Source organism: Pseudonocardia spirodelae, assembly GCF_037727765.1.
In the GTDB taxonomy this organism is placed as follows: Bacteria; Actinomycetota; Actinomycetes; order Mycobacteriales; family Pseudonocardiaceae; genus Pseudonocardia; species Pseudonocardia spirodelae.
This window is the reverse complement of the sequence record NZ_JBBJUP010000019.1, coordinates 1-109,443: the sequence shown is the minus strand read 5'-3', so window position 1 is coordinate 109,443 and position 109,443 is coordinate 1. Positions and strand designations below refer to the sequence as shown.

104 protein-coding genes, 3 tRNA genes and 1 pseudogene are annotated in these 109,443 nt (G+C 74.7%); 65 read left to right on the top strand and 43 right to left on the bottom strand.

Features of this window, described 5'->3' with window-relative positions; translation table 11 throughout:
- Positions 1–73: 73 nt before the first annotated feature.
- Positions 74–469 (bottom strand): DUF5318 family protein, encoded by a 396-nt coding sequence (locus tag WJX68_RS21060; protein WP_340293735.1) that lies wholly within the window; start codon positions 467–469, stop codon positions 74–76.
- A gap of 195 nt (positions 470–664) precedes the next feature.
- Here WJX68_RS21060 and WJX68_RS21055 point away from each other — a divergent pair, with 195 nt between their 5' ends.
- The 4 genes from WJX68_RS21055 (at position 665) to WJX68_RS21040 (ending at position 4,162) form a co-directional block, all read left to right on the top strand.
- The gene (locus tag WJX68_RS21055) at positions 665–1,303 is read left to right on the top strand and encodes a PadR family transcriptional regulator (protein ID WP_340293733.1); all 639 of its coding nucleotides are present in this window, start codon (positions 665–667) and stop codon (positions 1,301–1,303) included.
- Between the two features lies 1 nt (position 1,304).
- Positions 1,305–2,384 carry an inositol-3-phosphate synthase gene (locus WJX68_RS21050; protein WP_340293731.1) on the top strand — a complete coding sequence of 360 codons (1,080 nt, stop codon included), beginning with the start codon at positions 1,305–1,307 and terminating at the stop codon, positions 2,382–2,384.
- A gap of 367 nt (positions 2,385–2,751) precedes the next feature.
- Positions 2,752–3,348: a C40 family peptidase gene (locus WJX68_RS21045; RefSeq protein WP_340293729.1), complete on the top strand. Its 597-nt coding sequence runs from the start codon at positions 2,752–2,754 to the stop codon at positions 3,346–3,348.
- Between the two features lie 70 nt (positions 3,349–3,418).
- Entirely contained in the window at positions 3,419–4,162 is a 744-nt protein-coding gene (locus WJX68_RS21040; RefSeq protein WP_340293727.1) for an SDR family oxidoreductase, read from the top strand.
- Here WJX68_RS21040 and WJX68_RS21035 read toward each other — a convergent pair.
- Complete coding sequence (locus WJX68_RS21035) at positions 4,131–5,084, bottom strand: LysR family transcriptional regulator (RefSeq protein ID WP_340293725.1); 954 nt, start codon at positions 5,082–5,084, stop codon at positions 4,131–4,133. The genes WJX68_RS21040 and WJX68_RS21035 overlap by 32 nt on opposite strands.
- Positions 5,085–5,165: 81 nt before the next feature.
- On the opposite strand from WJX68_RS21035, the gene WJX68_RS21030 reads away from it, so the two are divergent.
- The 4 genes from WJX68_RS21030 to WJX68_RS21015 are packed head-to-tail and all read left to right on the top strand — an operon-like array spanning position 5,166 to position 7,771.
- Positions 5,166–6,173 carry a DMT family transporter gene (locus WJX68_RS21030; RefSeq protein WP_340293723.1) on the top strand — a complete coding sequence of 336 codons (1,008 nt, stop codon included), beginning with the start codon at positions 5,166–5,168 and terminating at the stop codon, positions 6,171–6,173.
- Positions 6,115–6,543: a DUF1707 SHOCT-like domain-containing protein gene (locus tag WJX68_RS21025; RefSeq protein ID WP_340293721.1), complete on the top strand. Its 429-nt coding sequence runs from the start codon at positions 6,115–6,117 to the stop codon at positions 6,541–6,543. Before WJX68_RS21030 ends, WJX68_RS21025 begins: the two co-directional genes overlap by 59 nt.
- A gap of 20 nt (positions 6,544–6,563) precedes the next feature.
- Positions 6,564–7,319 carry a UPF0158 family protein gene (locus WJX68_RS21020; protein ID WP_340293719.1) on the top strand — a complete coding sequence of 252 codons (756 nt, stop codon included), beginning with the start codon at positions 6,564–6,566 and terminating at the stop codon, positions 7,317–7,319.
- Positions 7,316–7,771: a HEPN domain-containing protein gene (locus WJX68_RS21015; protein ID WP_340293717.1), complete on the top strand. Its 456-nt coding sequence runs from the start codon at positions 7,316–7,318 to the stop codon at positions 7,769–7,771. Before WJX68_RS21020 ends, WJX68_RS21015 begins: the two co-directional genes overlap by 4 nt.
- Positions 7,772–7,781: 10 nt before the next feature.
- On the opposite strand, the gene WJX68_RS21010 is transcribed toward WJX68_RS21015, so the two are convergent.
- Together WJX68_RS21010 and leuS are read right to left on the bottom strand one after the other, a co-directional pair.
- On the bottom strand, positions 7,782–8,558 hold the full coding sequence (locus WJX68_RS21010; protein ID WP_340293715.1) for a hypothetical protein: 777 nt from the start codon (positions 8,556–8,558) through the stop codon (positions 7,782–7,784).
- Positions 8,559–8,612: 54 nt separating this feature from the next.
- Positions 8,613–11,468: a leucine--tRNA ligase gene (gene leuS, locus WJX68_RS21005; RefSeq protein WP_340293713.1), complete on the bottom strand. Its 2,856-nt coding sequence runs from the start codon at positions 11,466–11,468 to the stop codon at positions 8,613–8,615.
- A gap of 218 nt (positions 11,469–11,686) precedes the next feature.
- Here leuS and WJX68_RS21000 point away from each other — a divergent pair, with 218 nt between their 5' ends.
- Positions 11,687–12,157: an SdpI family protein gene (locus WJX68_RS21000; RefSeq protein WP_340293711.1), complete on the top strand. Its 471-nt coding sequence runs from the start codon at positions 11,687–11,689 to the stop codon at positions 12,155–12,157.
- Between the two features lie 13 nt (positions 12,158–12,170).
- Here WJX68_RS21000 and WJX68_RS20995 read toward each other — a convergent pair whose 3' ends face one another.
- The 3 genes from WJX68_RS20995 to WJX68_RS20985 form a co-directional block, all read right to left on the bottom strand.
- Positions 12,171–12,680: a DUF427 domain-containing protein gene (locus WJX68_RS20995; RefSeq protein ID WP_340293709.1), complete on the bottom strand. Its 510-nt coding sequence runs from the start codon at positions 12,678–12,680 to the stop codon at positions 12,171–12,173.
- A 49-nt stretch (positions 12,681–12,729) separates the two neighbouring features.
- Positions 12,730–13,326 (bottom strand): YqgE/AlgH family protein, encoded by a 597-nt coding sequence (locus tag WJX68_RS20990; protein ID WP_340293707.1) that lies wholly within the window; start codon positions 13,324–13,326, stop codon positions 12,730–12,732.
- 150 nt (positions 13,327–13,476) lie between these two features.
- Entirely contained in the window at positions 13,477–14,952 is a 1,476-nt protein-coding gene (locus tag WJX68_RS20985; protein ID WP_340293746.1) for a CCA tRNA nucleotidyltransferase, read from the bottom strand.
- A gap of 195 nt (positions 14,953–15,147) precedes the next feature.
- Here WJX68_RS20985 and WJX68_RS20980 point away from each other — a divergent pair, with 195 nt between their 5' ends.
- The 8 genes from WJX68_RS20980 (at position 15,148) to WJX68_RS20945 (ending at position 24,066) form a co-directional block, all read left to right on the top strand.
- Positions 15,148–15,705: an NUDIX hydrolase gene (locus tag WJX68_RS20980; protein ID WP_422785750.1), complete on the top strand. Its 558-nt coding sequence runs from the start codon at positions 15,148–15,150 to the stop codon at positions 15,703–15,705.
- Complete coding sequence (locus tag WJX68_RS20975) at positions 15,702–17,954, top strand: DUF6049 family protein (protein ID WP_340293701.1); 2,253 nt, start codon at positions 15,702–15,704, stop codon at positions 17,952–17,954. The genes WJX68_RS20980 and WJX68_RS20975 overlap by 4 nt, the downstream gene beginning before the upstream one ends.
- A 349-nt stretch (positions 17,955–18,303) precedes the next feature.
- Complete coding sequence (locus tag WJX68_RS20970; RefSeq protein ID WP_340293699.1) at positions 18,304–19,914, top strand: protein kinase family protein; 1,611 nt, start codon at positions 18,304–18,306, stop codon at positions 19,912–19,914.
- Positions 19,915–19,985: 71 nt separating this feature from the next.
- Positions 19,986–20,498, top strand: coding sequence for a sigma-70 family RNA polymerase sigma factor (locus tag WJX68_RS20965; protein ID WP_340293697.1), 513 nt, complete (start codon positions 19,986–19,988; stop codon positions 20,496–20,498).
- A 119-nt stretch (positions 20,499–20,617) separates the two neighbouring features.
- A complete protein-coding gene (locus tag WJX68_RS20960; RefSeq protein ID WP_340293695.1) occupies positions 20,618–21,154 on the top strand; it encodes a hypothetical protein in 537 nt (178 codons plus the stop codon).
- Between the two features lie 164 nt (positions 21,155–21,318).
- The gene (gene trxB / locus WJX68_RS20955) at positions 21,319–22,332 is read left to right on the top strand and encodes a thioredoxin-disulfide reductase (RefSeq protein WP_340293693.1); all 1,014 of its coding nucleotides are present in this window, start codon (positions 21,319–21,321) and stop codon (positions 22,330–22,332) included.
- Between the two features lie 47 nt (positions 22,333–22,379).
- On the top strand, positions 22,380–22,706 hold the full coding sequence (gene trxA / locus WJX68_RS20950) for a thioredoxin (protein WP_340293691.1): 327 nt from the start codon (positions 22,380–22,382) through the stop codon (positions 22,704–22,706).
- 202 nt (positions 22,707–22,908) lie between these two features.
- Positions 22,909–24,066 (top strand): N-acetylmuramoyl-L-alanine amidase, encoded by a 1,158-nt coding sequence (locus tag WJX68_RS20945; RefSeq protein ID WP_340293689.1) that lies wholly within the window; start codon positions 22,909–22,911, stop codon positions 24,064–24,066.
- An 87-nt stretch (positions 24,067–24,153) separates the two neighbouring features.
- On the opposite strand, the gene WJX68_RS20940 is transcribed toward WJX68_RS20945, so the two are convergent.
- Positions 24,154–24,843 carry a GNAT family N-acetyltransferase gene (locus WJX68_RS20940; protein ID WP_340293687.1) on the bottom strand — a complete coding sequence of 230 codons (690 nt, stop codon included), beginning with the start codon at positions 24,841–24,843 and terminating at the stop codon, positions 24,154–24,156.
- Between the two features lie 241 nt (positions 24,844–25,084).
- Between WJX68_RS20940 and WJX68_RS20935 the strand changes: the two genes are divergently transcribed.
- Positions 25,085–26,446, top strand: a complete 1,362-nt coding sequence (locus WJX68_RS20935) for an aminotransferase-like domain-containing protein (protein WP_340293684.1) — start codon at positions 25,085–25,087, stop codon at positions 26,444–26,446.
- A gap of 83 nt (positions 26,447–26,529) precedes the next feature.
- Entirely contained in the window at positions 26,530–27,480 is a 951-nt protein-coding gene (locus tag WJX68_RS20930; RefSeq protein WP_340293681.1) for a D-alanine--D-alanine ligase family protein, read from the top strand.
- Positions 27,481–29,603: 2,123 nt separating this feature from the next.
- Here WJX68_RS20930 and WJX68_RS20925 read toward each other — a convergent pair.
- From WJX68_RS20925 to rpmH, 8 genes are all read right to left on the bottom strand, one after another.
- Entirely contained in the window at positions 29,604–30,578 is a 975-nt protein-coding gene (locus WJX68_RS20925; RefSeq protein ID WP_340293678.1) for a ParB/RepB/Spo0J family partition protein, read from the bottom strand.
- A 1-nt stretch (position 30,579) separates the two neighbouring features.
- A complete protein-coding gene (locus WJX68_RS20920; protein ID WP_340293675.1) occupies positions 30,580–31,473 on the bottom strand; it encodes a ParA family protein in 894 nt (297 codons plus the stop codon).
- Between the two features lie 64 nt (positions 31,474–31,537).
- Positions 31,538–32,212 (bottom strand): 16S rRNA (guanine(527)-N(7))-methyltransferase RsmG, encoded by a 675-nt coding sequence (gene rsmG, locus WJX68_RS20915; RefSeq protein WP_340293673.1) that lies wholly within the window; start codon positions 32,210–32,212, stop codon positions 31,538–31,540.
- Entirely contained in the window at positions 32,209–32,739 is a 531-nt protein-coding gene (locus WJX68_RS20910; protein ID WP_422785749.1) for a Jag family protein, read from the bottom strand. Before WJX68_RS20910 ends, rsmG begins: the two co-directional genes overlap by 4 nt.
- 122 nt (positions 32,740–32,861) lie before the next feature.
- Positions 32,862–33,998 carry a membrane protein insertase YidC gene (gene yidC / locus WJX68_RS20905; RefSeq protein WP_340293668.1) on the bottom strand — a complete coding sequence of 379 codons (1,137 nt, stop codon included), beginning with the start codon at positions 33,996–33,998 and terminating at the stop codon, positions 32,862–32,864.
- Between the two features lie 39 nt (positions 33,999–34,037).
- Positions 34,038–34,406 (bottom strand): membrane protein insertion efficiency factor YidD, encoded by a 369-nt coding sequence (gene yidD / locus WJX68_RS20900; RefSeq protein ID WP_340293665.1) that lies wholly within the window; start codon positions 34,404–34,406, stop codon positions 34,038–34,040.
- 29 nt (positions 34,407–34,435) lie between these two features.
- Entirely contained in the window at positions 34,436–34,822 is a 387-nt protein-coding gene (gene rnpA, locus WJX68_RS20895; protein ID WP_340293662.1) for a ribonuclease P protein component, read from the bottom strand.
- Positions 34,823–34,850: 28 nt separating this feature from the next.
- Complete coding sequence (gene rpmH / locus WJX68_RS20890; RefSeq protein ID WP_020622600.1) at positions 34,851–34,988, bottom strand: 50S ribosomal protein L34; 138 nt, start codon at positions 34,986–34,988, stop codon at positions 34,851–34,853.
- A gap of 502 nt (positions 34,989–35,490) precedes the next feature.
- Between rpmH and dnaA the strand changes: the two genes are divergently transcribed.
- The 11 genes from dnaA to WJX68_RS20835 all read left to right on the top strand — a co-directional run bounded on the left by dnaA (position 35,491) and on the right by WJX68_RS20835 (position 48,740).
- Entirely contained in the window at positions 35,491–37,227 is a 1,737-nt protein-coding gene (gene dnaA, locus WJX68_RS20885) for a chromosomal replication initiator protein DnaA (RefSeq protein WP_340293651.1), read from the top strand.
- A 1,041-nt stretch (positions 37,228–38,268) separates the two neighbouring features.
- Positions 38,269–39,423: a DNA polymerase III subunit beta gene (dnaN, locus tag WJX68_RS20880; RefSeq protein ID WP_340293649.1), complete on the top strand. Its 1,155-nt coding sequence runs from the start codon at positions 38,269–38,271 to the stop codon at positions 39,421–39,423.
- Positions 39,424–39,514: 91 nt separating this feature from the next.
- Complete coding sequence (gnd, locus tag WJX68_RS20875) at positions 39,515–40,525, top strand: phosphogluconate dehydrogenase (NAD(+)-dependent, decarboxylating) (protein WP_422785748.1); 1,011 nt, start codon at positions 39,515–39,517, stop codon at positions 40,523–40,525.
- A gap of 24 nt (positions 40,526–40,549) precedes the next feature.
- Positions 40,550–41,722, top strand: coding sequence for a DNA replication/repair protein RecF (gene recF / locus WJX68_RS20870; RefSeq protein ID WP_340293644.1), 1,173 nt, complete (start codon positions 40,550–40,552; stop codon positions 41,720–41,722).
- A 48-nt stretch (positions 41,723–41,770) separates the two neighbouring features.
- Entirely contained in the window at positions 41,771–42,481 is a 711-nt protein-coding gene (locus WJX68_RS20865) for a DciA family protein (RefSeq protein ID WP_422785747.1), read from the top strand.
- 375 nt (positions 42,482–42,856) lie between these two features.
- Complete coding sequence (gene gyrB / locus WJX68_RS20860; RefSeq protein ID WP_340293642.1) at positions 42,857–44,908, top strand: DNA topoisomerase (ATP-hydrolyzing) subunit B; 2,052 nt, start codon at positions 42,857–42,859, stop codon at positions 44,906–44,908.
- A gap of 56 nt (positions 44,909–44,964) precedes the next feature.
- Complete coding sequence (gyrA, locus tag WJX68_RS20855; RefSeq protein ID WP_340293640.1) at positions 44,965–47,475, top strand: DNA gyrase subunit A; 2,511 nt, start codon at positions 44,965–44,967, stop codon at positions 47,473–47,475.
- 103 nt (positions 47,476–47,578) lie between these two features.
- Positions 47,579–48,322: a DUF3566 domain-containing protein gene (locus WJX68_RS20850; protein ID WP_340293638.1), complete on the top strand. Its 744-nt coding sequence runs from the start codon at positions 47,579–47,581 to the stop codon at positions 48,320–48,322.
- An 81-nt stretch (positions 48,323–48,403) separates the two neighbouring features.
- Positions 48,404–48,477, top strand: a tRNA-Ile gene (locus WJX68_RS20845).
- A gap of 39 nt (positions 48,478–48,516) precedes the next feature.
- On the top strand, positions 48,517–48,627 hold the full coding sequence (locus WJX68_RS20840) for a DLW-39 family protein (protein WP_208820446.1): 111 nt from the start codon (positions 48,517–48,519) through the stop codon (positions 48,625–48,627).
- Between the two features lie 37 nt (positions 48,628–48,664).
- A tRNA-Ala gene (locus WJX68_RS20835) sits at positions 48,665–48,740 on the top strand.
- 64 nt (positions 48,741–48,804) lie between these two features.
- On the opposite strand, the gene WJX68_RS20830 is transcribed toward WJX68_RS20835, so the two are convergent.
- The 4 genes from WJX68_RS20830 to WJX68_RS20815 form a co-directional block, all read right to left on the bottom strand.
- Positions 48,805–49,728: a catalase family peroxidase gene (locus tag WJX68_RS20830; protein ID WP_340293629.1), complete on the bottom strand. Its 924-nt coding sequence runs from the start codon at positions 49,726–49,728 to the stop codon at positions 48,805–48,807.
- Complete coding sequence (locus WJX68_RS20825; protein WP_340293627.1) at positions 49,725–50,066, bottom strand: hypothetical protein; 342 nt, start codon at positions 50,064–50,066, stop codon at positions 49,725–49,727. Before WJX68_RS20825 ends, WJX68_RS20830 begins: the two co-directional genes overlap by 4 nt.
- Positions 50,063–50,872: a hypothetical protein gene (locus WJX68_RS20820; protein ID WP_340293625.1), complete on the bottom strand. Its 810-nt coding sequence runs from the start codon at positions 50,870–50,872 to the stop codon at positions 50,063–50,065. The genes WJX68_RS20825 and WJX68_RS20820 overlap by 4 nt, the downstream gene beginning before the upstream one ends.
- 165 nt (positions 50,873–51,037) lie before the next feature.
- Positions 51,038–51,463: an SRPBCC family protein gene (locus WJX68_RS20815; protein ID WP_340293623.1), complete on the bottom strand. Its 426-nt coding sequence runs from the start codon at positions 51,461–51,463 to the stop codon at positions 51,038–51,040.
- Between the two features lie 120 nt (positions 51,464–51,583).
- Between WJX68_RS20815 and WJX68_RS20810 the strand changes: the two genes are divergently transcribed.
- The 3 genes from WJX68_RS20810 to WJX68_RS20800 all read left to right on the top strand — a co-directional run bounded on the left by WJX68_RS20810 (position 51,584) and on the right by WJX68_RS20800 (position 54,936).
- Complete coding sequence (locus WJX68_RS20810) at positions 51,584–51,991, top strand: YciI family protein (protein ID WP_340293741.1); 408 nt, start codon at positions 51,584–51,586, stop codon at positions 51,989–51,991.
- A gap of 5 nt (positions 51,992–51,996) precedes the next feature.
- The gene (locus WJX68_RS20805) at positions 51,997–53,142 is read left to right on the top strand and encodes an RNA polymerase sigma factor (RefSeq protein WP_340293739.1); all 1,146 of its coding nucleotides are present in this window, start codon (positions 51,997–51,999) and stop codon (positions 53,140–53,142) included.
- 84 nt (positions 53,143–53,226) lie between these two features.
- Positions 53,227–54,936: an ATP-binding SpoIIE family protein phosphatase gene (locus WJX68_RS20800; RefSeq protein ID WP_340293620.1), complete on the top strand. Its 1,710-nt coding sequence runs from the start codon at positions 53,227–53,229 to the stop codon at positions 54,934–54,936.
- A gap of 7 nt (positions 54,937–54,943) precedes the next feature.
- Here WJX68_RS20800 and WJX68_RS20795 read toward each other — a convergent pair whose 3' ends face one another.
- Together WJX68_RS20795 and WJX68_RS20790 are read right to left on the bottom strand one after the other, a co-directional pair.
- On the bottom strand, positions 54,944–55,132 hold the full coding sequence (locus WJX68_RS20795; protein ID WP_340293617.1) for a hypothetical protein: 189 nt from the start codon (positions 55,130–55,132) through the stop codon (positions 54,944–54,946).
- 19 nt (positions 55,133–55,151) lie between these two features.
- Positions 55,152–56,099 (bottom strand): calcium/sodium antiporter, encoded by a 948-nt coding sequence (locus tag WJX68_RS20790; protein ID WP_340293615.1) that lies wholly within the window; start codon positions 56,097–56,099, stop codon positions 55,152–55,154.
- Between the two features lie 110 nt (positions 56,100–56,209).
- On the opposite strand from WJX68_RS20790, the gene WJX68_RS20785 reads away from it, so the two are divergent.
- On the top strand, positions 56,210–57,652 hold the full coding sequence (locus WJX68_RS20785) for a flavin-containing monooxygenase (protein WP_340293613.1): 1,443 nt from the start codon (positions 56,210–56,212) through the stop codon (positions 57,650–57,652).
- On the opposite strand, the gene WJX68_RS20780 is transcribed toward WJX68_RS20785, so the two are convergent.
- Complete coding sequence (locus WJX68_RS20780) at positions 57,628–58,092, bottom strand: STAS domain-containing protein (protein WP_340293610.1); 465 nt, start codon at positions 58,090–58,092, stop codon at positions 57,628–57,630. The two genes, WJX68_RS20785 and WJX68_RS20780, sit on opposite strands and share 25 nt — an antisense overlap.
- 169 nt (positions 58,093–58,261) lie before the next feature.
- Here WJX68_RS20780 and deoC point away from each other — a divergent pair, with 169 nt between their 5' ends.
- Positions 58,262–58,984 (top strand): deoxyribose-phosphate aldolase, encoded by a 723-nt coding sequence (gene deoC / locus WJX68_RS20775; RefSeq protein ID WP_340293608.1) that lies wholly within the window; start codon positions 58,262–58,264, stop codon positions 58,982–58,984.
- An 86-nt stretch (positions 58,985–59,070) separates the two neighbouring features.
- Entirely contained in the window at positions 59,071–60,582 is a 1,512-nt protein-coding gene (locus tag WJX68_RS20770) for a hypothetical protein (protein WP_340293606.1), read from the top strand.
- 13 nt (positions 60,583–60,595) lie between these two features.
- On the opposite strand, the gene WJX68_RS20765 is transcribed toward WJX68_RS20770, so the two are convergent.
- Complete coding sequence (locus WJX68_RS20765; protein WP_340293604.1) at positions 60,596–61,207, bottom strand: TetR/AcrR family transcriptional regulator; 612 nt, start codon at positions 61,205–61,207, stop codon at positions 60,596–60,598.
- Positions 61,208–61,303: 96 nt separating this feature from the next.
- Here WJX68_RS20765 and WJX68_RS20760 point away from each other — a divergent pair, with 96 nt between their 5' ends.
- The 6 genes from WJX68_RS20760 (at position 61,304) to WJX68_RS20735 (ending at position 66,557) form a co-directional block, all read left to right on the top strand.
- Complete coding sequence (locus WJX68_RS20760; RefSeq protein WP_340293601.1) at positions 61,304–61,834, top strand: SCP2 sterol-binding domain-containing protein; 531 nt, start codon at positions 61,304–61,306, stop codon at positions 61,832–61,834.
- Positions 61,831–63,075, top strand: a complete 1,245-nt coding sequence (locus WJX68_RS20755; RefSeq protein ID WP_340293737.1) for an acyl-CoA dehydrogenase family protein — start codon at positions 61,831–61,833, stop codon at positions 63,073–63,075. The genes WJX68_RS20760 and WJX68_RS20755 overlap by 4 nt, the downstream gene beginning before the upstream one ends.
- A 129-nt stretch (positions 63,076–63,204) precedes the next feature.
- A complete protein-coding gene (locus WJX68_RS20750; RefSeq protein WP_340293599.1) occupies positions 63,205–64,209 on the top strand; it encodes an esterase/lipase family protein in 1,005 nt (334 codons plus the stop codon).
- A gap of 96 nt (positions 64,210–64,305) precedes the next feature.
- Positions 64,306–65,172: a dihydropteroate synthase gene (gene folP, locus WJX68_RS20745; RefSeq protein WP_340293596.1), complete on the top strand. Its 867-nt coding sequence runs from the start codon at positions 64,306–64,308 to the stop codon at positions 65,170–65,172.
- A complete protein-coding gene (locus tag WJX68_RS20740; protein WP_340293593.1) occupies positions 65,169–65,933 on the top strand; it encodes a dihydrofolate reductase family protein in 765 nt (254 codons plus the stop codon). The genes folP and WJX68_RS20740 overlap by 4 nt, the downstream gene beginning before the upstream one ends.
- A gap of 63 nt (positions 65,934–65,996) precedes the next feature.
- Positions 65,997–66,557 (top strand): GNAT family N-acetyltransferase, encoded by a 561-nt coding sequence (locus WJX68_RS20735; RefSeq protein WP_340293590.1) that lies wholly within the window; start codon positions 65,997–65,999, stop codon positions 66,555–66,557.
- Between the two features lie 114 nt (positions 66,558–66,671).
- On the opposite strand, the gene WJX68_RS20730 is transcribed toward WJX68_RS20735, so the two are convergent.
- The gene (locus tag WJX68_RS20730; RefSeq protein ID WP_340293587.1) at positions 66,672–67,124 is read right to left on the bottom strand and encodes a hypothetical protein; all 453 of its coding nucleotides are present in this window, start codon (positions 67,122–67,124) and stop codon (positions 66,672–66,674) included.
- Between the two features lie 233 nt (positions 67,125–67,357).
- Here WJX68_RS20730 and WJX68_RS20725 point away from each other — a divergent pair, with 233 nt between their 5' ends.
- Positions 67,358–68,509, top strand: coding sequence for an alpha/beta hydrolase family protein (locus WJX68_RS20725; protein WP_340293584.1), 1,152 nt, complete (start codon positions 67,358–67,360; stop codon positions 68,507–68,509).
- Position 68,510: 1 nt separating this feature from the next.
- Here the strand turns inward: WJX68_RS20725 and WJX68_RS20720 are convergent, their stop codons facing one another.
- Positions 68,511–68,918 (bottom strand): hypothetical protein, encoded by a 408-nt coding sequence (locus WJX68_RS20720; protein ID WP_340293582.1) that lies wholly within the window; start codon positions 68,916–68,918, stop codon positions 68,511–68,513.
- A 43-nt stretch (positions 68,919–68,961) separates the two neighbouring features.
- Between WJX68_RS20720 and WJX68_RS20715 the strand changes: the two genes are divergently transcribed.
- Positions 68,962–69,507, top strand: coding sequence for a peptidylprolyl isomerase (locus WJX68_RS20715; RefSeq protein ID WP_340293580.1), 546 nt, complete (start codon positions 68,962–68,964; stop codon positions 69,505–69,507).
- Between the two features lie 37 nt (positions 69,508–69,544).
- Complete coding sequence (locus WJX68_RS20710; RefSeq protein WP_340293577.1) at positions 69,545–70,450, top strand: rhomboid family intramembrane serine protease; 906 nt, start codon at positions 69,545–69,547, stop codon at positions 70,448–70,450.
- Here WJX68_RS20710 and WJX68_RS20705 read toward each other — a convergent pair.
- The 10 genes from WJX68_RS20705 to WJX68_RS20660 form a co-directional block, all read right to left on the bottom strand.
- On the bottom strand, positions 70,444–70,908 hold the full coding sequence (locus WJX68_RS20705) for a PH domain-containing protein (RefSeq protein ID WP_340293575.1): 465 nt from the start codon (positions 70,906–70,908) through the stop codon (positions 70,444–70,446). The genes WJX68_RS20710 and WJX68_RS20705 overlap by 7 nt on opposite strands.
- A gap of 83 nt (positions 70,909–70,991) precedes the next feature.
- Positions 70,992–71,252 carry a cell division protein CrgA gene (gene crgA, locus WJX68_RS20700; RefSeq protein ID WP_340293573.1) on the bottom strand — a complete coding sequence of 87 codons (261 nt, stop codon included), beginning with the start codon at positions 71,250–71,252 and terminating at the stop codon, positions 70,992–70,994.
- A gap of 228 nt (positions 71,253–71,480) precedes the next feature.
- The gene (locus WJX68_RS20695; protein ID WP_340293571.1) at positions 71,481–72,116 is read right to left on the bottom strand and encodes an aminodeoxychorismate/anthranilate synthase component II; all 636 of its coding nucleotides are present in this window, start codon (positions 72,114–72,116) and stop codon (positions 71,481–71,483) included.
- A gap of 20 nt (positions 72,117–72,136) precedes the next feature.
- Positions 72,137–74,107 (bottom strand): Stk1 family PASTA domain-containing Ser/Thr kinase, encoded by a 1,971-nt coding sequence (gene pknB / locus WJX68_RS20690; RefSeq protein ID WP_340293569.1) that lies wholly within the window; start codon positions 74,105–74,107, stop codon positions 72,137–72,139.
- Positions 74,108–74,210: 103 nt separating this feature from the next.
- Positions 74,211–75,842, bottom strand: coding sequence for a serine/threonine-protein kinase (locus WJX68_RS25265; protein ID WP_422785746.1), 1,632 nt, complete (start codon positions 75,840–75,842; stop codon positions 74,211–74,213).
- A 40-nt stretch (positions 75,843–75,882) separates the two neighbouring features.
- A complete protein-coding gene (locus tag WJX68_RS20680; RefSeq protein ID WP_340293567.1) occupies positions 75,883–77,352 on the bottom strand; it encodes a peptidoglycan D,D-transpeptidase FtsI family protein in 1,470 nt (489 codons plus the stop codon).
- Positions 77,349–78,800 (bottom strand): FtsW/RodA/SpoVE family cell cycle protein, encoded by a 1,452-nt coding sequence (locus WJX68_RS20675; RefSeq protein ID WP_340293565.1) that lies wholly within the window; start codon positions 78,798–78,800, stop codon positions 77,349–77,351. Before WJX68_RS20675 ends, WJX68_RS20680 begins: the two co-directional genes overlap by 4 nt.
- Complete coding sequence (locus WJX68_RS20670; protein ID WP_340293562.1) at positions 78,800–80,143, bottom strand: PP2C family protein-serine/threonine phosphatase; 1,344 nt, start codon at positions 80,141–80,143, stop codon at positions 78,800–78,802. The genes WJX68_RS20675 and WJX68_RS20670 overlap by 1 nt, the downstream gene beginning before the upstream one ends.
- A gap of 134 nt (positions 80,144–80,277) precedes the next feature.
- A complete protein-coding gene (locus WJX68_RS20665) occupies positions 80,278–80,748 on the bottom strand; it encodes an FHA domain-containing protein FhaB/FipA (protein ID WP_340293560.1) in 471 nt (156 codons plus the stop codon).
- Positions 80,749–80,842: 94 nt separating this feature from the next.
- Positions 80,843–82,132 (bottom strand): DUF3662 and FHA domain-containing protein, encoded by a 1,290-nt coding sequence (locus WJX68_RS20660; RefSeq protein ID WP_340293557.1) that lies wholly within the window; start codon positions 82,130–82,132, stop codon positions 80,843–80,845.
- Positions 82,133–82,385: 253 nt separating this feature from the next.
- Here WJX68_RS20660 and WJX68_RS20655 point away from each other — a divergent pair.
- Positions 82,386–82,468, top strand: a tRNA-Leu gene (locus WJX68_RS20655).
- A gap of 141 nt (positions 82,469–82,609) precedes the next feature.
- Here WJX68_RS20655 and WJX68_RS20650 read toward each other — a convergent pair.
- Complete coding sequence (locus WJX68_RS20650) at positions 82,610–83,236, bottom strand: nucleoside/nucleotide kinase family protein (RefSeq protein ID WP_340293554.1); 627 nt, start codon at positions 83,234–83,236, stop codon at positions 82,610–82,612.
- A gap of 49 nt (positions 83,237–83,285) precedes the next feature.
- Between WJX68_RS20650 and WJX68_RS20645 the strand changes: the two genes are divergently transcribed.
- Genes WJX68_RS20645 through WJX68_RS20625 form a run of 5 tightly spaced genes read left to right on the top strand, consistent with a single transcriptional unit; the run spans position 83,286 to position 87,201 of the window.
- Positions 83,286–84,068 (top strand): IclR family transcriptional regulator, encoded by a 783-nt coding sequence (locus WJX68_RS20645; RefSeq protein WP_340293551.1) that lies wholly within the window; start codon positions 83,286–83,288, stop codon positions 84,066–84,068.
- Between the two features lie 18 nt (positions 84,069–84,086).
- Positions 84,087–84,866, top strand: coding sequence for an enoyl-CoA hydratase/isomerase family protein (locus WJX68_RS20640; protein WP_340293548.1), 780 nt, complete (start codon positions 84,087–84,089; stop codon positions 84,864–84,866).
- Between the two features lie 60 nt (positions 84,867–84,926).
- Positions 84,927–86,048, top strand: coding sequence for a 5-methyltetrahydropteroyltriglutamate--homocysteine S-methyltransferase (locus tag WJX68_RS20635; RefSeq protein ID WP_340293546.1), 1,122 nt, complete (start codon positions 84,927–84,929; stop codon positions 86,046–86,048).
- 39 nt (positions 86,049–86,087) lie between these two features.
- Positions 86,088–86,438 carry a TfoX/Sxy family protein gene (locus tag WJX68_RS20630; RefSeq protein WP_340293543.1) on the top strand — a complete coding sequence of 117 codons (351 nt, stop codon included), beginning with the start codon at positions 86,088–86,090 and terminating at the stop codon, positions 86,436–86,438.
- A 10-nt stretch (positions 86,439–86,448) separates the two neighbouring features.
- Positions 86,449–87,201, top strand: a complete 753-nt coding sequence (locus WJX68_RS20625; protein WP_340293541.1) for a class I SAM-dependent methyltransferase — start codon at positions 86,449–86,451, stop codon at positions 87,199–87,201.
- Between the two features lie 809 nt (positions 87,202–88,010).
- Here the strand turns inward: WJX68_RS20625 and WJX68_RS20620 are convergent.
- The 3 genes from WJX68_RS20620 to WJX68_RS20610 all read right to left on the bottom strand — a co-directional run bounded on the left by WJX68_RS20620 (position 88,011) and on the right by WJX68_RS20610 (position 90,937).
- Positions 88,011–88,727 carry an iron-sulfur cluster assembly protein gene (locus WJX68_RS20620; RefSeq protein ID WP_340293538.1) on the bottom strand — a complete coding sequence of 239 codons (717 nt, stop codon included), beginning with the start codon at positions 88,725–88,727 and terminating at the stop codon, positions 88,011–88,013.
- A gap of 35 nt (positions 88,728–88,762) precedes the next feature.
- Positions 88,763–89,830 carry an amidohydrolase family protein gene (locus WJX68_RS20615; protein ID WP_340293535.1) on the bottom strand — a complete coding sequence of 356 codons (1,068 nt, stop codon included), beginning with the start codon at positions 89,828–89,830 and terminating at the stop codon, positions 88,763–88,765.
- 78 nt (positions 89,831–89,908) lie between these two features.
- On the bottom strand, positions 89,909–90,937 hold the full coding sequence (locus tag WJX68_RS20610; protein ID WP_340293533.1) for an NAD(P)-dependent alcohol dehydrogenase: 1,029 nt from the start codon (positions 90,935–90,937) through the stop codon (positions 89,909–89,911).
- Positions 90,938–91,146: 209 nt separating this feature from the next.
- Between WJX68_RS20610 and WJX68_RS20605 the strand changes: the two genes are divergently transcribed.
- Genes WJX68_RS20605 through WJX68_RS20595 form a run of 3 tightly spaced genes read left to right on the top strand, consistent with a single transcriptional unit; the run spans position 91,147 to position 93,736 of the window.
- Positions 91,147–91,602, top strand: coding sequence for a DUF4442 domain-containing protein (locus tag WJX68_RS20605; RefSeq protein WP_340293530.1), 456 nt, complete (start codon positions 91,147–91,149; stop codon positions 91,600–91,602).
- 26 nt (positions 91,603–91,628) lie between these two features.
- Complete coding sequence (locus tag WJX68_RS20600; RefSeq protein WP_340293529.1) at positions 91,629–92,288, top strand: NAD(P)H-binding protein; 660 nt, start codon at positions 91,629–91,631, stop codon at positions 92,286–92,288.
- A 44-nt stretch (positions 92,289–92,332) separates the two neighbouring features.
- Positions 92,333–93,736 carry a dihydrolipoyl dehydrogenase family protein gene (locus WJX68_RS20595; protein ID WP_340293527.1) on the top strand — a complete coding sequence of 468 codons (1,404 nt, stop codon included), beginning with the start codon at positions 92,333–92,335 and terminating at the stop codon, positions 93,734–93,736.
- Between the two features lie 9 nt (positions 93,737–93,745).
- Here WJX68_RS20595 and WJX68_RS20590 read toward each other — a convergent pair whose 3' ends face one another.
- On the bottom strand, positions 93,746–94,633 hold the full coding sequence (locus tag WJX68_RS20590; protein WP_340293524.1) for a DUF6474 family protein: 888 nt from the start codon (positions 94,631–94,633) through the stop codon (positions 93,746–93,748).
- A gap of 155 nt (positions 94,634–94,788) precedes the next feature.
- On the opposite strand from WJX68_RS20590, the gene WJX68_RS20585 reads away from it, so the two are divergent.
- Both WJX68_RS20585 and WJX68_RS20580 read left to right on the top strand, forming a co-directional pair.
- Complete coding sequence (locus WJX68_RS20585; protein ID WP_340293522.1) at positions 94,789–96,585, top strand: TM0106 family RecB-like putative nuclease; 1,797 nt, start codon at positions 94,789–94,791, stop codon at positions 96,583–96,585.
- A gap of 24 nt (positions 96,586–96,609) precedes the next feature.
- Entirely contained in the window at positions 96,610–98,418 is a 1,809-nt protein-coding gene (locus tag WJX68_RS20580; protein WP_340293520.1) for a gamma-glutamyltransferase family protein, read from the top strand.
- A 69-nt stretch (positions 98,419–98,487) separates the two neighbouring features.
- Here the strand turns inward: WJX68_RS20580 and WJX68_RS20575 are convergent, their stop codons facing one another.
- Positions 98,488–101,301 carry an MFS transporter gene (locus WJX68_RS20575; protein ID WP_340293517.1) on the bottom strand — a complete coding sequence of 938 codons (2,814 nt, stop codon included), beginning with the start codon at positions 101,299–101,301 and terminating at the stop codon, positions 98,488–98,490.
- The gene (locus tag WJX68_RS20570; protein ID WP_340293514.1) at positions 101,302–101,862 is read right to left on the bottom strand and encodes a MarR family winged helix-turn-helix transcriptional regulator; all 561 of its coding nucleotides are present in this window, start codon (positions 101,860–101,862) and stop codon (positions 101,302–101,304) included. It lies immediately after the preceding gene.
- Positions 101,863–101,987: 125 nt separating this feature from the next.
- On the opposite strand from WJX68_RS20570, the gene WJX68_RS20565 reads away from it, so the two are divergent.
- The 9 genes and pseudogenes from WJX68_RS20565 to WJX68_RS20525 form a co-directional block, all read left to right on the top strand.
- Positions 101,988–102,266 (top strand): DUF4326 domain-containing protein, encoded by a 279-nt coding sequence (locus tag WJX68_RS20565; protein ID WP_340293511.1) that lies wholly within the window; start codon positions 101,988–101,990, stop codon positions 102,264–102,266.
- Positions 102,263–103,486, top strand: coding sequence for a cytochrome P450 (locus tag WJX68_RS20560; RefSeq protein WP_340293508.1), 1,224 nt, complete (start codon positions 102,263–102,265; stop codon positions 103,484–103,486). Before WJX68_RS20565 ends, WJX68_RS20560 begins: the two co-directional genes overlap by 4 nt.
- A 45-nt stretch (positions 103,487–103,531) precedes the next feature.
- Complete coding sequence (locus tag WJX68_RS20555; RefSeq protein WP_340293505.1) at positions 103,532–104,086, top strand: hypothetical protein; 555 nt, start codon at positions 103,532–103,534, stop codon at positions 104,084–104,086.
- Positions 104,087–104,296: 210 nt separating this feature from the next.
- Positions 104,297–104,737 carry a hypothetical protein gene (locus WJX68_RS20550; RefSeq protein ID WP_340293503.1) on the top strand — a complete coding sequence of 147 codons (441 nt, stop codon included), beginning with the start codon at positions 104,297–104,299 and terminating at the stop codon, positions 104,735–104,737.
- A gap of 8 nt (positions 104,738–104,745) precedes the next feature.
- Positions 104,746–105,624, top strand: coding sequence for a DNA-formamidopyrimidine glycosylase family protein (locus WJX68_RS20545; RefSeq protein WP_340293501.1), 879 nt, complete (start codon positions 104,746–104,748; stop codon positions 105,622–105,624).
- A 62-nt stretch (positions 105,625–105,686) separates the two neighbouring features.
- The gene (locus WJX68_RS20540) at positions 105,687–106,868 is read left to right on the top strand and encodes a sensor histidine kinase (RefSeq protein WP_340293498.1); all 1,182 of its coding nucleotides are present in this window, start codon (positions 105,687–105,689) and stop codon (positions 106,866–106,868) included.
- 133 nt (positions 106,869–107,001) lie between these two features.
- Positions 107,002–107,889, top strand: coding sequence for a S49 family peptidase (locus WJX68_RS20535; RefSeq protein WP_422785751.1), 888 nt, complete (start codon positions 107,002–107,004; stop codon positions 107,887–107,889).
- A gap of 172 nt (positions 107,890–108,061) precedes the next feature.
- Complete coding sequence (locus WJX68_RS20530; RefSeq protein WP_340293492.1) at positions 108,062–108,910, top strand: LytR/AlgR family response regulator transcription factor; 849 nt, start codon at positions 108,062–108,064, stop codon at positions 108,908–108,910.
- Positions 108,907–109,443, top strand: a pseudogene (locus tag WJX68_RS20525) (hypothetical protein); the annotation flags it as partial. The gene WJX68_RS20530 and the pseudogene WJX68_RS20525, both read left to right, overlap by 4 nt.

Sequence of the window (109,443 nt, the reverse complement as noted above, 5' to 3'; positions counted from 1 at the left end):
CCCGGGGCGGGGATCCGGTGCCGGACCGGCGCGGTGCGCGCGGGCCGGGTGGTCGTGGGGAACGCCATGGGCCTCAGCCACCCGCGCTCCGCCGGCCGCGCCGGGGGCGGCCGGTGCCGAGGACGTAGGACCGGACGAGGTGGTTCCAGCGGCACTCCGTGCACACCTCGACGACGTGCACGGTGAACTCGGGGACCTGCGCGGCGAGCTGTTCGAGGTCGGCCGCGGAACGAGCCGAGCCGGACGCGTGGCGCAGGCCCTCGCCGAACACCCAGGAGACCTGGGCGAGCCCGTCGCGCCGGCAGACGGGGCAGGGGTTCGCGGTCGTCGTGCCGTGGAACCGCGCGGCGCGCAGCAGATAGGCACCGGCGTCGCACACCTCCTCCTGGCCGACCCGGCCGGCCCGGACGTCGGCCAGCAGAGCACGGCGCTGCAGGGCGTAGTCCACCACCTGTCGCGGGCTGAGCACCCTTCCAGGGTACGCGGGACCCCGCCGCGGACCCATCGCCGTCCCGCAGCGGGGGCTGCGGCGGTGACCGTTCCGTGCCTGGTCGCGGCACTCGCCCGATCCGCCACGCGCTGTGATGACGATCATTCGACGGGCGGTCCGATGTATCGGACCGATAGGGTCGGACGGCGACGGTCCTGACGGGAGGTGGCGGGGATGCTGGACTTCGCGGTCCTCGGCCTGCTCCAGGACGGTCCGTTGCACGGCTACGAGCTGCGCAAGCAGCTCGGCCGCCGGCTCGGCGGGTTCCGCGTGTTCTCCTACGGTTCGTTGTACCCGGCCCTGCGCCGGCTGCTGCGGGCCGGGGCGATCGCCGAGACCGCCGACGAGGCGGGCGAGCCGCGCGGATCGGGCCGGCTGCGACGGGGCAGACGGGTCTACCGGATCACGCCGGCCGGCCGCGACCGGTTCGCCGCGGTGCTCGCCGAGGCCGGCCCCCAGGCGTGGGAGGACGGCAGTTTCGACGTGCACCTGGCGTTCTTCGCGCGGACACCGGCGGAGACGAGGATCCGCATCCTCGAGGGGCGCAGGCGCGCCGTCGAGCAGCGCCGGGACGGGCTGCGCAGCGCACTGGGCCGGCCCTGCGAGGGGACCGACCGCTACACCCGCGAGCTGCACCGGCTCGGGCTGGAGTGCTCGGAGCGCGAGGTGTGCTGGCTGAACGAGCTGATCGCGACCGAACGGGCCGAGCAGGGAGCCCCGGACGGCCGCGGACAGGAGACCTCCCCCGGGGCGGGGCCCGTGCGGCCCGCGGCCGGCGGGGTACGACAGGACGAGACAACAGGAGGAGCCTGACATGAGCCAGGTTCGGGTGGCGGTCGTCGGCGTGGGCAACTGCGCGGCGTCGCTGGTCCAGGGGGTTCACTACTACGCGGACGCCGACCCGTCGACCCAGGTCCCCGGCCTGATGCACGTCGACTTCGGCGGCTACCACGTCCGTGACGTGACCTTCGTGGCCGCGTTCGACGTCGACGCGAAGAAGGTCGGGCAGGATCTCGCCGACGCCATCTCGGCCAGCGAGAACAACACGGTCAAGATCGCCGACGTGCCGCCGCTGGGCGTCACCGTGCAGCGCGGCCCGACGCTCGACGGGCTGGGCCGCTTCTACCGGGAGACGATCACCGAGGCCGACGGCGAGCCCGTCGACGTCGCGCAGGTGCTGCGCGAGACCGGCGCCGACGTGCTCGTGTCCTACCTGCCGGTGGGCAGCGAGGAGGCCGACCGGCACTACGCACAGGCTGCGCTGGACGCGGGCGTCGCGTTCGTCAACGCGCTGCCGGTGTTCATCGCCTCGGACCCGGAGTGGGCGGAGAAGTTCCGCGCCGCCGGCGTCCCGATCGTCGGCGACGACATCAAGTCCCAGGTCGGCGCGACCATCACCCACCGGGTGCTGGCCAAGCTGTTCGAGGACCGCGGCGTGCAGCTCGACCGCACGATGCAGCTCAACGTGGGCGGGAACATGGACTTCCTGAACATGAAGGAGCTCGAGCGGCTGGAGTCCAAGAAGGTCTCCAAGACCCAGGCCGTCACCTCCCAGGTGGACCGGGACATGGGCCGGGGCAACGTGCACATCGGCCCGTCGGACTACGTGTCCTGGCTGGACGACCGCAAGTGGGCCTACGTCCGGCTGGAGGGCCGCGCGTTCGGCGACGTCCCGCTGAACCTGGAGTACAAGCTCGAGGTCTGGGACTCCCCGAACTCCGCGGGCATCATCATCGACGCCGTCCGTGCCGCCAAGCTCGCGAAGGACCGCGGCATCGGCGGGCCGATCCTGTCGGCGTCGAGCTACTTCATGAAGTCGCCGCCGGAGCAGTACCGCGACTCCGAGGCGCGCGACAAGGTCGAGGCGTTCATCCGCGGCGAGATCGACAGCTGATCGATTCCGCGAGACAACGGCCCGGGACGGCGACCGCGCAGGTCGCGCCCGGGCCGTTGGCGTACCGGGAGTGTTCCGGAACCGGACATTACCGATCCGAAATCTTCTCGGAATTCTCCGTGAGCGCAGTCATGCATTGAATGTGTGCTGGGTCATTTATCTGAGCGAGATCTGTTCGTAATGTGCGCTTCGGCCTTGCGTGACCACCGCCCACCCGGGGCGGGGGACGCAGGGTCACCGCCGGGCGACGACGCGGGCGGGCCGTGAGCGCTCCCCGGTCCCCAGCCGGGAACTCCCCCTCGTACGTCGGCGCCCGCGGGACCCGCCCCGACCGCTCCTCCGGTGGTGCTACCCCGAGGACCCCACCGTGCCCCAGCGCCCCTCCGCTCCGGCGCTCCGCGTCGCCGTCGTGGCCACCACCGCCGCCGCGGCCGCAGCCCTGTCCGTGCTCCCCGCCGCCACCGCGGCGCCCGCCGGCACCCCCGCCCCGGCCCCCGCCGCGACCGTGACCCGCGACGTCGCGCCGGCGGCCACCGTCCTGCCCACGCAGGCCCCCCACCCGGCCGCGGTCGCGACCACCGCCGCCGCGCGGGCCGCCGCCCCGGCCGCGCAGGCCGCCGCCGCGCGCAGCAGCGCGCTGGCGACCGCGATGGCCCAGCTCGGCAAGCCCTACCGCTGGGGCGCCACCGGCCCGAGCGCCTTCGACTGCTCCGGCCTGGTCAGCTACGCCTACGGCAAGGCGGGCAAGGACCTGCCGCGCACCTCGCGCGCCCAGGCCCAGGTCGGCACCAAGGTCGCGAAGTCCGCGCTGAAGCCCGGTGACCTGGTCTTCTTCTACAGCCCGGTGAGCCACGTCGGCATCTACATCGGCGGCGGCCGGATCGTGCACGCCTCGACCAGCGGCCAGCCGGTCAAGATCTCCGACATCGACCGGATGCCGTTCAACTCGGCCCGCCGGATCTGAGCCACCCGCTCCCCGGCCCGACCGGCCCCGTCCTCGCGCAGGACGGGGCCGGTCGTCGTAGGTTCACCGGGTGACCGCTCCCCGCCGCCCGCTCGCCCTGATCACCGGTGCCTCGCAGGGCATCGGCGCCGCCACCGCCCGGCTGCTCGCGCCCCGCTACGACCTGGTCCTCGGCGGCCGCGACGAGCAGCGGCTCGACGCGCTGGCCGGCGAGCTCACCGAGGCGGGCCCGGTGGCGGTCCGTACGCTGCCGGTCGAGCTGACCGACGACGACGCGCTCGCCGCCGCCCTCGCCGGAACCGACCGGCTCGACGCGCTGGTCCACTCCGCCGGCGTCGGGGAGCTGGGCACGGTCGCCGACACCCCGGCCGCGACCTGGCGCCACCAGTTCGACGTCAACGTCGTCGCGGTCGCCGAGGCCACCCGGCTGCTGCTGCCCGCGCTGCGCGCCGCGGGCGCCGACGGCGGGGCCGACGTCGTGCTCGTCAACTCCGGGTCCGGGCTCACCGCCCGGGCCGGCTGGGGTTCCTACGCGGCCAGCAAGTTCGCCCTCCGCGCGTTCGGCGACGCACTGCGCGCCGAGGAGTCCGGCCACGGCATCCGGGTGACCTCGGTGCACCCCGGCCGGGTGGACACCGCGATGCAGGAGCGGGTCGTCGCCCACGAGCAGGCCACCGGGGCGGCGGACACCGCCGCCGGGTACGACGGCTCGCGGTTCCTGCGCCCGGAGTCGGTGGGCGCGGCGGTACTGGCGGCGCTCACCGCGACCCGCGACGCGCACCTCACCGAGATCGTGGTGCGCCCGCAGGGCTGAGCGGCTCCGGCGCACCGTCCCCGCCGGGGGGCCCCGCGGCGCCCGCGGCGGCCTGCAGCTCGGCCAGCGCGGCCCGCACCGGCGGGGCCTGCGCGACGGCGTCGCGGACCACGGCCAGGATCGACCGCACCGGGGTGGGGCGCACCAGCGGGACCGCACACGTCCCGGGCGGGCGGCGGGCCGCGCCGAGCGTGGGCAGCACGGTGAGCCCGATCCCGGCCGCGACGAAGGCGAGCGCGGTCGGGTAGTCGTGCGCCTCGACGTGGAACGGCGGCCGGAACCCGGCCGCGGTGCACGCCTCGACGAGGTTGCGGCGGCACCAGCCGCGGGCGAAGTCGTTGTCGATCCAGCGCTCGCCGGCCAGCTCGGCGAGCTCGATCTCCGCGCGGCCCGCCAGCGGGTGCCCCTGCGGGAGCACCGCGACGTAGGGGTCGTCGAGCAGGTGGGTCACCGAGAAGTCCGGCCAGGCCGCGAAGTCCGGGCGCTCGACGGCGATCTGCACGTCGGCGCGGTCGTTCGGGTCGTCGGGCAGCCACTCCCGCAGCCGCAGGTCCAGCCGTACCCCCGGGAAGTCGCCGGTGACCCGGTGCACCACCCGGGGCAGCCACGCGGCGCCGACGGAGGCGAAGTAGGCCACCGACAGGGTCCCGGTGCGCCCGGCCCGCAGGTCCGCGACGACGGCCTCGGCCTCCCCGATCCGGGCCAGCACCAGGTCGGCCTGCTCGGCGAGGCGGAGCCCGGCCGGCGTCGCCCGCAGCCCGCGCCCGGCGCGCTCGAACAGCGTCAGCCCGGTCTCGCGGGCCAGCGCGGTCACGTGCTGGCTCACCGCGGACGGGGTGTAGCCCAGGTTGGTGGCCGCGGCCTGCACCGAACCGCTCGCGACGACGGACCGGAACACGCGCAGACGGTGGGTGTCGAGCACCCCTCGACCGTACAGCCGGACTGAATCCAGCGGAAGGAATGATCGCTGGTGCTGAAGGGTCGACGGGCGCAGGCTGATCCCATGACCTCCTCCACGCGTCTGCTGCCCGTCGCCGCCGCCGCGGTCACCGTCGTCCTGTGGGCCTCGGCCTTCGTCGGGATCCGGGCGGTCGGCCACGACCTGTCGCCGGGTGCGCTCGCCCTCGGGCGGATGACCGTCGGCGCGGCGACGCTGACGGTCGTGCTCGCCGTCGTGCGGGCCCGGCGGCGCGGCGCGGCACCCCCGCTGCCCCGGGGGCGGCTGCTCGCCTCGGTCGCGATCTGGGGCGCGGCCTGGTTCGGCGCGTACAACCTGGTGCTCAACGCGGCAGAGCGTCACCTCGACGCGGGCACCACCGCGCTGCTGGTGAACGTGGCGCCGGTGGTGGTGGCGGTGCTGGCCGGGCTGCTGCTCGGGGAGGGCTTCCCGCTGCGCCTGCTCATCGGGATGGGGGTCGCGTTCGCGGGGGTGGTGCTGATCGCGGCCGCCACCTCGGCGGGCGGCACCGACCCGGCCGGGATGGTGCAGGGACTGCTGGCCGCGCTGCTCTACGCCGGCGCCGCCGTCGCGCAGAAGCGGCTGCTGCCCCGGGTCGACGCGCTCACGATGACGTGGACGGGGGCCCTGGCCGGGGCCGTCGTGCTGTCGCCGTTCGCGCCGGCGCTGCTGTCCGAGCTGCCCCAGACGCCGCCCGCGGCCGTCGCCGGGGTGCTGTACCTGGGTGTGTTCCCGACCGCCGTCGCGTTCCTGACCTGGGGGTACGCGCTGATCCGCACCACCGCCGGGCGCCTGGCCGCATCGACGTACGCGATCCCGCCACTGGTGGTCGCGCTGTCCTGGGCGCTGCTCGGCGAGGTCCCCGCGCCGGTGGCGCTGCTGGGCGGGGTGCTGTGCCTGACCGGCGTCGCGGTCGCCACCCGGCGCGGCGCGCCGCGGGGATCCGTCGTCCGACCGATCCCCGGCGGCGCCGCCGTCGCTACCCTCGACGGGCATGGGGGAGCAGGAGGACGAGCGGTCCGTGGTGCGGGTGTCGGATGCCGAGCGTCGTGAGACGGCGGAACGGCTGACGATCGCGCACGACGAGGGCCGGCTGTCGCTGACCGAGTACGACGAGCGGCTGCAGCGGGCCTTCGCCGCGACCGTGCGCGCCGACCTGGACGCGGTGGTGGCCGACCTGCCCGCCGTCGAGCGGTCGGCGCTGCCGTCGGTCCGGGAGGAGACGACCCGGGTCGAGAAGGCCGAGGCCCGCCACGAGTGGCTGACCGAGTGGCGGTCCTGGGCCGGCGCGGCCGTGGTGATGGTGGGCATCTGGCTGGTCACCGGCCTGGTGTCCGGCGACGGCTTCCCGAGCTTCTGGCCCGCGTGGCCGCTGGGAATCTGGGCGCTGGTCATCGTCGCGGGCGCCTTCTGGAAGGACTGAGCCGGGCATAGAGTCGCCCCGTGCTCGACCCCGCCCGCCTCGACCTGTCCGCGCTCGCGGCCGCGCTCGAGGACCGCACCCCGGGCGTCACCTGGTACCTCGACCCCGACGACGGCGAGGTGCACGGTGTCGCGACGGGCGGGGCGCCGCACCCGCGCTGGGTGGAGATCCACCCGGTGACCAGCCGCGAGTCCTACCGGGACATGTCCGACTTCACCGCGGGCGTGCAGCACCGCCGGGCCGCCGCGCTGCTGGACCGGGCCATCGACGGCCGCGGGGCGTTCCGGCGGTTCAAGAACACGCTGTTCGAGTTCCCCGAGGTCCGCGACCAGTGGTACCGGTTCCGCGACGCGCGTTCCCGGCGCCGCGCGGCCGACTGGCTGGCCGCGGCCGGGCTGATCGGCGAGGACGACGCGGAGCGCCTGCGCGCCCGGCACCCGGACCCCGACCCGTCCAACGACGACGTGCCCGCCGCCGTCGCCGACGACCTGGCCGCGCTCTACGGTCCGCGGCTGCGCCAGGTGCTGCTGTTCGGCTCCTGGGCCAGCGGCCACGGGTCGGTGGAGTCCACGCTCGACCTGCTCGTCGTCCTCGACGACGAGGGGGTGCCGATCCTGCCGTGGGAGGAGGTCCGCGCGATGGACGAGGTGCTCTGGCAGCACACGAGCCGGACCGGCCTCACGATCAGCGTGCTGCCGGTCGGGCAGCACGAGCTGGCCCGCGCCGCGGATCCGACCGTCGTCCGCGCGCGGGCCGAGGCGGTGCGCGTGCGGTGACGGGTCGGGCGCACGGCGGGCTGGCGCGGGCCCGCACCGAGCTGGGCGCGGCGCGCGTCCTGGCCGAGAACGGGTTCAGCGACGCCGCGGTGTCCCGCGCGTTCCACGCCGCGTTCCGGGCGGCCGAGACGGCGCTGCTGGTGCTGGGGGAGACCCGGGCCCAGCACTCCGAGGTGGTCAGCGCGTTCGTGCGCCGCGTGGTGCGCGAGCGGTCGCTGGACCCCCGGGCGGGACGGCTGCTGCGTTCGCTCTACAACCGGCGCGCGCTGGCCGACCACTCCGACGCGACCGCCCCCGCCCGGGAGGCGGCCGCGGCGCTGGAGGACGCCGCCTACGTCCTGGACGCGGTGGAGCGGTGGCTGGCGCAGCCGGCGCTCTCCGCCCCGCCGGACGCCGTCGACGGCGCGACCCGGCGGCCCGCCCGGCCGGTGCGGCGGGGGTCGCGGGCCTGAGCCGGAGCGCTCAGAAGAGGTCGCCGCCGAAGCCCGCGTCGTCGGACCAGCCGCCGCCCCCGTCGAACCAGCCACCGTCGGAGCCGCCGTCGAACCCGGCACCGTCCGCACCTCCACCGTCGAACCCGCCGTCGAACCCGCCGTCGACGCCGTCGGGACCGCCGGCCCAGGCCGCCTGCTCCACCCCGGCCATCCCGCTGAACAGGGAGCTGAACAGCAGCGCCGACCCGACTCCCCAGGCCCCGGCCACCAGCGCGGGCTTCCACCACGGCTCGGAGTACCAGCCGCGCGGCACCGGGCGCCCGGCGACGGTGCCGCCCGGGTAGTAGTGGGTGTTGCGGCCGGTCGGCCCCGGCGAGGCGCCCAGCGTGCGGCCGTCGACCTCGACCCGGCGGTCCTCGGTGACCTCACCGGCGCCCGACCGGCCGGGCAGCGGCGGGAGCTCCGGGCCGGGGTCCATCCCCATCGCGACGCGGGCGGCGCGCACGTAGTACAGGCCCTCGTAGGCGGTCTCGGTGACCTGGCGGCACTGCGCGGGCGTGCGCGCCTGCTCCATCTGGGAGCCGGCCGCGGTGTAGCGCTCCGCGGCGTCGGCGAGGGCCTGGCGGCTCGCCTCGTCGGTGCCGGTCAGGGCCAGTACCTGCCCGCCGAGCCGTTCCACCCAGCGGCGGGACTCGGCGCGGGCGTCCTCCAGCGCCGCGGTGGTGTCCGCGGTGTGCCGGCGGACCAGCCACACGACGGCCGCGATCACGGCCAGGACGACGATCAGGGTCAGCACTCCACTCATGGCGGACCTCCTCGCCCGGTCAACGTGCGGGCGGGGAGGTCCGTTCCACGGGGGTCAGCGGACCACGTTGACCAGGCGCCCCGGCACGACGATGACCTTCTTCGGCGCGGCGCCGTCCAGCGCCGCGACGATCTTCTCGTCGGCCAGCGCGGCCGCGCGGATGTCGTCCTGGCCGGCGTCGGCGGCCACGGTGACCCGCGAGCGGACCTTGCCGTTGACCTGGATCGGGTACTCGACGGTGTCGGCGACCAGGTACCGCTCGTCGGCCTGCGGAAAGGTCGCGTAGGCCAGCGTCGCGTCGTGGCCCAGCTTCTCCCACAGCTCCTCGGCGATGTGCGGGGCCAGCGGGGCCAGCATCAGCACCAGCGACTCCGCGACCTCGCGCTCGACCGGCGTCCCGCGCTTGGTCAGCGCGTTGTTCAGCTCGATCAGCTTCGCCGCCGCGGTGTTGTAGTGCAGCGCGGGGTAGTCGGCGCGCACACCGGCGATCGCCTTGTGCAGCGGCCGCAGGATCTCCTCGGCCGGCGCGGCGTCGACGACGGTCGTCTCACCGGTCGTCTCGTCGACCAGGTTGCGCCACACCCGCTGCAGGAACCGCTGCGGCCCGACGACGTCGCGGGTCGACCACGGCCGGGACGCGTCCATCGGGCCGGTGTACATCTCGTACAGCCGGAAGGTGTCCGCGCCGTAGCGGTCGCACATCTCGTCGGGGGTCACGACGTTCTTCAGCGACTTGCCCATCTTCCCGTACTCACGGGTGACGGGGCCGCCGTTCCACGTGAAACCGCCCTGGTCGTCCTCGACGACCTCCTCGGCGGGCACGTAGGTGCCGCGGGCGTCGGTGTAGGCCCACGCCTGGATGTAGCCCTGGTTGAACAGCGTGCGGAACGGCTCCTCGCTGCTCACGTGGCCCAGGTCGAACAGGACCTTGTGCCAGAAGCGGGAGTACAGCAGGTGCAGCACCGCGTGCTCGACGCCGCCGACGTAGAGGTCGACGCCGCCGGGGTCGGTGGTGCCGGGCCGCGCCTTCGCCGGGTCCGGGCCCAGCCAGTACGCCTCCGCCTCGGCCGAGACGAAGCGCTCGGAGTTCTCCGGGTCCAGGTAGCGCAGGTAGTACCAGCAGGACCCGGCCCACTGCGGCATCGTGTTCGTCTCGCGCCGGTAGCGCTTCGGACCGTCGCCCAGGTCCAGCTCGACCTCGACCCACTCCGCGGCGCGCGACAGCGGCGGCTCCGGCTCGCTGTCCGCGTCGTCGGGCTCGTAGGTCTTGGGGGCGTAGTCGTCGACGTCGGGCAGGACGACGGGCAGCTGCTCGGCGGGCAGCGCGATCGGGCCGTGCTCGTCCCAGACGACCGGGAACGGCTCGCCCCAGTAGCGCTGCCGGGAGAACAGCCAGTCGCGCAGCTTGTACTGCACGACGCCCTCGCCCGCCCCCTTCGACGCCAGCCAGTCGATGATCGCGCGCTTGGCCTCGTCGACGCCCAGCCCGTCCAGGCTGATGTCGTCGTTCGCGGAGTTGATGGTCGGCCCGTCGCCGGTGTACGCACCGCCCTCCCAGCCCGACGGCGGTTGCACCGTGCGCACGTGCGGCAGACCGAACGCGGCGGCGAAGTCCCAGTCGCGGGCGTCCTCGGCCGGCACCGCCATGATCGCGCCGGTGCCGTAGCCCATCAGCACGTAGTCGGCGACGAACACCGGCACCGGCGAGCCGGTCACCGGGTTGGTCGCGTACGCACCGGTGAACACACCGGTCTTGTCCCTGTTCTCCTGCCGGTCCAGCTCGGACTTGCGCGCGGCCTCGGCGCGGTACGCCTCGACGGCCCCGGCGGGCGTCGCGGCGCCCCCGGTCCAGCGGGTGTCCGTGCCCTCGGGCCACTGCTCCGGCACCAGCGAGCCGACCAGCGGGTGCTCGGGAGCCAGCACCATGTAGGTGGCGCCGAACAGCGTGTCGGGACGGGTCGTGAAGACCTCGATCGGCGTGTCGCCGCCGACCACCGGGAAGCGGACGCGGGCGCCCTCGGACCGGCCGATCCAGTTCCGCTGCATCGCCTTGACCGACTCCGGCCAGTCGACCCGGTCCAGGTCGTCGGCCAGCCGGTCGGCGTAGGCGGTGATCCGCATCATCCACTGCTTCAGGTTGCGGCGGAAGACGGGGAAGTTGCCGCGCTCGGAGCGGCCGTCGGCGGTGACCTCCTCGTTGGCCAGCACGGTGCCCAGCCCGGGGCACCAGTTGACCGGGGCCTCGGAGATGTAGGCCAGGCGGTGGCCGTCGACGACGGCGCGCCTCTCGCCCTCGGACAGCTCGGCCCAGGCCCGGCCGTCGGGGGTCGGGCGGCTGCCGTCCTCGAGGGCGGCCCGCAGCTCGGCGATCGGGCGGGCGCGGCCCGCCTCGGTGTCGTACCAGGACTCGAAGATCTCCCGGAAGATCCACTGCGTCCAGCGGTAGAACCCGATGTCGGTGGTGGAGACCGAGCGGCGCGGGTCGTGGCCCAGCCCCAGCTGGCGCAGCTGCTGCCGGTACCGGGCGATGTTCGCCTCGGTGGTGGTGCGCGGGTGCGTGCCGGTCTGGACGGCGTACTGCTCGGCGGGCAGCCCGAAGGCGTCGAAGCCCATCGGGTGCAGCACGTTGCGGCCGTTCATCCGCAGGTAACGGCCCAGGACGTCGGTGCCGATGAAGCCCAGCGGGTGCCCGACGTGCAGCCCCGACCCGGACGGGTAGGGGAACATGTCCATCAGGTAGACCTTCGGCTTCTCCGAGCCGGGCTCGCCCGGGTCCGGGGCGTGGAAGGTCTCGTGGGACTCCCAGAAGTCCTGCCACTTCCGCTCGATCCGGCCGGCCATCTCGGCGTCGTAGCGGAACGCCGGGCGGTCCGCTCGCTGGTCGGTCGCGGTCGTGGTCTCGGTGCTCATGTCCGTCTCACCTCGGGGGTTCCTGTCGTGACGGCCCGGCTCGGGCCCGGAACACGTCGCGACCCCTCCGCGGGGGACACAGGAGGGGTCGTCGCCGCGCCGTCGCCGAGCGGGGCGCTCGCGCTACGACGCGGCGCCGGGAAGTCGGCGAGCCGTGCACATGTGACCAGGGTAGCCGGGGCGGGCGTCCCCGCTCGGGCGGGTTCTACCCTGGTCACGTGCCCACGACGCTCCGCCTGATCCTCGCCGCCCTGCTCCTGCTGGCCGGGGTGGTGCTCGTCGTCCTCGCCGTGCTCGGCGCGACCGGCCGGCTGCCGCGCAACCGGTTCGTGGGCGTCCGCACCGCCGAGAGCCTGCGCACCGCCGACGCCTTCGCGCTCGCGAACCGGGTCGCGGCACCGCCGCTGGGCGCGGCCGGGATCGTCGCCCTGGCCGGGGGCGGGGTGCTGGTCGCCCTGGACCGCGGCGGCGCCGCACCCTGGGTGCTCGGCGTGATCGCCCTGGTCGGAACGGTCGTGCTGGCCGGGCTCGGCGGCGCGCTCGGCGCCCGCGCCGCGACCGCGGTGATCGCCGCACAGACCCCGGCCCCGACCTGCGGCGGCGTGTGCAGCGGCTGCGACCTCGTCGCCGGCTGCCGGGACGCGACGGGCACCGAGCCGGGCTCGGACTCCGCCCGCACCTCGGCCTGAACGGCGCGGCGGGTCACCAGCCGCGGGAGCCGGGACCTCCCTTGAAGGGGCCGACCACGTCGTCGGTCACCCAGCCGCCGTAGAACCCGCCGGGCTGCGGGCGCACGGTCTCCCCGTCGAGGGTGACCCGGTCGAAGGGCGCCACGTAGACCGCGACCCGGTCGGTCAGCTCCGGGTAGCGGGGGTCGGGGCTCGGGTACCACCACGCCACCGACTCCAGCGGCGCGGCGCCGGGGACGCGGACGTCGCAGTAGGAGGCGACGCCCTTCCACTCGCAGAACGTGCGCTGCCCCACCGGCACCAGGACGCCGTCGGCGAAGGCCGTGCGGGGCAGGTACCAGGTCGGCGGGTGGCTCGTCTCGAGCACCCGGACCAGGTCGTCCGACGCCGCGACGAGCATGCCCCCGTGCCACAGCTCGGCGTGCCGCGCGGCGCGCTCGGCCCGCGGCGGCCGGGGGTAGTCCCACACCGACTCCTGACCGGGGCCGACGGGGTCGGGCTGCGGGCGGCGGTCGAACAGCACGGCCCCACGGTAGGCCGGGACCGCGCTGTCGGCGCGGGATCCGCGCGGGTCAGTTCCAGGCGGGGTCGCGCGGGAAGGTGGCGAGCAGCGCGAGCGGCACGCCCTGGCGGCGCAGGACCCGCTCCCACAGCTGCTCGTGCACGGTCGTCAGCAGGTCGTCGGGCAGGCCGGGCACGACGTACCAGTCACCGCGGGCGATCTCGGCGTGCAGCTGGCCCGCGTCCCACCCGGAGTAGCCGGCGAAGATCCGCATCCCGCGCAGCCGCGGCGCGAGCGGGCCCGGGTCGGAGTCGAGGTCCACCAGCTGCACCGGCGGGCGGACCGGCATCAGGCCGGGCAGCCCGCGTCCGGACTCGCCCGTGCGCAGCGCGGCCAGGCAGAGCGCGGTCCGCGCCTCGACCGGACCGCCGACGAACATCGTCCCCGGGTCGCTGGTGAGCCCCGCCCACCGCGGCAGCACGTCGCGGACGGCGGCCGGTCCCGGCCGGTTCAGCACGACCCCGAGGCTGCCCTGGGGCCGGTGCTCGATCATGTAGACGACCGTGCGTGCGAAGTTCGGGTCGTCCAGTCCGGGAGCGGCGACGAGCAGACTCCCCGGGGTGACCGGGGGAAGAGCGGCGCCTCGGGTGGCGCGGTGTTCCCGCACCCGTCCATCGTCGCACCCGCGGGCCGGACGCGGCCCCGCCACCCGTTCGCCGGAACGCCCCGGTCCGTGAACGGTCCGGCCGTCACCGGCGATCCATACGTACGTACAAGACGTACGTATGGATCGAGGTACGTCCGTACGGGACGGGCGTCAGAGGTTCTCGGCCGCCCAGGCCCGCAGCGCGGCCTCGGCCTGCTCGGGCGTCATCGGTCCCTGCTCCATCCGCAGCGCGAGCATGTGCTTGTAGGCCCGCCCGACGGCCGGGCCCGGCGCGATGCCGAGCAGCTCCATGATCCGGTTCCCGTCGAGGTCGGGGCGGATCGCGTCGAGCTCCTCCTGCTCGCGCAGCGCGGCGATGCGGTCCTCGAGGCCGTCGTAGTTGCGCTGCAGCGACGCGGCCCGCCGCCGGTTGCGCGTCGTGCAGTCCGAGCGGACCAGCTTGTGCAGCCGGTCCAGCAGCGGGCCGGCGTCGGTGACGTAGCGGCGCACCGCGGAGTCGGTCCACTCGCCCTTGCCGTAGCCGTGGAAGCGCAGGTGCAGGTACACGAGCTGGCAGACGTCGTCGATCAGCGCCTTGGGGTACTTCAGCGCGCGCAGCCGCTTGCGGGTCATCTTCGCGCCGACCACCTCGTGGTGGTGGAACGAGACGCGCCCGTCGGCCTCCTTGCGGCGGGTCGCAGGCTTGCCGATGTCGTGCAGCAGCGCGGCCAGGCGCAGGACGAGGTCGGGGCCGTCGTCCTCGCGCTCGATCGCCTGCTCCATCACCACGAGCGAGTGCGTGTAGACGTCCTTGTGCTGCATGTGCTCGTCGGTCTCGAGCTGCATCGCCGGCACCTCGGGGACGACGTGGCCCGCCAGCCCGGTGTCGCAGAGCAGCTCCAGGCCGCGCCGCGGGTGCTCGCCGAGCATCAGCTTCGAGAACTCGGCCTGCACCCGCTCGGCGGTGATCCGGGTGAGCTCGCCGGACATGGCCGTCATCGCCGCGGTGACCCGTGCGGCCGGGGTGAACCCGAGCTGGGAGATGAACCGGGCGGCGCGCAGCATCCGCAGCGGGTCGTCGGAGAACGAGCGCTCCGGCGCGTCCGGGGTGTCCAGCACGCCCTGGGCGAGCGCGGCGAACCCGCCGTGCGGGTCGACGAAGCGCCGCGGCGACGCGGTCAGCTCGACCGCCATCGCGTTGACGGTGAAGTCGCGGCGCACGAGGTCGCCCTCGACGGTGTCGCCGAAGCGGACCTCGGGGTTGCGGGAGGCGCCGTCGTAGGTGTCGGCGCGGAAGGTGGTCACCTCGAGGATCTGGCCGGCGCGGCGCAGCCCGACGGTGCCGAAGGCGATGCCGGTGTCCCAGACCGCGTCGGCCCAGCCGCGGACGATCTCGAGGATCTGCTCGGGGCGCGCGTCGGTGGTGAAGTCGAGGTCGCCGGAGTCGCGGGAGGAGGCGCCGGTGCCGCGGAGCACGGCGTCGCGGACGCTGCCGCCGACCAGGTAGAGCAGGTGGCCGCGCGCGGCGAACCGCGCCGCCAGCTCGTCGGCGACGGCGGGCACGTCGAGCAGAGCGACCACGGCGTTCTCCTGCGCGCGCTGCAGGTCGTCCGGGTCCGGGGCGGCGGTCGGGGACGGACGGGTCACCTGACGGGCGGTCGAGGACGGGGACGACGAGGACACGACGGGCCAGTCTAGGCAACGCGCCCGGCCGGTGAGCACGGGTCCGGGGTCACCCGCCGCGCCCGAACCGCTGATCGTGCCGCGGGTCGACCGGGTGACGCGCGCCCCGGGGCGGCTCGTCGACCCCCCTCGGGGCCACCTCCTCGTTACCATCGCCACATGTCCACCTCCCGCGGCCGCTCCTCCGCAGGGCGTGGCGCGGACCCCGGGCGCGACGGACGCGACGGCCGGGCCGGACGCGCCGGCCGTGCGGGACGCGCCGAACGGTCCCCGGACCGCAGGCGGCGGCTCCGCACGGTGGACGAGACGTCCGCGGGCGGGCTCGTCGTGCACCCCGACACCGGCGCGGCCGCGCTCATCGGCCGCCTGGACCGCCGGGGGCGGCTGCTGTGGTCGCTGCCCAAGGGGCACATCGAGGCCGGTGAGACCGCCGAGCAGGCGGCGGTGCGCGAGGTGCAGGAGGAGACCGGCATCATCGGTGAGGTGCTGGCTCCCCTGGGCACCATCGACTTCTGGTTCGTCGCCGAGGACCGGCGCGTGCACAAGACCGTGCACCACTACCTCATGCGCGCGCTGGGCGGTGAGCTGTCCGACGAGGACGTCGAGGTGTCCGAGGTCGCCTGGGTGCCGCTCGACCAGCTCGAGGGCCGGCTCGCCTACGCCGACGAGCGCCGGCTGATCCGGCACGCGGCGAACCTGCTGGAGGAGACGGCGTGAGCCGGGTCGCGGCCCTGGTCGCGATCGCGTTCACCGCCCTGGCGGCGGTGCTGCTGCCCGGGGTCCTCCCGCACGGCGCGCCACCGGCCGCGGCGGCCGACCGGCCGGCCCAGCAGCCCGCGGCCCCGGTGCGGCTCGACGTCGGCTCGATGTCGCCGCGGGTGGTCACCTCGTCGGGCCCGCCCGAGCTGGTGGTGACCGGGACCGTCACCAACACCGGTACCGGGATCGTCGACGACCTCGCCGTGCGCGTGCAGCGCGGGCCGCTGCTCGACGGGGACGCGGCGGTGCGCTCGGCACTGGCCGGGCAGACCCCCGTCGACGACGCGACGCCCCCGTTCGCCGACCTCGGGCCGATCTCGCCGGGCGCATCGGTCCCGTTCCGCTACGCCGTGCCGGTCACCGGAGCGCCCGGCTCGACGCTGGCCGTCCCGGGCCCGGGGACCTACCCGCTGCTGGTGAACCTCAACGGCACCGTGGACGGCACGCCGTCGCGGCTGGCCGGGGTGCGCACCGTGCTGCCGGTGTCCTCGCTGCCGGGGGCGCCGGTGTCCCCGTCGCCGGTCGCGACCCCGGTGACGCTGCTGTACCCGGTCACCGACGCCCCGCGGCGGATCCCGCCGCTGCCCGGCGAGCCGCCCCAGCTCACCGACGACGACCTCGCCACCTCCTTCGCCCAGGGCGGCCGGCTGCGCGGGCTGGTCGAGGCGCTCGGCAGCAACGCCCCGGCCGGGTCCCCGGCCCGGTCCGCGGTCTGCCTGGCCGTCGACCCGGAGCTGGTCGCCACGGCCGCCGCCATGCGGGACGGCTACCAGGTCGTCACCGGGCCCGGCACGACCGTCCCCGGCCGCGGGGCGGAGGCCGCCGCGCAGTGGCTGTCCGCGCTGGCGGCGGCGGCCCGCGGGACCTGCGTGCTGGCGCTCCCGCCGTCCGACGCCGACCTGGTCGCGCTGGTCCGCGGCGGCCGGGCCGACCTGGCCCGCTCCGCCCTGGACCGCGGACGCCGGACGCTGGCCGACGACCTCGGCACCACGGTGCTCGACGACGTCGTCTGGCCGGCCGACGGGGTGGTCGACGAGGCCACGCTGGCCGCGCTCGGCGGCGGCACCCGGCTGCTGCTCTCCGCCGACGGCGTCACCGGCTCCGCGGGGTCCGGGCTGGTCGGGCTGGGCGGCGGCGACAGCGCCCTGCTGTCGGACCCGCTGCTCACCGAGGCCGCGGCGGGCCCGGCGGGTGCGGAGCTGCAGCAGGCCACCGCGGGCGGGCTCGCCGGACAGGACCTCGCCGGGGCGCTGGCGTTCCGGGCCCTCGGCGGCGACGGGACGGGCCCGCTCGTCGTGGCCCCGCCGCACCGCTGGACCGCCGACGGCGACGCCGCCACCGGGGTCCTCACCGCCCTGTCCGCGCTGGTCGCGGACGGACGGCTCACCCCGGCCGGTGCGGCCCCGCTGACCAGCGGGACGGCCCCGGCCGGCGCGACCCGGCTGTTCTACCCGCCGCAGGCCGGCGGCGCGGAGATCCCGGGGACGGTCGTCGGCGGGGTGACCGACCAGGTCCGCGCGATCGAGGCGCTGCGGGCCGCCGCGGAGGCCAGGACCGGCGTCGGCGCCACCCCCGCGGAGGTGTTCGACCCGCTGGTCACGGGCACGCTGCGGGCGGCGTCGTCGTGGTGGCGGGGCGACCCGGGCCGCTCGGCGCGCGAGCTGGCCGTGGTCGCCGACCGGATCACCGGGATCCGGGAGCTGGTGCGGGTCGTCGAGCCGCCCAGCCCGTACTCGCTCGGCACCAGCGACGCGCCGCTGCTGGTCACCGTGGCGAACGGGCTGCCGGTGACGATGAACGTGCGGGTGGTGCTGTCGAGCACCACCGGGCTGCGGGTCGCCCCGATCGAGGTGCAGGCCGTCCCGCCGCGGGGCCGGGTGCAGGTCCGGGTGAGCGCCCAGGTGACCCGCTCCGGGGTCTTCAGCGTCGACGCGGGTCTGCTCACCCCGGACGGCGTCGCGCTGGGCCCGCAGACGCGGCTGCGCGTGCGCTCGACCGTCTACGGGACGGTCACGGTGTGGCTGACCGCGATCGCGGGCGGTGTCCTGGTGGTCCTGGTGGTGCGCCGGGTGCTGCGCCGGCTGCGTCCCGCGGGCGGCCCCGCCGACCCCTCCGGCGACGACCGTGACCACCGCGACGACGACCCCCCGCCGCCGGGCCCGGTGCCGCCCGGACCGGCCCCCGCCGGGCGCGCCGCCGGATCCTGATCTTCCGCGGGAGAAACTGTCGTCGACGTCACTCGTCGCCCTGATGTGACCGCTCGTCGCAGATAGACGACAGCTCGGCGAATCCGACCCCTCGACGCGCAAACCATCGGGGACCTGCCGTCGAACACACGGAGAGCGGGCTGCGGGGCGTGTTCTCGGCTCGTCCGCATCCGACGGAGTGACGTAGGCTGACGGTCGACACGAGACCTGGCGCCAGGGGAGGGCGAAGCCGTTGAGCGGGCAGATCGACGAACGCACTGCCCGAACCGGTTCCCAGCCCACGGAGCGCCCGTCGCCCGTCCCGCGCACCCCGGTCGGGCACACCGCGGACGCGCCGGACACGCCCGGCGTGCCCGCCGGCGAGCAGCCGACCGCGAAGGTGCCCGCGCAGGCCCGTCCGACCGAGCGGATCCCCGCGGTCCGCGAGGCGACGGCGACCTCGGCGGGCTCCCCGCTCACCGAGCGCTACGTCCTGCGCCAGCGGATCGGCTCCGACCCGTCGGCCGGTGCCGAGTTCTGGCGTGCCGAGGACACCGTCCTGCGCCGCCCGGTCGGCGTCACGCTGCTGCGCCGGCTGCCCGCCGACGACCGCTCCGACGACCCCGAGGGCACCGCCCGGGCCGGCGAGATGATCGTGCGCGCCCTGCGCTCGGGCTGCTTCGAGCACTCCGGCAGTGCCCGGCTGCTCGACGTGCTGGCCCCCGGCACGCACGGCCTGCCCGCCGACGTGCTCGGCGCCGCCGTCGCCGAGTGGGTGCCGGGCCGGTCGCTGGCCGAGACCGTCGCGGAGGGCCCGGTCCGCGCCCAGCGCGCCGCGCGAGCCGTCGAGACCCTCGCCGCCGCCGCCAGCGAGGCCCACTACCAGGGCCTCGTGCTCGGCTGCGACCACCCGCAGCGCGTCCGGATCACCCCGGACGGCCGCGCCATGCTCGCCTTCCTGCTGCCCCGGCCGTCGGTGTCCGCCGCCGACGACGTCCGCGGCCTCGGCGGGATCCTCTACTGCCTGCTCACCCGCCGGTGGCCGCTGTCGGTCGCCGACGCGGCCCGGGCCGGGCTCGTCGCCGCCGACCGCACGCCGGCCGGGCGGCTGCGCCCGCCCTCGCAGCTGCGGCCCGGTGTGCCGCTGGAGCTCGACACCCTCTGCACCGGCGCGCTCGGGCAGGGCGAGGGCATCGGCCGCGTCCACACCGCCGCGGCGATGCACCGGATGCTGTCCGACGTCGTCGCCGAGGACGCCGACCAGGCCTTCTTCCCGCCGGTGCACGACGGCGCCCCCGCCGAGCCCGACGACGTGTGGCAGGACTCCGACCACCTGCCCGACACCCGCAACGACCCCCGGCGCCGCCGCAACCTGCGGATCGGGCTGGGTGTGCTCGCCGTCGGCGTCCTCGTCGTGCTCGGCTACCTGGCCGTGCAGGTGGGCGCGCTGTTCGGGGGTGGCGGCGGCCCGCCGGTCGTCGTCCCGCCGGCCGCGGCGGCGACGGCCCAGCCGCAGCAGCAGGCACCCGCCCCGCAGTCGTCGGGGTCGGTGCCGGTTCGGGACGTGTCGGGAGAGGTGTTCGACCCCGTCGGCGACGGCGACAACGCCGCGACCGTCGGGAACGCCCTCGACGGCGACGCCGGCACCTCCTGGGAGACGAGCCGCTACTTCCAGCCCTTCCCGGCGCTCAAGCCCGGGATCGGGGTGCTGGCGTCGTTCGCCGCCACCCAGCCACTGACCGGCCTGACCATCGACTCGCCGAGCACCGGGACCGTCGTCGAGATCCGGTCGGCGCCGTCGGCCGACCCGACGCTGCAGCAGACGACGCTGCTCGACACCGTGACCCTGAGCAGCGGCCGCACGACGGTCTCGCTCGACGCGGCCGTCCCCACCGACCACGTACTGCTCTGGATCACGACGCTGGGCCCGGACAACCAGACCCGGATCGACGACGTCACCTTCGCGCGCACCGCGTCCTGACCCGTTCGCGATCGCGACGGTCCCGCCCGGGAACGCCGTGACCGGCCCGGCCTGCTGCCTACCGTGCGCCGGTGACGACCGTCGACCGCGCCCCGGACCGGGCCCCGCCCGACCTGGACGCGGTGTTCCGCCGCCACGCCGACCGGCTCTGGTCGGTGGCGGTGCGGATGCTGGGCGACCGGACCGAGGCCGAGGACGCGGTCCAGGAGGCGTTCCTGTCGGCCCTGCGGTCACCGGGCTTCCGGGGCGAGGCCGAGATCGGCACCTGGCTGCACCGGATCGTCGTGAACGCCTGTGTCGACCGGATCCGCGCGGCCGGACGGCACCGTGACCGCACCCGGTCGCTGCGGCCCGCCGGCCCGGACCGCGACCACGCCGGACGGCTCGTCGCCCGGCTCACCGTCGAGCGGGCGCTCACGCTGCTGCCGGCCGAGCAGCGGGCGGCGGTGGTGCTCGTGCACGCGCTCGGCCACGGCGTCGGGGAGGCCGCGGAGATCCTCGAGGTGCGGCCCGGGACCGTGAAGAGCCGGTGCGCCCGCGGACGGGCCCGGCTGGCCGAGCTGCTGCGGGAGGAGGAGCCGTGACGATTCATAGTGGATCCGACGAGAACCACCTCCGGCCAGCGGAGAGTGCGGATTCCCGTCAGTCGGACGAGGAAAAGCGGGTCGTCGCGCTGCTCGCCGCCGGGGCCGGCCCGGTGGCCATGCCCGACGACGTCGCGGCCCGGATCCGGGCGCGGCTCGCCTCCGGCGGGGTGGGGGAGCGCGGCCCGGCTGCGGCGGGGTCGTCGGCGCCACGGGCGCGGTCCGGGAGCGCACGGGCCCGTCCGCCGTACCGCCGTCGCGCGGTCCTGCTGGTCGCCGCGGCCGCGGCGGCCGCCGTCGCGGTGGCCGTGCCGGCGATGCTCCGTCCGGCCGGGTCCGGCGTCGTGCGGGTCACCGGGGCCGGGCCGCAGGAACTGTGGGACGCGGCCGCCGCCGGCGCCGCACCCGCAGGCCCGCTGGAGGACCCGGAGCGCGCACGGGCGTGCCTGCGCGCCGCCGGGGCCACGGCCCCGGACGTACCGCTGCTCGCGGCGCGGCCGCACGCCGTCGACGGCCGGGCGGCGGTCCTGCTCGTCCTCGCCGGCGGCGCGCCGGGCCGCGTCCGGCTCGTCGTCGTGCCGCCGGACTGCGGTCCGGACCGGGGCCGGGTCCTCGCCGAGACCGTCGCCGGGCCCGGGACGCCGCCGCGCCGGTGACCCACAGCGCGTCCGACGGCCCCGACGGGCGGGAATGCCCCTGTCTAGGATCGCGTTCGAGCCATACGGCAGCCACGACGCAGGAGCCGGCCACCCGGGCCGGCACCCGCAGGCGACCGTCACCGCGCCCGCAGACCGGGGCGCGCCAGGAGGGATCGGTACCGGTGACCACCGACGACACGGTGCACAACCTGATCATCATCGGGTCCGGGCCGGCCGGCTACACCGCTGCGGTGTACGCCGCGCGGGCCCAGCTCGCCCCGCTCGTGTTCGAGGGCAGCCAGTTCGGCGGCGCCCTGATGACCACGACCGAGGTCGAGAACTACCCCGGCTTCACCGACGGCATCATGGGCCCCGAGCTCATGGAGCAGATGCGCGGGCAGGCCCGGCGCTTCGGTGCCGACCTGCGCCCGCAGGACGTCGACGAGGTCCACCTCGACGGGGACGTGAAGACCGTCCGCGTCGGGCAGGAGACCTTCCGCGCCCGCGCCGTCATCCTCGCGATGGGCGCCGCGCCCCGCTACCTGCACGTCCCGGGCGAGCAGGAGCTGCTCGGCCGCGGCGTCAGCTCGTGCGCGACCTGCGACGGCTTCTTCTTCCGCGACCAGAACATCGCCGTGATCGGCGGCGGCGACTCGGCGATGGAGGAGGCCACCTTCCTCACCCGCTTCGCCGAGACCGTCACCGTCATCCACCGGCGCGACGAGTTCCGGGCCTCGAAGATCATGCTGGAGCGCGCGCAGAACGACCCGAAGATGCGCTGGCGCACCAACGCCGAGGTCACCGAGGTGACCGGCGAGGGATCGGTGAAGCAGCTGCAGCTGCGCGACACCGTCACCGGCGAGACCAGCACGCTCGACGTGACCGGGATGTTCGTCGCCATCGGTCACGACCCGCGCAGCGCGCTGGTGAGCGGCCAGGTCGACACCGACGCCGAGGGCTACGTCCGGGTGGACGGACGTACCACCTACACGAACGTCCCCGGCGTGTTCGCCTGTGGCGACCTCGTCGACCACACCTACCGGCAGGCGATCACCGCCGCCGGCTCCGGCTGCTCGGCCGCGATCGACGCCGAGCGCTGGCTGGCCGGGCACGAGATCAGCTCCGAGCTGGCCGGCGGCGGCTACGGCTCGGAGGACACCGCCCCGGCGGCCGCCGTCGCCGACGCCGCGCACTGACACCACGCCGATCCGCGCCGATCCGCGCCCGAGACAAGGAGAACCCCATGGGAAACAACACCGTCGACGTCACCAGCAGCTCGTTCGACCAGGACGTCCTCAAGAGCGACAAGCCCGTGCTCGTCGACTTCTGGGCGACCTGGTGCGGCCCGTGCAAGATGGTCGCCCCGGTCCTGGACGAGATCGCCGGTGAGCACGCCGAGAAGCTGACCGTCGCCAAGCTCGACATCGACGCCAACCCGGAGGTCGCCCGCGACTACCAGGTCATGTCGGTGCCGACGATGATCCTGTTCTCCGGCGGCAAGCCGGTGAAGCAGATCGTCGGCGCGAAGCCGAAGGCGGCGCTGCTCGCCGACCTCGCGGACCACATCTGAGCACTGTCCGTGCGCGTATAGCGCACTGAGATCACGCTGCGTGTCCCGGTTGATCACAACCGGGACACGCGCGTATCCGCCCCACTGCGCTCCTCCGGGGGTACAGCAGGGCACAATGGGTCCCGGCACGCGTCCGGTCACCGGGCGGAACCGACCGATCACGGGCGTCGCACGGCGCTCCACGACTGCGAGCGAGGGGTGCATGCAGCTGCTCCGGCGCGGGGACTGCGGTCCGGCCGTACGCGAGATCCGGGTGACGCTGGGCCAGCTCGGCCTGCTGCCCGATCCGGCCCCGGGTGCGCCCGCGAACCTGTTCGACGACGACGTGGACCGCGCCGTCCGCATGTTCCAGCAGGGTCGCGGCCTCATCACCGACGGCATCGTCGGTCCCGACACCGCCCGCGCGCTGCGCGAGGCCGGCTGGAGCCTGGGCGACCGGATGCTGTCGTTCACGCTGTCCACCCCCACCACCGGCGACGACGTCGCCACGCTGCAGGAGCGCCTGCTCGAGCTCGGCTACAACCCGGGCCGCCCCAGCGGGCTGTTCGACCAGCAGACCGAGCAGGCCCTGATCCGCTTCCAGCGCGACTACGGCATGACCCCGGACGGCGTGTGCGGCCCGGAGACGCTGCGCGCGCTGCGCCAGCTCGGCCGCAAGGTCACCGGCGGCCGCCCGCACCTGCTGCGTGAGCAGGAGCTGCTGCGCCGGGCCGGGCCCCGGATGCGCGGCAAGCGGATCGTCATCGACCCGGGCCACGGCGGCCACGACCGGGGTGTCGACGTCGGCGGCGTCACCGAGGCCGACCTGATGTGGGACCTGGCCCGCCGCCTCGTCGGCCGCATGTCGGCCACCGGCATGGAGGCCCTGCTCTCCCGCCCGGAGAACGGGAACCCGCCGGACACCGAGCGCGCGCAGTTCGCGAACGACGTCGGCGCGGACCTCGTCGTCTCGCTGCACACCGACGCCAGCTTCAGCCCGCACGCGCAGGGCCTGGCGACGTACTACTTCGGCAACGGCTCCGGCACCACGTCCAACGTGGGGGAGGCCCTCGCCGGGCTGATCCAGCGCGAGCTGCTCACCCGTACCTCGATGCTCGACTGCCGCAGCCAGACCTGCACCTGGGAGCTGGTGCGCCGGACCCGGATGCCGGCCGTCCGCGTCGAGACCGGCTACCTGACCCACCTCGGCGACCGGCGCAAGCTGCTCGACCCCGGCTTCCGCGACGTCGTCGCCGAGGGGATCCTCGTCGCCGTGAAGCGGCTGTACCTGCTCGGGCAGGACGACCAGCCCACCGGCACGTTCACGTTCAACGACGTGCTGGCCCGCGAGTACGGCAGGGACCAGATCCGGGCCGTCTGAGGCCCGCAGACGCTCCGACTCGCCCGCCCGGCCCCCCTCACCCGGGGTCGGGCCGGGGAGGCCGCGCACGGCCCGCTCAGGGCGCTCTCAGATCGTCGGAGCGGGCGGCAGGAACGAGACCTGGCAGGACCCCGCACGGGCGGGCGTCGCCGTCGGCCGCGGGGCCGGGGCCTGCATCGGGATCGCGACCGTGTTGAACAGCTGTTCGAGCGCGGCCTCGACGTCGGACTTCCACTCCAGCCCCGAGCGCAGCTCCATCCGCAGCCGCGGCCAGCGGTGGTGCGGGCGGACCGTCTTGAACCCGACCGAGCGCAGGAAGTCCGCGGGCACGACGCAGTCGGCCTCGGTGCCCGGACGGGCGTCGCCGAACGCCTCGACCGCCTTCACCCCGCGCCGGGTCAGGTCCTTCACGACGGCCTGGGCGAGCGCCCGGCCGAGCCCCTCACCGGAGAACTCCGGGGTGACCTGCATGGTGGTCAGCAGGACGGCGTCCGCACTGACGGGGCCGGTCGGCATCTCGGTGGCCCGGGGGACCGACGCCGGCGGGGCGAAGAGGACGTAGCCGGCGGGTGCCCCGCCGACGTAGACGACCCGGCCGCAGGAGCCCCACTCCAGGAGCACCTCGGAGAGCCAGGCCTCCTTCTCGAGGTCGGTCGTCCCGTAGTCCTCGGCCTGGTCGGCCAGCGACGGCGACAGCTCCCAGTAGACGCAGTTGCGACACCGCTTGGGCAGATCACCCAGATTGTCCAGATTGAGCGCGGCAACGTGCCAGGACACGGAAATCCGACCTCCGGGTGTCGTCGTCGCGCGGTCCACGCGCTGCCGCACGGGTACGGCCCGGCCGGGGCGTCGTTCTCCACCCCGGCGCCGACGATCCGCGCCACCCGAGCGTAGGTGGATTCCCGGCGTGGCGGCACCCCGGAAGGGCCCACCGGTACGAACGTCACGACGAAGGGCAGGGCGATCACCCGTCGCGGTTACACTCGGCGGGCCGTTTCCCCTCGCAGAGGAGCATGCGATGACCCTGCCCGACCGCCCGCAGCAGCCCGACGTCCGCCGTCCCGCGGCCGCGGCGGCAGCGGCGGCAGGGGAGGGGGCGGTCGTCCCGCTGGCCCCGACCGAGCGTTTCGCCACCCGTACGGCCGGCATGACGGCGTCGGAGATCCGGGCGCTGTTCGCCGTCGCGAGCCGGCCCGAGGTCGTCTCGCTGGCCGGGGGGATGCCGAACCTGGCGGCGCTGCCGCTGCAGTCGCTGGCCCGGGAGGTCGCCGACCTCGTCGACACCGACGGGATGTCGGCGCTGCAGTACGGCTCCGCCCAGGGCGTCCCGCAGCTGCGCGAGCAGATCTGCGAGGTCATGCGGGAGGAGGGCATCGAGGCCGACCCGAACGACGTCGTCGTCACCGTCGGCTCGCAGATGGCGCTCGACCTGCTGACCCGGATCTTCGTCGACCCCGGTGACGTCGTGCTGGCCGAGGGCCCGTCCTACGTCGGCGCCCTCGGCAGCTTCGCCGCCTACCAGGCGCGCGTCGTGCACGTCGCGATGGACGAGCACGGCCTGGTGCCGGAGCTGCTGCACGAGGCGCTCGAGTCGCTGTCGCGACGCGGGATCGTCCCGAAGTTCCTCTACACGATCCCGAACTTCCACAACCCGGCCGGCGTGACGCTCGCCCACGAGCGGCGCCCGCGGATCCTGGAGCTGTGCCGCCGCTACGGCGTGATGGTCGTCGAGGACAACCCGTACGGGATGCTCGGGTTCGACGGCGAGGTGCACCCGGCGCTGCGGTCGTTCGACCCGGACGTGCTCTACCTGGGCTCGTTCTCGAAGACGTTCGCCTCCGGGCTGCGGGTCGGCTGGGCGCTCGTGCCTCCGCTGGTCCGCGACCGCCTGGTGCTGGCGGCGGAGTCGGCGACGCTGTGCCCGCCGTCGTTCACGCAGATGCTGGTCTCGCGGTACCTGTCGCACCACGACTGGCGCAGCCAGATCAAGACGTTCAGCGAGAACTACCGGGAGCGCCGCGACGCGATGCTGGCCGCGCTGGAGACCTACCTGCCGGAGGGCTGCAGCTGGAACGTCCCCGACGGCGGCTTCTTCGTGTGGCTGACCGTCCCGGAGGGCGTCGACACCAAGGCGATGCTGCCGCGGGCGGTGACGGCGCGGGTGGCGTACGCGTCCGGCACCGGGTTCTACGCCGACGGGTTCGGCAGCCGGCAGCTGCGGCTGTCGTTCTGCTTCCCGACGCCCGAACGCATCACCGAGGGCGTGCGGCGGCTGGCGGCGGTGCTGGAGGCCGAGCTGGAGGTCGTGCGGACGTTCGGTACGCCGGCCCGGACGGAGCTGACCCGCGGGACGCAGAGCCCGTCCCCCGACACGACCTGACGCACCCGCGCGATGTTTCACGTGGAACGCCCCGGACCGGCTCCCGGTCCGGGGCGTTCCCGTCGATGGCGCAGAATGCCCGCGTGAGCGATCGAACGGTGGCCGTGCTGGCCGGAGGCCTGTCCCACGAACGCGAGGTGTCCCTGCGATCCGGGCGACGGCTCGCGGGCGCGCTGCGCGCGAACGGCGTCGATGTCCGCGAGTGGGACGTCGACGCGCGGCTCCTGGAGCGGCTGGCGAACGACCGGCCGGACGCCGTCGCCGTCGCGCTGCACGGCGGGGAGGGGGAGAACGGCGCCGTCCAGCAGGTGCTGGAGCTCCTCGGGATCCCGTTCGTCGGGACGCCGTCGGGCGCGTGCCGCCGCGCCTGGGACAAGCCGAGCGTAAAGGCCGAGCTCGTCCGGGCCGGGCTGTCGACGCCGGACTGGGTCGCGCTGCCGCACTCGACGTTCCGCGAGCTGGGCGCGCAGGGCGTGCTGGGCGCGATCGTCGACCGGCTCGGGCTGCCGCTGGTGCTGAAGCCGGACCAGGGCGGGTCCGCGCTGGGCGTCCAGGTGGTGCGGTCCGCGGCCGACCTGCCGGCCGCGATGGTCAGCTGCTTCGCCTACGCCGAGACCGTGCTCGTCGAGCGGTTCATCGAGGGCACCGAGGTGGCCGTGTCGGTCGTCCACGACGGCGACGAGCCCCGGGCGCTGCCGCCGGTGGAGGTCGAGGTGCCCTCCGGGTTCTACGACTACACCTCCCGCTACACGCCGGGTGCGGCGGCGTTCCACTGCCCGGCCCGGCTGCCGTCGGACGTGCTGGCGACGCTCGCCGACACCGCGCTCACCGCGCACCGGCTCCTGGGGATGCGCGACGTGTCGCGCACCGACGCGATCGTCGCCGCCGACGGCACCGTGCACGTCCTGGAGATGAACGTGTCACCGGGGCTGACCGACACCTCGCTGCTGCCGACCGCCGTGACCGCGGACGGATCGGACCTCGCGACGGTCTACCTCGCGCTCGTCGAGCGGGCGGCCGCCCGGCAGGGTTGAGATGTTCCACGTGGAACCACACCGGTGTGGTTCCACGTGGAACACCGGAGGTGGCGGCCGGCGGCGCCCCTGCGCCGCAGCACCCGTTCCTGGTCGTGCGGGAGCGGCCTGCGCACCCGGCAGCGGGAGATCACGGTGTCGACCGGCTCGTCCTCGTCGCCCACCCGACGCCCGGCGTGGGAGCGACCGGGCCGAGGGTGCCCCCGGCGGAACGCTTCGTCGACGGGTCGGCGCCGTTCCTGTGCGAGGCGTTGCGGCACCGCGTCCGCGGACGCGGCTGCCACCCCTTCTCCGGCGCCCACGGCCGCGGCTCCGCGGCCCGGCGCGACGGTCCGCCGGGCAGCCCCACGACCGGGAGTCGACCGGGCCCGTTCACCGGGGCGGAGATCGTGACGGCGCACCGGTCCGGCTCGTCGCGTGCCGCGCGACGGCGCGTCGCAGCCGGTGCGCGGGGGTCCGCCGCCGGGGTCGGCGCGACGCGGCCGTGCCCGGTGGGTTACCGGTCGCGGTTTCACGTGGAACACCGACGGACACGCCATCCGGACCGCGTGACCGACAGAGACACGGGCGGGGCCGTACGCCTGACCCGCCCATTCCCGTGGTGTCGCCCCACTCGTGCTGCGGGCGTCGCCGACGGTCGCGTCGCGTCGCCGTGCCCGCACCGCGCCCGGGGCGAGCACGGTCCGGAGCCGCGTGGCGGGGTTCTGCGACGGGACCCATCTTCCGATCGTCCTCGGCGGGAGTCGCCACGACGCCCGCGGGCGACCTCGCCGGGTGCGGTCGTCTCGACGGACTGCCGCGCCGTGCCCCTTCCGGTCGCACGCTCCGGCTCCACCACGCAGCCGAGGCGGCACGACGCCGGCAGACGTCCGGGCCCGGCCGGCGCGCGCGGCCGAGCTCACGAAGGTCCGCTACGGAGTCACCGGCCGCTCTCCTCGGAGCTCGTGACTACGGTGCGCGCGAGCGTCGGCGGCAGCGGGTCGGTGCTCCGACAGCACCGCGTCCGCTGTACCGCTGCTGCTCCCGGTGCCGCGGGTAGGCGTCACGCGGCGTCCCAGAGCGGCGTGGACGGTTCCGGCCTGCCCGGCCCCGGCAACCGGGTCGGCTACCGCGTGTGCCGACCGCTGTCGCGCATCGCCGCGGTCGGTGCTCGACCCGCATCACCGTGGCGCGCCCCAGATGGCCGAGCCGTCCGCCCGCCCCGGCCGGCGGGCGCCTGCACCACCGCCCAGCCGCACCACCACAGCGCCGCACCACAGTGCCGCGCCACCAGGAAGTCCGGGCACGCTGATCGCGCGACACCCCGACCTCCCGGCGCCGACAGCAGTTCGGCACCGACAGTCGCCCGGCACCCCGATCCTCCGGCACCCCGATCCTCCGGCACCCCGATCCTCCGGCACCGCGCTCGTCCGCATCGCGTTCGACCGTCACGCGGTGCGTCGACGACGTCGCCTCCGCAGCGGAACGCCACCCCCGCCGAGTCCACCCTGCGTCGCCCCGCCGGGCGACGACACCGCGGCACGGCCCGGCCGCGACACGCATCCGTCACGACCCGACTGCACCGGCCCGATTCCGCCATCGAGCGGCGACCGGACAGCGACCGGCGAAGCCGCCGTCCGTGTCGCCCCTCGGACGGGGCCGCAGCACCGCGGGCGGTCGCCCCTCCCACGATCCACGACGCGACGGGCCTCCACTGCGCACCCCGTCGTCCTCGGACCGCGACGGCACACCCGGACCCCGTCGGGGCGGGTGGGAGCGCCCGCACTCCCCGGCGTCCGTCCGGAGCGCGCCGTCCGGCCGCCGCACTCGGCCCGCGACGCCACGTGTTCCACGTGAAACACGCACGCCGGGACTCCTTCGACACTTCGCGGCCCGATTGCAGCGCACAATCAGATAAATCGGACAATCTTCTTCAAGAGAAGCGCTCAGATCGCCGTCGCGGGGTCACCAACTCCTTACGGGCCCCTCGGACCGGCCTCCCGCGACAAGGCGCTCACCGGCGATCTCAGGGCGCCCTCAGATGCCCGCCACGGTCCCGGCGGTCGTCGCCGTCTCCTCGTGCCGGAACACCGACGGCCGCCGTCCGGATCGGACGACGGCCGTAGGGGAGGGGTGACGGGCGCTCAGTCGCCCCGCGCGATACCCATGATCCCGGTGATGCGGTCGAGATCCTCGACCGAGCCGAACTCGACGACGATGCGTCCCTTCCGCTGGCCCATCTCGACCTTCACGCGGGTGTCGAACATGTCGGCCAGCCGGTCGGCGCGTTCGGTGAACTCCGGACGCTCCTCGCCCCGCCGGCGGGCGCGGCGCTCGCGCGGCGGGCCGTCCTGGCGGGCGAGCACGACGGCCTCCTCGGTCGCCCGCACCGACATGCCCTCGGCGACGATCTTGGTGGCGAGGTCCTCCTGCTGCCCGGCGTCCTCGAGCCCGAGCAGCGCCCGCGCGTGCCCGGCCGACAGCACGCCCGCGGCGACCCGGCGCTGCACCGTCACCGGCAGCTTCAGCAGCCGGATCATGTTCGTGACGACGGGCCGGCTCCGGCCGATCCGGTCGGCCAGCTCGGAGTGCGTGACGCCGAACTCGGCGAGCAGCTGCTCGTAGGCGGCCGCCTCCTCCAGCGGGTTGAGCTGGACGCGGTGGATGTTCTCCAGCAGCGCGTCACGCAGCATGACGTCGTCGGCGGTGTGCCGGACGATCGCCGGCAGCGTGTCGAGCCCGGCGCGCTGCGCGGCGCGCCACCGACGCTCGCCCATGATCAGCTCGTAGTCGCGCCCGGTCCGCCGGACGACGATCGGCTGCAGCAGCCCGAACTCGCGGATGGAGTGCTCGAGCTCGGCGAGCTGGTCCTCGTCGAACTGGGTGCGCGGCTGCTTCGGGTTCGGCACGATCCGCTGCAGCGGGATCTCGCGGTACTCCGCGCCGCCGTCGACCACCGGGGTCTCGGCCGTCGTGTCGTCGCGCTGCACGGCCGGTGCGGGCCGGTGCAGGGGAGCGCCGGGGCCCGGTCCGCCCGGACGGCCACCGCCGCCCTCGACCGGACCGGTGGGGATCAGCGCGGCCAGGCCGCGGCCGAGCCCGCCCTTGCGTTCGGCCATCTCAGCGCCCGTCCGGACGGTACGCGCCGCTCGCGCCGTGCTCGGCGATCTCGCGCGCCGCGTCGATGTAGCTCATCGCACCGCGCGAGCCGGGGTCGTACGCGAGCACGGTCTGGCTGTAGCCGGGCGCCTCGGAGACCTTCACGCTGCGCGGGATCACGGTGCGCAGCGCCGTCGGGCCGAAGTGCTGGCGGACCTCGGAGGTGACCTGGTCGGCCAGCTTGGTGCGGCCGTCGTACATGGTCAGCAGGATCGTCGAGACGTGCAGCGACGTGTTCAGGTGCGACCGGACGAGGTCGATGTTGGACAGCAGCTGGCCGAGGCCCTCCAGCGCGTAGTACTCGCACTGGATCGGGATCAGCACCTCGGAGGCGGCGACGAGTGCGTTGACCGTCAGCAGGCCGAGCGAGGGCGGGCAGTCGATGAACACGTAGTCGACGTCGAGGCGGGCGAGGGTCTCCTCGTTCAGCGCCTGGGACAGCCGCGACTCGCGGGCCACCATGCTGACGAGCTCGATCTCCGCGCCGGCCAGGTCGATCGTCGCGGGCAGGCAGAGCAGGTTCGGCGACGCGGTGCTGACCGCGACGGCCTCCTCCAGCGGGATCTCGCCGAGCATCACCTCGTACACCGACGGCGTGCCGGTGCGGTGCTCGACACCGAGCGCGGTGGAGGCGTTGCCCTGCGGGTCAAGATCGATCACCAGCACACGGACACCGTGCAGGGCCAGACCCGCGGCGAGGTTCACCGTGCTGGTCGTCTTGCCGACCCCACCCTTCTGGTTCGCGACGCCGATGACCCGGCGCGCGGCCGGACGGGGCATGCCGTGCCGGTCGGGGTGCAGCACGCGGGCGGCCCGCTCGGCCTCGTCCGCGATGGGGGTCCATCCGAGACTCATGCGCGACCTCCTCGACGGTTCGTGACCGGTCGGTGTTTCACGTGGAACGACGCTCCGGCACCCATCATCGCCGTTCCTTCCTCCGGTTGCGGCGGGGCGCGCCGGTCCGCGGGATCTCGACCACCGTGGTCAGCGGGTCGACGACGCCGGCGCCCGCCTCGTGGATGCGGGCCTCACCGCCGCCGAGGGCACGGACCGCGGCGGCGTCGCGCACGATCTCCTCGGGGGCGGAGGCGCCCTTGAGCACCAGCATCGCACCTCCCTGCCGGAGCAGGGGCAGGCAGATCCCCGCGAGCCGGGCCAGCGGTCCCACGGCCCGGGCGGTGACGACGTCGGCCCCCTCCCATCGTCGCAGAACCGACGGCTCCTCGGCACGCCCCCGTTCGACCGCGACGTCCAGGCCGACGTCGGCCAGCACCTCGTCGAGCCAGTCGACGCGGCGGGCGAGCGGCTCGATCAGGACGATCCGCAGGTCGGGCCGGGCCAGGGCCAGCGGGATGCCGGGCAGCCCGGCGCCCGAGCCGACGTCGGCGACGTTCGCGTCGGCGGGCACGACCTCGCCGAGCACGGCGCAGTTCAGGACGTGCCGGTCCCACAGCCGGTCCCGCTCACGCGGGCCGATGAGGCCGCGCTCGATCCCGGAGGTCGCGAGGTGCTCGACGTAGCGCACGGCCAGCGGCAGCCGGTCGCCGAACACCTTCTCCGCGACCTCCGGGGTCGGGACGGCGGGAGTCGTCACTTCTTGTGGACCACGACCTGGCGCCGCGGCTCCTCGCCCTCGCTCTCGGAGACGACACCCTTCACGGTCGCGACGGCGTCGTGGACGACCTTGCGCTCGAACGGCGTCATCGGGCGCAGCCGGGCGGACTCTCCGCTGGCCCTGACCTCCTGCGCCGTCTCCAGGCCGAGCTCGGTCAGCTCGTCGCGACGGCGGCGCCGCCACCCGGCGATGTCGAGCATCAGCCGGCTGCGGCTGCCCAGCTGCTGCTGGACGGCCAGGCGCGCCAGCTCCTGCAGGCTCTCCAGCACGGCGCCCTTGTCGCCGACCAGCTTCTGCAGCTCGTCGTCGTCGTCGGCACCCTCGATGCTGACGACGGCGCGGCCGCCCTCGACGTCGAGGTCGATGTCACCGTCGTAGTCCAGGATGTCCAGCAGGCGCTCCAGGTAGTCGCCTGCGACGTCGCCCTCCTGGATCAGCAGGCTCTCGCCGGACGGCTTGTCCTGCACGTCCTGGCCCTCGGCGGGCTCCTTCGCGGTGGTGGGCACGCGCATCTCCTCTCGTCAACGGTTCGCGGGGCCGGCGTGCCCGGGCCCGCTCGGCGGTGGGGCCGCCGGGGCCGGCGAGGCGTGCCGGGTCTGTCGGGGTGGTGCGGGGCGGTGCGGGCCGGTCAGCGGCGCTTGCCGCGGCGGGCCTTGGAGCCCGGGCGCTTCTGCACCGGCTTCGCACCGGGCTTCTTCTGACCGTTGCCGTTGCCGTTGCCGTTGCCGTTGGTGCCGTTCGCGGTGCCGTTGGAGCCGTTCCCGTTCGGGGACGAGGAGCCGGTCGGGGCCTCGGAGGACGCGCCGTCCGAGCCGGCCGCGGCGGCCAGCTCCTCGGCCGGGTCGATCGGCTCGTCGGCGATCTCGCGGACCTCCTCCGCAGTGCCGCGGCGACCGTCACGGACCGGCTTCTGGCCGGGGCGCGGGGCGCGGGCCTTCGCGGCCTCGGTGGCCTGCTCGGCCTTCTCCGACTCCTCGGCGTCGATCTTCTTGTAGACGACGTACTGCTGGCCGAGGGTCCACAGGTTGTTGGCGACCCAGTAGAAGAGCACCGCCAGCGGCAGGAACGGGGCGCCGACGACGACACCGATCGGGAACACGTAGAGCATCAGCTTCTGCATGATCTCGGCCTGCGGGTTCGCCGCGACGGTGCCGGCCGCGATCTGCGCCTGCTGGCGGGCCACCGAGTGGCGCGCGGTGATGTGGGTGAAGATGCCCGCCGCGATCATCAGCGGGATCATCACGGCCCACTGCGCGACGATGTTGCCGCCCAGCTCGGCGACGGACGCGGTGTTCTGCAGCGGGAAGATCGCCGAGCCGAGCTTGGCGCCGAACAGGCTGGAGTCGACGAACGAGGCGTTCTCGGCCGCGTTGAAGACGTAGTTCTCGGTCTTGCCCGGCTTGAACTCGCGCAGCACGTGGAACAGACCGATGAACACCGGGATCTGCACCAGGATCGGCAGGCAGCCCATGAGCGGGTTGGCGCCGTTCTGCTGCTGGAGCTTCTGCATCTCCGTGGCGAGCTTCTGGCGGTCGTTCGCGTACTTCTTCCGGAGCTTCTGCATCTCCGGGGCCATCTCCTGCATCTTGCGCATGGAGCGGACCTGCACGACGAACGGCTTGTAGAGCAGCACGCGGAGCGTGAAGACGAGGAAGACCACCGACAGCGCCCAGGCGAAGCCGTTGTCGTCGCCCAGCACGAACCCGAAGACCTTGTGCCAGACCCACATGATCCAGCTGACGGGGTAGTAGATGAAGTCCAGCACTGCTGCGTTGCTCCTCGTGGTCTCGGGCGTGGCCGCGGGTCAGCGGTCCGTGCCGCGTGAGAGGCCTTCGGTCCGGGGCGGGTCGGTGGACGGGTGCTCCGGCTCCGGATCGGGCTCCGTCCCGCTGGGCGGCACCCCGTCACCACGGTGACGACGGCGGGGCGGCACCGGGTCCCAGCCGCCAGGGTGCCACGGTGCGCAGCGCAGCAGCCGCCACACGGTGAGGCCGAGCCCGCGCACGAGACCGTGCTCGGAGAAGGCCTCCACGGAGTAGGCGCTGCAGCTGGGGTGGAACCGGCAGCTGGGCATCAGGTTCGGCGAGATCCAGACCTGGTACCAGCGGACGGCGGCCATCGCGGCGCGCGCGCCGGGGCCGGGGCGGCTCGCGGGTGCGTGCTCCTCGCTCACCGTCGTCTCCTCTCCCGGGGGCGCCGTGCTCATCGCGCTCCGTCCGGGGCCGGGCGCGGCCTGCGGGGCCGCTGCGCCGCCCGGAGCGCGGAGTCGAGGTCGGACGCGAGCTCGGCCGAGGTCGCGGTGCCGGCGGGCGGCAGCGCCCGGACGACGAGCGCGGCACCGGCCGGCAGGACGGCCAGCCGGTCGGCCACCAGGTGTCGCAGGCGCCGGGACACCCGGTGCCGGACGACCGAGTTGCCGACGGCCTTGCTCACGACGAAACCCGCCCGCGGCGAGGCGTGCTCGGGCACGCCGCCGGGGCGGGTCAGGTCGAGATGCACCACCAGCCTCGACCGGCCGGCGCGTCGTCCGCGCCTGATCGTCGAGGCGAACTCGGGCCGGCGGGTGAGCCGGGCGTGTGCCGGCAGCACGGCGCGGGCCGGTGGGGGGCGCCGGCCGTCAGGCCGAGAGGTTGCCGCGCCCCTTGCGACGGCGCGCGGCGAGGATCGCGCGGCCGGCGCGGGTGCGCATGCGCAGCCGGAAACCGTGCGTCTTGGCCCGGCGGCGGTTGTTCGGCTGGAAAGTACGCTTGCTCACGGTCGGCTCTCCTGGTCGGCGGCTCGCAGGCGTCCTGCGACGCCGAGATCTGTGGTCACGTGCTCGGGTTCGTGGGTCACCGGCCGCACGACGGCCCCGCACGGGTGCGGGAACCGCTGACGACGGGCGTGACACGCCCATCCGACCAGGTGTCCGGTCGTCAAGGGTACGCAGCGGGTTTCGAGAGGGTCAAACCACCCCCGGAGGACCGCGACGACCCCGCCCGGACCGGCCCGTCGCGGCCGCTGCTAGCGTCGCCGACCCCGCCCGGGACCGGCGGGTGGGTAACGACCACCCGCACCACGACCGAGACCTCACACGACATCCGGCCGGCGCCCCGCTGCGCACCGGCCGGAGACTGCTGCGTACCTTTACGCACAAGTGTGGACAACTCTGGGGATACATGGGCCCCCGGGCGGAACGGACGCGTCCGTACGGCCACAGGTGCAGTGCTCCGGGGGGAGCAGCCGCGGACGGCGGCCGAGGTGAGGGGGAACCGCGGATGACCGACCAGCCGGGCGATCTCGGCGCGGTCTGGAACCGCGTCATCGCCGATCTCTCCGGCGCGTCGGCCGAGTCCGGCACCCCCGCCCTGTCCCCCCAGCAGCGCGCCTTCCTGCGCCTGACCCGTCCCCTCGGCCTGCTCGACGGCACCGCGCTGCTCGCCGCGCCGAGCGAGTTCGCCAAGGACGCCATCGAGCGCATCCTGCGCCGCCCCATCAGCGACGCGCTGGGCCGCCACCTCGGGGTCGCGGTGAACCTCGCCGTCGTCGTCGACGCCTCCGCGGCGTCCGGCGGCACCGAGGTCCCCGACCCGCCCGGCTTCGGCATGCACCGCGGCGCCAGTGCCGGCGACAGCGTCCGTGACACCGGGACCGGCGAGCGGCCCGCGGCCGAGCCCGCGGTGTCCGGCGGCGGCGAGCCCGGCACGGGCGACGCGGTCGACGCGGCCCCCGGGGCCGACGGCGTCCCCTCCACCGACGGCGGCTTCGCCGTGACCGGCCCGGACCCCGCCACCCGCGACGGCGACGGCGGCGCCGCCCCCGAGCGCGACCGCGGCTACCCGGCCGAGCCGGCGCCGTCGTCGTCGGGGGGCTGGGCGCCGCAGCCCACCGGCCGCCCGGAGCCCACCGGCCGCGACGGCCAGACGGCCTGGCCCGCCTACACCGCGCCGCAGGCCGGCGACCCGGTCGCCCCGCGGTCCCAGACCCGGCTCAACGAGCGCTACACCTTCGACACCTTCGTCATCGGGGCGTCGAACCGGTTCAGCCACGCCGCCGCGGTCGCGGTGTCCGAGGCGCCGGCGCGGGCGTACAACCCGCTGTTCATCTGGGGCGAGTCCGGGCTGGGCAAGACCCACCTGCTGCACGCCGTCGGGCACTACGCCCAGCGGCTGTTCCCCGGCATGCGGGTCCGGTACGTCAGTACCGAGGAGTTCACGAACGACTTCATCAACTCCCTGCGCGACGACCGCAAGGTCGCCTTCCAGCGCCGCTACCGCGACGTCGACGTCCTGCTCGTCGACGACATCCAGTTCCTGGAGGGCAAGGAGGGGACGCAGGAGGAGTTCTTCCACACCTTCAACACCCTCCACAACGCGAACAAGCAGATCGTCGTGTCCTCCGACCGGCCGCCCAAGCGGCTGGAGACCCTCGAGGACCGGATGCGGACGCGGTTCGAGTGGGGCCTGATCACCGACATCCAGCCGCCCGAGCTGGAGACCCGGATCGCGATCCTGCGCAAGAAGGCCGCCCAGGACCGGCTCGCCGTCCCCGGTGAGGTCCTGGAGTTCATCGCGGAGCGGATCGAGCGCAACATCCGCGAGCTCGAGGGCGCCCTGATCCGGGTCACGGCGTTCGCGTCGCTGAACCGGCAGGCCGTCGACACCCAGCTCGCCGAGATCGTGCTGCGCGACCTCATCCCCGACTCCGCCGCCTCGGAGATCACCGCCCCGACGATCATGGCCGTCACCGCCGAGTTCTTCGGCGTCACGCTCGACGACCTGTCCGGCCCGGGCAAGACGAAGGCGCTCGCGCAGGCCCGCCAGATCGCGATGTACCTGTGCCGCGAGCTGACCGACCTGTCGCTGCCGCGGATCGGGCAGACCTTCGGCGGCCGCGACCACACGACCGTCATGCACGCCGACAAGAAGATCCGCAACGAGATCTCGCTCCGGCGGAAGACCTTCGAGCAGGTCCAGGAGCTGACCGCGCGCATCAAGCTGCGCGCCCGTCACTGACGCCCGCTCCCGGGCCGGTCGTCCACAGCGCCGTCCGGCCGTCCGCACCCCCCGTGAGCTGGTGATCATGGGATCGGGCCGGTCACGCGCCGCACCGGGACCGATCCGGAGCAACCCACAGGTGCACCGGCCCCAGATCGCCGCTGCGGGCCGTTCGCACCGCCCACGGGACGATCGGGACCCCGCTCCGCGACGCCGGCGCGGGCGCCCCGCCGGCGTCCGGGACGCGTCGACCGATCCCGATCGGGTCCGGCGTGCCGTCACCCGCGTGTCGGTCCCACACCCTCCGCTCGTCGTCCGGTAGTGGGCGCTCGGCGCTTCACCACTCGTCCCGGTGATCGATTGCGCCGTACCGGTGGTCACGCAGCGTCGACATGACTGTGACGAGTGAGGCGTATGTGGGTTGTCAGTGGGTACCCGTCGTGCCGGACGGGGCGTGGCGCCTATCACCCTCGGTCCACGATCCACCACGTTTCCACCCACATCTGGGGACAACTCTGTGGATGGACGGCCGCAGGCCCGTGGACGGATCGCCCGGGATCCGTGGACAACCCTGTGGTGAACCCGGGATGAACCGGGGACGGACGGGGAGCACCGCCGTCCGTCCACCGGTCGCCGGACCTGTCAACGGGACCCCCCACGGACACATCCCCAGTCGACGCGGCCTGCTGACCTGCGACGACACGCTCCATCCACACTGTGCACAGCACCTGTCACTACGACGGTTGTTCTCTCTTCTTATTTCCTTCTGAAGAAGAGCTGTGTGGACCGACCCCCGGACGGGGGTCACGGACGGGCACCCGGGTTCCACCCGCTCCGGGGCCCGGGGTGGCGTGGAAACTGTCGGGGCGAGGCTCTACCGTGAGCGTCCCGGCGAACCCGCCGATCCGATCCCGCTCCGGCCGACCCGTCCGCAGCCCGCTCCGGGCCGCACGGCGGACGACCGGCGGGACGGGTCCGGTCGCCGCCGCACCGCCGTCCCGTCGACGACCCGGCCCCGCGCCGCGGTCGGCGCCGGGCGCTACCGGGGAAGGTCTCCAGATGAAGTTCCGGGTCGAACGCGACGTCCTCGCGGACGCGGCCGCCTGGGTCGCTCGCAGCCTCCCGGCGCGTCCGCCGGTGCCCGTCCTGGGCGGGGTCCTGATCCAGTCCGACAGCGACGCCGGCGAGAAGCTCACCGTCTCCGGCTTCGACTACGAGACCTCGGCGCGGGTCGAGCTCGACGCGACGGTCGGGGAGCCGGGCCGCACGCTCGTCTCCGGCCGGCTGCTCGCCGACATCACGCGCGCCCTGCCGTCGAAGCCGGTGGACCTGACCGTCGACGGCGCCCGCGCCACGATCAACTGCGGCAACAGCCGGTTCAGCCTCCCGACGATGCCGGTCGAGGACTACCCGCAGCTGCCCGAGATGCCCCAGCGCGCCGGGTCGGTCGCCGCCGACGCGCTCGCCGCCGCCGTCGCCCAGGTCGCCGTCGCCTCCGGGCGGGACGACACGCTCCCGATGCTGACCGGCATCCGGCTCGAGATCGAGGGCTCGCAGCTCACGCTCGCCGCGACCGACCGGTTCCGCCTCGCCGTCCGCGAGCTCGAGTGGTCCCCGGAGGACGCGTCGATCTCGACCGCCGTGCTCATCCCGGCCAAGACGCTCGCGGAGGTCGCGAAGACCCTCGCCGGCTCGGGCACCGTCGAGATCGCGCTGTCCGCGGGCGACGGGATGCTCGGCCTGACCGGCGGCGGCCGCCGCTCCACCAGCCGGCTGCTCGACGCGGAGTTCCCGCGGTTCCGCCAGCTGATCCCCGCCGAGCACACCACCGCGGTCGAGCTCGACGTCGCGCTGCTCGTCGAGGCGATCAAGCGCGTCTCGCTGGTCGCCGACCGGGTCGCGCAGATCCGGATGGAGTTCGGCGAGGACGGGCTGCGCCTGGCCGCCGGCGGCGACGACGTCGGGTCCGCCGAGGAGGAGCTGCCCTGCGCGCTCGACGGCAACCCGCTGACGATCGCGTTCAACCCGGGCTACCTGCTCGACGCGCTGGGTGCGCTGCACACCGACCGCGCGCAGCTGACGTTCACCACCCCGAACCGGCCCGCGCTGGTCCGGCCGGTGCCCAAGCCCGCCACCGACGACGCCGGCGAGGCGCCGTCGCCGGAGAAGTCCGGCTACCTGCACCTGCTGATGCCGGTCCGGCTGCCGGGCTGAGCCCGGTCCGCCGCGCCGGACCGGTGGCCGTCCCCGACGGGGCGACCCCGCCGGGCGGGCCCGGGCCCGGGGGTGAAGACTCGGGCCCGGTGTGATCGACGAGGGCCGCCGGTGCCCGGTCCGGGACGCCGGGGCCCGCGATGCGAAGGGGGCTTCCGCCGTGCAGATCGGCATGATCGGACTCGGCCGCATGGGCGGCAACATGCGCGAGCGGCTGCGCGCCGCCGGGCACGAGGTGGTCGGCTACGACCCCCGCCCGGAGGTCAGCGACGTCGGCTCGCTCGCGGAGCTGGCCGGTGCGCTGGCCGCGCCGCGCGTGGTGTGGGTGATGGTCCCGTCCGGCGAGCCGACCCGGAACACCGTTGCGACCCTGGCGACCACCCTGGAGCCGGGCGACCTCGTCATCGACGGCGGCAACTCGCGCTACACCGACGACCAGCCCAACGCCGCGCTGCTCGACGCCCACGGCATCGGCTACGTCGACTGCGGCGTATCCGGCGGCATCTGGGGCCGGGACAACGGCTACGGCCTGATGGCCGGCGGCGAGGACGAGCACATCGCCCGCGCCATGCCGGTCTTCGACGCGCTGCGCCCGGAGGGGCTGCGCGAGGAGGGCTTCGCCCACGCCGGACCGGTCGGCGCCGGCCACTTCGCGAAGATGGTCCACAACGGCATCGAGTACGGCCTCATGCAGGCCTACGCCGAGGGCTTCGAGCTGATGGAGGCCAGCGAGCTCATCACCGACGTGCCCGGGGTGATCCAGGCGTGGTCGCGGGGGACCGTCGTGCGGTCCTGGCTGCTCGACCTGCTCGTCGACGCGCTGCGGGAGGACCCGCGGCTCGACCGGCTCGAGGGCTGGGTCGACGACTCGGGTGAGGGGCGCTGGACGATCGAGGAGGCCATCGCGCACGCCGTGCCGCTGCCGGTGATCTCCGCGGCCCTGTTCGCGCGGTTCTCCTCCCGGCAGGCCGAGTCCCCGGCGATGAAGGCCGTCGCCGCGCTGCGCCAGCAGTTCGGCGGGCACGCGGTGAAGTCGTCCGGCCCGGCGGGCGCTCCCGGCGACAAGGCGGGCCCGTCGTCCGGCGGTGGCTCGACGCAGTGACCGCACAGGGAGGGTGACCGGCCGGTGTTTCTCAGGCGGTTCTCCGTCACCGACTTCCGGTCCTGGCCGGAGGCCGAGCTGGAGCTCGACCCGGGCGTGACGGTCCTGGTCGGCTCCAACGGCGTCGGCAAGACGAACCTCGTCGAGGGCATCGGCTACCTCGCCACCCTCGGGTCGCACCGGGTGTCCTCCGACGCCCCGCTCATCCGGCGGGGCGCGGCGCAGGCCATCGTGCGCGGCGAGGTGCACCACCACGGGCGCAGGCTCGGCGTGGAGCTGGAGATCAACGACGGGAGGCAGAACCGGGCCCGGGTGAACCGCTCACCGGTCGGCCGTCCCCGCGACGTGCTGGGCATCCTGCGCAGCGTGCTGTTCGCGCCGGAGGACCTGGCACTGGTGCGCGGCGACCCCTCGGAGCGGCGGCGCTTCCTCGACGAGCTGCTCGTCGCCCGGTTCCCGCGCTACGCCGGCGTCCGCGCCGACTACGACAAGGTCCTGCGCCAGCGCTCGGCGCTGCTCAAGACCGCGAAGCCGGCGCTGCGCGGCGCCCGCGGCCGGTCGCGGCCCGCACCGACCGCCGACCCGGACCTGCCCGACGACCTCGCCACCCTCGAGGTGTGGGACGGCCACCTGGCCCGCACCGGTGCGGCGCTGCTCGCCGGGCGGCGCGAGCTCGTCGTCGCGCTCGCGCCGCACGCGCGGGAGGCGTTCGCGGCGATCGCGCCGTCGTCGGACCCGATCGGGCTGGACTACCGCTCCAGCCTCGGGACGGCGGGGGTGGCGGAGCTGCCGTCGTCGGTCGCGGAGCTGGAGGAGCTGCTGCTGGCCCGGCTCGCCGAGGTCCGGCGGCAGGAGGTCGAGCGCGGGGTGTGCCTGGTCGGCCCGCACCGCGACGAGCTGGAGCTCGCCCTCGGCGAGGGGCCCGCGAAGGGCTACGCGAGCCACGGCGAGTCCTGGGCGTTCGCACTCGCACTGCGGCTCGCGTCCTACCGGCTGCTGCACGCCGACGACGTCGAGCCGGTCCTCGTGCTCGACGACGTGTTCGCCGAGCTCGACTCCGCCCGCCGCCGTGCGCTGGCCGGGCTGGTCGCCGGCGCCGAGCAGGTCCTGGTGACCGCAGCGGTCGCCGAGGACGTCCCGGTCGAGCTCGACGGCGTGCGGTTCGCCGTCGGCGACCGGAAGGTGGTCCGCGCGTGACCGCCGCTGCATGTCTCGTCCGCATCACGGCACTCTGGGGACAAGCCTGTGGATACTGTGGATAACTCCGGCCGGGCGGGGGACGGACGCCGCTCCGGGAACGGAAACGGGAGGACAGGGCGCCGCGCCGCGGACGCCCGCCGGCCCGCGCCTGGGGACGGACGTCCGGCCGACCCGGGTCACGACGCGGTCACGGGCGGCGGGGTCCCGGGGGAGCAGGGCGACCTGCTGGCCGGGGACCGCTCCGGGCTGCGCGGGGCCGACCTCGCCCGCGAGGCGCTGCGTGCGGCGCGCGAGGCGTCGGCCCGCAAGGCCGAGGAGCGGGCCGAGTCCGACCGGCCGAAGCTGCGCGTGGTCTCGGGGCGGGGGCGCCGCCGTCGCTGGTCGGGGTCGGGTCCCGACGACCGTGACCCGCAGCCGTTCGGCCGCCTGGTCTCGCGGATCTCGGTGGACCGCGGCTGGTCGAACCGGCTGACCGACGCGACCGTGCTGGGCCGCTGGCCGCAGCTGGTCGGGCCGGACGTCGCCGACCACTGCACCCCGGTCTCGCTGCGCGACGGCGAGCTGACCCTGCAGGCGGAGTCGACGGCGTGGGCCACCCAGCTGCGGACCCTGCAGCGCCAGCTGCTGACCCGCCTCGCCGCGGCGGTCGGCCCGGACGTCGTGCGCCGGATCCGGGTGGTGGGGCCGAGCGGCCCGAGCTGGCGGCACGGGCCGCGCCACGTCCGCGGCCGCGGGCCCCGCGACACCTACGGCTGAGCCCCCCGCGCGTTGCGGCGGCGTGACGGCGTCACGGGCTCGCGTGGGGCCCCGGATCGGGTGGGGAGCCGAAGCGGGGACCGTCCGGCGCTCTCGTCGGCGGTGAGCGCGGCATGACACGGCCGCCTGTCCGCTCGGCCCCGCCGGGCCACGTCCGATCCCGCACCGGACGCCGTTCGCCCGTCTGTGGCGCTTCTGGGCGGGTCCTACCCGCCTTTCCGTCGGTCCCGGCGGGTAGGATCGAGGGGTATTCCCCGGGTGGCTCCCCGAGACATGACCAGAGCGCCCGGTCGGTGGAACCGGCCCGTCGCCGTCGCACCCCCGGGTGCGCGCGTCGCGCGGGGTGGTTCACGTGGCGAGGAGAAGAAGCTACCCGTGGCTTCCGACAAGGCAGCGAACAACGCCTACGGCGCGTCGTCCATCACGGTCCTCAAGGGCCTGGAGGCGGTCCGCAAGCGGCCCGGCATGTACATCGGCTCCACCGGTGAGCGGGGCCTGCACCACCTCATCTGGGAGGTGGTGGACAACTCCGTCGACGAGGCGATGGCCGGTCACGCCACCAAGGTCGTGGTGACCCTGCAGGCCGACGGCGGCATCCGCGTCGAGGACGACGGCCGCGGCATCCCGGTCGAGATGCACCCGGTGGAGAAGAAGCCGACCCTCGAGGTCGTCCTCACCAGCCTGCACGCCGGCGGCAAGTTCGACGACAAGTCCTACGCGGTCTCCGGTGGTCTGCACGGTGTCGGCGTCTCGGTGGTGAACGCGCTGTCCACCGCGCTCGACGTCGAGGTCCGCGTCGGCGGCGTGATCTGGAAGCAGCGCTACGACCACGCCAAGCCGGGTGAGCTGATCGAGGCCGGCACCACGAAGAAGTCCGACACCGGCACCACGATCACCTTCTGGGCCGACCCGACGATCTTCGAGACGACGTCGTACACGCTGGAGACGATCCGGCGCCGGCTGCAGGAGCAGACCTTCCTCAACAAGGGCCTCACCATGGTCCTGCGCGACGAGCGCCGCCCGGAGCGCCCGGCCGAGCTGCCGTCGGAGGACGCGGTCGACGCCGACGGCAACCCGGTCGAGGTGCCCGACGCCGACTCCGAGCCGGACGCCGAGGGCTACGTCGCGAAGCCCAAGGAGTACGTCTTCCACTACCCGAACGGTCTCGAGGACTTCGTCGCGCACCTGAACAAGTCCAAGGACCCGATCCACCGCAAGATCGTCAGCTACACCGGCGAGGGCCCCGGCCACCAGGTCGAGGTCGCGATGCAGTGGAACTCGGGCTACTCCGAGTCGGTCTACACCTTCGCGAACACGATCAACACGCACGAGGGCGGCACCCACGAGGAGGGCTTCCGTCACGCGCTCACCGCGACGGTCAACCGCTACGCCCGCGACAAGAAGCTGATCAAGGAGAAGGACCCGGCGCTGTCCGGCGACGACATCCGCGAGGGCCTCGCCGCGATCGTCTCGGTGAAGATCTCCGAGCCGCAGTTCGAGGGCCAGACCAAGACCAAGCTCGGCAACACCGAGGTCAAGTCGTTTGTCCAGCGGGTCTCCAACGAGTGGCTCGCCGACTGGTTCGAGCGCAACCCCAACGAGGCGAAGACGATCGTCACCAAGGCGGTCTCCTCGGCGCAGGCCCGTCTGGCCGCGCGCCGCGCCCGCGAGCTCGTGCGCCGCAAGAGCGCCGGTGACATCGGCGGCCTGCCCGGCAAGCTGTCGGACTGCCGGTCCCGGGACCCGGAGAGCTGCGAGCTCTACATCGTGGAGGGCGACTCCGCGGGCGGCTCGGCGAAGGCCGGCCGCGACTCGATGCACCAGGCGATCCTGCCGATCCGCGGCAAGATCATCAACGTCGAGAAGGCCCGGATCGACCGCGTCCTCAAGAACACCGAGGTCCAGTCGATCATCACCGCGATGGGCACCGGCATCCACGACGACTTCGACCTGTCGAAGCTGCGCTACCACAAGCTGGTCCTGATGGCCGACGCCGACGTCGACGGCCAGCACATCCGGACCCTGCTGCTCACGCTGCTGTTCCGGTTCATGCGCCCGCTGATCGAGAACGGCCACGTGTTCCTGGCCCAGCCCCCGCTCTACAAGATCAAGTGGGGCGGGCGCGCCGAGGCCGAGTACGCCTACTCCGACCGCGAGCGCGACGGGCTGATCGAGGCCGGCCGCGCCGCGGGCAAGAAGCTCCCGAAGGACCAGGGCGTGCAGCGCTACAAGGGTCTGGGCGAGATGGACGCCAAGGAGCTGTGGGAGACCACGATGGACCCGACCAACCGGCTCCTGCTCCAGGTCAGCCTGGACGACGCGGCGACCGCCGACGAGCTGTTCTCGGTGCTGATGGGTGAGGACGTCGAGTCCCGCCGTTCCTTCATCACCCGCAACGCCAAGGACGTGCGCTTCCTGGACGTCTGATCAGTACGGCTGTTCCAGACAACTGATCCAGACGCACGTATGAACGAGGAGACTTCGTGACGGACACGATCGATCCCACCGCGCCCACGGGCGGCGGCGGGGAGGGTGGCGGCCGCGTCGAGCCGGTCGACATCCAGCAGGAGATGCAGCGCTCCTACATCGACTACGCGATGAGCGTGATCGTCGGGCGCGCCCTGCCGCTGGTGGAGGACGGCCTCAAGCCGGTCCACCGCCGCGTCCTCTACTCGATGGGGGAGAACGGCTTCCGGCCCGACCGCTCCTTCGTCAAGTGCGCCCGCGTCGTCGGCGACGTCATGGGCAACTACCACCCGCACGGCGACTCGGCGATCTACGACGCCCTGGTGCGGCTGGCCCAGCCCTGGTCGATGCGGTACCCGCTGATCCAGGGGCAGGGCAACTTCGGCTCGCGGGGCAACGACCCGGCCGCGGCCATGCGCTACACCGAGTGCCGGCTCTCCCCGCTCGCGATGGCGATGCTGCGCGACATCGACGAGGAGACCGTCGACTTCATCGACAACTACGACGGGAAGACCGACGAGCCCGTCGTGCTCCCGTCGCGGGTGCCGAACCTGCTGATCAACGGCAGCTCCGGCATCGCGGTCGGCATGGCGACCAACATCCCGCCGCACAACCTGCGCGAGGTCGGCGCCGGCGTCGCGTGGTCGCTGGACAACCCCGACGCCTCCGACGACGAGCTCCTCGAGGCGCTGATGGAGCGCATCAAGGGGCCGGACTTCCCGACCCACGGCCTGATCGTCGGCCGGGACGGCATCGAGTCGGCGTACCGCACCGGGCGCGGCTCGGTCCGGATGCGCGCGGTCGTCGAGGTCGAGGACGACGCCAAGGGCCGCACCACGCTGGTCGTCACCGAGCTGCCCTACATGGTCAACCCGGACAACCTCATCGAGTCGATCGCGGGCATGGTCCGCGACGGCAAGATCGCCGGGATCTCGGAGATCGTCGACGAGTCCAGCGACCGCATCGGCATGCGGATCGTCATCACGCTCAAGCGTGACGCCGTGGCCAAGGTCGTGCTGAACAACCTGTACAAGCACACCCAGCTGCAGCACAGCTTCGGCGTGAACATGCTGTCGATCGTCGACGGCGTGCCGCGCACCCTGCGCCTCGACCAGATGATCCGGCACTACGTCCGGCACCAGATCGAGGTCATCGTCCGGCGGACCCGCTACCGGCTGCGCAAGGCCGAGGAGCGGGCCCACATCCTGCGCGGTCTGGTCAAGGCGCTCGACGCGCTCGACGAGGTCATCGCCCTGATCCGGGCGTCGGCCACGGTCGACGTCGCCCGGGCCGGCCTGATCGACCTGCTCGACGTCGACGAGATCCAGGCGCAGGCGATCCTGGACATGCAGCTGCGCCGCCTCGCCGCGCTGGAGCGCCAGAAGATCATCGACGAGCTGGCCGAGATCGAGCGCGAGATCGCCGACTACCAGGACATCCTGGCCCGGCCCGAGCGCCAGCGCGCGATCGTGCGCGACGAGCTCGCCGAGATCGTCGAGGAGCACGGCGACGACCGCCGCACCCGGATCGTCGGGTACGACGGCGACGTCACCGACGAGGACCTGATCGCGGTCGAGGACGTCGTCGTCACGATCACCCGCACCGGCTACGCCAAGCGCACGAAGACCGACCTGTACCGCGCCCAGAAGCGCGGCGGGAAGGGCGTGCAGGGCGCGCAGCTGAAGCAGGACGACATCGTCAACCACTTCTTCGTGTGCTCCACGCACGACTGGATGCTCTTCTTCACCAACCGCGGGCGGGTCTACCGGCTCAAGGCCTACGAGCTGCCCGAGGCCAACCGCACCGCACGCGGGCAGCACCTGGCGAACCTCCTGGCCCTGCAGCCGGAGGAGGAGATCGCCCAGGTCATGCAGATCAAGGACTACTCCGCGCGGCCGTACCTGGTGCTGGCCACGCGCAACGGCCTGGTGAAGAAGTCGCGTCTGACCGACTTCGACTCCAACCGCACCGGCGGTCTGATCGGCATCAACCTGCGCGACGACGACGAGCTCGTCGGCGCCGTGCTCTGCTCGGGCGACGACGACCTGCTGCTCGTCTCCGCCGAGGGCCAGTCCATCCGGTTCACCGCGTCCGACGACGCGCTGCGCCCGATGGGCCGCGCCACCTCCGGCGTGCTGGGGATGCGGTTCAACGACGGCGACAAGCTCCTCGCCCTCGGCGTGATCCGCCCCGACACGTACCTGCTCGTCGCCACCACCGGTGGCTACGCGAAGCGGACACCGATCGAGGACTACCCCGTTCAGGGCCGCGGCGGGAAGGGAGTGTTGACCCTCCAGTACGACCGCAGGCGTGGCACGCTGGTCGGTGCACTCATCGTCGGCATCGACGACGAGCTGTACGCGATCACCTCCACCGGCGGGGTCATCCGGACCTCCGCGCGCGAGGTGCGGAAGGCCGGCCGGCAGACGAAGGGAGTCCGCCTGATGAACCTGGGCGAGACCTCCACGCTGCTGGCCGTCGCCCGCAACGCGGAGGAGACCGAGGAGGACCCGGGCCAGCAGGCGTAGTGACGGCACCGGTGGCCGGCCCCGCGCGGGGCCGGCCACCGGCGGCACACGCCGGGCATCCGGGGCAGCACCGAGCGACGACCAGCGAGGAGAGCTCCGACCCGTGAGCACCGACGACCGCACCCCGTCGCAGGACGAGGCCGCCACCGTCGCCACCGACGCCGACACGACCCCGTCGACGGCGGAGGCCACGTCCGCCCCGGACACGCCCCCGCGCGGCGACGCCGAGCCCGCCGCCGACCCGGCCGGTGCCTCGCCGCCGCCGTGGCGGCGGGTCCCCGACAGCCACGACGACCGCGACGGCGGCTCGGTCGCGGACTCGCTGCTCAGCGAGGCCCCGACGGCGTTCATGACGGCCCCCGGGGCCGGTGCGGCCGCCGGCGGCGCGGCGGCGACCGCCGTGCGCGACCCGGAGCAGCGCGAGAACGGCCGGGAGAACGGCACCGGCCCGGCCGAGACGCCCCGCGCGTCGGTGCGCAACCGGCCGCCGCGCCAGGCGCTGCTGCAGCTCAAGCGGCTCGACCCGTGGTCGGTGCTCAAGATGGCGCTGGCCCTGGCCGTCGTGCTGTGGCTGGTGTGGATGGTCGCCGCCGGCGTGCTCTACGGCGTGCTCGGCGGCATGGGCGTGTGGGACCGGCTCAACGGCACCTACGCCGACCTCGTGACCTCCCAGCAGCAGACCGGGGGCTCGCTCATCAGCGCCGGCCGGGTGTTCGGGCTCGCCGCCGTCGTCGGCGCGGTGAACAGCCTGCTGTTCGCGGTCGCGATCACCATCGTCGCGTTCGTCTACAACGTCGCGGCCGACCTCGTCGGCGGCATCGAGGTCACGCTCTCCGAGCGGGACTGAGCACGGCCGCACGGGGCCGGACGGGCGGGGACCCCCTCGTAACCCGTTCGACCCCGTGCGGTAGTCTTCTCCCCGTTGCACGGGCCTATAGCTCAGTTGGTTAGAGCGCATCGCTGATAACGATGAGGTCGCTGGTTCAAATCCAGCTAGGCCCACATCTCCCCCTCCGAAAGTCCCTCGTGAGGAGACCTCCGATGAAGAAGCTGTTCGTGCTGGCCGTCGCCGCCGGTGCCGCGTACTTCGGGTGGTCCCGCTTCCGCGGCGTCGGGTCCGACGACCTGTGGCACGAGGCCACCACCCGCTGATCCGGCTCGACCCGGGTACGGTGTACCGGACCCACCCGGGGACATAGCTCAATTGGCAGAGCACCGCCTTTGCAAGGCGGGGGTTAGGGGTTCGATTCCCCTTGTCTCCACCACAGGCCGGCCGGCCCGCAGGCCGACCGGCACGGCCGCCGCGGTGACGTCGGTCCGGCCGCTCCCTCAGTGCTCGACCGGGCAGGTCCGCCGTCGTACCGACTCGCTGTAGACGAGCCGGCGGATGTGCAGGATCGGGTCGTCGGAGGGTTCGATGCCGTCGGTCAGCCGGGTCGGGTCGAAGACGAGGACGGAGCCGTCGGACTCCTGCTCGGTGTCGACCGCGGTGATCTCGATGCCGCCCAGGTCGGCCCACTCCCGGTCCTCCGGCCACGCCTTGCTGGCGTCGGTCGTCTGGTCCTCGGGCGCGGCCAGCTGGGCCAGCACCCGGTAGCGGAACGGCAGCTCCCCCACGACGCCCTCGTGCAGGTAGTGCGGCGCGGCGCCGGCCCGCTCCTCGACGGGCAGGCTCTGCTCGCCCCGCTCGGCCAGGTACCGGAAGCGCACGAAGCGGCCGTTGCCGTCCGCGTCGACCAGCCGGAACGCGTTGAGCGAGTTGAACGCCCAGGTCGCCCACGACCGCGGCGGCTGCCCGGACTGCTCGGCGACGAGCGCCCCCGCCGCGGCGACGTCGGGGTGGTCGGCCAGGAACGCCAGCGTCGCCGCCTCGCCCTCGCCCTGGGCGGCGATCAGGTCGCGGAAGGCCTCCGGTGTCCCGGCCGGGAACACCGGCCAGTCCTGGCAGACGAGGTCGGTCGTCGATCCGTCGGGCAGGGTGAACTTGACGGCCATGCCGCGCGGGTTGTTCTCGTCGGCGTCGACGATGGCCGGGTCCGGGAAGCCGTTGGAGAACCGCACGACCACCGGGACGGGGTCGCCCTGCATGTGCGCGGCGCGGGTGAGCTCCCGCGCCCGCGGCGACGCGGTGAAGGTGCCGCGCAGGACGATGCCGTCCTCGTGGGTGATCCGGCAGCCCGGGAGCGAGCCGAGCACCCGGGAGACCGTGTCGGCCAGAGAGAGAGCCAGGTCGGTGCTGGTGTCGGCGGTCATGCCGCCCTCCCGTCGGTGGTGGTGGCGGCCCGGGGGGCGGGCAGCCCCGCCGAACCGAGGAACAGGACGTACCAGAGCGTCCAGAGCACGAGCCAGTTCAGGAAGCCGAGCGCCTCGCCGTGCACGCCACCCGCGACGACGGGTTCGTGCAGGACGGTCCCCGCGAGGACGTAGGAGTACAGCAGGAACGTCAGGACGCCGAGCGCGAAGGTGATCACGAGCCGCGCGACGATCGTGACGCCCGGTCCGCGGGTGGTCGGGGCGTTGCCGAACACGTTGGCCCAGGCGACCATCCAGAACACCCAGCAGACGCCGAACTCGGCGGAGAACACCGTCACGCCGGCCCCGATCGCGCCGGCGTTGTCCGCCCGAGCAGCAGCAGCGCCGTGCCGAGGTTCAGGTAGTAGATGCCGGTGCCGATCACGATGTTGCCGACGAGGGAGACCGCGACGCGCAGTCCGGGGGACCGGATCGAGCTCCACGGCCGGTTGTCGAGCAGGACACCGGTGACGACGACCGCCACGATCACGCTGTACACCCAGCCGATCAGCGTGGCGATCGAGAAGACCGCCGTCGCCGGGTCACCCCACACCGCGAGGTTCGGCAGGACCAGCAGGGCGTAGAGCGCGACGGTCGGGATGGCCGGCAGCGCGAGCTCGCCCAGGCCGCGCAGGGGCTGCGGGAGGCCGGCCCAGGGCCACTGCTCCCAGTTCACCGCCGCGGTGACGTAGAAGAAGAACGCGAAGAGCACCACCAGGTTGCCCGCGGTGAACCCCGTCCCCTCCGGCCGGGACGCGGCGAAGGTCGGGTCGACCGACCCGTAGACACCGGCCAGCAGCAGGGTGATCCCGACGCCGATCACCACGCTCGTGGCGATCGCCGCCAGGCCGCGCAGGGGCTGCGGCAGCCCGGCCGGGCCGGTCCAGCCGAAGGTGAAGGCGAGCCAGACGGTCGAGATGATCGTCCAGAACAGCATCGCCGTGTACGGCTGCGGGTAGGCCCCGAACGGGCTCCAGGCCGGGTCGACGAGCAGCCACCAGCTGAGCGTCCCGAGGATCGCGACCACCGCGACGTTCGCGATGCCGAACGTCCACCAGGGCATCCCGTGCCGGACCGTGCGGGCTGGGGCGGTCGTGCTCGTCATGACACATCCACCGTTCGTCGCCGTTGACCCCGGAAATGCATTGCGCACAACTTTGTTGCGGGCAAGTGAAGCTCGCCGGGGCAGGCGGCGTCAATCGTCGGAACGGAGGGCGGGGACGGCCGGTGCGTCCGGTACGGGTGCGGCCGGACGGGTGAGAACGGCGGGTCAGCGGGCGGTGCCCACCCCGCGCACCAGCCCGGACAGCAGCACCGTGGCGAGGCCCTTGGCGAGCGCCGCCTCCCCGGCGGGCAGCCGCTTGTCGGCCTCGACCGCGTAGGTGATCTCGGTGCCCGAGCCCGACGGCCGCAGGGTCACCTCGCCGCGGTAGTTCTTCAGCGGCACCCCGGCGAGGGCCCGGTAGCCGAGCCGGCGGCCGGGCTCGAACGCCGTGATCTCCTCGACGATCGGTCCCGGCGACCCGATGCCGACCTTGCGCACCGCGCCCACGCCGTTCGGCTCCGGCGAGCCCGGCCGGGTCACCGCGACCTTGAGGCCCGGCGCCCAGGCCGACATCCCCTCGTGGTCGGCGAGGACGGCCCACACCGTCTCGGGCGGGGCGGACACGGTTCGGACGGACGTCGCACGGATCATGGGCGGAACCTACTGACGGGTAGAAGAAAAATCGAGCAACCGTGTCGAGAACGCGGCCACGGTTCCGTCCCCGGGGTGAGCGCGGCCAGGATGGGCCGCGACCGGCACGAGGAGTCCACGATGGCCAAGTACCTGCTTCTCAAGCACTACCGCGGCGCCCCGGCCCCGGTGAACGACGTCCCGATGGACCGGTGGGAGCCGCAGGAGGTGACCGCCCACATCCGGTTCATGCAGGACTTCGCCGACGACCTGAAGCAGAGCGGCGAGTTCGTCGACGCCCAGGCGCTCGCCCCCGAGGGCACCTTCGTCCGCTACGACGGCGAGGGCCGGCCGCCGGTCACCGACGGCCCGTTCGCCGAGACCAAGGACCTGGTCGCGGGCTGGATGATCATCGACGTCGACAGCTACGACCGCGCCGTCGAGCTGACCGGGCAGCTCTCGGCGGCGCCCGGCGCCGGCGGGAGGCCGATCCACGAGTGGATCGAGCTGCGCCCGTTCCTCGAGGCCCCGCCCACCGTCACGGAGTGACCCGGGTGGACGAGGCACGGCTGCGCAGCCTGGTGCCGGAGGTGCTGGGTGTCCTCGGCCGCCGCGGAGCGGACTTCGCGGCGGCCGAGGACGCGGTCCAGGACGCCCTCCTCGAGGCCCTGCGCACGTGGCCCGCCGACCCGCCGCGGGACCCGAAGGGCTGGCTGGTCGCGGTGGCCTGGCGCCGCTTCCTCGACGCCACCCGGGCCGACGGCGCCCGTCGCCGGCGCGAGGAACGGGTCGACGCCGAGCCCGCCCCGGGCCCGGCCGCCGGGCACGACGACGCCCTGGAGCTCTACTTCCTGTGCGCGCACCCGGCGCTGTCCCCGTCGTCGGCGGTGGCGCTGACCCTGCGTGCGGTCGGCGGGCTCACCACCCGCCAGATCGCCGCCGCCTACCTCGTCCCCGAGGCGACGATGGCGCAGCGGATCAGCCGTGCCAAGCGCACCGTGGCGGGGGAGCGGCTGAACCGCCACGGCGACGTCGCCACCGTGCTGCGGGTGCTGTACCTGGTGTTCAACGAGGGCTACTCCGGCGACGTCGACCTCGCGGCCGAGGCGATCCGGCTGACCCGGCGGCTCGCGGCCGCCGTCGACCACCCGGAGGTGGCGGGGCTGCTGGCGCTGATGCTGCTGCACCACGCGCGCCGGGCCGCCCGCACCGGCCCGGACGGCGAGCTGGTCCCGCTGGCGGAGCAGGACCGGGGCCGGTGGGACACCGGGCTCGTCGCCGAGGGGGTCGGGATCCTGCAGGCCGCGCTGGCCCGCGACCGGCTGGGTGAGTTCCAGGCCCAGGCCGCCGTCGCGGCCCTGCACGCCGACGCCCGCACGGCCGCGGAGACCGACTGGGTCCAGATCGTCGAGTGGTACGACGAGCTGGTCCGCCTCACCGGCAGCCCGGTCGTCCGGCTGAACCGGGCCGTCGCGGTCGGGGAGGCCGACGGCCCCCGGGCCGGCCTGGCGGCCCTGTCCGGGCTCGACCCGGACCTGCCGCGCTGGACGGCGGTGGCCGCCCACCTGCACGAACGCGACGGCGACCGGGACACCGCCGCGCGGCTGTACGCCGAGGCCGCGCACCGGGCGTCGAACCCGGCCGAGCGGGACCACCTGACCCGCCGGGCCGCGCGGCTCAACTCCGGCCGCGGCGACTGAGGCCGATCGTCACAATTGACGATCGGTTGTCGGCCGGACCACGCCGACAGGACGGCGACCGCCGCCGCTGCCAGGATCGCGGGAATGAGCCTGGTGTCCGACGAGGGTGCCGCGGCCGCGGCACCCTCGCCGCTGCGGTCGGTCGCCCGGCTGGAGGCCGTGCGGGCCACCCGCCTGCTCGACACCGGTCCGGAGGAGGCGTTCAACCGCCTGACCCGGCTCGTGTCGGTCGTGCTCGGCACCCCGACGGTCACGCTGACCGTCGTCGACGACGTCCGCACGTTCCTCAAGGGCACCCCGGACCCGGCGGCGATCGTCGGCCCGGACGGGGTGTTCCAGGCCCCGGTCGAGGACAGCGGCTGCCGGGTGGTCGTCGAGGCCGGCGGCGAGGTCTGCGCGCCGGACGTGGCGGCCGACCCCCGCCTGCGGGAGCTGTCGCTGATGACCGAGTTCGGGGCGGCGTCCTGGCTGGGCGTGCCGGTGCGCGACCCGGACGGGCAGGTCGTGGGCAACCTGTGCGCGATGGACGTCGTCGTGCGGGAGTGGACCGACCTGCACCGCGAGACGATCCGCACGCTCGCCGACGCCGTCGAGGGCGAGATCGCGCTGCGGCTCGCGCTGCGCGAGACCGAGCGCCAGGCGCTGGCCGCCGTGCGCAGCGCCGCCGAGGCCGAGACGCTCGCCCGGACCCTGCAGGAGTCGCTGCTCCCGGCGCAGCCGCCACGGCTGCCCGGCCTCGACATCGCGGCCCGGTTCCTGCCCGGGGGCTCCGGTGTCGAGGTGATGGGCGACTTCTACGACGCCGTGCCCGTCCCCGACGGCATCGCCGTCGTCGTCGGCGACGTGCAGGGCAAGGGTGCGGCCGCCGCGCGCACCACCGCGCTGGCCCGGTCCGCGACCCGCACCGCCGCGCACACCGAGCCCGACCCGACCGCGGTCCTGCGCACCGTCAACGACGTCCTGCACGTCTGGTTCGACGGCCGCGTCAGCTTCGTCACCGCGGCCCTGGCCGCGCTGCACCGCGGGCCCGGTGACACCTGGCGGGCGCACCTCGCCTCGGCCGGGCACCCGCCCGCGCTGGTCCGCCGGGCCGGCGGCGGGGTCGAGTTCCACGGCGGCGGCGGGCTCGTGCTCGGCATCGGCCGGACACCGCTCGTGGCCGGCGAGGTCGTCACGCTCGGCCCGGGCGACAGCCTCGTCCTCCACACCGACGGCATCACCGAGGCCCACGTGCGCGGCCGCTGGGAGCAGCTCGGCGAGGAGGGCGCGCGCCGCGTGCTCGCCGCGGTCGACGCGGCCGCGCCCGCCGACGTCGTCGCGCGGGCGCTGACCGACGCCGCGCTCGCCCACTGCGGCGGGCGGCTCAGCGACGACGCCGGCGTGGTCGTCGTGCGCGTCGAGGGCCCCGCCGGTGCGGGGGAGGACCAGGTCGTCACCGAGCACGTCCCGCACCCGGGCGTCGGCCGGGAGGCCCGGCGCGCGACGCGGACCGCCCTCACCGGGTGGGGTCTCGACGGGCCCGTCGTCGCGGACGCGGTGCTCGTCGTCGAGGAGCTCGTCGCCAACGTCGTGGACCACGCGCGCACGGCGTTCCGGCTGGTCCTGCGGCGCGGACCGGGCACCGTCCGGATCGAGGTCGACGACGACGGCGCAGGCCGCCCGCGGCTGCGCCCGGTCGACCCGCGTGCCGTGCGGGGCCGCGGCCTGCAGCTCGTCGACGCCGTCGCCCGGTCCTGGGGCTGCGACGCCCGCGGGTCCGGCAAGCGGGTCTGGGCCGAGCTCGCCGTCCCCTGAGCCCGCCTCAGCCCGCGGGCTCGGTCCAGGTCAGGTCGACCTCGAGCCCGCGGTGGCCGTCCGAGGCGGTGCCGGTCCCGGCGCGCCGGACGGTGGCCCGTCCGTCGCGCAGCGCCCGGGCCGCCTCCTCCAGGCGGTCCGCGAGATCGCGGGCCGCGGTCGTGTCGTCGGGCCAGGACCAGGTGGAACCCGTCATCGCCCCAGTGTGCACCCGCTCAGGTGCGGGTGAGGACCAGCCAGACGAGGTACGCGACGTAGGCGGCGACCATGACCGCACCCTCGGCCCGCGACAGCCGCGCCCCGGTCCGCATCGCCAGTGCGGTCCCCAGTGTCGCCACGACCAGCAGGACGAGGTCGGAGTCCACGACGTCGGGCGGCACCGCGATCGTCGCACCCGGCGCGGCGAGCACGGTCGCGCCGAGCACCAGCGCGATGTTCAGGACGCTGGACCCGACCAGGTTGCCGACGGCGATCCCGGACTCCCGCCGGGCCACCGCGACGAGCATGGTGACCAGCTCGGGCGCCGAGGTCCCGAGGGCGACGACGGTCAGCCCGATCACCGCGTCGTCGACACCGAGCAGCTGCGCGCCCTGCACGGCGCCGTCGACGAGCCACTCCGCGCCGAGCACGACGAGCCCCATCGACCCGGCCAGGACCAGCAGCTGCACCACCGTCCCGCCGCGCCCGGCGCCGGCGTCGGCCTCGGCGGTCACCTCCTCGCGCGGCGCGGTGCGCAGGACCAGCACGACGTAGCCGAGGGCCGCGACCAGCAGCACCGCCCCGCCGGCCGGCCCGATCGTGCCGTCGCGCGACAGCACGAACAGCAGCAGCGCCGCGGCGACCACCGCGGGCAGGTCGACGCGCAGCGTCCGCCGGTCGAACGGCACCGGGCGCAGCAGCGCGCCGAGGCCGAGCACGAGCAGCAGGTTCGCCAGGTTGGTCCCGACGATGTTGCCCGTCGCGATGCCGGGGCTGCCCGAGCGCGCGGCGTCGATGCCGATCGCGAGCTCCGGCAGGCTCGTCCCGACCGAGACGACCGTCAGCCCGATCACCACCGGCGACAGGCCGAGCCGGGTCGCGAGCCGGCTGCCCGAGCGGACCAGCAGCTCCGCACCCACGAGCAGCAGCACCAGGCCGCCCACCCCGAACAGGATCGCCGCCACCGTCACCCCTCCCCGTCCGGCTCCAGGCCCGCAGCCTCGCCGACGGCGCACCGCGTGTCGATCTGAGACGGATCCGCCCACGGCCCGCACCCGCCCAGGACGCTGGGCCGATGGACGGGGAGTACGACGCGGTCGTCGTCGGTGCCGGGATCACGGGCCTGTACGCGCTGCACCTGCTGCGCCGCCGCGGCCTGCGGGTGGTCTGCCTCGACGCCGCGCCGGAGCTCGGCGGGGTGTGGCACCACCAGCGCTTCCCCGGTGCCCGGATCGACACCGAGGGGTTCGCCTACCAGTACCTGTCCTCCCCGGACCTGTACCGCGACTGGGGCTGGAGCGAGCGGTTCCCGGCCGGCTACGAGGTGCTGCGCTGGCTGCGGTTCGTCGCCGACCGGCTCGACCTGCACCGCGACCTGCGACTGTCCACACCGGTCGTGTCCGCGCACCGCGACGGCGACCGCTGGCGCGTCACGACGGCGGGCGGCGCGCTGTCGGCCCGGTTCCTGCTGCGCTGCACCGGCGGGTTCTCCGCACCCCGGCTCGATCCGGTCCCCGGCCGCGCGGACTTCCGCGGACCGGTGCTCCACACCGGACGCTGGCCGGACCGCGCGCCGGAGCTGGACGGCCTGCGGGTGGGCGTCCTCGGCTGCGGGCCGAGCGCGGTGCAGCTGGTCCCCGCCCTGGCCGGGCGTGTCGGGCGGCTCACCGTGCTCGTCCGGACACCGCGGTTCGTGCTGCCCGCGGCCAACCCGGTGTTCGGCTGGCCCGAGCGGGCGGCCTACCGCGAGCGGCTCGCCGCGACCCGCCTGGCGGTGCGGTCCACGCCGTCGGGCACCACCCACCCGTCTGTCCACAGAGGACTCCACACCCTGGGGACGGCCTACGACGAGGACCCGCTGCAGCTGCACCCGTCCCGGCTGGCCGGGCTCGCGTCGGACCCGGCGCTGCGGGCCGCGGCCGCCGCGGTGGTGCGCGACCGGATGCGGGACCGCCTCGCCGACGACCGCCTCGCCGCGCTGCTGGTCCCCACCGGCGACGACTACGGCCTGCGCCCCGTCGCGACCGACCAGGGATGGCTCGAGGCGTTCCACCGCGACGACGTCGAGGTGCGCGGTGTCGCCGCCGACCCGGTCGTGCGGATCCGGCCCGAGGGGATCGAGCTCGCCGGCGGCGGCGTCCTGGAGCTGGACGCGATCGTGCTCGCCACCGGCTTCGACGAGGGACCCGCGACCGACGGCATCGACGTCCCCGGCCACGACGGACGCCCCGGCGTCCTGGGGCTCGCCCGGCCCGGTCTCCCCGGCCTCTTCGCGCCGCGGGCGCCGACCCGCGGGTACGGCAACGACGCGGCCTGCCTGCAGGGACAGGTCGAGTGGGTGGACGCGGCACTGGCCACGCTCGACGCCGACGGCCTCGCCACGATGGAGGCACGGGCCGGCGCCGCGGACCCGGCCGACGCCGCGCCGCCCCACGCCGTGCCCGGTGGGGTGGCGGGGGTGCTGCGCCGGTGCGCGGACGAGGCGGCCGCGGGCTACCCGTCGTTCGAGCGGCGCTGACCGTCCAGGCGCGTGCCCGGGTCGGGGACGCCGAACAGCATCGTCCGCGACGGCGTGGCGTCCCCGGGGATCCGGTCGACGATGTCGAACAGGTCCATCGCCCCGGTGACCTGCAGCGCCCGGCGCGCGGGACGGCTCCCCCCGCAGTGCACCCGCAGCCGCTTGCCCTCCGCGCCGATCATGTCGCGCGACTGCAGCAGCGAGTTCAGGCCCGCCGTCCCGAGGAAGTCGACCCGGGACAGGTCCAGGATCAGCTCCGAGCCGGCCTCGGACCAGATCCCCATCTCGACCCACAGGTCGGGGGAGGTCTCGTCGTCCACGGAGCCGATCGCGTGCAGCACCGTCGCCCCCGAGGGGTGGCGGGACTGCTCGAAGCGCAGCGTCGGCCCGGCGTCGGAAACCGCGGAGGCGTCCGGAACGGAGCGGTCGTCGTCCGCCATGGTCGTCCCCCTTCCGCCACCGGAACCTCCGACGACGCGCGACCAGCATCGCAGCGGCCGCGCCCGGCCGCATGCGCTGAAGCCGCCGGTCGCGGGCGCGTAGCCTCCGTCCCGGACACCGACCGACACGCGCGGGGGCCGATCCTCCCGCCGGAACCGAAGGACCACCGTGAGCGCACCGACCCTCACCGCCGCCGCGATCGCCGGGATGATCGACCACGCCATCCTGAAGCCGGAGCTGACCCGCGCCGACGTCGACGCCCAGCTCGACCTCGCCGCCCGCTACCGCATCTTCAGCGTCTGCGTGCGTCCCTCCGACGTCGCCCACGCCGTCGCCCGGCTCGACGGCACCGGCGTCGCGGTCGGGACCGTGATCGGGTTCCCGCACGGCACGACCAGCACCGCGGCCAAGGTGGCGGAGTCCCGGCAGGCGATCGAGGACGGCGCCGCGGAGCTGGACATGGTCCTGAACATCGGACGGCTGCGCAGCGGCCTGACCGACGACGTCGAGGCCGACGTCCGTGCGGTCGTCGAGGCCGCGGACGGGCGGGTCGTCAAGGTCATCCTGGAGACCGCCCTGCTCTCCGACGACGAGATCGTCGCCGGCTGCCGGGCCGCCGAGGCGGCCGGTGCGGCGTTCGTGAAGACCTCCACCGGGTTCGCCGGCGGGGGCGCGACGCCCGCGCACGTCGCGCTGATGCGGGCCACCGTCGGCCCGGACGTCCGGGTCAAGGCCTCCGGCGGTGTCCGCGACCTCGACACCGTGCTGGCCTTCCACGCCGCCGGGGTCACCCGGTTCGGCACCAGCGGCACCGCGACCATCCTCGACGACGCCGCGGCCCGCGACGCCGGCGGCGACGCGGCGGCGCGGGTCGACGACACCTCGTACTGAGCCGACACCTCCTACTGAGCGGTACACGGCGGCACCGCATCTGAGAGGCTGGGCGCGGCCACACCCGCGAGCCCCGGAGGAGACCGATGGCAGAGCAGCCCCTTCCGGGTCGCTGGACGCCCGCGGGCATCACCGGGACGCTGCTGGGCGCCGCGGTCGGGACGGTCGGCGCGGCCGTCCAGATCGGGCGACGGCTGCCGGGCTGGCTGGCCGAGGCCCCGCGCGCCGTCGACGCGGCGCCTGCGGTGGCGGCCGACCTCGCCGCGCTGCCCCGGCGCATCGCGGGGGTGGACGCGGCGCTGACCGGCCTCGCCCCGGTGCTCGACGACGTCCTGGGCCGGGTCGTGACCCTGTGGGACGACCCCGGCACCGTCGACCGGATCGACCGGCTGACCCGGGCGGTCGTCGAGCTGGCGGGCGCGGCCGGGCCCCTGCAGGAGCTGGCCGGTGCCCGGGAGGACCTGCACCACCTGGCCGGGCTGCGCGGGGACCTGCACGAGCTCGCCGGGGTCCGTGAGGACCTGCACGAGCTCGCGGCGGTGCGGGCGGACCTGCACGAGCTGGCCGCGGTGCGGGCGGACCTGCACGAGCTGGCCGCGGTGCGGGCGGATCTGCACGAGCTCGCCGGGATGCGGGCGGACCTGCGGGAGCTGGCGGCGGTGCGTGCGGACCTGCACGAGCTCGCGGCCGCGGTGGGACCGCTCGGCGAGCTGGCCGGGGCGGTCGCGTCGCTGCAGGCGCTGGCCGGCGCGGTGGAGCCGCTGCGCGAGCTCGGCACCGCCGTCGGCCCGCTGCGGGAGCTGGGTACGGCCGTGGAGCCGCTGCGCGAGCTGAGCGCCGCCGTCGGACCGCTGACCGAGCTGGCGGCCCTGTCCGGCGACCTGCACGAGCTGGCCGGGGCCGCGGCGCCGCTGCGCGAGCTCGCGCCCGCCGCGGCCGACCTGGCGGCACTCGCCGGTGCCGTCACCACGCTGCAGCGTCTCGCCGACGCCGTCGCCCCGCTGGAGGAGCTCGCCGCCACCCGCGCCGACCTCGGCCGGCTGGCCGGTGCCGTCGAGCCGCTGCGCGAGCTGGCCGCGGCGCGTGAGCACCTGGAGGGCCTCACCGGCGCCGTCCCGGCGGTGCACGAGCTCGCCTCCGCGCGGGCCGACCTGGCCCGGCTCGCCGAGGCCGTGGGCCCGCTGCACGAGCTGGCCCGCACCCCCGGCGACCTCGCGGTCCTGGCCGGTGCCGTGGAGCCGCTGCGGACGCTCGCGACCCTGCGCGAGGACCTCACCGCGCTCGCGGCGGCGGCCGGGGAGCAGGGGCCGATCCGGCGCATCGCCTCCGCGGTCGCCGACCCGGCGTCGGAGACCGACGGGTCCCCGCGGCTCGCCGCGCTCGATCTCAACCTCGCGCAGGCCGCGAGCCAGCTCACCGCCGTCGCGCCGGACCTGCGCTCCGTCGCCGCCCGGATCGACGCGCTGGACCGCCAGATCGGCGTGCTCGCCGACGCGCTCGCGCCGCTGCAGGGCACCACGGAGCGGATCGGCCGGATCGTCGACCGGCTGCCGGACCGGACCCGCCGGCTGGTGACCCGGCCCGCGACCGAGACCTGACGGCGCGCCCCGGTCAGCCGCGCAGCAGCGCGAGACCCGGCCAGAGCAGCGCCATCAGGGTCCCCGCGAGGACGTCCGGGTCGGGCTCGTCCGCGTCGCGGGCCCAGTCGGCGAGTCCCTCGGCCGCGCCCGCCAGTGCCGCGGCCAGCGGTGCCGTGACCGTCGTGGGGTCGACCCCGTCCGGGACGGCCAGCTCGGCCGCGAGCAGCTGAGCGACCCGGTCGACGATCCGGGTGCGGGCCGCCTGCACCTCGTCGGCGAGCGCGCCGGTGCGGGCCTGCCGGTAGAGCACCGACCAGCCGTCGCGGTGGGTGGTGACGCTGGTGAAGAACGCGTGCAGCCCGCGTCGCAGCCGCACCTCGGCGTCGGCGGGTGCACCGGCGGCGGCGCCGGACACCGAGCTCAGCAGCCGGTCGGCCTCGCGCCGGATGCACCGGCGCAGCAGCTCCTCCTTCGAGCCGCCGCCGTGGGTGTAGACCATCGGCTTCGACAGCCCGGCCTCCTCGGCGACGGCGTCCATCGACGTGTCGTGGAAGCCCGACCGGGAGAACACCCGCACGGCCGCGTCGAGCACCTGCTTCTCGCGCTGCTCGGGCGGGAGCCGGCGACGGGGTTCGGGTGCCATCTCGACAGCTTAGCTACTGCTGCGTAAAGTACGCCCCGTCCTGATCGGTACCGCGAGTACCGGACACTTGAGACCAACCCACGGCGAGGTGGAGCGATGGCCGGCACGGTCGACATCAACGAGCTGGGTCGCAGCGTCGACCCCAAGTCCCTGTCCGACGAGCAGCTGCTCGCGACCCTGGGCACCGCGCTGCGCGACGGGGACCCGGCCGACGTCGACCCGTCGCTGTTCGCCCGCCTGGTGAAGAGCGCGTCCAAGCAGCAGCTCGCGACGGTCATGTCCTCCGACGTCCGCCGGCCCGTGCTGGAGGCGATCTTCGGGCGGATGAGCGAGTTCTACTCCTCGAAGGGGGCGAGCTCGAACCGCCAGGTCGTGCACTGGCACATCAAGGACGGCTCGACCGTCGACAGCTTCCAGACCGTGATGCAGAACGGCAGCTGCACGGTCACCCACGGCACCGACGAGGACGCCCGCACCGCGCTCACGATGCCGGGCACCGAGTTCCTCAAGGTCGCCACCAACAACGCCAACCCGGTGACCCTGTTCATGACGCGCAAGCTCAAGGTCTCCGGCGACGTCGGCTTCGCGACCGCCCTGCAGAAGATGTTCCAGATCCCGTCCGCCTGACGAGAAACGCGACCGACCAGCGGAGAGCTGAGATTACTTCCTTCGAACTGTCCGAGGAGCACCGCGAGCTGCAGGAGTGGGTGCACGGCTTCGCCGCCGACGTCGTGCGCCCGGCCGCGGCCGAGTGGGACGAGCGCGAGGAGACCCCGTGGCCGATCCTGCAGGAGGCCGCGAAGATCGAGCTCTACAACTTCGAGACCCTCGCCTCCTTCTGGGGTGACGAGACCGGCCTGTCCATGCCGCTGGTCAACGAGGAGCTCTTCTGGGGCGACGGCGGCATCGGCATGGCGATCTTCGGGACCACCCTCGCCGTCGCCGGCATCTTCGCCTCGGGCACGCCCGAGCAGATGGTCGAGTTCATCCCCCAGTGCTACGGCGACGCCTCCGAGCCGCAGGTCGGTGCCTTCTGCAGCTCCGAGCCCGAGGCCGGCTCGGACGTCTCGGCGATGCGCACCCGCGCCGTCTACGACGAGGCGAAGGACGAGTGGACCCTCACCGGCCAGAAGGCGTGGGCCACCAACGGCGGGATCGCGAACATCCACGTCGTACAGGCCGTCGTCGACCCGGAGCTGGGCGGAAAGGGGCAGGCGGCGTTCGTCGTCCCGCCGGGCACCCCGGGCCTGGAGTCCACCCGCAAGATCAAGAAGATGGGGCTGCGGGCCTCGCACACCGCCGACGTCTTCCTCGACGACGTGAAGCTCCCCGGCTCCTGCCTGCTCGGCGGCAAGGAGAAGCTCGACGAGCGCCTGGCGCGCGCCCGCTCCGGCCAGCGGTCGACGGGCTCCGCGGCGATGCAGACCTTCGAGCTGTCCCGCCCGACCGTCGGCTCGCAGGCCATCGGCATCGCCCGCGCCGCCTACGAGTACGCGCTGGAGTACGCCAAGGACCGGGTCGCGTTCGGCCGCCCGATCATCGAGAACCAGTCGATCTCGTTCACCCTCGCCGACATGAAGACCGAGATCGACGCCGCCCGGCTGCTCGTGCACCGGGCCGCGTGGATGGGCCGCAACGGCGTCCCGTTCACCGCGGGCGAGGGGTCGATGTCGAAGCTGAAGGCCGGCCGCGTCGCGGTGTGGTCGACCGAGCGCGCCATCCAGATCCTCGGCGGGGCCGGCTACTCGCGCGAGCACCCGGTGGAGCGCATGCACCGGGACGCGAAGATCTACGACATCTTCGAGGGCACCGAGCAGATCCAGCAGCTCGTCATCGCCCGCGCGATCTCCGGCCTGCACCTGGCCTGAGGTCCCGGACCACGGCGGACGGCCGGTCCCCCACGGGACCGGCCGTTCTCGTCCGTCCGACGGCAACGCGTCACCGCAGGTCGGTCCGCTCGTTCACCGTTGCAGAAGATCGACGATCACGGGGGAGACATGCCGCGGACGACGAGGTCCACCCTGCTCGCGCTGGCCGCCGCCGCGGCCTGCCTGGTCGGCGTCGCGGGGGTGGCGACGGCCTCCCCGTCCCGCGACGACGGCACCGGCCCGGCGCTCACGGCGCCCGGCCTCGACGAGAGCCTCACCTGCTCCGGCGACCTCGCCGACGGCTCCGCGGGCGAGCCCGTCCTGCTCGTGCCGGGCACCACGCTGAACCCGGACGTCAACTTCGACTGGAACTACGCCCGCGCCTTCACCGGCGAGGGCCGGCCCTGGTGCCGGGTCCGGCTGCCCGCGCACGCCACCGGCGACGTCCAGGTCGCGGCCGAGCACGTCGTGCACGCCATCCGCACGATGCACGACGAGGCCGGCGGCCGGATCTCGGTCCTCGGGTTCAGCCAGGGCGGGATGGTCCCGCGCTGGGCGCTGAAGTACTGGCCGGACACCCGCGGCATGGTCACCGACGTGATCGGGATCGACCCGTCCAACTACGGGACGATCGACGCCTACCCGGTGTGCGGCCCCGGCTGCGTCCCGGCGTTCTGGCAGCAGCGGACCGGGGCGGGCTTCCTGCGGGCCCTCAACGACGGGCCGGACACCTTCGCCGGCATCGACTACACCGTCGTCTACACGGTCACCGACGAGGTCGTGGTCCCGAACCTGCCGCCCGCGGCGAGCTCGGAGCTGCGCCGCGACGGGGCGGGCCGGCTCGCGAACGTGCCGGTGCAGGCGATCTGCCCGGTGCACGTCGCGGAACACCTGAGCATGGGCACGACCGACCCGGTCGGGTACGCCGTCGTCGCCGACGCGCTGGACCACGACGGCCCGGCCGACGCCCGCCGGATCGACCGCGCCGTGTGCCTGCGCGACGTCATGCCCGCCGTCGACCGGGCGCAGCTGCCGGCGAACGAGGCGCGGCTGCTGGCCCAGGTCGCGACCAGCGTCGCCACCGAGCCGCGGGTGCCGGCGGAGCCCCCGCTGCGGGAGTACGCACGCGGCTGACCCGTTCACCCGGGGTGGGCGCGGCGCCGCCCGCCCGGGGAGGATGGAGATCCGAACGGGTCCTGCAGCGGGCCCGTCGTGCAGTGAGGAGACCGCGTGCCGAGCGTGACGTTCCGTGGACGCACCTGGAACCGGGACCGGGCGATGGTCATGGCGATCGTGAACCGGACCCCCGACTCGTTCTACGACCACGGCGTCACCTTCGCCGAGCAGGCCGCCCGGGACCGGATCGCGGCGGTGGTCGCCGAGGGCGCCGACGTCATCGACATCGGCGGCGTCCCGGCCAGCCCCGGCACCGAGGTGTCCGAGCAGGAGGAGATCGACCGCGTCGTCCCGACCGTGGAGTGGGCGCGCCGGGAGTTCCCGGACGTCGCGATCTCGGTCGACACCTTCCGCGCCGGGCCCGCCGACGCCGTCTGCGCGGCCGGCGCGGACCTGGTCAACGACAACTGGGCCGCCGCCGACGAGGGCATCCTCGAGGTCGCCGCCCGCTACGGCGCCGGCTACGTCAGTGCGCACACCGACCACGTCACCCCGCGCACCGAGCCGCACCGGCCCCGCTACGCCGACGTGGTGCGCAGCGTCGTCGACCAGACGGTGGCGCTGGCCGAGAAGGCCGTCGCCGCGGGGGTGCCCGCCGAGGGCGTCCTGATCGACCCGGCCATCGACTTCTCCAAGAACACCCTGCACAGCCTGGCCGTGCTGCGCGACATCGACGCGATGGTCGCGACCGGCTGGCCGGTGCTGCTGGCGATGTCGAACAAGACCGTCGTCGGGGAGTCCCTCGCGGTGCCGCTGGAGGAGCGGCTGACCGGCACGCTGGCGGCGACGGCGCTGGCCGCCGACCGCGGCGTCGCGATGGTGCGGGCGCACCAGGCCCGCGCGACCCGGGAGACCTGCGAGATGGTCGCCACCGTCCGTGGCGAGCGGAACCCGTCGCGTGCGGTGAGACTGCTCGCGTGAGCGTGATCCACCAGATCTTCCCGGCCGCCGACGCGGGCCCGCTGTCCACCGAGCAGCTCGAACGGCTCTACGCCTACCCGGACGACCGCACCCGGGTCTGCGTGAACTTCGTGTCCAGCGCCGACGGTGCGGTGGAGGTCGAGGGCCGCTCGGCCGGGCTCTCGACGCCGCCCGACCGGGCGGTGCTGGACCTGGGGACCGACCTGGCCGACGTCGTGCTCGTCGCCGCGGGGACGGCCACCGCCGAGGGCTTCACCGGGGTGAAGCACACCGACCGGATGGACGACCGGCGCCGCCGGTTCGGGCTGTCGGCGCTGCCGTCGACGGCGGTGGTCACCTCCTCGGGGAAGTCGCTGGACCCCTCGGCGCCCGTGCTGACCGACACCCTGGTCCCGACGCTCGTGCTCACCTGCGAGTCGGTGCCCGCCGACCTGCGCGGCCGCTGGACCGACGCCGGCGCCGAGGTCGTCCTGACCGGTGACGGGTCCGTCGACCTGGCCGTCGCGATCGCCGCGCTCACCGAACGGGGCCTGCGCCGGATCAACTGCATGGGCGGGCCCGCGCTGTTCGGGAGCCTGGCCGAGGCCGGCCTCGTCGACGAGTTCCGGCTGACCCTGGCCCCGTTCCTCGTGTCCGGGGAGGCGGGCCGGATCGCCCGCGGCGCCGGGATGGACCCGGCCCGCCTGGAGCTGGTCAGCGTCGTCACCGGTGACGACACCCTGCTGATGCGCTACCGGGTGCGCGCGGCGCCGTCGGTCTGACGCGCCGCCACGGAGGGGGGAGGGCCCGATCACGCACGGCGACGCCTGGGGCAGGATGGTGGCGTGGCACGGCCCTCGAACATGCTGGCGGACGGCGTCGTCGTCCTCAGCCCGCTCGACTGGGACGACGTGCAGGCCCAGCTGGCCGGTGAGGACGCCGAGATCGTCCGCTGGCTCGGCGGTGCGCCGGCGACCCCGGCGACGGCCCGGGCGCACGTGCGGCGGGCGATCGAACGCTGGGCCGACGACGGGCCCAAACTGAGCTTCGGCATCCGTGTCGACGGCGGCTCCGTGCTGGCCGGGACGATCGACGTCGACCTGGACCCGGGCGACGCCCGGGCCGGGTTGTCCTACGGCGTGTACCCCGCCTTCCGGCGGCGCGGGCTCGCGACCCGGGCGGTGCGGCTGGCCTCGCGCTACCTGGGGGAGCGGGGCGACGTGCGGTGGATCTCGATCGACGTCGATCCGCAGAACACCGCGTCGGTCGGGGTCGCGCGGCGTTCGGGGTTCCGGTTCCTGCGCCACGTCGTCGACGACGAGGGGTCGTTCGACCGCTACGAGCTGGTGGTGCGGGCACCGGTGGTGCCGGCGCCGCCACCGGAACCGCGGCACGGGCGGCCCTGAGCGCGACGGCGGCGCACCGGACGCAGCAGGCCCGACACGGCACGGCCGCCCGCCCGCGGCCCGGGAGGGGCGGCGGACGGACGGCCGGGGGAGCGCCGGTCGGGGGCCCGGCGCTCAGAACGAGACGGTCGGCGCCTCGAGGTACATGACGTCCGGGATCTCCAGCGTCGGCAGCTGGTCGCCGACGGAGCGGTCGGTGAGGGCGTCGGTGGGGAGCGCGTCGGTCGGCAGGGCGTCGGTGGGGAGCGCGTCGGTGGGGAGCGCGTCCGTCGGCAGGGCGTCGGTGGAGAGCGCGTCGGAGGACAGGGCGTCGGGGGACACCGCGTCGCCGGCCGGCAGCTCGGGCAGACCCGCGAGCTGCATCTGCGGCGACTGCAGGTCGCCGAAGGAGGACGTGCCCTCCCCGCCCGCGGACGGCAGGGCGTCGGTGAGGGCCGAGGTGTCGGCGGCGTCCAGGGGCTCGGGCAGCTCGGCGGCCGAGGCGTGGCCGACGACGCCGGCGCCGAGCGCGGCGACACCGGCGCCGGCGAGCGACACCCGGAGGGCAGTACGGGCGAGCGGGTTCATGCGCGCGTCCTTCCGATGGGGGTTGGGGAGCTGAGGGCCACCGGGGTGACCCTCGCCGGAGGACAACGAGATCCACTGTGCTCGGTTGCGCTCCGCACCCGTCGCACGCCGATCTTCACCCGTACGAGTGGCAACCCGAGAGGGGGCTCGCACGTGCACCGCGGAGATCGTCACGCTGTGCTGCCGATGGGCACCGGTCGCGGCGCCCGGTGCGGGCGGAGCAGGATGAGCGCGTGCGCGCGCCGAGCCCGTCCGTCCGACGCTCCGTCCGCCGGGCGGCCCCCGCCGCGGGGATGCTGGCCGGTGCCCTCGGGGGCGCCGGCGGGGCCGCCGCCGTCGGCTGGCACTACTCCACCGTCCTGCTGCACCCCGCCGCGCACCCCGGGCTGCCGGAGCGCGTGCTGCGGGCCGGTGGCGGCACCGTCGAGCTGGCCCGTACCCGGCTCGCGTCGCAGCCGGGGGTGTGGGGGCTGCGCGGTCCGGCCGGGCTCGCCGTCGTCGGGCCGGTCCTGGAACGGGGACGGCGCACCGTCGTGCGGGAGCTGCGCGGGGGCCCGGTGCCCACGACCGGCCCCGCGGTGCTCGACGCCGGCCCGTACGACCCGGACCCGTCCGCCCGCGGGCTCGCCTTCGACGACGTCGAGGTCCCCACCGACCTCGGGCCCGCCCCGGCGTGGCGGATCCCCGGCGCCGACACCGAGACCTGGGCGCTGTGCGTGCACGGGCGCGGCGGGACCCGCCGCGAGGCGCTGCGGATGCTGCCCGCACTGCACGCGGCGGGCCCGACCCTGCTGGTCGTGAGCTACCGCGGGGACGGGACGGCGCCGCCGTCGCCGGACGGGCGGTCGCACCTGGGTGACACCGAGTGGCGCGACGTCGACGCCGCCGCGGCCTACGCCCTGGTCCACGGGGCGCGCCGGCTGCTGCTCGTCGGGTGGTCGATGGGGGCCGCGGTCGGCGGTGCGTTCCTCGACCGCTCCCCGCACGCCGGGCTCGTCGACGGTGTCGTCTGGGACGCACCGCTGCTCGACTGGCGCCGCACGCTGCGCCGGCAGGCGCGCAACCGCGGGCTGCCGCCGTCGCTGGCGGGGGTGGCGGCCCGGTTCACCGAGCGGCGGATCGGGATCGACCTGGACCGCTTCGACCTGGTCCGCCGCCCGCCCGCGGTGCGGCCGCCGACGCTGCTGCTGCACAGCGACGCCGACACCGCCGTCCCGGTCGCGCTCAGCCGCGACCTCGCCGCGGCGGCGCCGGGGCACCGCTGGCCGGTGACCTACCGGGAGTTCACCGGGACCGAGCACACCGGGAGCTGGAACGCCGACCCCGACGGCTACGAGGCCGCCGTCACCGGTTTCCTGACGACGCTGCGGCCCGGGGACCGCTGACTCAGCGCCCGGTGGAGGTCTGCCCGCGGCCCTGCCCGACGGGCTTGCCGTGGATCTGGTCGTCGCTGGGCGGGACGGTCGACACCGGGGTGCCCGGGTCCACCGCCCGGTCGCGGCGCAGCACGGTGGCCCAGGCCCAGGCGGCGAGGCCGCTCAGCAGCAGCACCGCGAGGATCCACGGTGCGCGGCGGACCGCCACCGGGGACGGCTCGATGGCCTCGGCCAGCGCCTGCCGCGCGTCGTGCACCGAGCCGGCGACGGCGTCGGACAGATCGGACAGTCGCGCGGAGACCCCGCCGGTGACCGCCCCGACGGCGGCCCCGCCGGCGATCCGTCCCGCGTCGGCCAGGGTGTGCACGGCCTCGGCGGCGTCCCTGCGGGCACGGGCCCGCGTGGCTTCGGCACTCATGTTCCGGACCTGCTTCCCACGGATGCGGCTGCTTACTGGCACGATGGTAGCCGTGACGGAACCAGGAAACGCCAAGACGACGGCCGTCCTGCACACCTCCGAGGGCGACGTCCGCGTCGAGCTGTTCGGCGACCACGCGCCGAAGACGGTCGCGAACTTCGTCGGCCTCGCGGAGGGCAGCAAGGACTACACGGGGCCGAACGCGAGCGGCGGCGACTCCGGGCCGTTCTACGACGGTTCGATCTTCCACCGTGTGATCAGCGGCTTCATGATCCAGGGCGGCGACCCGACCGGTACCGGTCGCGGTGGCCCGGGCTACCAGTTCGGCGACGAGTTCCACCCGGAGCTCAAGTTCGACCGGCCCTACCTGCTCGCGATGGCGAACGCCGGCCCCGGGACCAACGGGTCGCAGTTCTTCATCACGGTGGGCCCCACCCCGCACCTGAACCGGCGCCACACCATCTTCGGTGAGGTCGCCGACGCCGAGTCGCGGGCCGTCGTGGACGCCATCGCCAACACGACCACCGGGCAGGCCGACCGGCCGCTGACCGACGTGGTCATCGAGAAGATCGAGATCGAGCGGGCCTGAGCCCGCTGTTCTCCGACCGGCGGGTGGACGGGCCGTGGTGAGCGAACGACCCGACGGCGGCGGACCGCCGTGGACGGGGCGGCCCGCCGCGGGCGGGCCCGACCCGGACTGCGTCCGCCATCCCGGGCGCCCGACCGCGCTCGCCTGCACGCGCTGCGACCGGCCGGCCTGCCCGGAGTGCCTGCGCCCGGCCTCGGTCGGGCAGCACTGCGTCGACTGCCTGGCGCAGGCGGCGGCCTCCGCACCGCGCCGGCGCACCGTCGCCGGGGCGAGCGCGGCGGGTCGGCCGGTGGCCGTTCCCGCGCTGATCGTCGTGAACGTGGCGGTCTACGCGCTGACCGCGCTGACCGCGGGCAGCCTCATGCAGAACTACGCCTCGGCGCTGTTCGACGAGGGCGCCCTCGTCCCGGCGCTGGTGGCCGGCGGGGAGATCTGGCGGATCGTCTCCTCCGGCTTCCTGCACATCGGGCCCCTGCACCTGGCGTTCAACATGTTCGCCCTGTGGATCATCGGCCGTGAGGTCGAGACGGTGCTCGGGCGCGCCCGGTTCCTCGCCGTGTACGGCGTGTCCATGCTCGGCGGCGCAGCGCTGGTCATGCTGTTCAGCAACCCCGCCGGGGCCACCGCCGGCGCCTCCGGGGCCGTGTTCGGCCTGATGGGTGCGCTGTTCGTGCTGCTGCGGCGGCTGAAGCTGCCCACCGGGCAGGTCGTCACGGTGATCGCCATCAACGCCGTGCTCAGCCTCAGCATCCAGGGCATCTCCTGGCAGGGACACCTGGGCGGGCTGCTCTTCGGGGCCGCGGCGACCGCGGCCCTGGTGCACCTGGGTGCGGGCTCGCCGAGCCGCCGCCGCACGCAGGCCCTCGCCGTGGCCGGGCTCGCGGTGCTGGCGCTGGTGCTGATCGGCGTGCGGGCCGCGGGGCTGCTCGCGGCCGGCTACTGATCCGGCCGGCCGTGTCCCGGGCCGTTCCCGGGGTGGTGGTCCGGGCGCAGCACCGCCAGGTCGTCGGCGACGTCGACCGGATCCGCGCCGAGCTCCGCCCGCCCCAGGACGACGAGCCGCTCGGCGTCGTCGACGTCGCGCAGCTCCAGCTCCAGCAGCACCGACTCGCGGCCCAGCCGGCGCGTCCGCAGCAGCCGTACCTCGTCGACGCGGGACCAGGGCACGTGCCGGGTCCAGGTCAGCCGGCGCACCGTGATGCCCTCAGGACCGGCCTCCAGGCGCGGCCGGGCCCGGGTCCCCGACGCCGCCGCGAGCCCCAGACCCACGGCGGCGACGCCCGCGACGAGCGCCCCGGCCGGGTCCGCCCCGGACACGAGCAGCGCCACGACCCACGCGGTCGCGGCGGCCGCGAGCACCCACAGCGCGACGACGGCGCCCACCGGCGTCGACCACCGCATTCGATCACCGTACGTGGTCATGTGAAGTTGTCCACAGCGTTCATCCACAGCGTGGACAACTCACACCCGTGTGTTTCTGCTGGTCAACGCCACCGCATGGTCATCAGGAGGCCGATCACGATGAGTGAGAACCCGATGATGAAGTTCCAGTTCTCCAGCGCGGCCATGAACGGGATCGACGGGCCCGCGAGGTAGTTGACGACCAGCCAGGCCAGGCCGAGCACCCACATCGCGACCATGACGGCGATGTAGGCGGGGTGCGTGGGGCCGGCGACCTTCTGCGGGGTGCGGCTGACCGGGGGCGGGGTGTAGGCCGCCTTCTTGCGGACCTTCGACTTCGGCATCTGTGCGGACCTCATCGCCTGTCGGAGTCGGACACGGGGGTCCGGCCGGTGCGCCGGCCGGGGGCGGGACCTGCGACGGGGCGCCCGCGCCGCGGGGCGCGGCGACCCGGACGGATCCGCCACCACGGTAGCGCGACCGCCCGGCCGGGCGGGTCACACCGCCGACACGGGCGGGACACGTCACCGACCCGGGGCTCCCGGGACGCGCGGGGGCCGGGTCCGGACCGCTCAGACGCCGGCGACGAGCCCGGCCATCTCCTCGGTCAGCCGCGTCACCAGTTCGGCGGGCACCTCGTAGCCGGCCTCGCCCAGCCAGTTCGCCAGCATCCGGTGCCCGCCCTCGGTGAGCACCGACTCCGGGTGGAACTGCACGCCCTGGATCGGCAGCTCCCGGTGCCGGACGGCCATGATCAGGCCCGTCTCGGTGTGCCCGGTCGCCTGCAGCTCGGACGGCAGCCCGCTCGGGGCGATCGTCAGCGAGTGGTAGCGGGTGGCGGTGAACGGCGACGGGAGCCCGGCGAGGACGCCGGTGTCGTCGTGGAACACCTGGGAGGTCTTGCCGTGCAGCAGCTCGGGCGCGCGCTCGACCACACCACCCCAGGCGGTCGCGAGCGCCTGGTGCCCCAGGCAGACACCCAGCAGCGGCGTGCCGCGATCGGCGGCCCGGCGGATCACCTCGACGCTGCGGCCGGCCCGCTCCGGGGTCCCCGGGCCGGGGCTGACCAGGACGGCGCCGACCTCGTCGAGCTCGTCGAGCTCGACCTCGTCGTTGCGGCGCACGACCGGGTCGGCCCCGAGCTGGGCCAGGTACTGGACCAGGTTGTAGACGAAGCTGTCGTAGTTGTCGACGACGAGGACGCGCACGGTCCCTCCCTGCAATATCGTCAGTTGAACGGGAAGCCGCTGCTGCCGCTGTCCCCGTCGCCGCCGCCACCACCGCCGCCGGAGGAGCTGCCGACGGTGAGCGTGACGGTCTGGCCGCTGGACGCGTCGGACCCGCCCGACGGGCTCTGCTGCAGCACGATGCCGTTCTGCGAGGAGTCCGACACGTCGACCTGCCGGATGCTCGGGGACAGGCCGGCCTCCTGCAGCGTGCTGATCGCACTGTCGACGCGCTGACCCACCACGTTGGGCACCTGGTTCTGGTTGCCGCGGCTGATCTGGATCGTGATGGTCTGGTCCGCGGCCACCCGGGTGCCGGCCGACGGGTTCGTCCCGACGGCCTGCCCGGCCTGGCCGCTGCTGTCGACCTCGGTCGTGGTGATCGAGGTGAAGCCCCGGCCCTGCAGGGTGGCGCGCGCCGCGTCGGCCGACTGGCCGGACACGTCGGGCACCTGGATCGTCGTCGGCTGGCGGCCGACGACCAGCGACACCGGGGTGTTCCCGGCGACCTGCTGGCCCGGGCCCGGGTCGGAGGTGACGACCTTGCCGACCTGCGCGGAGTTCGTGGTGTCGCGCTCGGTGCGCCCGCCGACCTGCAGCCCGGCCTCGCGCAGCTTGGCCTCGGCCTCCTCGGGGCTGAGCCCCTCGACGCTCGGGACCGTCACCTGGGCGGGACCGCTGCCGACGTAGACGGTCACCCGGCTGTTCTCGGCGACCTGGTTGCCGCCGCCGGGGTCGGTCCGCACGACCTTGCCGACCTGCGCGACGTCGGAGGGCTCGTTCTGCTGGGAGAACAGCAGGCCGACGTCGGTGATGCGCTGGCGGGCCTGGTCCGGCGTCTGGCCGAGCACGTCGGGCACCGACACCTGGTCGGGGGAGGACGAGGTGAACACCTGGAAGCCGACGAAGCCGAGCAGCCCGACGACGGCGACGGCGAGGACCCACAGCAGCGCCTTGCGGCCCTTCCCGCGGCCGTCCCCGTCGTCGTACTCCGGGTGGGTGGGGGGCATGACGTGCCGGCCGGTGGGCGGGCCGCCCGCGTCGAGCCGGCGCGTCGCCATCGCCTGGGTGGCGCCGTCGTGCGCCATCATGTGGGTGCGCTCGTGCTCGCTCATCACCAGCGGCGCGTGCACGGGCTCGCCGTTGCGCACCCGCACCAGGTCCGCGCGCATCTCCGCGGCCGACTGGTAGCGGTTGGCCGGGTTCTTGCTGAGCGCCTTGAGCACCACCGCGTCGAGCGCGGGGGGCACCGACGGGTTCAGCTCCGACGGGGCGCGCGGGTCCTCCCGCACGTGCTGGTAGGCCACCGCGACCGGGGTGTCGCCGGTGAACGGCGGCTCGCCGGTGAGCAGCTCGAACAGCACGCAGCCTGCGGCGTAGACGTCGGACCGGGCGTCCACCGCCTCGCCGCGGGCCTGCTCGGGGGACAGGTACTGCGCGGTGCCGATCACGGCCGCGGTCTGGGTGACGTTCTGGCCCTCGCCCAGCGCGCGGGCGATGCCGAAGTCCATGACCTTGACCGCGCCGACACCGTTGATCATCACGTTCGCGGGCTTGACGTCGCGGTGGATGATGTTGTGCCGGTGCGAGAAGTCGAGCGCGGCGCAGACGTCGGCCATGACCTCGACGACGCGCTGCTGGCTCATCGGGCCGGTGGTCTTGACGATCTCGCGCAGCGTCTGCCCGTCGACGAACTCCATGACGATGTAGGGCAGCGGGCCGAACTCGGACTGGACCTCGCCGGTGTCGTACACCGCGACGATCGCCGGGTGGTTCAGCGACGCCGAGTTCTGCGCCTCGCGGCGGAACCGCAGCTGGAACTGCGGGTCGCGGGCCAGGTCGGCGCGCAGCACCTTGACCGCCACGTCCCGGCCGAGCCGGGTGTCGAGGCCGCGGTGGACCTCGGACATGCCGCCGTAGCCGAGCGGGTCGCCCAGCTCGTAGCGCTCGGAGAGCAGTCGTGGTGTCGTCATCGGTTCTGGTTCCCGGGGTCGAAGGCGTACTCATCATGCCGGTCGGCGGAGGCGGCCGGTCCCGGACGGGCGGTGTGTGCGCCGGAGCGCCGCTCCGATGGGATCACCGGGTCATCACCGGGCCATCACCGCGCACCTCCGGTCGATCTTCGGCAGGGGGAGCGACGAGCGGCGCCGTGGCCGCCACCTCCTGCGCGGGCCCGGCGGCCGGTCCGGCCGCGGTGCTCACGGTACCGGGCGGGGCACCCATCGACCCGGGCCGCATCGCGTCCGGCGAGGTCCCGCCGAGGATCAGCACCGCCAGCACCACCGCGGCGACGGTCAGCAGCACGAACAGCACCGCCAGCCACGCCTTCGCCCGCCCGGACCGCTTCGGCGTCAGGTCGAGCGGCCCGGACGGGTGCTGCTCGGGCATCCGGTCGGCGGAGGCGTTGCGGCGCACGGGGGGACGCAGCGGGACGGGCCGCTGCGGGCCCGGCGTACCCGGCCCGGGGACGCCCGGCGGGCGGCCGTGCGCACCCGTCGGCGGACCGGTGTGCGGGCCCGGCGGCGGGCGCAGCGACGCACCGTGGGCCGGCGACCCCGGCGGGACGGCGACCGGTCCCGAGCGCGGGGGCGTGCCCCCCGGCGTCCACGGGCCCGACTGCCGTGCGGGCCCCTCGCCGGTCCGCGGGCCGGTGACCGGGCGGGACACCCCGTCCGGGCGGGAACGGTCCGACCCGGGCCGTCGCGGCCCGGTGAAGGGGTCACCCGTGCGCGGACCGCGGTCCTCGCGCGGCTCGTCGTCGGCCCCGCCGCGGTGGGTGTGCCGGGCCGGCTGGTCGGCGGTCCCCGCCGCACCGCCCCGCAGGTCGGGGGCGTACCCGCCGGGGGCGGGGATGCCGGCCGGCGGCGGGCGGTGCCCGCGCCGCACCGCGGCGACCGCCTCGGCGAACTCGGCGCCGTCGGCGTAGCGCTGCTCGGGGTCCTTGACCAGCACGGAGGAGATGAGCTCGCGGACCCGCTCGGGGATGCCGTCGGGCAGCGGCGGCGGCTCGTCGCGCACCTGCATCATCGCGACGGCGACGGCGCTCTCGGCCCGGAACGGGCGCACGCCGGCCAGGCACTCGTAGCCGACGACGCCGAGGGAGTACACGTCCCCGGACGGCCCGGCCTCCTCGCCGGAGGCCTGCTCCGGCGCGATGTAGTGCGCGGTGCCCATGACCATGCCGGACCGGGTCACCGGGACGGCGTCGGCGGCCTTGGCGATGCCGAAGTCGGTCAGCTTCACGACGCCGTCGGTGCGCAGCAGGATGTTGCCGGGCTTCACGTCGCGGTGCACGAACCCGCGCTCGTGCGCGGCGAACAGCGCGCGCCCGGCCTGCTCGAGGATGTCGAGCGACTCCTCGACGGGGATGGGTCCGCGCCCGATCCGCGACGACAGCGGCTCGCCGCGGACCAGCTCCATCACCAGGTACGCCGTCCGGCCACCGCCGGACGGGCCGTCGTCCTCGCCGTAGTCGTGCACGGCGGCGATCCCGGCGTGGTCCAGCGAGGCGACGGTGCGCGCCTCGATGCGGAAGCGGTGCAGGAACTCGGGGTCGTCGGACAGGTCGGCCTTGAGCACCTTCACCGCGACGCTGCGGCCCAGGCGGGTGTCGGAGGCCTCCCAGACCTCGCCCATCCCGCCGACCGCGATCCGCCGGTCCAGCTGGTAGCGCTCGGAGATCAGCTGGCCGGCCGCGAGGGCGCTCACGGTCCCGCCGGGGACCTGCGCCGGGCCGGGTCCCGGGGGCTCACTGGGCGTCCCGCAGCGCCTCGGCGATGACGGCGCGCCCGATCGGCGCCGCGACGGAGCCGCCGGTCGCCTCCAGGGCGCGGTCGCCGCCGTTCTCGACGAGCACGGCCACCGCGACGGTCGGGTTCTGAGCCGGGGCGAACGCCACGTACCAGGCGTGCGGCGGGGTGTTCTTCGGGTCGGTGCCGTGCTCGGCGGTGCCGGTCTTCGACGCGATCTGGACGCCGGTGATCTTGCCGCCGCCCGACGTCCGGTCCTCCGAGCCGATCATGAGGTCGGTCATGGTGCGGGCCACGTCGGCCGGCATCGAGCGGGCCATCCGGTCCGGCTCGGTGGTGTCGACGACGTCGAGGGTCTGGCTCTGCACCTCCTTGACCAGGTACGGGGCCATCGTCTGGCCGCCGTTCGCGATCGAGGCGCCGATCATCGCGAGCTGCATCGGGGTGAGCCGCACGTCGCGCTGGCCGATCGCCGACTGCTGCGTCGACGGGGTGTCCGACATCGGGCCGACCTGCGAGGCGGTGACCGGCATCGGGATCTGCAGGTCGGTGCGGCCGATGCCGAACGCCTCGGCCTGCGCCCGCAGCTTGTCCGGGCCGAGCTCACCGCCGAGCTGGGCGAACGCGGTGTTGCAGGAGCGGGCCAGTGCCTCGCGCAGCGACGCCGTCGCGCCGCCGCCGCAGGCCGACCCGTTGTAGTTCTCCAGGGTGGTCGTGGAGTCGGCCAGCTGGATGTTGCGGGCGGCGGTGAGCTGGCTGTCGGGGGTGTAGCCGTTCTGCAGCGCCGCGGCCGTGGTGACCAGCTTGAACGTCGACCCGGGCGGCTCGATCTCGTTGATCGCCCGGTTGGTCAGCGGGTTGGGGTCCTCGCCGTTGTAGCGCTTCCAGGCGTCCTGCTGGCGGGCCGCGTCGGGCGCGGCCAGCGGGTTCGGGTCGTAGGACGGCGTGGAGGCCATCCCCAGGATCTCGCCGGTCTGCGGCCGCAGCGCGACGACGGCGCCCGTGTAGCCGCGGGAGGCCAGGCCGTCGTAGGCGACGCGCTGCACCTCGGGGTCGACGGTGGTAACGACGTTGCCGCCGGCCGGGTCGCGCCCGGTGATCAGGTCCGACAGCCGGCGGACGAACAGCCGGTCGTCGGTGCCGTTGAGGACCTCGTCGGCGGAGCGCTCGAGCGCGCTCTTGCCGTAGACGGTCGACAGGAAGCCGGTGATCGGCGCGAACGCCGGCCCGTCGGGGTACTGGCGGGCGAAGCGCAGCCGGCCGTCGGTCTCCACGCTCTGCGCGAGCACCTGGTTGCCGGCGACGATCTGGCCGCGCTGGCGGGAGTACTCGTCGATCTGCGACCGCTGGTTGCGGGTGTCGTCGCGGTACTGCCCGGCCATCACCACCTGCACGTAGGTGATGTTGCCGAGCAGGATGACGATCATCACCATCACGGCGAGGGCGACGCGGCGGACCGGGCGGTTCACGGGTCACTCCTCTCGGCGGCGGTGGCCCCGGGGCGCTGGACCAGCTCGGTGCTGGCCTCGGCGATGGGGGCGCGCTGGGGCGCGGGGCGGGTGGGCAGCGGCGCCCGGGCGACGTGCGAGATCCGCAGCAGGACGGCCACCAGCACGTAGTTCGCCAGCAGCGAGGACCCACCGTAGGACAGGAACGGCAGCGTCAGGCCGGTCAGCGGGATCAGCTTCGTCACGCCGCCGATGACCACGAAGATCTGCAGCGCGACCGAGAACGACAGCCCGGTCGCGAGCAGCTTGCCGTAGGAGTCGCGCACGGCCAGCGCCGAGCGCAGCCCCCGGGTGATCAGCACCAGGTAGACGAGCAGGATCGCGGCCAGCCCGATCAGGCCGAGCTCCTCGCCGAGCGAGGAGAAGATGAAGTCCGACTCGGCGAAGGGCACCAGGTTCGGCTGGCCGGCACCCAGGCCGGTGCCGCCGACGCCGCCGGTGCCCAGCCCGAACAGGGCCTGGGCCAGCTGGAACCCGCCGCCCTCGTAGTCGGCGAACGGGTCCAGCCAGATGGCGACACGGGTCTGGACGTGGCCGAACAGGTTGTACGCGACGACCGCGCCGACCGCGAACGCCGACAGCCCGATCACCAGCCAGGACACCCGCTCGGTCGCGGTGTAGAGCAGCACCAGGACCAGCCCGAAGATCAGCAGCGAGCTGCCGAGGTCGCGCTGCAGGACCAGCACGCCGACCGAGAGCCCCCAGGCGACGAGCAGCGGGGCGAGGTCGCGGGCGCGCGGCAGCTCCATGCCCAGGAAGCGCCGGCCCGCCGTGGAGAGCAGGTTGCGCTTCTGGACCAGGTACGCCGCGAAGAAGATGATCAGCAGGATCTTGGAGAACTCACCGGGCTGGATGCCGGGGCCGCCGGGGATCCGGATCCACAGCTTCGCGCCGTTTACCTCGGAGATCGACGACGGCAGGAACGCCGGGATCGCCAGGAAGACGAGCCCGACGAAGCCCGCGGTGTAGCCGTAGCGGGCCAGCGTGCGGTGGTCGCGCACGAAGAACAGCACCAGCGCGAACAGCGCGAGGCCGGCGACGGTCCAGGTGATCTGGGCGCCGATCAGCCCCGAGCCGACCTCGCGGCCGAGCAGCTCGTTGCGGGCGGCCCGGGCCAGGTCCAGCCGGTGGATCATGACCAGGCCGATGCCGTTGAGCAGCGCCACCGACGGCAGGATCAGCGGGTCGGCGTAGGGCGCGAGGAACCGCACCGCCACGTGCGCGCCCGCGAACAGCACCAGGTAGGCGAGACCGACCCAGAGCAGGTCGGTCGTCAGGGACTGCTCCTGGTTCGCCTCCACCAGCACCAGCGCACCGGTGGTCAGGACGGCGGCGAGCGCGAGCATCATCAGCTCGATGCCGCGTCCGGTGGGTGTGGTCGGCTCCGTGCCGGAGCCCGCCGTCGCCATCAGCCGTCGAGCCGGCAGTTCCGGCCCGGGTCGGGGGTGACGGTCGGCAGCGGTGTCGTGGTCACCGGCGGGGCGCCCGGCACCTGCACGACGGCCGGCGGCGCCTGCGGCGGGTTCAGTGTCGAGCAGAGCGGCAGCATCCGGTCCCGGAGCCGGTCGAGCGTCTCGCGGGCGCCGGTGTCGCCGTCGTCGGACACGATCCCGTCGGAGACCTGGGTCCGTACCGACTGCGGGAGGTCGTCGAGGTCGATGTCGGTGCGCTCGGCGACCCGCTGCAGCGGGATCCCGAGCACGTTGCCGCGCACGCCCTGGTAGATCGCGACCTGGTTCTGGTCGACGCCGACGTAGTACTGCTGCAGCACCAGCGCCCGGGCGACGAACACCCCGGCCGCGAGCACGACGAGCACGCCCAGCAGCGCGAGCACCGGCTTGAGGCCGCGCCGGCGTCGCGGCACGTCCTCGGCGGCCGGCTCCAGGCGGACCGGCTCGGTGCGCGGCAGGGTGGTCGCCGCGGCGCGCTGCGCCGAGGAGTGCGGGGTCCGCTCGTCGTGGCGGTAGTCGCCGTCGCCGGCGCGCGGGTTGCGGCCCGCCGAGCCGCCGATGATCGGGGCGTCGTCGGCGTAGTCGACGTCCACCACGTCCGCGACGATGCAGGTGATGTTGTCCGGGCCGCCGCCGCGCAGCGCCAGCTCGATCATCCGGTCGGCGCACTCGCGCGGGTCCGGGTAGTCCTCCAGCGTGTGGTGCAGCGTCTCGTCGCTGACCGGGCCGGACAGGCCGTCGGAGCACAGCAGGAAGCGGTCACCGGCGCGGGCCTCGCGGATGGACAGCGACGGGTCGACGTCCTGGCCGGTGATGGCGCGCAGCAGCAGCGACCGCTGCGGGTGCGTGTGCGCCTCCTCCTCGGTGATCCGGCCCTCGTCGATCAGCGACTGGACGAACGTGTCGTCCTTCGTGATCTGGGTGAACTCGCCGTCGCGCAGCAGGTAGCAGCGCGAGTCGCCGACGTGGACCATGCCCAGCCGGGAGCCCGCGAACAGGATCGCGGTCAGCGTGGTCCCCATGCCCTCGAGGTCGGGGGCGTCGGCGACGTGGCGGGAGATCGCCTCGTTGCCGTCGTGGGTCGCGTCGCGGAGCTCGGCGAGCAGGTCGTCGCCCGGCACGTCGTCGTCGAGCGGGGCCAGCGCGGAGATGACCAGGGACGAGGCGACCTCGCCCGCGGCGTGACCGCCCATGCCGTCGGCGAGGGCGAGCAGGCGGGGGCCGGCGTAGACGGCGTCCTGGTTGTTCTGCCGGACGAGTCCGCGGTCACTGCGGGCCGAATAGCGCAGCACCAGTGTCACGGGGCGGCTCCGGCTTCGGTCGGGGCACGTCGGGGTGATCGGGAACCGCGGGGCCGGTCGGACGGCCGCGGCACCGGGGGAGCGGTTGGTCGCGGCGTGTTCACGGTCGGTACCTCATGGTCGCTCCGTGCCCGTCACGATCGCAGCTCGATCACCGTCTTGCCGATGCGGACCGGTGTCCCCAGGGGGACCCGGGTGGGCCCGGTGACCTTATTACGTTCGAGATAGGTGCCGTTCGTCGACCCGAGATCCTCGACGTACCAGTCGTCGCCCTGCTGCGCGATGCGCGCGTGGCGGGTCGAGGCGTAGTCGTCGTCGAGCTTGAGGGTCGAGTCGTCCGCGCGGCCGATCAGGATCGGCCGGGAGTCGAGGGTGATGCGGCTGCCGGCCAGCGGGCCCTGGGTGACGAGCAGCTGGCGGGCGACCTTGCCGCGACCGCCGCCGCGGACCTTGGCGGCACGCCCGCCGGCCCGGCCGGGAGCGGAGGCCCGCAGGCCGGACGCGGCGTAGAGGTCGGAGCGGACCACCTGGAGCGCGAGCAGGACGAACAACCACAGGAGGGCCAGGAAGCCGCCCCGGGTCAGTTGCAGTACCAGTTCCGGCACGTCGTCCGTTCGCCCTTCTCGTATCGCACGCCGCCCGCCCGCCCGGTGCTGGACCGGGCGGGCGGCGACGTACCGCTGTCGCTGCGCGGGTGGATCAGCCCTGGGTCCGGAAGACCAGGCTGGAGTGACCCACGCGGATCACGTCGCCGTCGGTCAGCTGGCAGGACTGCACCGGCGAGTTGTTCACCGTGGTGCCGTTGGTCGAGCCCAGGTCGTTCAGGGTCGCGACCTGGCCGTCCCAGGTGACCTCCAGGTGACGGCGCGAGACGCCGGTGTCCGGGAGGCGGAACTGCGAGTCCTGGCCGCGGCCGATGACGTGGGTGCCCTCGGCGAGCTGGTAGTTGCGGTTGGACCCGTCGTCGAGGATCAGCATGGCGGTCAGCTGCGCCGGAGCGCCCCAGCCGCCCTGGCCGCCGTAACCCTGGCCGTCGTAGCCCTGGTCGTAGCCGCCCTGCTGGTAGCCCTGCTGCTGGCCGTAGCCCTGCTGCTGGCCGTAGCCGCCGTCGTAGCCCTGCTCGTAGCCGCCCTGCTGGGGGTAGCCGGGCTGCGCGTAGCCCTGCTGGCCGTAGCCGGCCTGGGGCTGGCCGTAGCCGTCGTAGCCCTGCTCGTACCCCTGCTGGGGGTAGCCGCCGGGCTGCTGGCCGTAGCCCTGCTGGGGCTGGCCGTACTGGTCGTACCCGCCCTGCTGGTAGCCCTGCTGCTGGCCGTAGCCCTGCTGGCCGTACTGGTCGTACCCGGGCTGCTGCTGGCCGTAGCCCTGCTGGGGCTGCCCGTACTGGTCGTAGCCGGCCTGGCCGTAGCCGCCCTGCTGCCCGTACTGGTCGTACCCGCCCTGCTGCTGGCCGTAGCCCTGCTCCTGGTCGTACCCCTGAGGCGCGTAGGTCTGCTGGCCACGCGCGCCGGGGGCGCCCCGGTCGTATCCGTACTGCCCGTTCTCCTCGGGGTGGCCCGGTTGCTGGCTCATGGGTGCTTCTCCTGCGGTGCGTGCTCGGTTGGCGGCCCGACGGGAAGCGTCGGGGTCGACAGCGGAGCGGGTGCGGAATTGTCCCGTGTGCAGCGCCTCGGAGCGCTCCAGGAAGACTACGACCTCACCGTAGGTGTCCCAGCCCTGGTCGGTGAGTTCCTTCGCCACGTGCGACGAGAGGGATGCGACCACCCCGTCCTCGTCGCCCGCCATCCGGTCGAGATCGCTGGGGCTGAGCAGCACGGTGTACCGGTTGGGCGCCAGCAGGCGACCTCCGGCGAGCTGCTCGACGTTGTCCTCGGCTTCCCTCAGCAGTGCCTGTGCGACTTCCTGTGGGACGACACTGCCTCCGAAGACCCGCGCGAAGGCGTCGCCCACGAACCCCTGAAGTCGGCGCTCGAAGCGGTCCACGCGGCCCAAGTGATCTCCTCCATCCGCATCGGCGTGTCGGTGATGTGCGTCCGATCGTATCTGTGTTATCCGGCGGGTCCTGCGGGGCCCGACGGAAGCGGGCGACCGGCCCCGCCCCGTCACCGGCGCGCACCCCTCCGATGTACCCGTGCCGGCGCGACGGCGCATCCCCGGGCCGCGGCGGCCGGACCTGCACCGTGGCGCGCGGGGGACCCCCCTGTGAACGGCTGCCGGGTGGGGTGCTAACTTTCTCCCGTCGCTCGGGCGAGTGGCGGAATGGCAGACGCGCACGGTTCAGGTCCGTGTGTCCGAAAGGACGTGGGGGTTCAACTCCCCCCTCGCCCACAACCTCCCCTCAGAGGGATTGTCCCTCTCCGGCGGTCACGACCGCCATCGCGAGATCTGTTCCGGGTGTCACCCGATCCGGTCTCGCGTTTCTCTTTCCCGGGTTCTCGTCACGATCCGTCGCCGACCGCGGTGCGCCGATCAGGCGTCCCGCAGCGCCGGACGGTCGGGATGATCGGCCATGACGAGCACGTCGGCGTACCCACCGGGGTCGCCCTCGCGCTCGTAGCGGGCGTACGCGGGTGCCGTCCACTCCTCCCCGGCGGGCAGCAGCCGGCGCAGCGCGGCCCCGCCGACGCGCAGGTGCACCGTCAGCTCGGCGGCCAGCCCGCGGCCGAGCAGCCGCCCGCCCGCGAGCAGGACGACCCCGTCCGGCCCGAGCGGGACCGGCTCGTCGCGGAACGCGCGGTCGCGTGCGAGGTCGCGCAGCCGGGGCAGGACCAGGCCGCTGCCGCCGGGGCCCATCGGCGCGAGCACCTCGCGGCGCAGGGCCGGCTCGTCGAGCCAGCCGTCGAGGAACATGTCCGGGTCGTGACGGCCCTGCTCCAGGCGGACCGACGCCGGCCGCAGGAAGTCGTCGGCGTGCACGGCGAGCGCGTCGCGGCCGCGGGCGCGCAGCAGGTCGGCGGCGGCGCGGGCCAGCTCCAGCGGCGCGGCGGGCGGGGCGCCGTCGACGAGGACCCGCACCCGCCCGGCCGGCGACCCGGCCCGCCCGGCGAGGTGCGCGGCCAGTCCCGGCCGGTCGACCGGGCGGAAGCCCCCCGCCATCGCGTCCTCCTCCTGGCGTGCCGCCGTCGGTGACCGCGACACTAGGGGGATGGTCGGCGAGGGCGCGGGGACGGTGCTGCGCCGCGGCCTGCGGGTGCTCGAGGCCGTCGGCGAGGCCGGGGACGGGGTGAGCGCCAAGGCGCTGGCCCGGCGGCTCGACCTGCCGCTGCCGACGACCTACCGGCTGCTCGCGACGCTGGTCGAGGAGGGCTACCTCGTGCGGCTGCACGCCGAGCGCGGCTACGGGCTCGGCTACCGGCTCGTCGGGCTGTACCGGGGGATGACCGACCCGATCGTGCCGTCCGCGCCCGCCCGCGAGGTGCTCGCCGAGCTGCACACGACCGTCGGGGCGGCGGCGGTGCTGGCCGTGCTGCGCTCCGACGACGTCGTCGTCGCCCACACCGAGACGTGCGCGGCGCACCCCGGCCCGGGCGCCGCCGTCGGGGAGCCGCTGCCCGCGCACGCGACGGCGCCGGGCAAGGCGCTGCTCGCCGGACTGGAGGGCGGGCGGCTCGCCGACGTCCTCGGCGTCGGGCACGGTCCGCTCGCCCCGCTGACCCCGCACACGCTCACCGACCGGCGCCTGCTCGACCGGGACCTGCTGCGGGTCCGGTCGGCGGGAGTCGCGGTCGAGGTGGAGGAGCACGCGCGCGGCCGGGCGGGGCTGGCCGTCGCGGTGCCGCACCCGGCGGGGGCCGCCGCGCTGGCCGTCGTCGTGAGCCGGGCGGACTTCACCGGGCGCCGCTGGGAGCTGGAACGGGCGGTCCGCGAGGCCGCGGTGCCGCTGGCCCGCCACCTCGCCGCCGCACCGGGGGTCGCCGCGTCGGGCTGACCCGGCCAGGATGGGCCGATGGCCGACGGGGTGCGCTACGAGCGCGACGGACACGTCGTGACGATCACCTACGACCGTCCCGCGAAGCGGAACGCGATCGACGGCGACATGCGCCGCGCGATCAACGCCGCCTGGGACCGCTTCCGCGGCGACGACGAGGCGTGGGTCGCGATCGTCACCGGCGCGGGGAAGGCGTTCTGCGCGGGCGCGGACATGGGATCCACCACCGGCAACCCGGCGGGCGACTTCCCCGGCAGCTTCTTCGAGCGGCCCACGGTCAACTCGCTGGAGAGCGGCTGGGAGATCTTCAAGCCGATCGTCGCCGCCGTGAACGGGCCGGCCGTCGGTTACGGGGTCACGCTGCTGACCTGGTGCGACTTCGTGATCGCCTCGGAGGAGGCCACGTTCTCCTTCCCGGAGGCCCGGCTCGGCGTGCCGACGATCGTCGGGGCGCTGCGGCTGCCGCGGATGATCGACCGGCAGTACGCGATGGAGCTGCTGCTGACCGGCGAGACGATCGACGCGCGCCGGGCGCACGAGATCGGCCTGGCCGGCTGGGTCGTCCCGCACGACGGGCTGATGGACGCCGCCCGCGACCTCGCCCGCCGGCTCACCGCGGGCGCCCCGCTCGCCCAGCGCGCGATCAAGGAGATGGCGGTGCGGGGCCCGGAGATGGGCGGCACCGAGGCGATCCGGTTCGGGGAGACGCTGCGCCGGGTCGTCGCGGCCACCGAGGACGCCGCCGAGGGGGCCGCCGCGGCGCGGGAGAGGCGCGACCCGCACTGGCGTGCGCGATAGGTCTCCCATTTCCCGGAAGTGATGTCGGCGGCCATGCGCACCCGGCGATACGTTCGGCCGATGGCGACCCGCACCGCACCCCCGTTCCGCGCCGACCACGTCGGCTCGCTGCTGCGCCCGCCCGCCCTGCTCGCCGCGCGGGAGCGGCACGCCGCGGGCGAGCTCGACGACGCCGGCCTGCGCGCCGCCGAGGACGCCGCGGTCGCCGACGTCGTCGCGCTCCAGGAGTCGGTCGGGCTGCGCTCGGCCACCGACGGCGAGTTCCGCCGCACGTCGTGGCACATGGACTTCATCTACGCACTCGGCGGGGTCTCGAAGACCTCCGGTCGGGTCGAGGTCGCCATGCGCAACGCGTCCGGGCAGAACAACTTCACCTCCGCCGGGATGGCCGTCGACGGGCGGGTGCACCTCGCCGAGCCCGTCTTCGGCTCCGCCTTCGCCTACCTGGCCTCGCAGGTCACGAGGGCGACGCCGAAGCTCACCGTCCCCTCGCCGAGCATGGTCTACGCCCGCGGCGGCCGGGCCGTGATCTCCGCCGACGTCTACTCCGACATCGAGGAGTTCTGGTCCGACCTGTCCGGCGCCTACGCCGACCAGCTGCGGGCGGTGTACGACCTCGGCTGCCGCTACCTGCAGCTCGACGACACCGCGCTGGCCTACCTCAACGACCCCGCGCACCGCGAGCAGCTCGCGGCCAAGGGCGACGACCCCGACACCCAGCACCTGCGCTACATCCGCCAGATCAACGCCGCGATCGCGGACCGGCCGTCGGACATGGCCGTCACGACCCACATGTGCCGGGGCAACTACCGGTCGTCCTGGGCGGCGGAGGGCGGCTACGACCACATCGCCGAGGCCCTGTTCGGCGGCCTGGACGTGGACGGGTTCTTCTGCGAGTTCGACGACGAGCGCTCCGGCACGTTCGCCCCGCTGCGGTTCGTGCCGGAGGGCAAGCAGGTCGTCCTCGGCCTGGTCACGACCAAGACCGGCGCGCTGGAGGACCGCGACGTGCTGCGGCGCCGGATCGACGAGGCCGCGGCGTACGTGCCGCTGGAGCAGCTCTGCCTGTCCCCGCAGTGCGGGTTCTCCTCGACCGTCGAGGGCAACGAGCTGACCGTCGACGACCAGAAGCGCAAGCTGGAGCTGATCGTCTCGGTGGCCGAGGACGTCTGGGGCCGCTGAGCGGCGCGCGGGTCCGTGGCGGGGGTCCATACTGCGGCGGTGGCCCACGACGAGGCGCTCGCCGCCCGGATCCGCAGCCGGCTCGACGGCGCGGCGGAGCGACGCATGTTCGGCGGGCTCGCGTTCCTGGTCGACGGCCACATGACGATCACGGTCAGCGGGTCCGGCGGGATCATGGTGCGGGTCGTCCCGGACCGGGCGGCGGAGCTGCTGACCCGGCCGGGCGCGTCGCGGATGGTGATGAACGGCCGCGAGCTCGACGGCTGGCTGCGCGTCGTCGGCGGCCCCGGCGAGCAGGCCGACGAGCTGGACGGCGAGGCGCTCGACGGCTGGGTGGCCGAGGCCGTCGCGGTCGTCGCCACCCTGCCGCCGAGGACCGGGTCCCGCTAGCGTCGCGCGGGTGAGCACCCCCGCCGCGTCCCCGCTGTTCGACCGCGTCCTGGCCGGTGCCGGGCCGGGCGCCCGGCTGCTCGACGTCGGCTGCGGCGTGGGCAGGCTGCTCGCCGACGCGGCGGCCGCCGGGCTCGCGGTGACCGGCGTCGACGTCGAACGGCGCCTCCTGGCCGCGGCCGAGCGTGCCGTCCCGGGCGCGGACCTGCGCGTCGCCGACGCCCACGAGCTGCCCTTCGACGGCGGCACCTTCGACGTCGTGACGCTGGTCCAGGTGCTGGAGCACCTCACGAACCCGGTGCTCGCGCTGCGCGAGGCCGGCCGGGTCTGCGTCGCCGACGGCCGGGTGCGGGCGACCGTCTGGGGCACCCCCGACGAGTGCGACGCCGCCGTGATCGGCGCCGCGCTGGCCCCGCTGACCGGGGCCGCACCCGCGCCGCCGCAGAACAACCCCGGCCCGGACCGCAGCGGCGTCGGCGCACCGGCGCTCACCGACCCCGCCCGCCTGACGCAGCTCGCGGGGCTCGCCGGGCTGACGGTCCGCGAGATCGCGGTGGTGCGCGTCCCGGTGGTGCACGAGGACCCCGACGACCTCGTCGCCGGGGTGCTCGCCTCGGGCCCCGGCCGGCACGCCGCCCGCGCGGCCGGTCCCGGCGCCGTCCGGGAGGCGCTGCTGGGCGCCCTGGAGCCCTTCCGTGACGGCGACGCGTACCGCCTCGTCGACACCGTCCGGGTCCTCGACGCCGCACCACCCCCGCGCTGACCCGCCGGACTCCACCGCGCCGCCCCGCGCCCCGTCCGCCCCGCCCCGTCCGCCCCGCCCGTCGTGCGTCGTCCCGCCGCCCGCTGTGCCGCCGCCCGCTGTACCGCCGCGCGCCTGCGGCACATGCCGATCCGCGGGGCCGCACTCCGCACGCGGTGATCCGCGGTTCGCGCGCTGATCCGCTGTTCGCTCGTGCTGTTTCGCGCGCGAGCGGCAACGGTGCGCGCGGGCATCGAAGTCGCGCGCGAGCCGCTGTGGCGTTCGCGTCGTGCTCCGCGGGCGGTCGGTCCGGGGGCCGGCCGCTGTCCGCACGCGGTGATCCGCGGTTCGCGTGCTGATCCGCTGTTCGCTCGTGCTGTTTCGCGCGCGAGCGGGAAGGTTGCGCGCGGGCGGGAAGGTTGCGCGCGGGCGGGAAGGTTGCGCGCGGGCGCCGATGTCGCGAGCGAGGAGCGGTGACGTTCACGTGGTGATCGCGCTGCGTCGCCCTCGGGTACGGAGCCGGCGACGGGCATCGAGGCCCGTGCGTACGGACCAGGTCGGCACCGGAGTCCGCGCGCAGGTTCTGCGTCCGCTCGCGCCGTGTCGCGTGCGAACGCCGCGGCTGCGCGGGTCCGGAGCCCGCGCGCGGACGCGGCGGACACGCGTGTGCTCCGGCTGACGCGCGCGACCGCCGACCGCCCGGGCACGGAGGAGCTGCGCGGGCTCGCAGGTCGCCGGCGGTCCTCGACGGTGGCGCCACCCCGCCCGACGGCCCGGACGCAGGCGGGCCGCGCCCCCGGCGGAGGGGCGCGGCCCGGTCGTGCGGTGGTTCAGCGGCCGGCGGTCGCCGCCGTCCGGCCGGTCTCGTAGCGGATCTTCAGCAGGCCCTTGCAGTACTCGCCGTTGGTCTCGATGCCGACCCGCTGCAGCCGCGCGCGGCGCAGGTGCAGCGGCACCTGCTCGACGGTCACCGCCGTGCCGTCGCCGTGCACGAGCAGCGGCGCGTCGTCACCGGCCGGCAGGCCGATGGCCTCCCGGCGCCGTCGCATCCGCGTCAGCTCCTCGGTGTCGGCCTCGGTCCCGGCCAGCTCGCCGAGCGTCAGCCCGGCCAGCTCGTCGGGCCCGCGACCGGCGTCGACGAGCGGACGGGCCACCCGGTCCTGGCCGGCCAGCGCGGCCTTCGCCAGGAAGGTGTGGCGCAGCTCGTCCAGCTCCGCCGCGGCCTCACCGTTGATCGAGCCCTCGAAGGACTTGACGAACCCGGCGTGCGCCGCGACCCCACCGTTGATCTCCTCGGCGGCGTGGTGGTCGGCCAGCGTCACCTGTGCCCTGCTCACTCCCGGTACCGCGGTCACCGCGTCGTAGGCGTCGGCGACCATCAGGAACGAGAAGTTCGGGGCACAGAAGAACGTCGGCAGCCGGAGCCCGACGGTGACGGTGTGGCCACCGGAACCGTCGGGCGAGACGGTGCACGACTCGACGAAGTCGAGATCGGTGATGGGCTCGTCCAGCTCCGGGTCGAGCACCGTCCCCAGCGCGGACCACACGGCCTGCCGGAGGGGACTCTCCGCAGGCCGCGCGGTCACGCCTGCGCCCCGGCCTTGCCGTCGACGAGCTCCTCGCCCGGAGCCATCGCCTCGTCGGCGGTGGTGTCGGGCAGGCGGCACTCGGCGGGCACGTCGAGGTCGTAGAGCTTCGCGGCGTTGAGCCCGAGGATCTTCTTCTTCGACGCGGTGGTGAGCCGCGGGTAGTCGGCGAACTGGTCGTCGTCGGGCATCTGCCAGTCGACCAGGCCCTCGACCTGCCACTTCGGCGTCCAGATGTTGTAGTCCGAGCCGAAGGTCATCTTGTCCTCGCCGACCCAGAACAGCAGCTCGCCCATGACCTTGGCGAAGAACTTCGGGCGGGCGTGCATGAGGCCGCCGACGACGACCGACAGGCCGGCGTAGACGTTGGGCTCCTGCACCGCCATGAAGCAGAAGTCCTCGATGCGGGGCAGGCCCACGTGCTCGACGATGAAGTTCAGGTTCTGGAAGTCGGTCGCGGCGTGGTCGACGTCGGCGACGTCGAACGCGTCCTTGTCCAGCGGCCAGATGGTCGGGCCCTTGTGGACGTGGACGTTCTTGATGCCGAGCTCCTCGGCCCGCTTGAGGAAGCGGTAGCACTCGGGGTCGGTCAGCTTGAAGCCGCGCGAGTCGCCGTTCCACTCCGCGGTGTAGAGCTTCACGCCCTTGTGCTTGTACTTGGCGCAGTCGGCCTCGAACTGCTCCATGCCGGCCTGGCCGTCGCGCGGGTCGAACCGCCCGTTGACGATGATCCGGTCGCCGTACTTCTCCAGCAGCGCCGCGTTCTGGTCGGCGGTGTTGAAGCCGTTCTTGTACCACTCCTTGAGGTACGTCGACTGGAAGACCGAGTAGTCGACGTGGCCCTCCACGAAGACGTCGCGCTCGAAGTCGTCCTGGGAGACCTTGAGGTAGTGCTCCCAGTCCCAGTGGGTCTCGGGCGGGCCGAGCTGGTGGTAGCCGTAGAAGCAGTCGATCCAGCCCTTGGCGTACTGCTCGCGGCCCTCGACCCAGTTCTCGCGGGACGCGTCCCAGAAGTGGCTGTGGGAGTCGACGATGAAGTACTTCTCGCCGTCCTTCTCGTACATGTGGTTCCTCCTGCGTCAGCGTCTCTGCTGATCGGTGGTGGGTCAGGGAAAGAACGTTCGTCTTGTACGTATGTCCGTCTAGGGGACGAGGATCGCCCGGCCGCGCACCTTGCCCGCGTCCAGGTCGTGCAGGGCGTCGAGCGCCTGGTCGAGCTTGTACTGCACGGTGTGCAGCGTGACCTTGCCCGCCTGGGCCAGGACCATGAGCTCGGCGAGGTCGTTGTAGGTCCCGACGATGTTGCCGATGATGTTCTTCTCGCCGGCGACGAAGTCGAGCGTGGGGGCGGAGAGGTTGCCGCCGTACCCGAGGACGAAGTTGTAGCCGGCCGGGCCGGTCATCGCCCAGGCGTCGTTCTCCGCGCCCTGCTCGGCCACGAAGTCGAAGACCACGGTCGCGCCGCCGCCGGTGAGCTCCTGCACGGCCTCGACCTGGTTGCCGTCGGCGACGACGGTCTCCTCCGCACCGATCTGCTTCGCCAGCGCGAGGGCGTCCGGGTTCTTGTCGACGACGATGATCTTGGTCGCGGTCAGCGCCGCGAGGGCCTGGATGCCGATGTGGCCCAGCCCGCCCGCACCCTGCACGACCGCGGTGGTGCCCGGGTAGAGGAAGGGCACCGCCTTGCGCACCGCGTGGTACGCGGTGATGCCCGCGTCGGCGAGCGCCGCCACGTCGGCCGGGTTGGTGTCGGGGTTCAGCTTCACGCAGGACCGGGCGGTGGTGCGCAGGTACTCGGCCATGCCGCCGTCGTTGTTCGACAGGCCGGGGAAGAAGGCGTCCCCGGTGCACTGCATGTCGCGGCCGTAGCGGCACATGGTGCAGAGCCCGCAGGACGGCTGCGGGTGCAGGATGACGGTGTCGCCGACCTTCACGTTGGTGACGCCGTCGCCGACCGCGTGCACCCAGCCCGCGTTCTCGTGGCCGATGACGTAGGGCAGGTCGGGGTTCTGGATGTCGGCCCAGTCGCCGTCGATGATGTGGAGGTCGGTGCGGCAGACGCCGGCACCGCCGATCTTCACGATGACGTCGAGCGGTCCCTGGATCGTCGGTTCCTCGATGTCGTCGATCGAGGGATCCTGCTTGTACGCGTGCACCCGCACGGCCTTCACCGGCGTACCTCCTGACGGCGGACGCGCGGCGGTGCGCGTCGGGTCCTGTGGTGGGCGGCAGGCACGTGACCGGGGTCTCTGTGTCTGCTGTCACTCCGATCTCAACCCCGTTGTGCACGACGGACAAGGGGGTTCGTTCTCGCTCGGCGAGAATCCACGCGAAACGGGCACGGCTTCCGTCCACGGTTACCGGCGAGTAGCCTGCGGGCATGGCTGACGACGTGAGCTGGGTGGCCGACGCGATGACCGCCGCCGTGCCGTGGGTGAGCACCGCCGGGATCACCTTCGGCGCGATCACCTCCGACCGGGTGGAGGCGTTCCTCCCCGACCGGTCCGACCAGCACAACCACGTCGGCGGCCCGCACGCCGCGGTCATGTTCGGCCTGGGCGAGACGGCCTCCGGCGCGGTCGGGCTGGCCGCGTTCGCCGCCGCCGGGGACCGTGCCGTGCCGCTCGTCGTCCGCTCCGAGATCCGCTACCTCAAGCTCGCGAAGGGCGACCTGCGGGCCGAGGCCGTGCTGACCCGCCCGGCCGCCGAGGTCCTCGCCGAGCTCGACGACGGCCGTCGCCCCGAGTTCGGCGTCGACGTCGCGATCACCGACGCCGACGGCGTGCAGACCGGGGCGATGACGATCGTCTGGACGCTCAAGCCGAACAGGCGCTGAACCCCCGTCCGGCCTAGCCTCGGCGCATGGACGTGGTGATCGCCGGAGGCCACGGACAGATCGCGCTGCGACTGTCCACACTGCTCACCGGACAGGGGCACACCGTGCGCTCGCTGTTCCGCAACCCCGACCACCGCGAGGACGTGGCGGCGACCGGCGCGACGCCCGTCGTCGCCGACCTCGAGGAGGTCGGTGCCGAGGAGCTGGCGACCCACCTGAGCGGCGCGGACGCCGTCGTCTTCGCGGCGGGCGCCGGTCCGGACAGCGGGGCCGCGCGCAAGGAGACCGTCGACCGCGACGGCGCCACCCTGCTCGCCGACGCCGCCGCGGCCGCCGGGGTCCGCCGCTACGTGCTGATCTCCTCGACCGGGGTGGACGCCGAGCCCGACCCGGAGCGCGGCGAGGTGTGGGCCGCCTACATCCGGGCGAAGAAGGCCGCCGAGGAGGCGATCCGCGCCGACCGGCGCCTGGACGCGACGATCCTGCGTCCCGGCCGGCTCACCGACGGCCCCGGCACCGGGCGCGTCACGCTCGCGCCGCCGCCCGTCGAGTACGGCGAGGTCACCCGCGACGACTCCGCCGCCGCCGTCGCCGCGCTGCTGACCGCGCCCGGGACCGCGGGCACCACGCTGGAGCTGCGCGCGGGTGACACCGAGCTGGGTGACGCGGTCGCGGCACTCGGCTGACCGGGGCTGACATGACCCCGGCCTCCTGCGGGAAGGTCGGTGTCATGAGCGAGCACAGCTACGACGTCGTGGTGATCGGAGCGGGCCCGGTCGGTGAGAACGCCGCGGGCTACGCGGTGGACGCCGGCCTCTCCGCGGCGCTGGTGGAGGCCGAGCTGCTCGGCGGGGAGTGCTCGTACTGGGCGTGCATCCCGTCGAAGGCGCTGCTGCGCACCCCGCAGGCCGTCGCCGACGCCCGGCGGCTGCCCGGGGTCACCGCCGAGTTCGACGTGCAGCAGGTCCTCGACCGGCGCACCTCGTTCACCTCCGGCTGGGACGACAGCGGCCAGGTCGCGTGGGCCGAGGGCGCCGGCGCCGCGGTCCTGCGCGGGCGCGGACGCCTCGCCGGGGAGAAGCGGGTGGTGGTGACCGCGGACGACGGCACCGAGACCGTCGTGACCGCGAACCGGGCCGTCGTCGTCGCCACCGGCAGCGTGCCGGTGGTCCCGCCGGTCGAGGGCCTCGACACCGTCGAGTACTGGGGGTCGCGCGAGGCGACCTCGGCGACGGAGGTCTCGGCGCGGCTCGGCGTGCTCGGCGGGGGCGTCGTCGGCTGCGAGATGGCGCTCGCCCACGCCCGCCTCGGCGCGCGGGTCACCCTGCTCCACCACGGTGACCGCGTCCTGCCGTCCGCGGAGCCGCAGGCCTCCGAGCGGGTCGCGGACGGGTTGCGCGAGGCGGGGGTGGACCTGCGGCTGTCCACCGGGGTCGACCGGGTGAGCCGCTCCGGCGACGCGACGCTGCTGCACCTGGGCGAGGAGACCGTCGAGGTGGACCGGCTGCTGGTGGCGACCGGGCGCCGTCCGGCCACCGACGGCCTGGACCTCGCGAGCGTGGGGGTCACCACCGGGCGGCGCGGCGAGATCGTCGTGGACGAGTCCGGGCTCGCCGCGGGGGACTGGCTCTACGCCGTGGGCGACGTCAACGGCCGCGCCCCGCTGACCCACCAGGGCAAGTACCAGGCCCGGATCGCCGCGCACGCGATCGCCGCCCGCGCGGCCGGGCGGGCGCTGCAGGACGGCGCGTGGGGCGAGGACGCCGCGACGGCCGACCACCGCGCCGTCACCCAGGTCGTGTTCACCGACCCCGAGGTCGCGTGGGTCGGACTCACCACCGCCGCGGCCCGGCGCGCGGGCCGCGACGTGCGGGTCGTCGACATCGACATCGCCGTCGCCGGGTCCTCGCTCACCGCGGACGGCTGGTCGGGCCGCGTCGTCGCGGTGGTCGACCCGGAGCGGGAGGTGCTGCTCGGCGCGACGTTCGTCGGCCCGGGGGTGGCGGAGCTGCTGCACGCCGCGACGGTCGCCGTCGTCGGCGAGGTGCCGCTGGCCCGGCTGTGGCACGCCGTGCCCGCGTTCCCCACGATCAGCGAGGTGTGGCTGCGGGTGCTGGAGAGCTACCGGGCGTAGCGCGGTCGCTCAGGAACGGACGCCCAGGTGGTCGAGCAGCTGCACCTCGACGCGGTCCAGGTCGTGCGAGACGGTCCGGAAGGCGGCCTTGCGGCGCGCCGCCGGCATGTTCTCCGCGGCCCGGACGGCGGCCGCCAGGTCGTGCAGGCGCGGCTCGGTCTCGTCGGCGAAGCGCTTGGCGGCCGGGTCGCGGTCGACCGTGCCGTCCTCGCGCAGCTCGCCCAGGGTGCGGGCGATGCGCGACATCCGCGCGTGCAGCCGCCCGCCGGGGCCGGAGTAGCCGCCCAGCTCGTCGGGGGACACACCCAGCCGGCGGGACCGGCGGTCGTCGAGGCGGTGGCGCAGCGACCCGGCCGCGGCCATCGCGTAGGGCGCCAGCAGGGGCGCGAGGACCTTGGCGATGCCCAGGTAGCGCTGCACCTTCTTGGCGTTCCACTCGCGGGCCGCGCGGTCGCGCTCGGCCTCCTTCGCGGCGCGGACCTCGCTCTTGAGCCGGCCCTTCTCCGCGACCCGGGCCGCCTTCGCCTCGGCCTTGCGGGCGCCGGCGTCGGCCTTCGCGGCGGCGCGGGCGACCTTGCGGTCCGCCGAGCGGGCCTTGAGGTCGGCCGAGCTGAGCAGCGCGCTCGCGCTCGCGGCGCCCTCGCCGACGGCGCGGCGGGTGGTGCGGGCGGCCTTCTTCCCGGCCCGGTCGGCGCGGCGGGTGGCGCTCTCGGCCCTCCGGCGGGCCTTCACCGCGCGCCGGTGCAGCCGGTCCGCGGCCTTGTCGGCGGTGTCGCGGGTGTACTCGAAGGTCTGAACCGCGGCCGACTGCACCCGTTCCGACGCGTCGACCGCCGCCTCCCTGGTCGCCGCCGCGGCGCGCTCGCCCGCGCTCGGCTTCCTGCGCAGCAGTCCCATGTCGTGTCCTCCCGGGTCGGCTCGGCCGATGATCGCCGTGTCGACGCAGCCTAGGGCCCGCGCGGGGGCACGTGCAGGACCGACACCACCCGGCCGGGCGACGGGGGATCACGCGGATCCGGTCCTGTCGGTACCGGTCTCTACCCTCGGGGACCGTGAGCACCTCGACCGGACCCCGGACCGCACCGCGCGTCCTGCTGGACGCGGCGGCGCTGAGCGGGTGCCGCCGTCGGGTGCACCTGGACCACGACCCGGGCGCGTCCGGGTCGCCGCGGGCGCTGCCGGACCCGGCGATCGAGCAGCGCCGGGCCGACGCCGCCGCGCACCGCGCGCGGATCGGCGACCTGCTGGCCGCGACCTGGGGCGCGGACTGGGCGAGCACCTGGCCCGGTGGTGCGTCCGGCCCGGCCGCCACGGTCGCGGCCCCGGGCGCCGCGGTGCCGCCGGAGGCCGCCGCGGCCGACGGCGAGGTGTCCGGCCCGCCCGCCGGGTCCCGCGCCGCGCGGGCGGCCCGCACGGCCGAGCTCGTCGCCGCCGGTGCCCCGCTGGTGTGGGGCGCGGTGCTGCCGCTGGACGGCGACCGGCGCGGCACCGCCGAGCTGCTCATCCGCACGCCGGCGGGCGGCTACGTCCCGCTGCTGGTGGTGCGCCGGCGCGTCACCGACCCGGGCGAGGGGGCGCGCACCACGGCCGTCGGCGACCCGTGGCCGCAGCGGGCCCGCCCGGACCCGGACCGCAAGGTCCGCGCGCAGCCGCGCGACCTGCTCGCGCTCGCCCAGCTCACCCGGCTGCTCGAGGCCGCGGGCTGGGCGCCGCCCGCGTCGGCGCCCCGCCTGGGCGGGGTGATCGGGCTGGACGCCGACGTCGTCGTCTGGCACGACCTGCGGGCCGGGCACTGGCCCGGTGGGCGCGACACCCTGCAGGAGTACGACGCGCGCTTCGCCGACCGGGCCGCCGTCGCGCGGGCCGCGGCGGCGGGCGGGCCCGCGCTGGCGGCGCCGTCGCGGATCACCGAGTGCCGCCGCTGCCCGTGGTGGCCGACCTGCGAGGCGGAGCTGGAGCAGGTCGACGACGTCAGCCTCGTCGCCCACGGCGAGACGGCGCGGCTGCTGCGCGAGTCCGGCGTCGGCACCGTCGCCGGGCTGGCCGCGCTGGACCCGGCCGCGCCGCCGGCCGAGCTGACCGGGTCGCTGCCCGGCCCGCCGTTCGCCGACCTCGTCGCGCTGGCCCGGGCGCGGCGGCACGGCCTCGCCGTCGCGCGGCGGGTGCCGCGGGTGCCGGTCCCGCGGGCCGACGTCGAGGTCGACGTCGACATGGAGAGCTTCGGCGAGTCCGGCGCCTACCTGTGGGGCGCGCTGCTGTCGCTGCCCGGCGGGGCCCGCGACGGCGATCCCGAGCCCGGCTACCGGGCGTTCGCCACCTGGGACCCGCTGCCCACCCGCGACGAGGGCCGCTCGTTCGGCGAGTTCTGGACGTGGTTCACCGGGGTGCGGGCCGCCGCGCTGGCGTCGGGCCGCACCTTCGCCGCGTACTGCTACAACGAGCAGGCCGAGAACCGCTGGATGATCGCCTCGGCGCAGCGCTTCGCCGGGATGCCCGGCGTGCCGGCCGAGGCCGAGGTGCGCGAGTTCGTCGCCGACCCGTGCTGGGTGGACCTCTACGGCGTCGTGTCCACCTGGTTCCTGTGCGCCCAGGGCAAGGGGCTGAAGAAGATCGCCCCGGCCGCCGGCTTCTCCTGGCGCGACCCGGAGGCCGGCGGGGAGAACTCGATGCGCTGGTACCGCGACGCCGTCGCGCTCGACGGCGGCGAGCCCGACCCGGTGCAGCGCGAGCGGCTGCTCGGCTACAACACCGACGACGTGCTGGCCACCCGCGCGCTGCGCGAGTGGATGTCCTCGGAGCGGGTGCTGTCGGTGCCGCTGGTGACCGAGCTGCGCGATCCCGCCGGGTGAGGCGCGCCGTGTGAGGATGCGGGCGTGGCACCCAGAGGACACGACCGGATCGGGCCGCACGGCGCCGTCAGCAGCACCCACCATCTCGGCACCGCCGCCGCGGCGACCGTGCTCGCCCGCGGCGGCAACGCCTTCGACGCCGCGGTCGCCTGCGGGTTCGTCCTGCAGGTGGTCGAGCCGCACCTGTGCGGGCCGGGCGGCGAGTTGCCCGCGGTGTTCGTCACCGCGGCCGACCCCGTGCCGAAGGTGCTCTGCGCCCAGGGCGTCGCCCCGGCCGCCGCGACCGCGGCGCACCTGCGCGGGCTGGGCTGCGAGATCGTGCCCGGCACCGGGCTGCTGCCCGCGACCGTCCCGGGGGCCTGGGACGGCTGGCTGACCCTGCTGCGCGACCACGGCACCTGGGAGCTCGCCGACGTCCTGGAGCCGGCGCTCGGCTACGCCGCCGGCGGGTTCCCGCTGGTCCCGCGGGTGCCCGCGGCCATCGGCACGGTCGCCGACCACTTCCGGGAGCACTGGCCGACCTCGGCCCGGACCTGGCTGCCCGACGGCCGCGTCCCGGAGCCCGGCGAGCTCGTCCGGCTGCCCGCGCTCGCCGCGACGTGGCGCCGGCTGCTCGGCGAGGCCGTCGGACCGAGCCGCGAGGCGCGCATCGACGCCGCCCGCGACGCCTGGTACCGCGGGTTCGTCGCCGAGGAGATCGGCCGCTTCGCGCAGACCCCGGTGCGCGACGAGACCGGTCGCGACCACACCGGCCTGCTCACCGCCGACGACCTGGCCGGGTGGTCGTCGCACTACGAGGACGCGCTCGTCGCGGACGCCGGGTCGGGCTGGTCGGTCGCGAAGTGCGGGCCGTGGTCGCAGGGCCCGGTCCTGCTGCAGCAGCTCCGGCTGCTCGCCGGACTCGACCTGGAGCTGCCGGGCGGCGTCGCGACGGTGGAGACCGTGCACGCGGCCGCCGAGGCGGCGAAGCTCGCGTTCGCCGACCGGGAGGCCTGGTACGGGCCCGGCGCGGACGCCGGCCTGCTCACCGACCTGCTCGCCGACGACTACACCGCGGCCCGTCGCGGCCTGCTCGGCCCGGAGTCCGACGGCGGGCTGCGGCCCGGCTCGCCGGGCGGGCGCGAGCCGCGCATCGGCCGCTACGCCGCGACCCCGGGCGCGGCCCGCGGGACGGGCGTGCAGGGGCCGGGCACCGGCGAGCCGACGGTGTCGCGCGACGGTGTCGCGCGCGGCGACACGGTGCACGTCGACGTCGTCGACGCGGCCGGGAACATGATCTCGGTGACGCCCTCGGGCGGGTGGCTGCAGTCGTCGCCGACCATCCCGGGGCTGGGGTTCTGCCTGGGTACCCGCGGCCAGATGTTCTGGCTGGAGGACGGTCTGGCCAGCTCGCTCGCCCCCGGCGCCATGCCGCGCACGACGCTGTCGCCGTCGCTGGCGCTGCGCGACGGCGAGCCCGCGCTGGCCTTCGGTACCCCCGGCGGGGACCAGCAGGACCAGTGGCAGCTGTGCTTCCTGCTCGCGCTGGTGCACGGCGGGCTGGACCTGCAGGCCGCGATCGACGCCCCGGCCTGGCACTCGACGGCGTTCCCGGCCTCGTTCGCGCCGCGCGGCTGGGAGCCGCACGGGCTCGTCGTGGAGTCCCGGCTCGGTGCGGACACCCTCGCCGGCCTGACGCGCCGCGGGCACGCCGTCTCCGACGCCGGTGCGTGGGCGCTGGGCCGGATGTGCGCGGTCGGGACCGGTGTCGCCGTCCCGGGCGGCGGCGGTCCGGGGACGCTGCACGCGGCCGTCGACCCGCGGTCGGGGGTCGGCGCGGCCATCGCGCTGTGAGACGCGGGAACGCCCCGGCCCCCCGAGCGGGGGACCGGGGCGTTCCACGTGGAACCACGGACGGGTGGCTCAGTGGCGGGCCTCCCCGCGCAGGCCCTGCTCGCCCTCGCGGACGTGCCGGCCGTTGCCGTTGTGGGCGCCGTTGCCGTTGCCCTGCGGGCCGGCCGGGGGCCGGGTCTCCAGCGGGAGCGGGAACTCCACGTCGGAGTGCGTGACCCGGCCCGGCTCCAGGGCCACCACCGTCGCGACCGGGGCGTAGCCGCTGGTCGCGAGGGTGTAGCCGCCCGCGGGCAGGCCCTCGAAGGTGAAGGTCCCGTCCGGCCCGGACAGCCGCGACCCGACGACCGCACCCTCGGCGTCGATGAGCGTGGCCAGCGCGTGCGCGACCGGGTGCCCGTCGGGGGCCGCGGTGACCCGCCCGGTGAGGCGGGACCGCTGCGGCAGCCGCAGGTCCTGCACGGCCGTCCCGGAGGCCGGGACCTCGACGCCGACGGCCACCGGGTCGACACCCTCGCCCGCCGCGGTCAGCGTGTAGCGCCCGGCCGGGACGCCGTCGAGGGCCCAGCGGCCGCCGTCGCCGGAGCGGCCGGCCGCGGCGACGTCGCCACCGTGGTCGATCAGCGAGACGGTCACCCCGGGCAGCGGGGTCCCCGCGGCGTCGAGCACGGTGCCGCGGATCCCGCTGCCGCCGGACAGGCGCACGTCGTGGCGCACGGGCTCGGTGCCGACCGACACCGTCGCCGCGTGCGGCGCCACGTCGGCCGAGGCCGTGACGACCAGGAACCGCCCGGGGTGGTCGACGGCGACGCGGTAGTGGCCGTCGCCGTCGGTGGTGGTGCGCCCGACCTGCTCGCCGGACAGCCGGGTGACGGTCACGACCGCGCCGGTGACCGGCGCGCCCGACCCGCCCTGCACCCGTCCGGAGACGGCCGGGCCGGCGCCGTTGCGGGTGTGCTGGTGGTCCAGCCCGGCCGCCGCGGCGGCGTCGCCGACGGTCCCCGGGTGCGGCCGGGGCGAGGGCTGCGACGGCGCCCCGGACTGCGGCTGCGGTGCCGGCGCGCCCTGCCGGGTGACGACGGGCAGCGGGGTGGTGGGCGGCGCACCGGCGCCGGGCTCCTGGCCGTCACCGCGCCCGGCCGGGGCCGGCGACGGCGCCGCGGACGTGACGTCGGCGGTCGGCGCGGACGCCGGGGCGGTGCCGGAGCCCGCGGCCTCGGCCCGGGCGGCCTGCGCACCGGACATCGTGCGCAGCGGCAGCTCCTTGACGAACAGCACCAGGACGAACGCCACCGCGATCACGCAGGCCGCGATGAGGAACGCCAGCGTCATCGCGCTGGTGAACCCCTCCTGGAACGGGGCGGCCAGCCGCGGGTCGATCCGCTGCAGGAACGAGGAGTCGGCGAGCACCGAGCTCGACAGGCCGCCGGCCTGCCCGGACTGCAGCGCCCCGACGACCTGCGCGTTCGCCGGGTCGGCGGCGACCGACGGGTCGGTCAGCGCCGAGCGGAACGCCTCGGTCCCCAGCGCGGAGCGGATCGCGTCGGCGATCTTGTCGCCGGCGGTGGAGAACACCACCGACAGGAAGATCGCGGTGCCGAGCGTGCCGCCCATCTGCCGGAAGAACGTCACCGAGGACGTGGTGACGCCCATGTCGCGGGCGGGCATCGCGTTCTGCACGGCCAGCACCAGGGTCTGCATGCACAGACCCAGGCCGAGCCCGAGCAGCGCCATGGTCAGGTCGAGCTGCCAGATCGGGATCGACGGCGTGACGGTCTGCCACAGCAGCACCATCGCGACGGTGATGAACGCGGTGCCGATCACCGGGAAGATCTTGTAGCGGCCGGTGCGCGAGGTCAGCTGGCCGGAGGTGATCGACGCGACCATGATCCCGCCGACCAGCGGCAGCATCATGAAGCCGGCCTCGATCGGCGTCGCGCCGTGCACGATCTGCAGGAACTGCGGCAGCAGCGCGATGCCGCCGAACATCGCCATGCCGATCAGCAGGTTGAGCAGCGCGGACAGCGAGAAGATGCCCGTGCGGAACAGGCGCAGCGGCAGCAGGGCCGCGTCGCCGTAGGCCCGCTCGGCCAGCAGGAACAGCAGCAGGCCGACGCCGCCGATGACGTAGCAGACGATCGAGGACGTGGAGCCCCAGCCCCACTCGCGGCCCTGCTCGGCGACGATCAGCAGCGGCACCAGGCACAGGGTCAGCGCGAGCGCGCCGGGCCAGTCGATCCGGGCCGGTCGCGGGACGTGCGGGATGTTCAGCACCCGCTGGACGACGACCAGCGCGACGAGCCCGATCGGCACGTTCACCAGGAAGATCCAGCGCCACCCGTCGATGCCGGCGATGGAGTCCACCCCGGACAGCAGGCCGCCGATGACCGGGCCGATGACGCTCGACGTGCCGAACACGGCGAGGAAGAAGCCCTGGTAGCGGGCCCGTTCACGGGGCGGGACGATGTCGCCCAGGATGGTCAGCGCCAGCGACATCAGGCCGCCGGCGCCGAGGCCCTGCAGCGCGCGGAACGCGGCGAGGGAGTACATCGACCAGGCCAGGGTGCAGGCCACGGACCCGATCAGGAAGATCGTGATCGCGGTCATGAACAGCGGCTTGCGGCCGAAGATGTCCGACAGCTTGCCGTAGAGCGGGGTGGTGATCGTGCTGGTGATGAGGAAGGCCGTCGTCGCCCACGCCTGCAGGGAGAGCCCCGACAGGTCGTCGGCGATGGTGCGGATCGCGGTCGAGACGACCGTCTGGTCCAGGGCGGCCAGGAACATGCCCAGCATCAGTCCACCCAGGACGGTGAGGATCTGCCGGTGCGTCAGCTCGCCGTCGCCGGTGGCGGCGGGGCGCTGCGCACTGGCGGCAGCGGTGGACATTCAGGACTCCTGTGCTTCGTAGGTCTGGTAGTCGTCGAGGAAGCGGCCGAGCATGCCGGTGAGCGCCTGGCGGTCGTCGGGGCTCCACGCGGCCAGGACGGTGGCGATCGCGCGGGCGCGGCGCCGTCGCTCGGTCTCGATCACCCGGATCCCGTCCCCGGTCGCGGCGAGCAGCGAGGCGCGTCCGTCGCCGGGGTCGGCGCGCCGTTCGACGAGGCCGGACTTGACCAGGGCGGACACCTGTCGGCTGATCGTCGAGGGGTCGGAGTGGAACGCGGCGGCGACCTCGCCGGCGCGCTGCGGACCGCCGAAGTGCAGGTGGGCCAGCACGTGGTAGCCGGCCATGTCGACGATCATCTCGGGGCGGTGGCGCTCGGCGGAGCGCTTCACCTGGCGGATGAGCAGGAACAGCTCGCGGACGACGGTGTCGGCGAGCTCGAGCTCGGCGTCGGTGGGTTCGGCGTCGGTGGGTTCGGCGTCGGTGGGTTCGGCGTCGGTGGGTTCGGCGTCGGTGGGTTCGGCGCCGGTGGGTTCGGCGCCGGCGACCTCGGCGGTGGCCATCGCGGTCCCCCCTTTCGGTGGTGCATGTATCACGCAACTAGTTGACTCTCGCAAGGATGCGCTGTTGCGTTACGCAATGCAAAACGACCGGCCGTGTTCTGCGCCACTCGACTACGGTGCGGGACGTGAGCACTCCACGGCGGATCCGGCTGCGTCGCACGAAGGGGTGGCGCAAACCCGACGGCGCGGTGCTCGTGACCCGGCCCGGGCCGTGGGGCAACCCCTTCGACGTGCGCGAGATGGGCCGCGAGCCCGCGATCGCGGCGCACCGCCGCTGGCTGGAGGAACGCCCCGACCTGGTCGAACGGGCCCGGCAGGAGCTGGCGGGCCGGGACCTGTGCTGCTGGTGCGCCGAGGACGTCGCGTGCCACGCCGACACGCTGATCGAGGTGGCGAACCGGTGAGCACCCCCGACGTGTTCGACCCGCGGGTGTTCGCCCGCGGCGTGCCGCACGACGCCCTGCGCCTGCTGCGCGACACCGCGCCGGTCTCCTGGCAGGACGAGCACGCCGTCGGCCCGTGGCCCGCCGGGCCGGGGTTCTGGGCGGTGACCCGCTACGACGACGTCCGCCACGTCCTGCGCGCCCCCGACGACTACTCCTCGTCGCTGGGCGCCACGCAGATCCGCGACCCCGACCCCGCCGACCTGCCGTTCCTGCGCCGGATGGTGCTCAACATGGACCCGCCCGAGCAGGTCCGGCTGCGCACGCTGGTGACCGGCGCGTTCACCCGGCGACGGCTGGAGACGGTCGCGGCCGCGGTGCAGGCCCGCGCGGACGCCCTGGTCGAGGCCGTGCGCGGCGACGGCGGCTGCGAGCTCGTCTCGGCCGTCACCGACGAGTTCCCGCTGCAGAACCTGTCCGACCTGCTCGGCGTCCCGGCCGAGGACCGGCCGAAGCTGCTGCACTGGACGAACCGTGTGATCGGCTACCAGGACCCCGACCACGCCGCGGAGACCGACGGCCCGCCGGTGAACCCGCGCTCGCCCGCCGCGCTGGCCGACATGTTCGGCTACGCCGACGAGCTCGCCGAGCGCAAGCGCGCCGAGCCCGGCGACGACGTGATGACCGCCCTCGTCCGCGCCGAGGTCGACGGCCGCCGGCTCACCGGCCCCGAGCTGCACATGTTCTTCTTCCTGCTGGTCATCGCGGGCAACGACACCGTCCGCAGCGCGCTGCCCGGGGCGGTGCTCGCACTCGCCGGGCACCCGGGTGAGTACGCCCGGCTGCGCGCCGACCCCGGCCTGCTGCCGACGGCGGTCGAGGAGCTCCTGCGCTGGCACCCGCCGGTGCTGACGTTCCGGCGGACCGCCACCCGCGACCACGTCCTGAACGGGACCGCGATCGCGGCGGGGGACAAGGTCGTCGTCTACCACTGCTCGGCGCACCGCGACGAGCGCCGCTTCCCCGACCCGGACCGGCTCGACCTGGGCCGCACCCCCAACGAGCACCTCGCCTTCGGCCAGGGCCCGCACCTCTGCCTGGGCGCGCACTTCGCCCGGATGCAGATGCGCGCGTTCCTCACCGCGTTCCTGAGGCTGCCGCCCGTGCGGATCGACGGCGAGGTGCGCCGCCTGACGTCGAACTTCATCAACGGGACGACCCGGCTGCCGCTCGCGTGGTGATCGCTCGCTAGCGTTCACGCACCGCGACCGGAAGGACAACGGACCGTGCCGTTCGCCCGCCACCTGACCGGACCGGCACTGCTGGTCGTCACCGCCGCGCTGCTGGCCGGCTGCGCGCAGCCGGGACAGCTGGGGCACGAGCCGGCCGCCCCGACGTCCGACGGGACGACGGTCACGATCGAGCAGACCGACCGGGGCGCCCCGCCGACGACGTCGGTCGCCGCGCCGGACGGGAACACACCGGCGCGTCCGGTCACCGGGGCGACCGAGCCGCAGGGTCGCGTCGAACGCCCGGTGGAGATCGCGACCCCGGGTCCCGCGGACATGCTCGTGCGCGAGGAGACGCTGCTGCCCGGCGAGTCGACCGGCTGGATCCGCCACCCCGGCACGATGCTCTCGGCCGTGCGCGGCGGGACGGCCACGGTCGTGCGCGCCGGCCGATGCGAGCCGCAGACCTTCGCGACCGGTGAGGCGTTCTTCCTGGGCGACGGCGAGCCCTCCCTGGTGCGCAACGACGGCACCGTCCCCGTCCAGCTCCTGCGCTCGGGGCTCCTGGCCCCCGGCCTCCCCGAGCGCGAGCCCGTCGACCCCGCCTGCTGACCCGCCGCGTCCCCCGGGTACGCCACCCGCACCGCCCGCCGCGCCCGCCGCGGCCCCGGGGGGTGCTCCCAGGGGCACCTTCGTGGCGCTCTAAGCCCCGAAGGTGCCCCTCGGGGCGTCACGGGGGTGGAGCGGGCGCGTGGACGCTCGGTTCTGTCGGGCCGGTGTGGGAACATCGGCGGTGGTAGCGGGTGCAGGGGAGCGGACACCTTGACGACGAAGACGGTCATCGCGGCGGACTACCGTGAATGGCAGGTGAGCCGGCGGATCGAGTGGACCACGCCGGCCGTCGGTGACGAGTTCGAGCACGACGTCGACGCGGGCAACGGCGCGGTCGTCCTGATCCTCTCGACGCTGGTGTTCTTCTGGATCGTGCTGATCGTGTGGGCGCCCAGCGGCGTGGTCTTCCCCTGGTTCTACTGGCTGGTCGTGATCGTCGGGCTCGGGTTCTTCCCCTCCCGGTGGCTGCTGCGCCGGCCGTACACGATCACCGCCAAGACCCAGGGCGGCTACGACCTGCCCCCGGAGAAGTGGACCGGCATGGTCCGCGGGCTGTCGACCGCGCGCGAGGAGACCAAGGTCGTCGTGCGCAGCCTCAAGAACCGCTCCACGCCCGGCCACGCGGACAGCCCGCTGCAGCCGATCAACTAGGAGGCGCGGTGCCCGAACTGCCCGAGGTGGAGGCCTTGGCCCACCACCTGCGTGAGCACGCCGTGTACCGCCCGGTGGCCCGGGTGGACCTCGCCTCGATGAGCGCGCTGAAGACGTTCGACCCGCCGGTGTCGGCGCTGGCCGGGCGGGTCGTCACCGGGGCGTCGCGGTTCGGGAAGTTCCTGTCGCTCGACTTCGCCGACCGGCCCGACGACGGTCCGCTGCACCTCGTCACCCACCTGTCGCGGGCCGGGTGGCTGCGCTGGCACACGACCGCGGGCGTCGCCCCGCCCCGGCCGGGCCGGGGGCCGCTGCAGCTGCGCGTGCACCTCGACCAGGTCGGGGGGCCCGGGTTCGACCTCACCGAGCAGGGCACCCAGAAGCGGCTCGCGGTGTACCTCGTCGCCGACCCCGCGCAGGTCCCGGGCATCGCGAAGCTGGGACCGGACGCGCTGGAGCTCTCGCGCGCCGGTCTCGACGAGCTGCTCGACGGCGACACCCGCCGGCTCAAGACCGTGCTCACCGACCAGCCGACGCTCGCGGGCATCGGCAACGCCTACTCCGACGAGATCCTGCACACCGCGCGGCTGTCGCCGTACGCGACGGCCGCCCGGCTCGACACCGCGGGCCGGGACACGCTGTTCGAGGCGCTGCACGCGGTGCTGACCGATGCCGTCGCCCGGTCGGTGGGCCAGGGCGCGGCCGAGCTGAAGGGCGAGAAGCGCTCCGGGCTGCGGGTGCACGCCCGCACGGGTCTGCCGTGCCCGGTCTGCGGCGACACCGTGCGCGAGGTGTCGTTCGCGGAGAGATCGTTCCAGTACTGTCCGACCTGCCAGACCGGGGGGAAACCGCTCGCCGACCGCCGCCTGTCCCGGCTGGTGCGCTAGTGGCGGGCGCGGGAACGGGGGTGCGCGCAGTCGTGGACGGGACGACGACCCTGACCCCTTCGATGGCACTGCTGCTGGTGGTGGCCGTGGTCGTCGGCGTCGTCGCGGTGTTCGTGTTCCTGTGGCAGCGCAACCGCCGCAACACCAAGGTCTCCCCGCTGGCCAAGGCGACATTCTCCGCGCTGCACACGGTCGCGCTGGCCGCACCGGTGCTGCGCGAGGGCCTGTCGTCGCGCTCGGCGTCGCAGGCGCTGCCCTACCTGCGCCAGCTGGTCGAGACCACCGCGATGGCGATGACCGACTCCCGCGGCACGGTGCTCGGCTGGGACGGCACTGCCGACCAGCACCAGCAGGACGTGCAGACGCTCGCCGACACGGTCGTGCGGACCGGGCGCATGGAGCTGATGAGCCACACCTCGATCAAGTGCAACCAGCCGGGGTGCGAGGTGCGCGGGATCGTCGTCGTCCCGCTGGAGAGCGACGGCAACATCATCGGCACGCTGGCCGCGCTGACCCCGTCGACGGCCGGCCCGCCGGTGCTGCGGGCGACCGGCGAGGTCGCGCGCTACGTGTCCAGCCAGCTGGAGCTCGCCGAGCTGGACGACTCCCGCGCCCGGCTCAACCGCGCCGAGGTGCGCGCCCTGCGGGCCCAGATCTCGCCGCACTTCGTCTACAACGCGCTCACCACGATCGCGTCGTTCATCCGCACCGACCCCGCGCGGGCCCGGGAGCTGCTGATCGAGTTCGCCGACTTCACCCGCTACTCGTTCCGCTCCGCCGGGGAGTACACGACGCTGCTCGACGAGCTCAACAACATCGAGCGCTACGTCCGGCTGGAGAAGGCCCGCTTCGGCAACCGCCTCAACATCAAGCTGCAGATCGACCAGGAGGTGCAGAACGTCGTCCTGCCGTTCCTCGCGCTGCAGCCGCTGGTGGAGAACGCGGTGCGGCACGGTCTGTCCGGCAAGCCGAACGGCGGCACGGTCACGATCCGCGCGGAGAACGCGGGGTCCGAGTGCGTCATCGTCGTCGAGGACGACGGTGTCGGCATGGACCCGGCCCGGCTCGACGAGGACCTCGACGACGCCCACCTGTCCGGCGCGCACGTCGGCCTCGGCAACGTCGACGACCGCATGCGCTCGGCCTTCGGGGACAACTTCGGCCTGGTCGTGGACACCAACATCGGGGCCGGCATGAAGATCACCCTGCGGGTGCCGAAGTTCCGGGCGGGCATCCGCGCCTGATTCGGTGCCCGCGGGCGGGACCCTCCGCCGGTGCACTGCTCCACGCGGGTGAAGGAGGTCACGCCCCGCTGTGCCGATCCGGTCACACCCCGTCACCCACCGCTCGCGCGTACGGTGGTGTCACATGGACGTCCTGCGCATTCCCGCGGCCGTGACCTCCCGTCTGCCCGGCAAGCTGGGCGAGACGGTCGGCGCCGTCGGTGCTCCGGTGGTGTCGGTCGTGCGGCTGCAGGGTGTGATCAGCGCCCAGGCGGCGCCGGTCCCGCGCCAGGTGCTCAACCTCTCCTCGGTCGAGAAGACGCTCGAGCGGGCGTTCGCCCCCGAACGGCTCGCCGCCGTCGCCCTGGTGGTCAACTCGCCGGGCGGCTCGCCGACCCAGTCCCAGCTCATCGGTGACCGCATCCGGTCCCTCGCCGCGGAGTCCGAGGTGCCGGTCCTCGCGTTCTGCGAGGACGTCGCGGCCTCCGGCGGCTACTGGCTGGCCTGCGCCGCCGACGAGATCTACGCCTGCTCCACCTCGATCGTCGGCTCGATCGGCGTCATCAGCGCCGGGTTCGGGCTCGACGGCCTGATCGAGCGGTGGGGCGTGACGCGCCGGCTGCACACCGCGGGCGGGTCGAAGTCGCGGCTGGACCCGTTCCTGCCGGAGAAGGCCGAGGACGTCGCCTGGCTCACCGACCTGCAGGAACAGCTGCACGAGCGGTTCACCGCCTGGGTGCGGGAGCGGCGCGGCGACCGGCTGGCCGGTGACACCGAGCTGTTCGACGGCGAGGTGTGGCTCGGGGAGCGCGCCCGCGAGCTGGGGCTGGTGGACGGCATCGGCACGGCCCACGACGTGCTCACCGAGCGTTTCCCGGACGCCGAGCAGCGCGTCGTCGAGCAGCGCAGGCCGCTGCTGGCGCGGCTGGGCGCGGGCGGTGCGGCGTCGCTGCCCGGGCTGCCCGGCGGCGTGGCGGCGGCGGGGCACGAGCTGCTGGGCGCGCTGGAGGCACGGGCCGCCTGGGCGCGCTACGGGTTGTGATCCGGATGACGGGGCGTCCCCCGGTGGAGCTGCTCCGCGTGTCCGGGCGGTCACCGATCCGGTTCGTGCCCTGGCATCCGGCGCGTCGGCACGTCACCATGGTCGCGGCGCCGGGCGATCATCGAGCGGATGGGCTTCCCGGCGCATGCTGAGGAAGCAGGATGAGGAGATCGTGGACAGCAACGACACCACTCGCGGACTCGTCGTGCTCGCGGTGGACGACGAGCAGCCCGCGCTCGAGGAGATGGCCTTCCTGCTCGACGAGGACCCGCGGGTCGCCACGGTCCTGAAGGCCGGCGAGTCCACCGAGGCCCTGCGCATCCTGAACGGCCGCCGGGCCGGTGCGGCCGCGGCCGCTGGGCCGGGCGGCGGCGGCGACGTCGCCGACAGCACCGACATCGACGCGGTGTTCCTCGACATCCGGATGCCCGGCCTCGACGGCCTCGAACTCGCCCGGGTGCTGAAGAACATGGCCGTGCAGCCGGCCATCGTCTTCGTGACCGCGCACGACGACCGCGCGGTCGACGCCTACGACGTGGGCGCCATCGACTACCTGCTCAAGCCGCTGCGCACCGAGCGGCTCTCCGCCGCGCTCGACCGGATCCTCTCCACCCGGCGCAGCGGCCCGGTGGAGCCGGTGCGCGAGGAGAGCGGCGGCGACGACGAGGTGATCCCCGTCGAGCTGGCCGGCACCACCAAGCTCGTCCCGCGCTCCGCGGTGCGCTACGTCGAGGCCCAGGGCGACTACGCCCGGCTGCACACCACCGAGGGCAGCCACCTCGTCCGGATCCCGCTGTCGGTGCTCGAGGACCGCTGGCGCGACGCCGGATTCGTGCGCATCCACCGCTCGTTCCTGGTCGCGTTGCCGCTGGTCACCGAGCTGCGCCTGGCCGGATCCGGCTACGTCGTGCGGATCGGGTCCGGCCCGGAGACCGCCGAGCTCCCGGTCAGCCGCCGGCACACCCGTGAGCTGAAGGACCGGCTCGTCCGCGCGACCAAGCAGGCGTGGAGCCAGAGGTGAGCAGGTCCACCGGCGGCGTCTCGCCGTCGGTGCGTCCGCAGTCCGACCGGGCCGCGGACGACTCCCACGAGGGCCGCGACACCGGGTCGCGACCCGCGGCGCCGCCGCGTGCGGACGAGCCCGCACCGTGGCCCGTCCCCTCGGGCGAGCCCGCGGGCGGGCCCATCCCCGCGCAGCCGCGCGGCTCGTTCGCCTCCGGCCCGCACCGGCGCCCGGCCGGCCCCGCCGACCCGCAGGCGCCCGCCGCGCCGCCCCACGACACCGCCGCGGGCGACGGTGGCGCGCCCACCGGCCGCGCGGCGCGCCGGGCCCGGCGCGAGGCGGGCGACACCCCCGGCGACGACGGCGGCTGGCTGCAGGCCGAGATCGCCCGCCGCGTCGCCGACCGGGCCGGGTCCACCGGACGGCACGCGCGCGTCGACCCCTCCGCCGCCGGCGCACCCGCGCCCGTCCCCCCGGCGGCCGCGGACCCCGCCGACGACGAGGACGACGACGTCCCGGCCCGCCCGGCCCAGCACCCCCGCACCCGTCTC

Bases quoted from the DNA above. Each gene is read 5' to 3' on its own strand.
- WJX68_RS21025 (WP_340293721.1), top strand. From the start codon at position 6,115: ATGGGGGAGCAGGAGGACGAGCGGTCCGTGGTGCGGGTGTCGGATGCC.
- WJX68_RS20650 (WP_340293554.1), bottom strand. From the start codon at position 83,236: ATGGCGGGGGGCTTCCGCCCGGTCGACCGGCCGGGACTGGCCGCGCAC.
- WJX68_RS20635 (WP_340293546.1), top strand. From the start codon at position 84,927: ATGGCGACCCGCACCGCACCCCCGTTCCGCGCCGACCACGTCGGCTCG.
- WJX68_RS20925 (WP_340293678.1), bottom strand. From the start codon at position 30,578: ATGGCCGAACGCAAGGGCGGGCTCGGCCGCGGCCTGGCCGCGCTGATC.
- WJX68_RS20935 (WP_340293684.1), top strand. From the start codon at position 25,085: ATGACCCTGCCCGACCGCCCGCAGCAGCCCGACGTCCGCCGTCCCGCG.
- trxA (WP_340293691.1), top strand. From the start codon at position 22,380: ATGGGAAACAACACCGTCGACGTCACCAGCAGCTCGTTCGACCAGGAC.
- WJX68_RS20770 (WP_340293606.1), top strand. From the start codon at position 59,071: ATGGCAGAGCAGCCCCTTCCGGGTCGCTGGACGCCCGCGGGCATCACC.
- WJX68_RS20605 (WP_340293530.1), top strand. From the start codon at position 91,147: ATGGCTGACGACGTGAGCTGGGTGGCCGACGCGATGACCGCCGCCGTG.
- WJX68_RS20750 (WP_340293599.1), top strand. From the start codon at position 63,205: ATGCCGCGGACGACGAGGTCCACCCTGCTCGCGCTGGCCGCCGCCGCG.
- WJX68_RS20920 (WP_340293675.1), bottom strand. From the start codon at position 31,473: ATGAGTCTCGGATGGACCCCCATCGCGGACGAGGCCGAGCGGGCCGCC.
- WJX68_RS20575 (WP_340293517.1), bottom strand. From the start codon at position 101,301: ATGTCCACCGCTGCCGCCAGTGCGCAGCGCCCCGCCGCCACCGGCGAC.
- WJX68_RS20980 (WP_422785750.1), top strand. From the start codon at position 15,148: ATGTCCACCTCCCGCGGCCGCTCCTCCGCAGGGCGTGGCGCGGACCCC.
- WJX68_RS20840 (WP_208820446.1), top strand. From the start codon at position 48,517: ATGAAGAAGCTGTTCGTGCTGGCCGTCGCCGCCGGTGCCGCGTACTTC.
- WJX68_RS20715 (WP_340293580.1), top strand. From the start codon at position 68,962: ATGGTAGCCGTGACGGAACCAGGAAACGCCAAGACGACGGCCGTCCTG.
- WJX68_RS21010 (WP_340293715.1), bottom strand. From the start codon at position 8,558: ATGAGTGGAGTGCTGACCCTGATCGTCGTCCTGGCCGTGATCGCGGCC.
- WJX68_RS20570 (WP_340293514.1), bottom strand. From the start codon at position 101,862: ATGGCCACCGCCGAGGTCGCCGGCGCCGAACCCACCGGCGCCGAACCC.
- WJX68_RS21030 (WP_340293723.1), top strand. From the start codon at position 5,166: ATGACCTCCTCCACGCGTCTGCTGCCCGTCGCCGCCGCCGCGGTCACC.
- WJX68_RS20765 (WP_340293604.1), bottom strand. From the start codon at position 61,207: ATGGCACCCGAACCCCGTCGCCGGCTCCCGCCCGAGCAGCGCGAGAAG.
- WJX68_RS20540 (WP_340293498.1), top strand. From the start codon at position 105,687: ATGGCACTGCTGCTGGTGGTGGCCGTGGTCGTCGGCGTCGTCGCGGTG.
- WJX68_RS20815 (WP_340293623.1), bottom strand. From the start codon at position 51,463: ATGATCCGTGCGACGTCCGTCCGAACCGTGTCCGCCCCGCCCGAGACG.
- WJX68_RS21050 (WP_340293731.1), top strand. From the start codon at position 1,305: ATGAGCCAGGTTCGGGTGGCGGTCGTCGGCGTGGGCAACTGCGCGGCG.
- WJX68_RS20810 (WP_340293741.1), top strand. From the start codon at position 51,584: ATGGCCAAGTACCTGCTTCTCAAGCACTACCGCGGCGCCCCGGCCCCG.
- WJX68_RS20590 (WP_340293524.1), bottom strand. From the start codon at position 94,633: ATGGGACTGCTGCGCAGGAAGCCGAGCGCGGGCGAGCGCGCCGCGGCG.
- dnaA (WP_340293651.1), top strand. From the start codon at position 35,491: ATGACCGACCAGCCGGGCGATCTCGGCGCGGTCTGGAACCGCGTCATC.
- WJX68_RS20640 (WP_340293548.1), top strand. From the start codon at position 84,087: ATGGCCGACGGGGTGCGCTACGAGCGCGACGGACACGTCGTGACGATC.
- WJX68_RS20760 (WP_340293601.1), top strand. From the start codon at position 61,304: ATGGCCGGCACGGTCGACATCAACGAGCTGGGTCGCAGCGTCGACCCC.
- WJX68_RS20830 (WP_340293629.1), bottom strand. From the start codon at position 49,728: ATGACCGCCGACACCAGCACCGACCTGGCTCTCTCTCTGGCCGACACG.
- WJX68_RS20675 (WP_340293565.1), bottom strand. From the start codon at position 78,800: ATGGCGACGGCGGGCTCCGGCACGGAGCCGACCACACCCACCGGACGC.
- pknB (WP_340293569.1), bottom strand. From the start codon at position 74,107: ATGACGACACCACGACTGCTCTCCGAGCGCTACGAGCTGGGCGACCCG.
- WJX68_RS20595 (WP_340293527.1), top strand. From the start codon at position 92,333: ATGAGCGAGCACAGCTACGACGTCGTGGTGATCGGAGCGGGCCCGGTC.
- WJX68_RS20785 (WP_340293613.1), top strand. From the start codon at position 56,210: ATGGACGGGGAGTACGACGCGGTCGTCGTCGGTGCCGGGATCACGGGC.
- WJX68_RS20945 (WP_340293689.1), top strand. From the start codon at position 22,909: ATGCAGCTGCTCCGGCGCGGGGACTGCGGTCCGGCCGTACGCGAGATC.
- WJX68_RS20820 (WP_340293625.1), bottom strand. From the start codon at position 50,872: ATGACGAGCACGACCGCCCCAGCCCGCACGGTCCGGCACGGGATGCCC.
- WJX68_RS20720 (WP_340293582.1), bottom strand. From the start codon at position 68,918: ATGAGTGCCGAAGCCACGCGGGCCCGTGCCCGCAGGGACGCCGCCGAG.
- WJX68_RS20730 (WP_340293587.1), bottom strand. From the start codon at position 67,124: ATGAACCCGCTCGCCCGTACTGCCCTCCGGGTGTCGCTCGCCGGCGCC.
- WJX68_RS20795 (WP_340293617.1), bottom strand. From the start codon at position 55,132: ATGACGGGTTCCACCTGGTCCTGGCCCGACGACACGACCGCGGCCCGC.
- WJX68_RS20705 (WP_340293575.1), bottom strand. From the start codon at position 70,908: ATGCGGTGGTCGACGCCGGTGGGCGCCGTCGTCGCGCTGTGGGTGCTC.
- WJX68_RS20615 (WP_340293535.1), bottom strand. From the start codon at position 89,830: ATGTACGAGAAGGACGGCGAGAAGTACTTCATCGTCGACTCCCACAGC.
- WJX68_RS20960 (WP_340293695.1), top strand. From the start codon at position 20,618: ATGCCCGACGACGTCGCGGCCCGGATCCGGGCGCGGCTCGCCTCCGGC.
- leuS (WP_340293713.1), bottom strand. From the start codon at position 11,468: ATGAGCACCGAGACCACGACCGCGACCGACCAGCGAGCGGACCGCCCG.
- WJX68_RS20800 (WP_340293620.1), top strand. From the start codon at position 53,227: ATGAGCCTGGTGTCCGACGAGGGTGCCGCGGCCGCGGCACCCTCGCCG.
- dnaN (WP_340293649.1), top strand. From the start codon at position 38,269: ATGAAGTTCCGGGTCGAACGCGACGTCCTCGCGGACGCGGCCGCCTGG.
- WJX68_RS20600 (WP_340293529.1), top strand. From the start codon at position 91,629: ATGGACGTGGTGATCGCCGGAGGCCACGGACAGATCGCGCTGCGACTG.
- WJX68_RS21055 (WP_340293733.1), top strand. From the start codon at position 665: ATGCTGGACTTCGCGGTCCTCGGCCTGCTCCAGGACGGTCCGTTGCAC.
- crgA (WP_340293573.1), bottom strand. From the start codon at position 71,252: ATGCCGAAGTCGAAGGTCCGCAAGAAGGCGGCCTACACCCCGCCCCCG.
- WJX68_RS20645 (WP_340293551.1), top strand. From the start codon at position 83,286: ATGGTCGGCGAGGGCGCGGGGACGGTGCTGCGCCGCGGCCTGCGGGTG.
- WJX68_RS20780 (WP_340293610.1), bottom strand. From the start codon at position 58,092: ATGGCGGACGACGACCGCTCCGTTCCGGACGCCTCCGCGGTTTCCGAC.